At 63.7% G+C, this 102,003-nt stretch carries 83 protein-coding genes, 4 tRNA genes, 1 pseudogene and 1 riboswitch; of the genes and pseudogenes, 45 read left to right on the forward strand and 43 right to left on the reverse strand.

The features are described 5' to 3' along the window. Window positions 1-41 precede the first annotated feature (41 nt). On the reverse strand, window positions 42-674 hold the full coding sequence (locus tag PQ627_RS17915; protein WP_274262762.1) for a TetR/AcrR family transcriptional regulator: 633 nt from the start codon (window positions 672-674) through the stop codon (window positions 42-44). Between the two features lie 143 nt (window positions 675-817). Between PQ627_RS17915 and PQ627_RS17920 the strand changes: the two genes are divergently transcribed. Genes PQ627_RS17920 through PQ627_RS17930 form a run of 3 tightly spaced genes read left to right on the forward strand, consistent with a single transcriptional unit; the run spans window position 818 to window position 3,784 of the window. Further along, window positions 818-2,053: an MFS transporter gene (locus tag PQ627_RS17920; RefSeq protein WP_274262763.1), complete on the forward strand. Its 1,236-nt coding sequence runs from the start codon at window positions 818-820 to the stop codon at window positions 2,051-2,053. Beyond that, window positions 2,046-2,831 carry a cyclase family protein gene (locus PQ627_RS17925; RefSeq protein ID WP_274262764.1) on the forward strand — a complete coding sequence of 262 codons (786 nt, stop codon included), beginning with the start codon at window positions 2,046-2,048 and terminating at the stop codon, window positions 2,829-2,831. Before PQ627_RS17920 ends, PQ627_RS17925 begins: the two co-directional genes overlap by 8 nt. Then, window positions 2,828-3,784 (forward strand): fumarylacetoacetate hydrolase family protein, encoded by a 957-nt coding sequence (locus PQ627_RS17930; protein WP_274262765.1) that lies wholly within the window; start codon window positions 2,828-2,830, stop codon window positions 3,782-3,784. The genes PQ627_RS17925 and PQ627_RS17930 overlap by 4 nt, the downstream gene beginning before the upstream one ends. A 131-nt stretch (window positions 3,785-3,915) precedes the next feature. Here the strand turns inward: PQ627_RS17930 and PQ627_RS17935 are convergent. Beyond that, window positions 3,916-3,989 (reverse strand) — tRNA-Arg (locus PQ627_RS17935). Between the two features lie 284 nt (window positions 3,990-4,273). On the opposite strand from PQ627_RS17935, the gene PQ627_RS17940 reads away from it, so the two are divergent. After that, a complete protein-coding gene (locus PQ627_RS17940) occupies window positions 4,274-6,100 on the forward strand; it encodes a phosphoenolpyruvate carboxykinase (GTP) (protein WP_144661579.1) in 1,827 nt (608 codons plus the stop codon). Between the two features lie 90 nt (window positions 6,101-6,190). On the opposite strand, the gene PQ627_RS17945 is transcribed toward PQ627_RS17940, so the two are convergent. Genes PQ627_RS17945 through PQ627_RS17960 form a run of 4 tightly spaced genes read right to left on the reverse strand, consistent with a single transcriptional unit; the run spans window position 6,191 to window position 9,468 of the window. Next, the gene (locus PQ627_RS17945) at window positions 6,191-6,658 is read right to left on the reverse strand and encodes an RrF2 family transcriptional regulator (protein WP_274262766.1); all 468 of its coding nucleotides are present in this window, start codon (window positions 6,656-6,658) and stop codon (window positions 6,191-6,193) included. A gap of 17 nt (window positions 6,659-6,675) precedes the next feature. Then, entirely contained in the window at window positions 6,676-7,116 is a 441-nt protein-coding gene (locus PQ627_RS17950; protein ID WP_400370915.1) for a hypothetical protein, read from the reverse strand. A gap of 8 nt (window positions 7,117-7,124) precedes the next feature. Beyond that, entirely contained in the window at window positions 7,125-8,039 is a 915-nt protein-coding gene (locus PQ627_RS17955) for a hypothetical protein (RefSeq protein WP_274262768.1), read from the reverse strand. A gap of 10 nt (window positions 8,040-8,049) precedes the next feature. Then, the gene (locus tag PQ627_RS17960; RefSeq protein WP_144661583.1) at window positions 8,050-9,468 is read right to left on the reverse strand and encodes a phosphomannomutase/phosphoglucomutase; all 1,419 of its coding nucleotides are present in this window, start codon (window positions 9,466-9,468) and stop codon (window positions 8,050-8,052) included. Between the two features lie 154 nt (window positions 9,469-9,622). Here PQ627_RS17960 and PQ627_RS17965 point away from each other — a divergent pair, with 154 nt between their 5' ends. Both PQ627_RS17965 and PQ627_RS17970 read left to right on the forward strand, forming a co-directional pair. Further along, window positions 9,623-11,788 (forward strand): RecQ family ATP-dependent DNA helicase, encoded by a 2,166-nt coding sequence (locus PQ627_RS17965; protein ID WP_274262769.1) that lies wholly within the window; start codon window positions 9,623-9,625, stop codon window positions 11,786-11,788. 137 nt (window positions 11,789-11,925) lie between these two features. Next, entirely contained in the window at window positions 11,926-13,362 is a 1,437-nt protein-coding gene (locus PQ627_RS17970) for an MFS transporter (protein ID WP_274262770.1), read from the forward strand. A 102-nt stretch (window positions 13,363-13,464) separates the two neighbouring features. Here the strand turns inward: PQ627_RS17970 and PQ627_RS17975 are convergent. Together PQ627_RS17975 and PQ627_RS17980 are read right to left on the reverse strand one after the other, a co-directional pair. Next, window positions 13,465-13,553 (reverse strand) — tRNA-Ser (locus PQ627_RS17975). A 90-nt stretch (window positions 13,554-13,643) separates the two neighbouring features. Further along, on the reverse strand, window positions 13,644-15,848 hold the full coding sequence (locus tag PQ627_RS17980) for a prolyl oligopeptidase family serine peptidase (protein ID WP_274262771.1): 2,205 nt from the start codon (window positions 15,846-15,848) through the stop codon (window positions 13,644-13,646). 59 nt (window positions 15,849-15,907) lie between these two features. Between PQ627_RS17980 and PQ627_RS17985 the strand changes: the two genes are divergently transcribed. Next, window positions 15,908-17,845, forward strand: coding sequence for an FAD/NAD(P)-binding protein (locus PQ627_RS17985; protein ID WP_274262772.1), 1,938 nt, complete (start codon window positions 15,908-15,910; stop codon window positions 17,843-17,845). A gap of 73 nt (window positions 17,846-17,918) precedes the next feature. Next, a riboswitch (glycine riboswitch) is annotated at window positions 17,919-18,017 on the forward strand. A 145-nt stretch (window positions 18,018-18,162) separates the two neighbouring features. Beyond that, window positions 18,163-19,623, forward strand: coding sequence for a D-serine/D-alanine/glycine transporter (gene cycA, locus PQ627_RS17990; protein WP_274262773.1), 1,461 nt, complete (start codon window positions 18,163-18,165; stop codon window positions 19,621-19,623). A 65-nt stretch (window positions 19,624-19,688) separates the two neighbouring features. On the opposite strand, the gene PQ627_RS17995 is transcribed toward cycA, so the two are convergent. From PQ627_RS17995 to PQ627_RS18010, 4 genes are all read right to left on the reverse strand, one after another. Then, complete coding sequence (locus PQ627_RS17995) at window positions 19,689-24,221, reverse strand: ExeM/NucH family extracellular endonuclease (RefSeq protein ID WP_274262774.1); 4,533 nt, start codon at window positions 24,219-24,221, stop codon at window positions 19,689-19,691. A gap of 182 nt (window positions 24,222-24,403) precedes the next feature. Continuing rightward, window positions 24,404-24,895 (reverse strand): septum formation family protein, encoded by a 492-nt coding sequence (locus PQ627_RS18000; RefSeq protein WP_186313602.1) that lies wholly within the window; start codon window positions 24,893-24,895, stop codon window positions 24,404-24,406. A gap of 174 nt (window positions 24,896-25,069) precedes the next feature. Beyond that, a complete protein-coding gene (locus PQ627_RS18005) occupies window positions 25,070-25,855 on the reverse strand; it encodes a VOC family protein (RefSeq protein ID WP_274262775.1) in 786 nt (261 codons plus the stop codon). A 136-nt stretch (window positions 25,856-25,991) separates the two neighbouring features. After that, window positions 25,992-26,082, reverse strand: a tRNA-Ser gene (locus PQ627_RS18010). 102 nt (window positions 26,083-26,184) lie between these two features. Between PQ627_RS18010 and PQ627_RS18015 the strand changes: the two genes are divergently transcribed. From PQ627_RS18015 to PQ627_RS18045, 7 genes are all read left to right on the forward strand, one after another. Further along, entirely contained in the window at window positions 26,185-27,168 is a 984-nt protein-coding gene (locus PQ627_RS18015; RefSeq protein ID WP_144661592.1) for an NAD(P)H-quinone oxidoreductase, read from the forward strand. Between the two features lie 27 nt (window positions 27,169-27,195). Further along, window positions 27,196-27,753, forward strand: coding sequence for a PadR family transcriptional regulator (locus tag PQ627_RS18020; RefSeq protein WP_274262776.1), 558 nt, complete (start codon window positions 27,196-27,198; stop codon window positions 27,751-27,753). A 142-nt stretch (window positions 27,754-27,895) separates the two neighbouring features. Beyond that, entirely contained in the window at window positions 27,896-30,166 is a 2,271-nt protein-coding gene (locus PQ627_RS18025) for a carbon starvation CstA family protein (protein ID WP_274262777.1), read from the forward strand. Next, a complete protein-coding gene (locus tag PQ627_RS18030; RefSeq protein WP_144661595.1) occupies window positions 30,166-30,357 on the forward strand; it encodes a YbdD/YjiX family protein in 192 nt (63 codons plus the stop codon). The genes PQ627_RS18025 and PQ627_RS18030 overlap by 1 nt, the downstream gene beginning before the upstream one ends. A 79-nt stretch (window positions 30,358-30,436) precedes the next feature. After that, window positions 30,437-31,090, forward strand: coding sequence for a bacterial proteasome activator family protein (locus tag PQ627_RS18035; RefSeq protein ID WP_262277332.1), 654 nt, complete (start codon window positions 30,437-30,439; stop codon window positions 31,088-31,090). 8 nt (window positions 31,091-31,098) lie between these two features. Next, complete coding sequence (locus PQ627_RS18040; protein ID WP_144661597.1) at window positions 31,099-31,539, forward strand: hypothetical protein; 441 nt, start codon at window positions 31,099-31,101, stop codon at window positions 31,537-31,539. 122 nt (window positions 31,540-31,661) lie between these two features. After that, window positions 31,662-32,501 carry an aldo/keto reductase gene (locus PQ627_RS18045; RefSeq protein ID WP_144661598.1) on the forward strand — a complete coding sequence of 280 codons (840 nt, stop codon included), beginning with the start codon at window positions 31,662-31,664 and terminating at the stop codon, window positions 32,499-32,501. 92 nt (window positions 32,502-32,593) lie between these two features. Here the strand turns inward: PQ627_RS18045 and PQ627_RS18050 are convergent, their stop codons facing one another. The 7 genes from PQ627_RS18050 to PQ627_RS18080 are packed head-to-tail and all read right to left on the reverse strand — an operon-like array spanning window position 32,594 to window position 39,802. Continuing rightward, complete coding sequence (locus tag PQ627_RS18050) at window positions 32,594-32,917, reverse strand: putative quinol monooxygenase (protein ID WP_274262778.1); 324 nt, start codon at window positions 32,915-32,917, stop codon at window positions 32,594-32,596. Next, entirely contained in the window at window positions 32,917-34,089 is a 1,173-nt protein-coding gene (locus PQ627_RS18055; RefSeq protein ID WP_144661600.1) for a Gfo/Idh/MocA family protein, read from the reverse strand. Before PQ627_RS18055 ends, PQ627_RS18050 begins: the two co-directional genes overlap by 1 nt. 31 nt (window positions 34,090-34,120) lie before the next feature. Then, complete coding sequence (locus PQ627_RS18060; protein ID WP_144661601.1) at window positions 34,121-34,936, reverse strand: sugar phosphate isomerase/epimerase family protein; 816 nt, start codon at window positions 34,934-34,936, stop codon at window positions 34,121-34,123. Then, window positions 34,933-36,084, reverse strand: a complete 1,152-nt coding sequence (locus PQ627_RS18065; protein WP_274262779.1) for a Gfo/Idh/MocA family protein — start codon at window positions 36,082-36,084, stop codon at window positions 34,933-34,935. The genes PQ627_RS18060 and PQ627_RS18065 overlap by 4 nt, the downstream gene beginning before the upstream one ends. Window positions 36,085-36,090: 6 nt before the next feature. Continuing rightward, complete coding sequence (locus PQ627_RS18070; protein ID WP_144661603.1) at window positions 36,091-37,077, reverse strand: ABC transporter permease; 987 nt, start codon at window positions 37,075-37,077, stop codon at window positions 36,091-36,093. A 3-nt stretch (window positions 37,078-37,080) separates the two neighbouring features. After that, window positions 37,081-38,589, reverse strand: a complete 1,509-nt coding sequence (locus tag PQ627_RS18075; protein WP_274262780.1) for a sugar ABC transporter ATP-binding protein — start codon at window positions 38,587-38,589, stop codon at window positions 37,081-37,083. Between the two features lie 55 nt (window positions 38,590-38,644). Next, a complete protein-coding gene (locus tag PQ627_RS18080; RefSeq protein ID WP_274262781.1) occupies window positions 38,645-39,802 on the reverse strand; it encodes a substrate-binding domain-containing protein in 1,158 nt (385 codons plus the stop codon). A gap of 324 nt (window positions 39,803-40,126) precedes the next feature. Here PQ627_RS18080 and PQ627_RS18085 point away from each other — a divergent pair, with 324 nt between their 5' ends. Together PQ627_RS18085 and PQ627_RS18090 are read left to right on the forward strand one after the other, a co-directional pair. Continuing rightward, window positions 40,127-41,170 carry a LacI family DNA-binding transcriptional regulator gene (locus tag PQ627_RS18085; protein ID WP_260842445.1) on the forward strand — a complete coding sequence of 348 codons (1,044 nt, stop codon included), beginning with the start codon at window positions 40,127-40,129 and terminating at the stop codon, window positions 41,168-41,170. Between the two features lie 20 nt (window positions 41,171-41,190). Continuing rightward, on the forward strand, window positions 41,191-41,832 hold the full coding sequence (locus tag PQ627_RS18090; RefSeq protein ID WP_144661606.1) for a DUF1345 domain-containing protein: 642 nt from the start codon (window positions 41,191-41,193) through the stop codon (window positions 41,830-41,832). A 78-nt stretch (window positions 41,833-41,910) separates the two neighbouring features. On the opposite strand, the gene PQ627_RS18095 is transcribed toward PQ627_RS18090, so the two are convergent. From PQ627_RS18095 to PQ627_RS18105, 3 genes and pseudogenes are all read right to left on the reverse strand, one after another. After that, window positions 41,911-42,492: a hypothetical protein gene (locus PQ627_RS18095; RefSeq protein ID WP_274262782.1), complete on the reverse strand. Its 582-nt coding sequence runs from the start codon at window positions 42,490-42,492 to the stop codon at window positions 41,911-41,913. A gap of 12 nt (window positions 42,493-42,504) precedes the next feature. Beyond that, window positions 42,505-43,652 (reverse strand): annotated as a pseudogene (locus tag PQ627_RS18100) (zinc-dependent alcohol dehydrogenase). Between the two features lie 48 nt (window positions 43,653-43,700). Next, a complete protein-coding gene (locus PQ627_RS18105) occupies window positions 43,701-44,849 on the reverse strand; it encodes a glutathione-independent formaldehyde dehydrogenase (protein ID WP_144661609.1) in 1,149 nt (382 codons plus the stop codon). Between the two features lie 398 nt (window positions 44,850-45,247). On the opposite strand from PQ627_RS18105, the gene PQ627_RS18110 reads away from it, so the two are divergent. Further along, window positions 45,248-46,909, forward strand: a complete 1,662-nt coding sequence (locus PQ627_RS18110; protein WP_274262783.1) for an alkaline phosphatase D family protein — start codon at window positions 45,248-45,250, stop codon at window positions 46,907-46,909. Between the two features lie 20 nt (window positions 46,910-46,929). On the opposite strand, the gene PQ627_RS18115 is transcribed toward PQ627_RS18110, so the two are convergent. From PQ627_RS18115 to PQ627_RS18155, 9 genes are all read right to left on the reverse strand, one after another. Next, a complete protein-coding gene (locus tag PQ627_RS18115; RefSeq protein WP_262277348.1) occupies window positions 46,930-48,324 on the reverse strand; it encodes a phosphomannomutase/phosphoglucomutase in 1,395 nt (464 codons plus the stop codon). Window positions 48,325-48,327: 3 nt separating this feature from the next. Continuing rightward, window positions 48,328-48,507 (reverse strand): hypothetical protein, encoded by a 180-nt coding sequence (locus tag PQ627_RS18120; protein WP_262277349.1) that lies wholly within the window; start codon window positions 48,505-48,507, stop codon window positions 48,328-48,330. 29 nt (window positions 48,508-48,536) lie between these two features. After that, on the reverse strand, window positions 48,537-49,280 hold the full coding sequence (locus PQ627_RS18125; protein WP_262277350.1) for a sulfite exporter TauE/SafE family protein: 744 nt from the start codon (window positions 49,278-49,280) through the stop codon (window positions 48,537-48,539). Continuing rightward, complete coding sequence (locus PQ627_RS18130) at window positions 49,281-50,720, reverse strand: NAD-dependent succinate-semialdehyde dehydrogenase (RefSeq protein WP_262277351.1); 1,440 nt, start codon at window positions 50,718-50,720, stop codon at window positions 49,281-49,283. It lies immediately after the preceding gene. 29 nt (window positions 50,721-50,749) lie between these two features. Further along, a complete protein-coding gene (locus tag PQ627_RS18135) occupies window positions 50,750-51,565 on the reverse strand; it encodes a carbohydrate ABC transporter permease (protein WP_262277352.1) in 816 nt (271 codons plus the stop codon). Window positions 51,566-51,569: 4 nt separating this feature from the next. Next, window positions 51,570-52,526: a carbohydrate ABC transporter permease gene (locus PQ627_RS18140; RefSeq protein WP_274262784.1), complete on the reverse strand. Its 957-nt coding sequence runs from the start codon at window positions 52,524-52,526 to the stop codon at window positions 51,570-51,572. Continuing rightward, window positions 52,523-53,812: an ABC transporter substrate-binding protein gene (locus PQ627_RS18145; protein ID WP_262277354.1), complete on the reverse strand. Its 1,290-nt coding sequence runs from the start codon at window positions 53,810-53,812 to the stop codon at window positions 52,523-52,525. Before PQ627_RS18145 ends, PQ627_RS18140 begins: the two co-directional genes overlap by 4 nt. Before the next feature lie 84 nt (window positions 53,813-53,896). After that, window positions 53,897-54,781: an aldolase gene (locus PQ627_RS18150; protein WP_262277355.1), complete on the reverse strand. Its 885-nt coding sequence runs from the start codon at window positions 54,779-54,781 to the stop codon at window positions 53,897-53,899. Window positions 54,782-54,797: 16 nt separating this feature from the next. Beyond that, window positions 54,798-55,697 carry a carbohydrate kinase family protein gene (locus tag PQ627_RS18155; protein ID WP_262277356.1) on the reverse strand — a complete coding sequence of 300 codons (900 nt, stop codon included), beginning with the start codon at window positions 55,695-55,697 and terminating at the stop codon, window positions 54,798-54,800. Window positions 55,698-55,830: 133 nt separating this feature from the next. Between PQ627_RS18155 and PQ627_RS18160 the strand changes: the two genes are divergently transcribed. The 4 genes from PQ627_RS18160 (at window position 55,831) to PQ627_RS18175 (ending at window position 60,540) form a co-directional block, all read left to right on the forward strand. Next, window positions 55,831-56,973, forward strand: coding sequence for a Gfo/Idh/MocA family protein (locus PQ627_RS18160; RefSeq protein WP_274262785.1), 1,143 nt, complete (start codon window positions 55,831-55,833; stop codon window positions 56,971-56,973). Between the two features lie 74 nt (window positions 56,974-57,047). Further along, complete coding sequence (locus PQ627_RS18165; protein WP_262277358.1) at window positions 57,048-57,830, forward strand: DeoR/GlpR family DNA-binding transcription regulator; 783 nt, start codon at window positions 57,048-57,050, stop codon at window positions 57,828-57,830. A gap of 253 nt (window positions 57,831-58,083) precedes the next feature. After that, complete coding sequence (locus PQ627_RS18170; protein ID WP_274262786.1) at window positions 58,084-59,325, forward strand: AGE family epimerase/isomerase; 1,242 nt, start codon at window positions 58,084-58,086, stop codon at window positions 59,323-59,325. Between the two features lie 261 nt (window positions 59,326-59,586). Beyond that, window positions 59,587-60,540: an Lrp/AsnC family transcriptional regulator gene (locus PQ627_RS18175; RefSeq protein WP_274262787.1), complete on the forward strand. Its 954-nt coding sequence runs from the start codon at window positions 59,587-59,589 to the stop codon at window positions 60,538-60,540. Here PQ627_RS18175 and PQ627_RS18180 read toward each other — a convergent pair. Continuing rightward, window positions 60,521-61,969, reverse strand: coding sequence for an amidase family protein (locus PQ627_RS18180; protein WP_274262788.1), 1,449 nt, complete (start codon window positions 61,967-61,969; stop codon window positions 60,521-60,523). The genes PQ627_RS18175 and PQ627_RS18180 overlap by 20 nt on opposite strands. A 275-nt stretch (window positions 61,970-62,244) precedes the next feature. On the opposite strand from PQ627_RS18180, the gene PQ627_RS18185 reads away from it, so the two are divergent. The 5 genes from PQ627_RS18185 to PQ627_RS18205 are packed head-to-tail and all read left to right on the forward strand — an operon-like array spanning window position 62,245 to window position 67,795. Then, window positions 62,245-63,021 carry a DUF5058 family protein gene (locus tag PQ627_RS18185; protein ID WP_274262789.1) on the forward strand — a complete coding sequence of 259 codons (777 nt, stop codon included), beginning with the start codon at window positions 62,245-62,247 and terminating at the stop codon, window positions 63,019-63,021. A gap of 33 nt (window positions 63,022-63,054) precedes the next feature. Beyond that, window positions 63,055-63,783, forward strand: a complete 729-nt coding sequence (locus tag PQ627_RS18190) for a hypothetical protein (RefSeq protein WP_144661614.1) — start codon at window positions 63,055-63,057, stop codon at window positions 63,781-63,783. Window positions 63,784-63,831: 48 nt separating this feature from the next. After that, window positions 63,832-65,058, forward strand: coding sequence for an amidohydrolase (locus PQ627_RS18195; protein ID WP_274262790.1), 1,227 nt, complete (start codon window positions 63,832-63,834; stop codon window positions 65,056-65,058). Window positions 65,059-65,075: 17 nt separating this feature from the next. Then, window positions 65,076-66,302: a CaiB/BaiF CoA transferase family protein gene (locus PQ627_RS18200; protein ID WP_274262791.1), complete on the forward strand. Its 1,227-nt coding sequence runs from the start codon at window positions 65,076-65,078 to the stop codon at window positions 66,300-66,302. Beyond that, complete coding sequence (locus PQ627_RS18205) at window positions 66,299-67,795, forward strand: carboxyl transferase domain-containing protein (RefSeq protein WP_274262792.1); 1,497 nt, start codon at window positions 66,299-66,301, stop codon at window positions 67,793-67,795. The genes PQ627_RS18200 and PQ627_RS18205 overlap by 4 nt, the downstream gene beginning before the upstream one ends. 86 nt (window positions 67,796-67,881) lie before the next feature. Here the strand turns inward: PQ627_RS18205 and PQ627_RS18210 are convergent, their stop codons facing one another. The 3 genes from PQ627_RS18210 to PQ627_RS18220 form a co-directional block, all read right to left on the reverse strand. Further along, a complete protein-coding gene (locus tag PQ627_RS18210) occupies window positions 67,882-68,922 on the reverse strand; it encodes a hemolysin family protein (protein ID WP_274262793.1) in 1,041 nt (346 codons plus the stop codon). Beyond that, complete coding sequence (locus tag PQ627_RS18215; protein ID WP_274262794.1) at window positions 68,915-70,273, reverse strand: hemolysin family protein; 1,359 nt, start codon at window positions 70,271-70,273, stop codon at window positions 68,915-68,917. Before PQ627_RS18215 ends, PQ627_RS18210 begins: the two co-directional genes overlap by 8 nt. Before the next feature lie 255 nt (window positions 70,274-70,528). Then, a tRNA-Thr gene (locus PQ627_RS18220) sits at window positions 70,529-70,601 on the reverse strand. A 212-nt stretch (window positions 70,602-70,813) separates the two neighbouring features. Here PQ627_RS18220 and PQ627_RS18225 point away from each other — a divergent pair. Continuing rightward, window positions 70,814-71,545, forward strand: a complete 732-nt coding sequence (locus PQ627_RS18225; RefSeq protein WP_274262795.1) for an HAD family hydrolase — start codon at window positions 70,814-70,816, stop codon at window positions 71,543-71,545. Here the strand turns inward: PQ627_RS18225 and PQ627_RS18230 are convergent. From PQ627_RS18230 to tmk, 3 genes are read right to left on the reverse strand one after another with little or no spacing between them, the layout of a single operon-like run. After that, window positions 71,542-73,179: an alpha/beta hydrolase gene (locus tag PQ627_RS18230; protein WP_274262796.1), complete on the reverse strand. Its 1,638-nt coding sequence runs from the start codon at window positions 73,177-73,179 to the stop codon at window positions 71,542-71,544. The two genes, PQ627_RS18225 and PQ627_RS18230, sit on opposite strands and share 4 nt — an antisense overlap. A gap of 8 nt (window positions 73,180-73,187) precedes the next feature. Then, window positions 73,188-74,339, reverse strand: a complete 1,152-nt coding sequence (locus tag PQ627_RS18235) for a DNA polymerase III subunit delta' (protein WP_274262797.1) — start codon at window positions 74,337-74,339, stop codon at window positions 73,188-73,190. Then, on the reverse strand, window positions 74,336-74,995 hold the full coding sequence (tmk, locus tag PQ627_RS18240; RefSeq protein WP_274262798.1) for a dTMP kinase: 660 nt from the start codon (window positions 74,993-74,995) through the stop codon (window positions 74,336-74,338). The genes PQ627_RS18235 and tmk overlap by 4 nt, the downstream gene beginning before the upstream one ends. A gap of 83 nt (window positions 74,996-75,078) precedes the next feature. Here tmk and PQ627_RS18245 point away from each other — a divergent pair, with 83 nt between their 5' ends. Together PQ627_RS18245 and PQ627_RS18250 are read left to right on the forward strand one after the other, a co-directional pair. Beyond that, window positions 75,079-76,263: a trans-sulfuration enzyme family protein gene (locus PQ627_RS18245; protein ID WP_274262799.1), complete on the forward strand. Its 1,185-nt coding sequence runs from the start codon at window positions 75,079-75,081 to the stop codon at window positions 76,261-76,263. Window positions 76,264-76,273: 10 nt separating this feature from the next. After that, a complete protein-coding gene (locus tag PQ627_RS18250; RefSeq protein ID WP_144661626.1) occupies window positions 76,274-76,615 on the forward strand; it encodes a DUF2516 family protein in 342 nt (113 codons plus the stop codon). Between the two features lie 22 nt (window positions 76,616-76,637). Here PQ627_RS18250 and PQ627_RS18255 read toward each other — a convergent pair whose 3' ends face one another. Beyond that, window positions 76,638-77,471 carry a class I SAM-dependent methyltransferase gene (locus PQ627_RS18255; protein ID WP_274262800.1) on the reverse strand — a complete coding sequence of 278 codons (834 nt, stop codon included), beginning with the start codon at window positions 77,469-77,471 and terminating at the stop codon, window positions 76,638-76,640. 148 nt (window positions 77,472-77,619) lie between these two features. On the opposite strand from PQ627_RS18255, the gene PQ627_RS18260 reads away from it, so the two are divergent. Next, a complete protein-coding gene (locus tag PQ627_RS18260; RefSeq protein WP_144661627.1) occupies window positions 77,620-78,366 on the forward strand; it encodes a phosphoglyceromutase in 747 nt (248 codons plus the stop codon). 73 nt (window positions 78,367-78,439) lie between these two features. Here PQ627_RS18260 and phoU read toward each other — a convergent pair whose 3' ends face one another. Next, a complete protein-coding gene (gene phoU / locus PQ627_RS18265; RefSeq protein ID WP_274262801.1) occupies window positions 78,440-79,093 on the reverse strand; it encodes a phosphate signaling complex protein PhoU in 654 nt (217 codons plus the stop codon). 197 nt (window positions 79,094-79,290) lie between these two features. Between phoU and PQ627_RS18270 the strand changes: the two genes are divergently transcribed. Together PQ627_RS18270 and PQ627_RS18275 are read left to right on the forward strand one after the other, a co-directional pair. Then, entirely contained in the window at window positions 79,291-80,574 is a 1,284-nt protein-coding gene (locus PQ627_RS18270; RefSeq protein WP_274262812.1) for a sensor histidine kinase, read from the forward strand. Then, window positions 80,571-81,251 (forward strand): response regulator transcription factor, encoded by a 681-nt coding sequence (locus tag PQ627_RS18275; protein WP_020608526.1) that lies wholly within the window; start codon window positions 80,571-80,573, stop codon window positions 81,249-81,251. Before PQ627_RS18270 ends, PQ627_RS18275 begins: the two co-directional genes overlap by 4 nt. A 96-nt stretch (window positions 81,252-81,347) precedes the next feature. On the opposite strand, the gene PQ627_RS18280 is transcribed toward PQ627_RS18275, so the two are convergent. Beyond that, window positions 81,348-81,920 (reverse strand): hypothetical protein, encoded by a 573-nt coding sequence (locus PQ627_RS18280; RefSeq protein ID WP_262278504.1) that lies wholly within the window; start codon window positions 81,918-81,920, stop codon window positions 81,348-81,350. A gap of 291 nt (window positions 81,921-82,211) precedes the next feature. Between PQ627_RS18280 and PQ627_RS18285 the strand changes: the two genes are divergently transcribed. From PQ627_RS18285 to rlmB, 6 genes are all read left to right on the forward strand, one after another. Next, window positions 82,212-82,694, forward strand: a complete 483-nt coding sequence (locus PQ627_RS18285) for a CarD family transcriptional regulator (protein WP_009357288.1) — start codon at window positions 82,212-82,214, stop codon at window positions 82,692-82,694. Window positions 82,695-82,814: 120 nt separating this feature from the next. After that, window positions 82,815-83,597 carry a 2-C-methyl-D-erythritol 4-phosphate cytidylyltransferase gene (gene ispD, locus PQ627_RS18290; protein ID WP_262277463.1) on the forward strand — a complete coding sequence of 261 codons (783 nt, stop codon included), beginning with the start codon at window positions 82,815-82,817 and terminating at the stop codon, window positions 83,595-83,597. Next, the gene (gene ispF, locus PQ627_RS18295) at window positions 83,597-84,139 is read left to right on the forward strand and encodes a 2-C-methyl-D-erythritol 2,4-cyclodiphosphate synthase (protein WP_274262802.1); all 543 of its coding nucleotides are present in this window, start codon (window positions 83,597-83,599) and stop codon (window positions 84,137-84,139) included. The genes ispD and ispF overlap by 1 nt, the downstream gene beginning before the upstream one ends. Next, a complete protein-coding gene (locus PQ627_RS18300) occupies window positions 84,132-84,488 on the forward strand; it encodes a hypothetical protein (protein ID WP_274262803.1) in 357 nt (118 codons plus the stop codon). Before ispF ends, PQ627_RS18300 begins: the two co-directional genes overlap by 8 nt. A gap of 35 nt (window positions 84,489-84,523) precedes the next feature. Further along, window positions 84,524-85,984, forward strand: a complete 1,461-nt coding sequence (gene cysS, locus PQ627_RS18305; RefSeq protein WP_274262804.1) for a cysteine--tRNA ligase — start codon at window positions 84,524-84,526, stop codon at window positions 85,982-85,984. 80 nt (window positions 85,985-86,064) lie between these two features. Continuing rightward, window positions 86,065-87,048 carry a 23S rRNA (guanosine(2251)-2'-O)-methyltransferase RlmB gene (rlmB, locus tag PQ627_RS18310; protein WP_274262805.1) on the forward strand — a complete coding sequence of 328 codons (984 nt, stop codon included), beginning with the start codon at window positions 86,065-86,067 and terminating at the stop codon, window positions 87,046-87,048. Window positions 87,049-87,320: 272 nt separating this feature from the next. On the opposite strand, the gene PQ627_RS18315 is transcribed toward rlmB, so the two are convergent. Beyond that, window positions 87,321-88,130, reverse strand: coding sequence for a carbon-nitrogen hydrolase family protein (locus PQ627_RS18315; protein WP_144661632.1), 810 nt, complete (start codon window positions 88,128-88,130; stop codon window positions 87,321-87,323). 118 nt (window positions 88,131-88,248) lie between these two features. Between PQ627_RS18315 and glgX the strand changes: the two genes are divergently transcribed. Genes glgX through PQ627_RS18330 form a run of 3 tightly spaced genes read left to right on the forward strand, consistent with a single transcriptional unit; the run spans window position 88,249 to window position 91,268 of the window. Continuing rightward, window positions 88,249-90,363, forward strand: a complete 2,115-nt coding sequence (gene glgX, locus PQ627_RS18320; RefSeq protein ID WP_274262806.1) for a glycogen debranching protein GlgX — start codon at window positions 88,249-88,251, stop codon at window positions 90,361-90,363. A 25-nt stretch (window positions 90,364-90,388) separates the two neighbouring features. Next, window positions 90,389-90,886: a ribonuclease domain-containing protein gene (locus PQ627_RS18325; RefSeq protein WP_274262807.1), complete on the forward strand. Its 498-nt coding sequence runs from the start codon at window positions 90,389-90,391 to the stop codon at window positions 90,884-90,886. 22 nt (window positions 90,887-90,908) lie between these two features. Continuing rightward, window positions 90,909-91,268, forward strand: coding sequence for a barstar family protein (locus PQ627_RS18330; protein ID WP_274262808.1), 360 nt, complete (start codon window positions 90,909-90,911; stop codon window positions 91,266-91,268). Window positions 91,269-91,335: 67 nt separating this feature from the next. Here PQ627_RS18330 and glgP read toward each other — a convergent pair whose 3' ends face one another. After that, window positions 91,336-93,960 (reverse strand): alpha-glucan family phosphorylase, encoded by a 2,625-nt coding sequence (gene glgP, locus PQ627_RS18335; RefSeq protein WP_274262809.1) that lies wholly within the window; start codon window positions 93,958-93,960, stop codon window positions 91,336-91,338. 125 nt (window positions 93,961-94,085) lie between these two features. Here glgP and PQ627_RS18340 point away from each other — a divergent pair, with 125 nt between their 5' ends. From PQ627_RS18340 to PQ627_RS18350, 3 genes are read left to right on the forward strand one after another with little or no spacing between them, the layout of a single operon-like run. Next, on the forward strand, window positions 94,086-96,170 hold the full coding sequence (locus PQ627_RS18340) for an alpha-1,4-glucan--maltose-1-phosphate maltosyltransferase (RefSeq protein WP_274262810.1): 2,085 nt from the start codon (window positions 94,086-94,088) through the stop codon (window positions 96,168-96,170). Further along, complete coding sequence (gene treS, locus PQ627_RS18345) at window positions 96,170-97,966, forward strand: maltose alpha-D-glucosyltransferase (protein ID WP_144661638.1); 1,797 nt, start codon at window positions 96,170-96,172, stop codon at window positions 97,964-97,966. The genes PQ627_RS18340 and treS overlap by 1 nt, the downstream gene beginning before the upstream one ends. A 1-nt stretch (window position 97,967) precedes the next feature. Beyond that, window positions 97,968-101,630 (forward strand): 1,4-alpha-glucan branching enzyme, encoded by a 3,663-nt coding sequence (locus PQ627_RS18350; protein ID WP_274262811.1) that lies wholly within the window; start codon window positions 97,968-97,970, stop codon window positions 101,628-101,630. The last annotated feature ends 373 nt before the right edge of the window (window positions 101,631-102,003 follow it).

Below are 102,003 nucleotides of genomic sequence, written 5' to 3' on the forward strand. Positions count from 1 at the left end.
ATAACGTTCCACTGGCACTTCAGTGGAGCATTATCTGTCCCCTACTTGGGTGCGGCGCCGCGCCAGCCCGCCACGAGTACCGAGCGCAGGTAGTCGTACCGGAAATCATTGATGTTTCCCAGGTCCGACAGGGCTGCGATCCTCTGGGGAAGCGCCGTGCCGGTGAGCGCGCCCACGCCAAACATGTAGGCCCATTCATGGAATCCCTGCGGCTTGTTGGGCAGGGCCTTGCGCATCACCTGGATGAAGTCCCTTGCCATGGGGTCGAAGTATTCAGCCAGGATGCCGCGTTCATGGGCGCCGGGATCGGAGGCCTCGCGGAGAACGAGCCGGGCGAACAGCTTCCCGTCTTCGGTCTCCTGGGCCTTCAGTGTTGGCATGAGGAAAGCGTCCACAATGCGTTCGACGGCGTCACTCGCCGAGGTCTCGACGGCCAGGACCTGCCGGCGGCGTTCTTCGTTGAGGTGCTGGTACCGGGCGAAGACCGCCCTGTAGAGCTCGAGCTTGGTGGCGAAGTGGTAGATGACCAGTGGTGCGGTGGTCCCGGTTTCCTCGGCTACCGCCCGCATGGTGGTGGCGTCAAAGCCCCGGTCCGCGAACATCCTTACCGCGACATCAAGGATCTGCTCCCGACGGCGCGTTCCCGCCGTATTCCCCTGCACTTCTGTGGACATGGGTTCCAGCCTATAGCTCCTTGAGTGGTCACCGTTGACACAAACTGAATGGGTGTATAAATTCTATCCCACATGAAACTGAACGGGTGTCAAAGTTCTGTTTCGTTCCGGGCAACGTCGCCCGCTTCAGAAGGGATCTCCACATGAAACGTGGAACCAAGTGGTTCATTCTCATTGGGTCATTCGTCATCTACCTCTTCGATGCCCTCGAAATTGCCGTGCTGTCCTTCGCGCTCCCGGCCATCAGCAAGGACTTGGCGCTCACTCCGCTGGCAGGCGGATTGCTGGCCACCGCGACGCTGCTCGGCATGGGCTGCTCCAGCGTGATCACAGGATGGCTGGCCGATAACCGCGGGCGACGGATCGCGCTCATCGTGTCCATGGTGGTGTTCGTCGCGCTGACCTCCGCTTTGTTTGTCGTGCCGAACTACGGCATCTTCGTAGCCCTCCGCTTTCTGGCGGGCATTGGACTTGGGGGAGTCTGGTCAGTCCTGTCCACCTACATCGTCGAAACCTGGCCGGCGCAGCAGCGCGGACGGGCGGTGGCTTTCGTGCTTGCCGCGTACCCGCTGGGTGGCGCCGGCGCAGCCCTCATCGCCGGCGTCTTCATGCCTGACTGGCGGATGCTCTTCCTGGTCACGGGCTTGTCCGCGCTCGTGCCGCTGCTCATGGTGGTGTTCTTCTTCCCGGAATCCAAGGCATGGCTGGAAGAGCGCGCGGGGCAGCAAGCACCCTCCGTCACCGTCAGGGAACTGTTCACCGGCAGCTACCGCCGTCGCACGATCGTCGCCACGCTGGTCGCAGTCTGCGCCTTCGTTGGTTTTTACGGGGCTTCAACATGGATGCCCAGCTACCTGGCTACCGAGCGCGGCCTTGATCCCCGCCAGGTCAGCCTCTTCATGACCATCCTCAACCTCGGCATGTTCGCCGGGTACATCGTGTTTGGCTGGATCGCGGACAGGATCGGCCGTCGGAACGCCATCATGCTCTCCCTGGCCGGCACCGGTTTGTTGATGCCGTTGTATGGGCTTGTCACCAACCAGGCAGTCCTGTTGTGGATGGGGCCGTTGTACGCCTTCTTCATGACGTTCGCCGGCCTTTTCGGCTCCTACCTCGGGGAACTGTACCCCACCAGGATCCGCACAACCGGCGCGGGTTTCTGCTTCAACATCGGCCGGGGCGTTGCGGCCTTCGCGCCCCTGGCCATGGGCGGAATCGCCGCCTCCTGGGGATTCTCATCCGGGCTCATCCTCTCCGGCGCAGTTTTCCTGGCAGGCGGCGCCCTCATGCTCTTCCTGCCCCACACCCACCGCGGCTCTTCCGCTGCCAACGCGGCAATCGAGCCCCACTTTCAGAAGGAATCCGTCAACAATGCCTGACCTCATAGACCTGTCCGTCAGCCTCCGCGGCGGCATAGCCTCGGATCCGCCCGGGATGACGCCGGAGATCGAATATCTTACCCATAGGGAAACTGCCAAAGACCTGGTGTCCTATTTTCCCGGACTGACTGAAGGGGATCTGCCTGCGGCGGAGGGCTGGGCCATTGAGCGCATCAATGCCACCACCCATACCGGTACACATCTGGATGCTCCGTATCACTATGCCTCCACCATGGACGGTGGAGCGCGCGCCATCACCATTGACGAAGTTCCGCTGGAATGGTGCTTTGGGCGCGGAGTGAAACTGGACTTCCGCCACTTCGAGGATGGTTACGTTGCCACGGCCGATGACGTCGAGGCCGAACTGTCGCGGGTGGGGCACCAGCTCGAGCCGGGAGACATTGTGGTGGTCAACACCGCGGCCGGCACCCGGTACGGCTTCGACGACTACCTCAGCAAAGGCTGCGGGATGGGACGCGAAGCCACCCTCTACCTCACCAGCCGCGGCGTCCGGGTCACCGGCACCGACGCCTGGAGTTGGGACGCCCCTTTCGTCCACACGGCCAAGCGCTACGTTGAAACCGGTGACAGCTCGCTGATCTGGGAAGGCCACAAGGCCGGAAGGGAGATCGGTTACTGCCACATCGAGAAACTGCACAACCTTGAGGCCCTTCCGGCCACGGGGTTCCGGATTTCCTGCTTCCCGGTGAAAATCCACGGAGCGTCCGCAGGGTGGACCCGCGCGGTTGCGATTCTGGATACGGAGGCGGGCAAATGAAGTTCTTCCGGTTAATGCTCGACGGCGTTCCCCGCCTTGGGCTGGCCAATCCGGACTTGGTCTCTGGCCGGCTTTATCCGGAAGGGGTGGATGCGTTTGACGTGATTTCCCACCCCGGGATTACAGCCGATGGTGACTGTGTGGACATTGCCGGAGCCGAGCTGCTGCCGCCCATTGACGTGTCCACCATCCGTGACTTCATCACTTTTGAGCAGCACACGGAGGGCGCCTTGCGCTCAGTAGCCCCGGAGAAGGGTGTTCCAGACGCCTGGTACGAGGCGCCGTCGTTCTATTTCACCAATCCGCATGCGGCGATAGGCCATAACGCGACTGTTCCCATGCCGCCGGGCTCCCGGCAGTTCGATTTCGAGTTGGAAGTTGCGGCAGTCATAGGCACGGATGGGTTCAACCTCTCCGTGGAGGAGGCGGGAAATCACATCGCCGGCTACATGATCCTCAACGACTGGTCAGCCCGGGATGTTCAGCGCGGTGAAATGACCGTCGGCCTGGGACCAGCCAAAGGCAAGGACACGGCGACATCCCTGGGGCCGTTGTTCGTGACCAAGGACGAGCTGGAGGACGTAACCTCGGACGGGTTCCTGGATTTGTCCATGAGCGTCTCTGTAAATGGCAAGGTCCTTGCCACAGATTCTCTGGCCAACATGGCCTGGAATTTTGCTGAGCTGGTGTCCTATGCGAGTCGGGGAACCTGGGTTCGACGTGGCGACATCCTGGGGTCCGGAACCAGCGGCGGAGGCTGTCTTGCTGAATTCTGGGGTTGGTACGGGGCCGAGGCTCCGCCGGCTTTGGAACGGGACGACGTTGTGAGCCTGACGGTGGAACGGCTTGGAACTCTGACCAACGTTGTGGGCGGCGCGTCTCCGGTGCACGGGATTCCCAAAGCCCGGAGGCGTTCCTATGTCCCGCCGATGCCGTTCGCCCCGCGCATCTAAACCCCCCTCCCACCCAACTGGGGGACAGCACCTGTCCTACTGAGCGCTCATAGGACCCTGTTCTGTCCCCTGGTTGGGTTTCGGGGGAAACAAAAGACCCGCACCGGCGAACCGGTGCGGGTCTTGATCTGTGCGCCCAAAGGGATTCGAACCCCTGACCTTCTGTTCCGTAGACAGACGCTCTATCCAGCTGAGCTATGGGCGCATTTCGTGTGATTCTCGGCGGTCTGTTTCTCTGACCCCCTCGAACCTCAATAAACTTTACAGAAGTTCATGTGAAGTTCCAAATCGAGAAGCTGTAATCTGCGCAACTAGACCGGTCTACGTGACCTTAGTCACTTAAATTCGGCCTTGGTAAATCGCGAACCTTGATTTCTAGGGGTTTTTACTTTTCGAGTAGGTGGATGTCCGATGTCTGACAGCGGAATGGTCTGGTCCGCGGCCCCTATCGTTTAGGACACACCACTGAACCCGAGGAAGGGAACCGCAATGGGCGATCTGGCGCGACTGCCGCTGCTTGAGAAGGCACCTACTACGCATGCACGCCTGCTGGCCTGGGTTGAGGAAGTTGCCGAGCTGACTCAGCCGGACCGCATCCACTGGGTTGATGGCAGCGAAGCAGAAAACACGAAGCTCACGGACGAACTCGTCGAAGCCGGAACGCTGAAGCGACTCAACCCGGAAACCTTCCCCAATTCCTTCGCGGCATTCTCCGACCCCGCTGATGTCGCCCGCGTGGAAGAGCAGACCTTCATCTGCTCCGAGAACGAACGCGATGCAGGCTTCACCAACAACTGGATGGCTCCGGCCGAGATGAAGCAGAAGCTGCGCGGACTCTTCGCCGGTTCCATGCGTGGCCGCACCATGTACGTCATCCCGTTCGTCATGGGCCACCTTGATGCAGAAGACCCCAAGTTCGGCGTTGAGATCACCGACTCCGCCTACGTCGTAGCCTCCATGCGCATCATGGCCCGCATCGGCACGGACGTCCTGGACCGCATCACCCAGACCGATGCCTTCTTCGTTCCCGCCCTCCACTCGCTGGGCGCGCCGCTGGAACCCGGCCAGGCCGACGTCGCATGGCCTTGCAACCCGGACAAGTGGATCGTCCACTTCCCGGAAGAGCGCTCCATCTGGTCCTTCGGATCCGGCTACGGCGGCAACGCCCTGCTGGGCAAGAAGTGCTACGCGCTGCGCATCGCCTCCGTCATGGCACGCGATGAGGGCTGGCTCGCCGAGCACATGCTCATCCTGAAGCTGACCTCCCCGGAGCAGAAGACCTACTACGTCTCCGCTGCGTTCCCGTCCGCCTGCGGAAAGACCAACCTGGCCCTGCTTGACCCCACCATCAAGGGCTGGAAGGTCGAGACTCTCGGCGACGACATCACCTGGATGCGCTTCGGCAAGGAAGGCGAGCTTCGTGCCGTCAACCCCGAGGCCGGCCTGTTCGGCGTCGCACCGGGCACGGGCTGGGGCACCAACCCCAACGCCATGCGCGCCATTGCCAAGGGCAACAGCATCTTCACCAACGTGGCACTGACCGACGACGGTGGCGTCTGGTGGGAAGGCATGACGGAGGAAACTCCTGCGCACCTGACCGACTGGCGCGGCGAGTCCTGGACACCGGACTCCGACACGCCTGCAGCCCACCCGAACTCCCGCTTCTGCACGCCGATCGACCAGATCGACATGCTGGCCGAGGAATACTTCAGCCCTGAGGGTGTGGAGCTGTCCGCGATCCTGTTCGGCGGCCGCCGCAAGACCACCATTCCGCTGGTCACCGAAGCCCGCAGCTGGTCCAACGGCATCTTCATGGGTTCCACGCTGTCCTCGGAAACCACGGCTGCCGCTGCCGGCGCTGTCGGTGTTGTCCGCCGCGACCCCATGGCCATGCTGCCGTTCATCGGCTACGACGCAGGCGACTACCTGAACCACTGGGTCAACCTGTCCGCCAAGGCCAACCCGGAGCGTCTGCCGAAGATCTTCCTGGTCAACTGGTTCCGCCGCACCCCCGAGGGTGGCTTCGCGTGGCCCGGATTCGGCGACAACGCCCGCGTGCTCAAGTGGGCCATCGAGCGCCTTGAAGGCAAGGCAGACGCCGTGGAGACCCCGATCGGTTTCGTCCCGACCGGTGAATCCATCGACCTCGAAGGCTTGGACATGACTCCGGCCGAGGTTGAGTCCGCTGTTCGCGTCGACGCCGAGGAGTGGTCAACCGAGCTGGCCTCCATCGAGGAATGGTTCGCCAACTTCGGCGAATCGCTCCCGGCGGCCCTGCAGTCCGAACTGGACGGTCTGAAGACCCGTCTGGGCTAGACCCCTTAGGAACAACGGCGTTCTTAAGTGCACGACGGCGGCCCGTCACCTTTCGCTTGGAAGGTGACGGGCCGCCGTCGTCATGAAGCGCTAGGGTGCTACGCTCATCCGGATCTCGGGCCGAAGCCCGATTGATTCGAACACCGGGTCCATTTGGCGGGCGTGGGGGAGTGATGAGATCACGATGCCGTCCAACTCACGGTAGAAGGCCTCCCTGGCGCGGGTCATGGCATGACGGAGTGCGCATTCGGTGATCAGGGGGCAGACCTTGGCGGGCGACTGGCACTCGGCCGGGTCCTGGCGGCTGTCCAGGTGACGCAGGACCTGTCCGACCGTGGCCTCCCGCCCTGCGTCGTTCAGGCGGGATCCGCCGAGCCGACCCCGTTCGACGTTTATAAGTCCCAACGCGCGCAGGCGGACCATTGCCTTGCTGACGTGGTTGTAGGGAGTTCCCACGGCATCTGCCACCGTCTGCGTGGTCAGCAACGCACCGTCAGGAGCCGCGGCCAACACCATGAGGGCTCGAAGGCTCACATCTGCGAAGGCGTTGATTTTCATGGGATCAGTCCGTCGGTCTAGTCCACCCAGATGGATGGCTCGTGGGTATCCGGTTCCATGGGCGCGAAGTCGAATCCGTCTGTGCCGGGCACATAGGGGATGATGGCGGCCAGGACAGCCCCTTCACGGTGTTCGGCCGCGCCGTGAATGCCGTCGGAGCCGTGTTCCGGCAAGCTGACATCGCTGACTATGGCTACCGCCCGGTATTCGTCGCGGCCTTGGCGAAGCAGCTCGTGGAGGTCGGACAGCATTTGTCCGGCGTCCACTTGTCCATCCTCGTCAGGTTCACCCGGCGTGACCATGACAATCCGTAGTTCGCCATCGTTGGCCAGGGTGATGCCGAAGGGGAAGAAGCCGCCGTTCTGCTGTAGATGCTCCTGCGCGGTTCCAAGACCTGTGCCCAGTGTCTCCCGCAGTTCGCGGTCCTCAGCAGACTCTTCAGGGATGGCGCTGGACATTTGATCACTCATACCGACCACACGCGTGCTTCAGTGGGAAGTACTGCCGAATCTCCAAAGACGACGGCGTTGGATTGCCCGTCGATTTCGTAGGGCTTCAAGATGTTCATTGACAGCCCTTCGGCGTGTTCGATGTGCAGCCTGACTGCGTCCACGGCCTCACTGTCTCCAACCTGGACAGTAACGTCGGTCAGTATGCAGGTCCCCCGCAGGGTGTCTTTCTTGTTGCGGAACCCCTCGGTCATCATCTGCACGGACTCAACGGAGTCTACTTCCCCGTCCTCGTTGGCCTCCTGGTAGGCCATGTGATGCCCTACTTCTCCGGAGAGGTCGGTGGTAATCCCGTAGGGCGCAAGGACGCCGTGCTTGCCCAACTGGTCCTGGGCAAAAGGAACAGCGGCTCCGACGAGCTTGAAGACGTCCTGGATTGCCTGCTCGGAGAGGCCTTCGTGCCACCATTCCTCCGCCGGGGCCGGTGCTTCCCCGGACCAAACATGGGCTTCCTGAACTTCGGTCCGGGGTTCCCCGAACGTGGGGTGCTTCAGGAACTTCTTCCGGGTGAAGTCCACGCGGATGAGCTGGCTGATCCCACTCCGGTGTTCAGCCCAGAGATGGAGTGTGTCCTCGGTTTTGCCGGACTGCGGATCGAGCACAGCCACCATGGCGAGGAGGTTTTCGGCATGGCCGGAGAAGAGATCGATGGTCAGCTTCACCGCCAGCACAGGGTCCGGGGGCAGGGTCCCCTGAATTTCCCCGGGGACCTCGCCACGGTGGATGGCACCATCACCGTCGAGCATGAAGACGAATGGAGTGAAGCTCTTGTTAAGGACCAACTGGGCGTCAGCCAATTTAAGGGCCTCGGCCACGACAGCCGCCAGTTCGGATTCGGGGGAGGTCCGTGCCTCGGGCGGAAGCTGCGTCATGGGTGTAAGCCTAACCCCGTACGAGAGCCAGAACGCGGTCGCGGATCTTTTCCATGGTGGGCTGGTCCTTGGCCTCGGCGTTCAGCCGCAGGAAGGGCTCGGTGTTGGAAGGCCGCAGGTTGAACCACCAGCTGCCATCCTTGGCCGTGAACGTGCTGCCATCCATGTGGTCGATCTCAATGTCTTCAGTTTCGAAGTCCACGCGCACGCGCTCCACGGCGGCCGCCTTGTCCTCGATTTCTGAGTTGATCTCGCCGGAAGAGACGTACGGTTCATACTGGCGGCCGAGCTCCGAAAGCGGGCCGTCCTGCTCGCCGAGGGCGGCAAGGACATGCATGGCTGCCAGCATTCCCGTGTCAGCGTTCCAGAAGTCGCGGAAGTAGAAGTGCGCTGAGTGTTCGCCGCCGAAAACCGCTCCTTCCTCTGCCATGACTGCCTTGATGAAGGAGTGGCCCACGCGCGTGCGGACGGCTCGGCCGCCGTCGTTGGCCACAAGTTCCGGGACTGCCTTTGAGGTCAGGAGGTTGTGGATGATCACCGGGGTTTCTTCGCCGGACTGACGTGCGCGGGCGATCTCGCGTCGGGCAACCATGCCCGTAATGGCCGACGGGGAGACGGGCTGTCCCTTTTCGTCAACGACGAAGCAGCGGTCGGCGTCGCCGTCGAAAGCGAGACCGATATCCGCGCCATGCTTGACGACGGCAGCCTGGAGGTCGCGGAGGTTTTCCGGTTCCAGCGGGTTTGCCGGGTGGTTCGGGAAGGAGCCGTCCAGCTCAAAGTAGAGCGGGATGATTTCGAAGGGGAGCGCCGGGAGCAGCTTGTCGCCCAGGACGGCCGGAGTAGTCAGGCCGGCCATGCCGTTGCCGGCGTCAACCACGATCTTCAGGGGCCGGGAACCGGAGAGGTCCACCAGTTTGCGCAGGTACTCGGAGTAGTCCTTCAAAACATCATGGACCCCGATTTCGCCGCGGGTTGCCGCGGACGGAATGGAGCCGTCGTTCAGGTACTGCTCTGCAAGTGCCTGGATTTCCTTGAGGCCGCTTTCGGACGAGATCGGCTGGGCGCCCGCTTTTGCCATCTTGATGCCGTTGTATTCGGCTGGATTGTGGCTCGCGGTGAACGTGGCACCGGCGGCGTTCAGGGCGCCACAAGCGTAGTAGAGCTCGTCGGTGGAGATCAGGTCAAGGAGCTGAACGTTGGCACCACGGGTTGCCGCACCGTTGGCGAATGCCTGGCTGAACTCAGGGGACGAAGGGCGCATGTCGCCGCCCACGAGGACGGTTTCCCCCTCAAGGCCCAGGACGTCGATGAAGGCAGCGCCGACGGCCTCGACGATTTCAGCGGTGATGGATTCACCTACGATGCCCCGGACGTCGTACGCCTTAAAGGATGCCGAGAGGTCGAATGTCTTGTTCTGCTCGCTAGTCACGGGCTCAATCCTACTGTGGCTGCCCATCGGTGCATGAACCCGCGGATGCGCTATGTGGATAGTTTTTAGTGGATAGTTTTTATCGGCACAGCTGTTATCCACATGGCGGAGTCTGCCCGTGTTTGCTGTCAGTGGTGACTGGAATACTGGGGTCATGGCCCACAACTCCCCAAACACTGCCGCTCTCGTGCAATCAACAACCCAACAGGAAGCCCTGGCGTGCCTTCGTGAACTCGTCGGCCATCCGGAAGCCCAGTTCCATGAAGGCCAGTTTGAGGCGATCGAAGCGCTGGTGGATGCAGGCCGCAGGGCGCTCGTTGTCCAGCGCACGGGCTGGGGAAAGTCTGCGGTCTACTTTGTTTCCTCACTGCTCCTGCGCCGCAGGGGAGCCGGGCCCACGCTGATCGTTTCGCCGCTGCTGGCCCTCATGCGCGACCAAGTCGCCGCGGCGGCACGTGCGGGCGTTCGGGCCGTGGCCATCAACTCCGCCAACGCCCTTGAGTGGGACACAGTCTTGGCCCAGTTGGCCGCCGACGACGTCGATGTCCTCCTCGTGTCGCCGGAGCGGCTGACAAACCCGTCGTTCAGGGAGAACCAGCTGCCCGAGCTTATCCGGAGGACCGGACTTCTGGTGATCGATGAGGCTCACTGTATTTCCGACTGGGGGCACGACTTCCGCCCCGATTACCGCCGTATCTCGGACCTCATCGCGCAGTTGCCGGAGACTGTACCCGTCCTGGCAACGACGGCAACGGCCAACTCCCGGGTGGTCCACGATATCGAAGAACAACTCGGCGCCGGTGTGCGGACTATCCGTGGAGGCCTCGGCCGGGAATCCCTGCGCCTGGGTGTACTCAACCTTGCCGACTCCAGGGACCGGCTTGGCTGGCTGCTGACCCACTTGGCGGACATGCCCGGGAGCGGCATCATCTACACACTCACGGTCTCTGCAGCGGAAGACACCGCCCGGCTCCTTGCCGAGGCCGGACACAACGTTCTGTCCTATACCGGCAGGACGGACCCGGCGGATCGGGAGCGGGCAGAGCAACTGCTCAAGGACAACCAGGTGAAAGCCCTTGTGGCCACCTCCGCCCTGGGCATGGGATTCGACAAGCCGGACCTCGGTTTCGTGATCCACCTCGGTGCCCCGTCGTCACCTGTCGCCTATTACCAACAGGTCGGCCGTGCAGGCCGCGGTGCAGCCAATGCAGACGTCCTTCTCCTGCCGGGCTCAGAGGACCGCGAGATCTGGCAATACTTTGCCACTGCATCCATGCCATCGGAGGAAAAGGCCGCGGCGGTGCTGGCTGTGCTCGGCGATGCCGGCTCGGCCATGTCCACCGTCGCGCTGGAAGCACGCGTAGACCTTCGGCGCACGCCTTTGGAGCTTCTCCTGAAAGTTCTGGCCGTAGACGGAGCCGTCGAGCGCGTAGGCGGAGGCTGGAGGTCAACCGGAAGGCCGTGGCACTACGACGCCGAACGCTACGCCCGCATCGCCGAAGCCCGGGTGGACGAGCAGGATTCCATGGTGGTCTACCAGGACACGGCTGGATGCCGGATGGAGTACATCACATCGGTCCTCGATGATGAGACTGCTGCCCCTTGCGGGCGCTGCGACAACTGTGCGGGCCGCTGGTTCCCCGTTGACGTGGCGGAATCGGCTGCGGATGCGGCCGGGCAGACGCTCCGCCGGGCAGGGATCGCCGTGGAACCGCGGCTTCAATGGCCCAGTGGTATGGACCGGTTGGGCGTCGCCGTCAAGGGAAAGATCAAGCCGGACGAGAGCATGGCCGAGGGTCGCGTTCTTGCCAGGCTGACGGACCTGGGTTGGGGTGGTGCTTTGCGTGAACTGTTTGCAGCAGGCGCACCGGACCGGGTGGTCGATCCGGCAATGCTGCAGGCCTGCGTCCAGGTTCTGCGGGAGTGGTCCGGGGCCGAGGGCGGAACCCCATGGAGCGGAGCAGGCCGGCCCGCCGCTGTCGTCAGCATTCCCTCGCGCAGCAAGCCACAATTGGTTGAGTCGCTGGCTCAGGGAATCGCCGGGATCGGCAGGATGCCGTACTTGGGCCAGCTTCAGGTGGCTCACGGAGGACCCACCGGCTCGCGGGGAGGCAACAGCGCCTACAGGCTCGCCGGGGTGTGGGAACGGCTGGTTGTGGGACCGGAACTTGCCCAAGCATTGTCGGGGATCGGGAGCCAGCCTGTGCTGTTGGTGGATGACCTCGTCGATAGCCGCTGGACCATGACCGTGTCCGCGCGGGCGCTGCGGCAGGCAGGTGTTGCAGCGGTACTCCCTCTCGCACTGGCCCAAGCGGGGTAGACAGGGTAGGAAAGCGTAAGGTAGGAAACCGTCATTTTGTGATCGCTCCCACATCAGGTCTATAGGATCGAGGAAACACCCTGCTGCCCAGTCGCTGAACCCAGCCGGTGAGCGCAGCCCGAACCTGGACCGGAGCCATGACCACAAGACCCAGTGCCGACGTCACCGAGGCCAGCCCAACCAGCTGGCGGCCGCGCTTGGCCCTGCTGGTGGCAGCAACATTCTTCATGGAGTTCCTTGACGGGACCATCCTGACCACGGCTATCCCGAGCATCGCCTCCGACTTCCGTGTTGCTCCGGCGGACATCAACATCACCATGACGGCGTACCTGGTCACGGTCGCCATGGGAATCCCGCTGAGCAGTTGGTTGGCTGAGCGTTTCGGTGCCCGCAGGATCTTCTGCCTGGCCATTTCGGTGTTCACCATCGCATCCCTGCTCTGCGCTGTGAGTACTGACCTGACCATGCTCACCCTGAGCCGGGTGGCGCAGGGGATGGGTGGAGCAATGATGGTCCCCGTGGGAACCTTGGTGGTCCTTCGCGGTACGCCCAAGTCCGAGCTCCTCCGTGCCACTGCCTATCTGGTGTGGCCGGGCCTGCTCGCCCCCGTGTTGGCTCCGATGGTGGGCGGTGCCCTCACTACGTTCCTCTCGTGGCACTGGATCTTCATCATCAACGTTCCCTTGGGACTGGCGGCATTTATCGCGGCCCTCAGGCTGGTTCCGCGCACGCAGTTTGACGGCAAGCGACGCCTTGATTGGTTTGGCCTCCTGCTGACCACGTTGGGCGTGGGGGCGTTGGTGGTCGGTCTTGAGACCCTGGGCGGCCACGCTTCCAACCTTCTCGCCGTCCTGGTGGTCGTAGCCGGGGTGCTTTCACTGGCCGGGGCAGTTTTCTGGATGAGGAAGGCCAAAGTGCCGCTGTTCAACCTCAGCGTTTTTGGCACCAAGACCTTCCGGGCCACCTCCACGGGCGGGTTCATTTACCGGCTGACCATCAGCTCCGTGCCATTCCTGCTGCCCCTGATGTTCCAGGACGGCTTCGGATGGGATCCCCTCAAAGCCGGCGTCATGGTCGCGGCAGTGTTCGTGGGCAACATCGGCATCAAACCCGCCACCACGCCGCTCATCAGGCGCTTCGGTTTCAAAGCTGTCCTGGTTTTCGCTTCTTTCGCCTCGGCGGTGACGTTCGCCCTGTGTGCTTTCCTCAGCCCACAAACGCCCGAACCCTTGATTTTTGCTTTGCTGCTGTTCAGCGGCGCCTTCCGCTCCATCGGATTCTCCGCATACGCCTCAGTGCAGTACGCCGACATCGTTCCCGGCCAGCTGCCTTCAGCCAACGCGATCTCGGCCACGCTGGTTCAGCTGGCGGCTGCCGCCGGAATCGCCGTCGGGGCCTTGTTCCTGCGCCTGTTCGACGCGACTCGTATGTTCGGTCCTGACCACGCAGGGGCCTACAAGGGGGCGTTCATCGCCATGGCTGTCCTGATGCTGATCAGCACCGTGGACAGCCTGACGTTGCACCGTCACGCGGGTGCGGAAGTCAGCGGAGTGGCGGCCGGGACCCGAAGCTAAAGCACACCCGAGCCGGGGCGATGAAGACCCGAGCCCCTGAACGCAGAAGGTCCAAGCCGCTTAAACGCAAAAGGTCCCGGTTCGAAAACCGGGACCTTTTCGCGGAGACGGGGGGATTTGAACCCCCGGTCGAGTTTAACCCCGACCCTTCATTAGCAGTGAAGTCCATTCGGCCGCTCTGGCACGTCTCCATCCGCTATTGCTAGCCCACCAAGGATACGCAGAAGGTGTCGTTCAGTGCAAAACAGCCGTGCAATCCAGTGTCAGCGTCCTGGAAGAGGTTACTTGCTTCCGGCCAGTGCGAGCCACAGGAAGTGGTTGCTCCGGGCTTGGAGCGCTGCAGCTTGCCTGTTGTCGGACGCTCCGGCGTGCCCGCCCTCCAATGCCTCGTGGAACCACACGTTCGGGATGCCCATGGCTTGCATCCGTGCCGCCATCTTCCGGGCTTGGACAGGACCTACCCGGTCGTCGGAGGTCGCCGTCCAGATGAACGTTTCGGGGTACTCGATGCCATCGCGCAGCAGGTGGTACGGCGAGAACGTCCGGATGAATTCCCATTGCTCAGGGACATCCGGGTCACCGTATTCGGCGATCCAGGAGTAGCCCGCCGAAAGCTTGGTGTAGCGCCGCATGTCCAGGAGGGGTACGCCGCAGGAGACCGCGCCGAAGAGTTCCGGGTATTGGGTCAGCATGTTGCCCACCAGGAGGCCGCCGTTGGAACCGCCCACGCACCCAAGCCGGCGCCGGCTGGTGACGCCGCGGGAGATCAGGTCCTTGGCTACGGCGGCGAAGTCCTCGTAGGCGCGGTGCCGGTTCTCTTGGAGCGCAGCACGGTGCCAAGAAGGGCCGTACTCTCCGCCCCCGCGGATGTTGGCCACTACGTAGACACCACCGCGGGAGTGGGCGGCAGCCCCGACGTCGGACGTGGTGCGGCGCTCCAGCCAGGCCCGACCGATGGTTCCGCTGTACGCCGGAGTCCGGGAAACCTCGAAGCCGCCGTAGCCGGAGAGCTGGGTGGGGTTCTCGCCGTCGAGCACCAGGTCCTTGGCAGCGACCTGGAAGTAGGGGACCTTGGTGCCATCCAAGGAGGTGGCGAAGTGCTGCTGGACTTCGTACTCGGCTTCGTTGAAGAACGACGGCGACCGCTTCACCACCGCGTGCTCACTCGCCACGGAGCCGGCATCCGGCCCGGACGGTGAAGCACCAAGCGTGCCCCGGGTGAGGGTGGTGGGCGTCGTGAAACCGGTGGCCACCAACCAGAAGTCATTCCCGGCGCCGGATTCAGCGTCGTCTTCATCGTCCACGGCGTAGGCGTTGACATCGTGCAGGGGAGGGCAGGCATCCAGGACGGTGGAAGCCCACGTCCCGTCGCTGTCCACAGACGATGGGTTCAGCACGCGGATCTCTGACGAAACGTCCCGGAGCAGGTTCAGCAGCAGGTAGTCCTTGGTCCAGCTCCAGGACTGCAACGAGGTGTGTGCGTCAGGGGTGAAAAGAACCAAAAGGTCGCGCGAACCGGCAAGGTAGCTCTCGAAATCCGCTGCCAGCAAGGATCCGGCCGGGTACGTTACATCGTCCACAACCCAGTCACCCTGGGGCCGGAAGAGAAGCCAATCGCGGTGGACGCTGATGTTGACATCGGTGGGAACGTCGATGGCCACCCATGAGTCATCGCGGAGCAACCACGTGCTGCGGTTGTAGAAGTCGATGTAGTCGACTGCGAAGGTCCGCTCGTAGCCGGGTGTGGAGTCGTGTGCCACCATCGCCAGCATGTGGTCTTCGGGAATTTCGAACAGGCGTTCAGCGTCCGCAAGCGACTGGCCCCTGCGAAGCCTGACGCCGGTGCGTGCATAAGAGGACGACGTCGCGGGCAGGCCTTCCGCGGTGCTGGACACCAGGAGCGTGTCAGCATCCAGCCAGCTGACGTTCCCCTTCGCCGTGGGGATGTCGAAGCCGCCTGCCGCGGGGTCCACGAAGGTGCGGGATTCGACGTCGAACTCCCGGTGGCGGTCGGCGTCGCCGCCATCGGGGGAGAGCGAAACCATAGCCAAGCGGTACTCGGAGCCGTCGGCAGGGCGATGGAAACCGGCCCCGTGGAAGACCCATTCGACGCCCTCCGAGGCAGCCAGCGCATCGACGTCGAGCAGCACATCCCATTCAGGTTGGTCGCTGAGATAGCTCTCCCACGTGGTGCGGCGCCACAGTCCCTTGGGGTGCTCCTTGTCCTTCCAGAAGTTGTAGTAGAAATCGCCGCGTTTGTTGACCATGGCGATCCGGTCTGTGGAGTCCATGACTTCCAAAATGCCGGACTGGAGCTCCGCATAACCGGCGTCTTCCAGCAGTTCTTCGGTGCGGGCGTTCTGCTCCCTGACCCACGCGAGCTGTTCTTCACCGTGGATGTCCTCCAGCCAGGCGTTCTCATCCGTGGGTTCGGGCGCGGCGCCATTCTCTGACAATGGCGAGGGATCAGCTGCTGTGGTGGTCATCGCCCCATCCAAGCAACACAGTTCGACGGTAGGCAAGTCACGCAGAGTTAGGCTTGAGCGTGGCTAAATCGCAAACCAACCGTGTTGCCCTGCTGGGGGCCGGCCCTCGGGGCACCAGTGTCCTTGAGCGGTTGCTCGCGAACTGGGCTGCCGGCGACACCGGGGGAGCCACCCTCCACATCCATGTCGTGGATCCCTTTCCTGCAGGTTCGGGGCACGTGTGGCAGCCCGGCCAGTCCCGCCTGTACTTGATGAATACGCAGGCGTTCTACCCGACACTGATCCCCGAGGATCCCGAGCTCGCAACCCCGCTGACGGGTGGCTCCTTCGACCAGTGGCGGGAGGCCCGACGTCGTGATGGTGCGGGCCTGGACGACGCCGAAAAAGCCGAGCTGGCCACCCTGGAATCCCACGACTTCCCCAGCCGCGCCCTGTACGGGCGCTATCTGCGCCAAACCCTGGAGGGGCTGCTGGACCGGCTGCCCGACGGCGTCGAGGTCACCTTCCATGAAACGCTCGCCGTTGCTGCGCGTCCGGTTGACGGGAAGTTCGACGTCGAACTCGCCGACGGCACGACGCTCACCGTCGGTTCGGTGGTGCTGGCGTTGGGGCACATCGAATCGCGGCTCAACCCGGAGCAGAGGTCATTCAAGCGTGCGGCCGACGAGTTGGGCTTGGCGTATTTCCCGCCGGCACCGCCCGCGGATGTGGATTGGCAGGCGGTGCCTGACAGCCAACCCGTTCTTGTCCGGGGCATGGGCTTGAACTTCTTTGACGTGATGGGCCAACTGACGGAGGGTCGCGGAGGCAAGTTTGTCGAGGCAGGGGTGCCCGGAGCCGGTGTCCTGGAGTACCGGCCATCGGGCCGTGAACCCAGGATTTTCGCTGCCTCCCGCCGCGGTACGCCGTACCGGGCCAAGGCAGGGCTGGACGGCTACTACCCACGCAGCATCACCATGCGGTACTTGACAGAAGACGCGGTTGACCGGTTCCGGGCAGCAGGCATCCAGCCCGGTTTCGACCACGATCTCTGGCCGTTGCTGCACAGGGATGCGTTGTGGGCCTATTACTCAACGCTGGCCAGGTCCCAGCCCGCCGCGATCAAGGATCCGGCACAGTTTTTGGCCGACCTGCAGGACGCGCTGCAACCGCATGCCCACACCACGACGCACTGGGAACACGATCTGGAGGTCCTGGTTGAAAAGCACGTGGTTGCTTCGCGCCGTTTGAATCTTCGTGGGCTCGCGGCGCCGTTGGCGGGACGGACGTTCGCATCACGGCGTGACCTGGATGCCGCGATCACCGCCTACCTGGACGACGACGCCCGGCGCTCGGCTTTGGGTGAAGCCGACCCCGTGAAGATGGCCATTGGGGCACTGCACACCGGCCGGGCGATCCTCAAGACCGTTGTGGCGGACGGCGGCATCACGGACGAGTCCTGGTTGGCCGGTCTGCGCGGCTGGTTCGAATCGTTTGTCGAAGGACTGGCCAGCGGGCCGCCCGCGCTCCGCTCGGAGCAGCTCGCCGCCTTGGCGCGTGCCGGCGTCGTAAGTTTTGTCGGACCGGACCCCAAGTTCAGTGTCGATCGCAGCGCAAAGGTGTTCCGGGCGGCTTCGCCGTGGGTTCACGACGGGCCGGTGGAGGCGGAGACCCTCATTGAGGCGATGTCGCCGGCGAACAGGGTTGGCATCAATATCTCCCCGCTGCTGGAGCAGCTCATGGCTGATGGCTTGGTGCGGACCAAGATCATGATGAGCGTTGAGGGCACCCCCATGCAGACCACCGGCCTTGACGTTGAACCGCACCCCTACCGCCCCATCGCGGCCAACGGATCTGTTACGGAAAACATGTACGTGCTCGGGCTGCAGTTGTCTGCGTCGCAGTGGGGCAATGCCATCGCCGCGGAGGCCCGTCCCCGCACCGGCCCCGCCTATGCCAGCGGGCAACGAACCCTGCGTGACGCCGATGAGATCGCCCGCAGCATTCTGGGACTCTAGAGCCCCGGGTTGCGCCGCCAGCCAGCCTTCGCTACTGTGTGAGCTGCATCACCCGTAAGGGTGTGCGCGCTTTTGATCTGCGGCGGGAGAGCCCTGCCGGTACATTTCGTCAGGCGCCGTAGGAGCAAACCCTCCCCAGGAATCTCTCAGGCCCATGTACCGCCGCGGCGAGGCAACTCTGGAAAGCAGTCCGGCCACCGGACTCACCGAAGGTGCAAGCAGGCCCATGCCTGCGGAAACTCTCAGGTCTACCTACAGAGCGGGGAGGAACCCGAATCAATGCGGCACCACAGTGCCGCCTGAACGACGGAGTTCCTTTGACGATTCATCCCACCACCGGCAACGATTCACCGCATCTCGAACGCCAACTCAGCAATCGCCACATCCAGCTCATCGCCATCGGCGGTGCCATTGGAACCGGCCTCTTCATGGGCTCGGGCAAGACCATTTCCGCAGCTGGCCCCTCCGTAATTTTCGTGTACATGATCATCGGCTTCATGCTGTTCTTCGTCATGCGCGCCATGGGCGAACTGCTCCTGAGCAACCTGAATTACAAGTCCTTCAGCGATTTCGCCGCCGACCTCCTCGGTCCCTGGGCCGGCTTCTTCACCGGGTGGACCTACTGGTTCTGCTGGGTCATCACGGGCATCGCCGATGTCATTGCGATTGCCGGGTACTCGGAGGAGTTGTGGCCAGGGCTGCCCTTGTGGATTCCGGGTCTTATCACCATCGGCATCCTGCTGCTCCTGAACCTGGCAACCGTGAAGGCCTTCGGCGAGACCGAATTCTGGTTCGCGCTCATTAAGATCGTGGCCATCGCCGCCCTCATTATCGTTGGCCTGTTCATGATCCTCAGCGGCTTCCAGTCAGACGCCGGACCGGCCAGCTTCAGCAACCTGTGGAACCACGGCGGTTTCTTCCCGAACGAGTTCATGGGCTTCGTTGCCGGCTTCCAGATCGCCGTCTTCGCGTTCGTGGGCATCGAGCTGGTGGGCACCACCGCGGCCGAGGCCAAGGACCCGGAGAAGAACCTGCCCAAGGCAATCAACTCCATCCCCATCCGTGTGCTCCTTTTCTACGTAGGTGCGCTCATCATCCTCATGTCCGTCACCCCGTGGACCCAGTTCGCCGCGGGCCACAGCCCCTTCATTGCCATGTTCTCCCTGGCAGGCCTCGGCGCCGCCGCCACGATCGTGAACCTGGTGGTCCTGAGCTCGGCGATGTCCTCGGCCAACTCCGGCATCTACTCCACCTCCCGCATGGTGTACGGCCTGGCCCAGGAAGGCGACGCGCCCGCTGTCTTCAGCGCCCTGTCCGGACGCAAAGTACCCCGCAACGCCCTGTTCCTTTCCTGCGTCCTGTTGCTGTCCGGCGTCGTGCTCATGTACGCCGGGCAGGACGTCGGCAAGGCATTCGACATGGTCACCACCGTTTCGGCTGTCTGTTTCGTGTTCGTGTGGTCGATCATCCTGGCCAGCTACCTGGCCTTCAGGAAGCGCCGTCCCCAGCTGCACGATTCCTCGGCTTTCAAGATGCCGGGTGGGGTGGTGATGGTGTGGGTGGTGTTCGCCTTCTTCGCATTCATTCTCTGGGCGCTGACCACCCAGCCGGACACGCTCATGGCGCTGCTGGTCACTCCGGTGTGGTTCCTCGCCCTTGGCGTGGCCTGGGCGGTCCTTCGCAAACGGCCCACCCACCTGGCCCGTTACGAGCACTTCAAGGCTGAGCTGCAGAAGGACGCTGAGCGGGTGAACGAACCCGAATCCGTCCGCAGCTGACACACAAGCAAAGAGCCAGGCTCCTCGATGGTGGGGAGCCTGGCTCTTTGGTTTTCAGGGGAGGTTTAGCCCCTCAGGCACTTCTGGTACTCCAGCCATGCGTAGGCATAACGGAGCCAGCCCACGATGTCGTACCACTTGGACGGCTTGGTTGGCTCGGTGCACTGCGGTGGCTGGGGCCCGCTTGCAGCCACCTTGACCAGCGCCTTGACCGTCGTTCCACTTTCGACGGCGGTCAGCACCACGGTGCCGGTTCCTGCGGCGGCCGCTGCGGGAACCTTGAGGTTCACCGTGGCGGAGCCGGCTGCAACGGGCACGTCGCCGAGTACCAGGGAGGCGCCCTTGGCGTCGGTAAAGACTGCCTTCAGCGTCTTGTTGGCCGGGCTGCCGATCGATGTCAGGTCCAGTTTGGACACTGCCAGGGTGATCGGATCGCCAGCTTTGACCTCGGCGGCTGTGGTGTTGGCGACAGCGACGGAGCGGCGGGCAAAGTCAGGCGACACCGGGTTGTGTCCCTGCAGGTACTTGATCCAGGCATCCCTGTCCACCAGGCCGGTGTCCTTCGTGTTGCTGCCTTCCTTGAAGACCCGGAAGTTGTCACCGCCGGTTGCAAGGAAGCTGAAGGTGCCGATCCTGTACTGCTTGGCTGGGTCAATGACCGCACCATCGACCCAGATCCCGGTGACGCGGTCGCCTGCGGGGCGGGCGGCGTCGTAGGTGTAGTTGACGTTCTTGGACAGGCCCAGCTGCTGGTACGGGCGGCTGGGCACCGTTCCGTCCGGGTTGGTCTGCCACTGCTGCTCCAAGAGAGTCTTGAACTGCGTACCTGTCAGCGACGTGGTCCACAGATTGTTCACGAACGGCAGTACGGCGTTGGCTTCTGCGTAGGTGATGGTGCCGTCCGGCGCGTAATAGAGCTCGTTGCGCAGGCCGCCAGGATTCACGACGCCGATCTCCGCCGCGCCCAGTTCCGGCGCCTTGAGCGTATCCACCAGGGAGTCCGCCACCAGGTTGCCCAGCGTCGATTCGCTCGCGCGATCATCACGCTTGGGGGCTCCGCCTGCCGGGTCCGGAGTGAAGGCGGTGGTGATATCGGCTGTTACCGCACCGACCGGCTGGTTTCCGATTTCTGCGGCATTGGCCAGGGCCTTATCCACGATCGTTTTGACTGTGGCAACGCGCGGGTAGGCGGCTACCAGGCTTGCGGCAGTGTCTGTGGTGCGGTCCACGACCGCTGCCTTGTAGGCCGTCACGGACTTGGAGGCAGTATCCACCGTGAGCGTCACACTGCCTACGTTCTCGCCGTAGTTGCCGGTCTGCACGATGGGTCGGGTTTTGCCTGTGGGCTGGCCGTTGGAGTCCAGGATGGGTGCATCCCAGGCGTATTCCTTGTGGGTGTGGCCGGTGAAGATCGCAGCGACGTCCGGGGTGGTTTCGTTGACCAACTTGGCGAACGGGCCACCTGCCGCCACTTCCTGTTCCAGCGTTGCGCCCTCGGGTGTTCCGGATGCCGCGCCGTCGTGGTTCTCCACGATGATCAGGTCAGCTGCGTTGTCGGCCTTGATCTTGGCGGCAACGCGGTTGATGGCTTCCACGGGGTCCCCGAATTCCAGGTCGGCGATGCCAGCCGGGGTTACCAGGGTTGGCACCTCCTGGGTGACTGTGCCGATGACGGCGACCCGCATGCCGTTCATGTCCAGGACTTTGTACTCCGGCAGGACCGGGGTGGTGGTGCCCTTCTGGTAAACGTTGGCGCCCAGGTAGGCGAACTTCGCGTTGGCACCTCCTGCAATGACGCGGTCGCGCAGGTCCTGCCAGCCGCCGTCGAACTCGTGATTGCCTACTGCCGACGCCTGCAGTTCCAGGGCATTCAGGACGTCGATGGTGGGCTGGTCCTTCGCTACCGAAGACGCGAAGAGGGAAGCGCCGATGTTGTCGCCGGCCGAGATGAACGCCGTGGCGCCCGGGGCGGCCGCCGCACGGAGCTTCTCCACAGTGCCCGCGAAGAGCACCGTGTTGTTGTCGATGCGGCCGTGGAAATCGTTGATGCCCAGGAACTGCAGGTCGACTGTGGCCGGTGCGTCCGGGGCGAGGTTCAGGCCGACCACCACGGGATCGTGGTCGCTGGCCCGGAATTCGTCCGCAGCGTAGTAGTTGGTCACGTTGTTGTTGAACCGGCTGTACTCCAGTGCCACGGACTCCACGGAGTTGATGTTCCAGATGTCGGTTCCGGTGACTTTTTGAGCCGCCGCGGGGGAGGCCAGGATGTGGTCCAGGGAACCGACCATTCCACCGAACAGGTAGGAGTGCTTGCCGGTGCCAACCTCAAGGTCGGTATAGCCGGCGCCGGTCAGGACGTTGATGGGATCTTCCTTGCCGTAGGCGTTGAAGTCGCCGATCAGGAACACCTTGTCGGTTCCCTTGGAGGCCTGCAGATCCTGCGAGAAGGCCAGCAGGGACTGGGCCTGCTTGGTCCGGGCAATATTGGAGGCGCCTTGGCCCTTGTCGGTATCGTCCGGGGTGGCTGCTGAGCCCTTGGACTTGAAGTGGTTCACGATCGCGATGAACTTCTTGTCATCGGCTCCACCAACTGGCTTGAACACCTGCGCCAGCGGCTTGCGTGCACTCGCGAATGCCACGGTGTCGTTGTGGATGATGGATTCGCCCACCGGTTCCGCCGTTGCCTTCTTGAAGATGAATGCCGTGCGGATCATGTCCTCGTCGGTCAACGGGGGAGCGTTCGCAGGAGTGCGGACGTAGTCCCAGACGCCCGGGGTCTTGACGTTGAGGGCGTCCACCAGCTTGGACAGTGCGTCATCACGGTTCTTGCCGAACTGTGCCGAGTTCTCGATCTCTTCGAGGGACACGACGTCGGCGCCGGACTTGGTGATGGCCGCTACGATCTTGGCCTGCTGGCGTTCGAAATTCTCCGCGTTGGCGGCACCGCGGGCGTTGCAGCCTTCCTTGACGGTGATCGGGTTGCCGTCCCGGTCGCTGTAGAAGACGCAACCGCTCAGCTGGTCGCCGGTGGTGGGGAAGTAGTTGAGCACGTTGAAGGAGGCCAGCTTGAGGCTTCCCCCAACGTCTGCCGGGCCCTCGGGCCGCGACGCGGTAAAGGTCGCAGGCTGGACGGAGTCGGCGTTGGCCGGGGTGAGTGCGGTCAGGGGTTGGAATTTCCAGGAGTTGTTGCCGTAGCCCAGGATCACGTCGGTCTTGAACGTGGCGGGTGAACCCACACGGACAGGATCGGAGGTTGTAAGGTACGGGAGCTGCTGGGCCTTGGTGGTGGCGTCCTTGAGGAAGTTCGTGGAGGCACCGTCGTCGAGCTTGATGGCCCGGAGCGCATTGTCAGCCACCACCGCCGCGTACTCCGGCGAACCGTAGCTGGCCACCGCCGTCGGCTGTACCAAAGGCGAGGTGCCTGCAGCGAGGCCGATTTCGCCATACTGGTTCAGCGAATAGTTGTCCGTGACGGTGAAGTTGCCCTGCGGCGCAATCAGCATGCCTTCCAGGCTCTCGCGGGCCGCTTCATTGGCCGGGAGCGCGAACGGCGTGGATTTGACCTCGGGTGCGGCCTCCGTGAGCTTCTTGAGGCCCGCGGCCTCGACCGTGAGCTGGGTCTGGTTGGCAAACTCACTGACCACGCCGGTCAGTTCAAGGTAGTCGCCCGGCTGGACCGTCTCCGTCGTCGTGGGTGAGTAAACGAACAAAGCGTCCGACGCCGTCCTGGCCGCCCCGCCGTTGTCGCCACCGGTTCCCGGGGTTTGGACGTAATAGCCGTTGAATCCGCCGGTGGCGTAGACGGCGGTCACCTTGCCGCGCGTCGTCACGGTGCTGCCAACGAAAGGACTGGCTGCGCCGGTGCCCTGGATCTCGGCGATGGACTTGGTGCCAGGCTCAGGCTGTGGATCCGGGGGCGTCCCGCCTCCGCCCGACGCCGTCGGCGTGATGGAAGCGTTGAGCCTGAAGTCAGCTGCGTTGGAGTCTGTGTCCACCCCGTTGGTGCGGTTGAGGCTGCGGACATCCGTGTTGCTGGACGGTCCTGTTGCGGCCGCCGTCTCAAAGGTGTTGGAACTGCCATAGCCCAGGAGGTCCGCAACGGCCGCGTTGCCGGTCACGGAGCCGGCAGGCAGGGATGAGACCGCGGTGGCCTGCTTGGCGAGGATGAGTGTTCCTGCCGTGCCGCTGGGGTTCAGCGTGCCGGTGGCCTGGACATCCGCAGCGGGAAGCGCAGGGGCCGTGGAGGTGCCGCTGTTCGTGGCGCCCTGGATCAGGTAGTAGCCCTTGGCCGGAATGCTGCCGGTCAGGGGAGTGATGCCGGTAGGGGCCGCGGCACTGGTGGCTGAACGGTACTGCAGTGACCAACCGGCCAGGCTGACTGCTGCGTCAGAGGAGTTGTAGAGCTCCACGAACTTGTTCTTGAACGCTGCCCCGCTGCTGCCGCCGCTGAGATAGGCCTCGTTGATCACCACCGGCGAGGTGCCGCTGGGTGCGGCTGGAACGTCCGCCGCGAAGGCGGGTGCCGCCGTCAGCGGGGCCGCAAGCAACCCGACTGACAGGACTGTTCCCGCCGCTGTTTTCCAATGGTTTTGGTGCATCCGCTCTAACTTTCATGATGGAGCCCTGTGGGGCCCTGTGGACGACGCCCACCGTCTTGTGAAGTGGGCGATATGCCCGGAAGTTACTCCGGGGTAAAGCTGCCTCGGGCATAGCTGAACACGAACGGATGAATGGGAAGTGGCCCCCGGGTGGCCGGTTGGAGTGCCGGCCACAACGGGTCCTACTTGGCGGCGCCCTTGAGGGTGCCGGTGGTTGCGGCCCCGGCAGCGGCGCCGATCAGGCAGACAATCTCACGATCGCCGGTCTTCCAGGAATCGCTGGTGGGGTGGAGGAAAGTCACGTCGAGGGCGGACTCTTCGAAGGGCACTCCGACGAACGAGGCAAACTGCGCGCCACAGAACTCTTCTGCTTTGGTTCCCACCTCGGTGGTCCCGGGGAACGTGGAAGTGTCGAGCTTGGTGACGGCGTAGGCCTCAAGGTCGTGGCTCTGATCGCACGGAATGATGGTGACGTCCACAACTTCCTCGGTATCAGGGTTGGCGATGCAGTCACCCAGTTTCACTTTGAAGGCGTCAGCTTTGGACGATTCCGTCGGTTTGCCGGATTCATCCCGCTTGGCATCCCCACTGCTGATGAGCGAGCATCCCGCCAGAGCCAGCGATGCCATGGTCAAAACGGCAGCAGCCCTGAAGGTCTTTGAAAGGTGGAGCATTCTGGTCCTCATTCCAGGAGGAACACAGGATTCCTGTGGAACGGCCTGTGGTCAGCGATGAGGGACCCAACAAGGTTTTCCCACGCCGGTCGATCCCCCAAGGCCGACGATGAGAGGCTCCGGCCGGCCGCCCCTGGGTAGGGGGCAGCCCGGCCGGACCCGAATTTTCATAGTCTAAGCCGACTGGCCCTGATCCTGGATCACCTTGAAAACGGCACCGGTCGGGTCGGACAACGTAGCCAACCTGCCGAAGGGGGTGTCCTCCGCAGGCTGCATCACGGTGGCACCCAAGGCCGTTGCCTGCTCCACGGTGGCGTCGGTGTCCGCAACGGCGAAGTACACGCTCCACATCGAGGGAACCTCGTCGGGCAGGAAACCGGAGGCGTCCATGATGCCTGCCTTCGCGTTCTCCCCGGATCCCAAGGTGCTGTACCTGAACTCCGGGGTGTCGCTCATGACATCCGTTTCCCAGCCGAACACCTTCTGGTAGAACGCCACGGCGGAGTCGTAGTTCTTGGACAGAAGCTCGTGCCATGCAGGCGAACCCGGTTCGGCGGCCACCTCAAAGCCCTTCATCTCCCCGAACTGCCACGCCCCGATCGAGGCGCCGGAAGAGTCCCCGTACATCGCCATGCTGCCCTGCTCGGGAACCTCCATCGGTTCCATGTACACCTGGCCCCCATTGGCTGCCGCGGCTTCGGTGGTCGCCTTGATGTCGTCGGTGCGCAGGTAGGTGGACCACAGATCCGGCATGGCACCCATGTCGGCCTGTTTCTGCATGATCCCGGCTACGAGCTTCCCGCCCTTGGACGCGGTGATGTAGCCGCCGTACTTCTCTTCGTCTCCAGTCTCATAAGTCCAGCCAAAAAGTGCGTTGTAGAAGGACTTCGCCCTCTCGGTATCGGAGGTCATCAGGTCGATCCAACACGGCGAACCGGCAGTGATATCGGGCGTAGGCATGTGTGCAGCTCCTGTTGTCATGCCGCGGCACATTCCGCGGCTGATGGTTTAGTGGTGGAGACAGGAAGAACACTATGCGGGGGCTCCGACAATTTTCAACGAAAATGCCCCGGGTTCAACAACCCGGGGCATTCATTGGCGGAAGGTAAGGGATTTGAACCCTTGGTACGGGGTTACCGCACACTGGTTTTCAAGACCAGCTCCTTAGGCCGCTCGGACAACCTTCCTCGCCTAGTAGTGTTTCATAGGGAGTTGGCTGTTCCAAAACATCACGTCCTCCAGCCCCTGCCCCGGGTGCCGGATGACAAGCAAGAAACCGGGAGTTCGTCATGAAAGCCGTCTACATCTCAGAGCCGGGCGGGCCCGAAGTCCTCGAGGTCCGCGAGGTCCCCTCCCCGGTGCCGGGCGATGGCGAGGTGCTGATCGACGTCGTCGCTGCAGGCCTGAACCGCGCGGACGTCCAGCAGCGCCGCGGCTTCTATCCGCCACCGCCGGGAGCTTCGGACATTCCGGGGCTTGAAGTATCGGGCCGCATCGCTGCCTTCGGCCCCGGTGTCACCAAGGCCTTCTCCGTGGGCGACAAGGTAGTAGCACTTCTCTCGGGCGGCGGGTACGCCCAGCAGGTGGCCGTACCAGCTGAACAGGTATTGCGCGTCCCCGAGGGCGTGGACCTGATCACCGCCGCGGCCCTCCCCGAAGTGGCCGCCACCGTCTACTCGAACCTGATCATGACGGCCCAGCTGCAGCCCGGCGAGACGGTGCTCATCCACGGCGCCACGGGCGGCATCGGCACCATGGCCATCCAGCTTGCCAAGGCTTATGGTGCAACGGTGGCGACGACGGCCGGGACCGACGAGAAAGTCGGCACGGCCAAGGCGTTCCTGGGCGCCGACATCGCCATCAACTACGCCGAGGAAAACTTCGTTGAAAGCCTCAGGGCACAAAACGGCGGCAAAGGCGCCGACGTCATCCTCGACGTCGTGGGTGCAAAGTACCTGCAACAGAACGTCGATGCGCTCGCGGAGTACGGCCGGCTGATCATCATCGGCCTGCAGGGCGGCACCACGGCGGAAATCAACCTCGGCCAGCTCCTCAGCAAGCGCGCTGCCGTCATTGGCACCGCCCTCCGGCCGCGGTCGGTTGCCGAGAAGGGCATCATCATGACGGCGGTGCGCGAGTCAGTGTGGCCCATGGTCACTGACGGCCGGATCACGCCGCTGGTTGCCAAGTCGTTCCCCCTGGACCAGGTCCGGGAGGCCCACGGGTACTTCGACTCGGGGGAGCACGTGGGCAAGGTCCTGCTGCTCCTCTGACATTACCGACGCGCAGCAAGGAGCCTCATGTCGATCCGGCACAGTCTGCTGGCCCTGCTCCAGGACCAGCCCAGGTACGGCTATGAGTTGCGCGTGGAATTCGAGGACCGGACAGGTGCAGCCTGGCCGTTGAACATCGGCCAGGTGTACACGACGCTCGATCGGCTGGAGCGCGACGGCCTAGTCAGCAAGGACGGCGACGACGGCGGTGGCCACGTCATTTACAGCATCACTGACGCAGGGGTCGAGGAAGTCGGGGCTTGGTTTGCCGGCGCTGTGGACCGGGGGAATCCGCCCCGGAACGAGATCGCCATCAAGCTGGCGCTCGCCGTGACTCTTCCCGGGGTGGACGCCTCTGAAGTGATCCAGTCCCAGCGCGAGGTGTCCGTCAAGGCGCTCCAGGAGCACACCCAGGCGCGCAAGGCAGTCTCAGCCAACCAGCGTGCTTCGGACACTGCCTTTCTGCTGGTGCTCGATTCCCTGGTCTTCCAAGCAGAGGCAGAGGTCCGGTGGCTGGACCTCTGCGAAGCGAGGATGGTGCAGAGCCTGGGGAAGGGCGGATCAAGCAGCGCCGGGGCGAACTGACCGCTCACCGCAGCGGGGATACCGCTCAACGCAACTGCCGTATCGGACCGTGGGTTCCCCCGGTAAGTGGGGTACATACTTGCTAGCTTGCCCGTGACGCACGTCCGAGCCAGGGCAGCACAGCAGTTCTCAAGGAGGAGATATGGGCAAGAATCCCGACCAGACCGGACTCATGGAGGGACTTGATCCCACGCTGCCTGCGCCCGCAGTTGACGATTCGGTCCGTGAAGCCGAGGAACGCAAGTGGACCCCCGCGAAGATCGGTCTCTGGGTGGCGATTTCGCTGCTGGGAGCAGTGGCATGGTTCATGCTCGCGTTGGTCCGCGGCGAAACGGTGAACGCCATCTGGTTCGTTTTCGCCGCCGTGTGTACCTATCTGATCGGGTACAGGTTCTACTCCAAGGTCATCGAGCGGTACCTGCTTAAGCCAAACGACCGCCGCGCCACCCCCGCGGAGTACAAGGCCGACGGCAAGGATTACGTCCGCACCGACCGCAACGTCCTGTTCGGCCACCACTTTGCGGCCATCGCAGGCGCGGGTCCGTTGGTGGGACCCGTCATCGCGGCCCAGATGGGCTACCTCCCTGGCACTATCTGGATCATCATCGGCGTCGTATTCGCCGGCGCCGTGCAGGACTATCTGGTGATGTTCTTCTCGATGCGCCGTGGTGGCCGCTCGCTGGGACAGATGGCCCGCGAGGAACTTGGCGTCATTGGCGGTACCGCCGCGCTGATCGCCACCTTGCTGATCATGATCATCATCGTGGCCATCCTTGCCTTGGTGGTTGTCAACGCCCTGGGCGAGAGCCCGTGGGGTGTCTTCTCCGTTGGCATGACCATCCCGATTGCCCTGTTCATGGGCGTCTACCTTCGCTACCTCAGGCCAGGCAAGGTCATGGAGGTGTCGATCATTGGTTTCGTGCTGCTGATGGCGGCCATTATCGGCGGTGGCGCGGTGGCAGGAACCGAGTGGGGCGCAGCATTCTTCCACCTGGACAAGGTGACCATCGCGTGGGGCATCATCATCTACGGTTTCATCGCCGCCATCCTCCCCGTATGGCTGCTCCTTGCACCGCGTGACTATTTGTCCACGTTCATGAAGATCGGCGTGATCGTGATGCTGGCTGTCGCCATCATCGTGGTGCGTCCGGAAATCACTGTCCCGGCGTTCAGTGAGTTTGCCGGCCGGGAAAACGGGCCGGTCTTCTCCGGCGCGCTGTTCCCCTTCCTCTTCGTGACCATCGCCTGTGGTGCCCTGTCCGGTTTCCATGCCCTGATCTCTTCGGGAACCACGCCGAAGCTGATTGAGAAGGAACGCCAGACGCGCTTCATCGGGTACGGCGGCATGCTGATGGAATCCTTCGTGGCGATCATGGCCTTGGTTGCTGCGATCTCGATCGACCGGGGCATCTACTTCGCCATGAACGCGCCGCTGGCCCTGACCGGCGGCACGGTTGAATCCGCTGCCCAGTGGGTGAACAGCCTGGGACTGGCCAATGTGAACATCACGCCGGATGTCCTTGCGCAGACTGCCAAGGACGTGGGTGAAGAGAGCATCATCTCCCGTTCCGGCGGCGCCCCGACGCTGGCCGTTGGCTTGGCGCACATCATGCAGCAATTCATCGGCGGCCCCGGCATGATGGCCTTCTGGTACCACTTCGCCATCATGTTCGAGGCCCTGTTCATCCTCACCGCAGTGGATGCCGGCACCCGTGTTGCCCGGTTCATGCTGCAGGATTCCATCGGCAACTTCGTTCCCAAGTTCAAGGAAGCCTCCTGGCGCCCGGGTGCTTGGTTTTGCACGGCCATCATGGTCGCTGCCTGGGGTGCGGTGCTGCTGATGGGTGTGACGGATCCGCTGGGTGGCATCAACACGCTGTTCCCGCTGTTCGGCATCGCCAACCAGCTTCTCGCCGCCATTGCTTTGGCGGTGTGCATGGCAATCGCGGCAAAGAGGGGAGTGTTCCGGTACTTGTGGATCGTTGCGGTCCCGTTGGCGTTCGCCGCCGTCGTCACCATTACGGCGAGCTTCCACAAGATCTTCTCGCCGGTTCCCGCCGTGGGCTATTTCGCCAACAATGCGGCGTTCTCCAAGGCGCTGGCGGATGGCAAGACGGAGTTTGGCACCGCCAAGACCGTGGCAGCCATGGAAGCCGTTGTCCGTAACACCATGATCCAGGGTGTCCTCTCTGTCATTTTCGTGACCCTGAGCATCATTGTGATCCTCACGGCCGTGATCGCCACCGTCAAAGCCATCCGCGCCGGCGGTGGACAGGATCATGAAGATCCCGCCGTGGCCTCCAAGGTCTTTGCGCCCGCCGGGCTGATCCCCACACCGGCGGAGAAGGAACTTCTCGCCGAATGGAACGCGCTGCCTGCGGAAAAGCGGACCCACAAGGCCGGGCATCACTGATGAACGCAGTCACCAAGGGCTTCCGGAGTTTCGCGGCATACCTGGGGTCGATCATGGGTGCCGACGCATATTCGAAGTACCTTGAGCACTTCACCACCTCGGGCCATTCCGGTCCCGCCATGACTGAACGCGAGTTCTGGCGGGACCGGATGGACCGGCAGGACAGCAACCCGCAAGGACGTTGCTGCTGAGATGTAGTTTCGCTACGAACGAAGTCCAAATTCCGGTTGAGTCCAGGGGTTCACTGGAACCACGTGAGAGTATGAACGGATGAGCGATCTGAACGACATTCAGCCCACGGATGAGGCTTCGGACGACACCCCCGTGGAAGGAACCACGCTGGACGGCGACGCAGCGGCGTCCGACGGCCCTCAAGCTTCCCAGACGGAGGCAGCGAAGGATGCCAAGCCCAAGGGCGGCAACCTTCAAGAGCTGGTGGACGAACCAGCCAAGGTGATGCGGATCGGCACCATGATCCGGCAGCTGCTTGAAGAAGTTAAGAGTGCTCCGCTTGATGACGCTGCAAGGAACCGCCTCGCGGAGATCCACGAGCGCTCCATCAAGGAACTCGAGGATGGGCTTGCACCGGAGCTGATCGAAGAGTTGGAACGCATCAGCCTGCCCTTCCCCGAAGACCAGGCTCCTTCGGATGCCGAGCTTCGGATCGCCCAGGCCCAGCTGGTCGGGTGGCTTGAAGGCCTGTTCCATGGCATCCAGGCAGCGATTGCAGCGCAACAGGCGGCGAAGGAACATGCGGCCGCGCAGATGCAGCTCCGCCAACTGCCTCCGGGAACGGTCATCGCTCCGGGCATTGTCATTGGCGAAAACGGGCAACCGCAGCGGGCTGCTGCGCCTGGCGCTCCCGGCGCCGCTGCCAATGGTCGCCCGGAAGATCCCGACCACGGTCCGGGCCAATACCTCTGAGTTTGCTGGTGGGTTTCTTTGGGGCCGTCCGGCAAGGGCGGAAAGATGATCTTGAGCTCGGCAAGGGCCTGTGGCGCCGTGCGCACGACCGCTTCCATCGCGGCCTCGACCGCTACCACCAGGTCTTGGAGGGCGTGGACGACGAACAGCTCTACAACGAGCTGGTCCAGATCGCCAACGAGTTGGCGGAGTTGTCGCCCCGGGTGCGGAGCATTTGCGTAGAGGCGCAGCGGCGCTCGCCCAGTGACGGCCTGGACGTGCCCGGAGCTCTCGCCGGGGTGCACCGGGCCTTGTCCAAAGCAGGCAACTCGCTCGCGACCACGGCTGAAGCTGCGGCGATGTTGCGTCTGGCTGTTGGTCCCGTGCCTGTCGGCGCCCTGTCAGTGCGGCGCAGGGCCGAGTCGGTCTTCGAGCAGGTGGCCGACGCAGAGCGTCAACTGAATCCCTAATATGCGAGGCGTTCGCAACTACCCGCGTGCGCGTGTATTCCCTGCATGCAAGAAGTTAAGCGGATAGCTGATCTTCGTCATAATCTGGTGAAACTCCGTGGCAGGGCTGGCAGGATACAACCATGACTTCGTCACCAGAACTTACTTTCAATGACGGCAACACCATCCCCCAGCTCGGCTACGGGGTATGGCAGGTTGAAGACGATGTAGCCGAAAAGGTGGTGCGCCAGGCTTTCGACGCCGGGTTCCGCCACATCGATACCGCCAAGATCTACGGCAACGAGGCCGGCGTCGGCCGTGCCATCGCCTCCTCCGGCCTCTCTGCCGAGGAAATCTTCATCACCACCAAGCTGTGGAATGCGGACCAGGGCTACGAATCCACGCTCGAGGCCTTTGAGAAGTCCCTCGACCGCCTCGGCCTGGAAACCTTGGACCTCTACCTGATCCACTGGCAGCAGCCCAAGCAGGAGAAGTACGTCGACACCTGGAAGGCCCTCATCGAGCTGAAGAAGCGCGGCCGGGTCAAGTCCATCGGAGTCTCCAACTTCACCAAGGAAGGCCTGCAGCACATCATCGATGAAACCGGCGTCGTTCCGGCCATCAACCAGGTGGAGCTGCACCCCTTCTTCAACCAGGCTGAATTGCGCGAGTTCAACGCCTCCAAGGGCATCCTCACGCAGGCCTGGTCCCCGCTGGGCCAGGGCGGCGAGCTCCTCGAGAGCGCAACGATCTCGGAAATCGCCGCCAAGCACGGTGCGACTCCGGCACAGGTTGTCATCGCCTGGCACCTGGCCATCGGCAACGTCGTCATCCCCAAGTCCGTCACGGAGTCCCGCATCCAGGAGAACTTCGCGGCCCTGGACGTCACACTGGATGACACCGACATCGAGGCCATCAACAACCTTGACCGGGGTGCCGAAGGCCGTATCGGCCCGGACCCGGCAGTCTCCGACTTCGCCTAAAGTCTGAACCAATGCCAAGTGCCCCGCTCCCATCATGGGAGCGGGGCACCAGCGTTTAACGCCCGACGGCGGGTGGCCGCCTGCGTACTGAATCAGTCCAACGGTTCCAGCATGGTCACCCGGAAGGGCACCTCCAGCAACGGCTTCACTGCCTCCACGAAGTCCTTGACATGCTGTTGCTGGTTGTGGGCGTCGAGGTCCTCCTGAAGGGCCCAGCCTTCAAACATGACGAAGGTGCCGGGCTGCTGCTCATCCGCGAAGACGGTGTACTCCAGGCATCCGGCGTCCTTCCGGCTCTCGGCTTGGAGCGAGCCGAGCACGCTCCGCAGTTGGCTTTCACAGCCTGCCTTGGCCCTGAACACCGGCATGAGCCACACTTCTGCCGGCTTTTTGATGGTGGGCATTTCGTCGGTCATCAAGCGGTTATTTGGGGAACATCAACCCAGGACTCTTTGGCCGCGGACTCGACGATCGCGTCGTCGATGAGGGCGACTTGGTAGCCGTCGGCGAAGTTGGGGTTGACGCTGCCGCCTTCCGCGATGGCTTTGAAGAAGTCATAGGCTTCGATGATCTTCGTCTCTCCGTACCCGATGCCCAGGGCAGGAATGGGCCACAGGCCGTCTCCATACGGGTGCGACGGGCCGGTGTAGACGGTCCGGAAGCCTCGTCGGTCGGCCGGGTCCGACGCGAAGCAGACCTGAAGCTCGTCGCGGCGTTCGTAATTGAAGACGATGCTGCCTTCGGTTCCGTGGATTTCGAAAGTGATGTAGTTGTTCCTGCCGTGCGCGTTGCGTGTTGCTTCGACGGATCCAACGGCACCGTTTGCGAAGCGGATCATGGTCATCACTTCGTCATCGACATCGACATCGCCCCGCGGGCCCTCTCCGCCGCGTACATTGCCGAGCGCATCCGCGCCACCGGTCTGGAGCGGGCGCTCCGGGATCCACGTCGAAAGGACTGCGTTGACGGCACTGAACTCACCCACGAGGTACCGCGCCATATCGATGACGTGCGTGGCGATGTCACCGAGGGCGCCGGAGCCTGCGATGGATTTCTGGAAACGCCATGACAACGGCGAGTTCGGGTCGGCGCTCCAATCCTGGAGATAGGTTCCCCGGAAGTTGAGGATTTGGCCGATTGCGCCTTCTTCGATGTACTTCTTGGCCAGTGCCACGGCGGGGGTGCGCCGGTAGTTGAAGGCCACCATGTGCACGAGGTCCTTGTCCTTGACGGCGTCGTACATGGCCTTGGACTCTTCGCCGGTGCGGGCGAGTGGCTTCTCGCAGATGATGTGCTTGCCCGCTTCGGCGGCGGCAATGGCGATTTCAGCGTGCAGGTGGTTGGGTGTTGCGATGTCGACTACGTGGATGTCGGGGTCGTCGATGATGGACCGCCAGTCCGACGTCGAATTTTCGAAGCCGAAGCGCCGGGCGGCTTCTGCGGCCAGTTCGGGATTGGCCTCCGCGATGACCTTGCGGACCGGCAGTGCCGGGGCAGGCCAGAAGAACATAGGCATGGCGGCATAGGCGAGGGAGTGGGCTTTGCCCATGAAACCGCCGCCGATGAGGCCGACATTGAGGTTTTGCATATAAATCGTGGTCCTTCCGTGAAGCTTTTTCTTAGAGGAGTGTCTCGAGGTATTTTTTGCTGATTTTGGCTGCTTCGCTGGGGTCGCCGTCGTAATTGTCGAGCTCGACCATCAGCCAGCTGTCGTAGCCGCTTTCGCGGATCGCAGCGATGATGTCGGGAAAATCGAGGTCACCTTCGCCCAGCGGCAGGAAGGTGAAGGGGTCTTCCCGGAAGTCCTTGAGGTGGACGTGCCGGATCCGGTCGGAGTACTTGCGGATAACTGCGGCCGGATCGGCTCCGCCTGCTGCCAGGTGGGCGGTGTCGGGGCAGAAACCGATCCTGGTCAGGGGCATGAGCTTGTCCAATTCGTCCGGGCTCTCCACGATCGTGCTCAAATGGGGGTGGTAGCTCGCGGACAGTCCGAAGCTCTCCGCGATGTCCGTCACCCGGTCAAGAGCATGGCCCAGGAGGTAGTAGTCCTGCTCGGTGGTGCCGGCCGCCCGCCGTGCACCGCCCCCAACCACCAGCCGTTCGGCTCCGAAACTTGCCGCCAATTCCGCCGCGCGGTGGATCCGGTGCATCTCGTCCGGAAGGATGTCGGCGTAGATGAAGTTGGCGCCTGTATACACGCTCGTCAGCTCGACTCCGTTGCTGCTGAGGATCCCTTTGAGTTCTTCGGGCTTGTCGGCGTATTCGGCCAGGTTTCCGTCGAACATCTCCACGCCCTGATATCCGACGGCCGCAATGTCACGTACCGCGTCGTGCATGGAGCCGTGGGTCAGGTAGAAAAGGTCCTTGACGCTCGTCACGCCTTGGGGGTGGCCGACCACGCCGCCCCAGGTGATGGAACAGTAACCAAGTTTCATTGCATTTGCCTTTCAGCTGGGTAAGACGTGTGGAATTCGGAGGGGCCGTCAGTAGTGGGAACGTCGACCCATGACTGCCGTGCCGCGGAGGCGACTACTGCTTCGGTCAGGACGGCTGCCCGGAGACCGTCGCGGAAGCCGGGCAGACCTTCGGGCGCGTGGCCTTGGACGGCTGCGTAGGTGTCCGAGATGAAGGCGTTGAAGCTGTCCTGATACCCCTGGGGGTGCCCCGCGGGAAGCGTGGCGTAACGCCGCCCGCCCTGAGTGGAAAGGGTTTGCGGGCCCACGGCAACGTGTGAGGTGGAATCGACGCGCCCGATGTGCAGGGTGTCCGGTGTTTCCTGGTTGAAGCTGAAGGATGCTTCCGTGCCATCGAAGGAGAACCACAGACGGTTCTTCCTCCCTGGACTGACCTGGCTCACAACCAACGAGCCGGTGGCCCCTTTGTCGGTCTCGAAGAGCAGTGTTGCCCCGTCCTCCGTTGACACCTGCGAGAGGTGGCCGTGGGTTTCACGTTTCTCGTGGGCCCGGCTGGTGTTGGCCATGATCCGGGTGATGCGGTGTCCCGTGGTGAACTCCATCAGGTCGCACCAGTGAACGCCGATGTCACCGAACGCCCTTGATGCTCCTCCGAGCGTGGAGTCGACCCTCCAGTTCGTTGCCGTCGCACCTGCCAGCCAGTCCTGCAGGTAGGACCCGTGGAGCAACCAGAGGCTGCCCGCGTCCCCGTTGAGGATGCGGTCCCTGGCCTCACGGACCGCCGGATAGAACCGGTAGACGAAGGGGACACCGGTCACGACATTGGCCTGTTCCGCGAGGGATGTCAGTTCCTTGGCATCCTCGACGCTGGTGGCCAGGGGCTTCTCGCACACCACTGCCTTGCCTGCCGCGATGGCCAGGCGTGCCAGATCCGCGTGCGTGGCGTTTGGAGTGCAGATATGGACAACGTCCACATCGTCCCGTGTGATCAGTGACTCCGGGGAATCGGCCGCGGCGAGTGCACCGAGTCGGGTGACGGCGGCTTCAGCACTGGCCCGGCTGCTGCCGGCAACGGCACTGATGGCGCTTCCTGCCGCGCGGACGGCGTGGGAGTGGACTGCACCCATGAACCCCGTGCCGATGATGCCTGCGCGTGGTGTGGACGTCATGCCCGGTCACTTCTTCCGGGCGAGTGCGACCGCCAGGATGATGATCGCGCCGCGGACCACCTGCTGCTGGCTGCTGTCGAGGCCTGCCAGGATAAGTCCGTTGTTGATCAGGCCGATCAGGAGGGCACCGAAGAGCGTTCCGATGATGGAACCGAAACCGCCGAAGAGGCTGGTCCCGCCCAGGATGACAGCAGCGATGGCCGAGAGTTCATCGCCTGCGCCCCACTGGAAGCGTCCCGACTGGAGACGTCCGGCGTAGAGCATTCCGGCGACACTGGCCACCATGCCGGAGATCAGCAGCACCTGGAACTTGATGCGCTTGGTGTTGATTCCGGTGAACTCCGAGGCGTTGCGGTTGCCTCCGGTGGCCAGGACCTGCCGGCCGAACCGGGTGCGGTTCAAGACGACGGCGCCGATGGCCACAAAGATGCCGCTCCAGACCACCAGGCCCGGAATGGGACCGAAGTTGCCGGAACCGAACAGTGTGTTGAAGGTGTCGTTCAGGATGGGCTGGGGTGCTGATGCCGTGATCCACTGCGCAACGCCCACGGCAATCCCGAGCATGCCCAGGGTCACCAGAAAGGACGGAATCCCAAGGAGGCTGACCAGCGCTCCGTTGACCGATCCGACCACCAGGCCCACGGCCAAACCGGCGAGGATGCCCGGGACCAGGCCCCACTGCGAAAGGGCCATCGCGGTGCAGACGCTGGAAAGACCGGCCACCGAGCCCACGCTCAGGTCGATCTCGGCACAGGCGATGACGTACGTCATGCCCACGGCGATGACCGTGATGGTGGCCGTCTGCCGGAAGATGTTCAGGAGGTTGTTCGGCGACAGGAATCCTTGGTCGCGCAGCAGGACCGCGAAGATCAGGAAGACGACGACGAAGCCGATGTAGATGACGTAGCGTCGCCAGTCCAGGTCCTTGAGAATGGTGCTGACGTTGCGGGGTGCCCCGGTGTCCCGTGGCGCGATGGTGTTTGTCTTGCTCACTGTTCAGACTCCCTGGACTGCAAGTTGTAGATATTCCTCGTCAGCAATGTCGCTGCGGGGGATGTCGCGGATGATGGAGCCGTCCTTGAGGACGAGGACGCGGTCGCTGACCGCGAGTAGTTCGGGGTATTCGGAAGAGATGACGATGATGGCTTTGCCATCACTGGCCAGCTCACGGATCATGTCGAGAATCTCGCTCTTGGTACCGATGTCGACGCCGGCAGTCGGCTCATCGAGGATGAGGATGTCGGGATCGGTTCCCAGCCATTTGGCGATGACCACCTTTTGTTGGTTGCCCCCCGAGAGCAGGCGCACGGGACGGTGGGGGTGCGCGACCTTTACTGCGAATCTCTTGATCAGCGATGCGGACAACTCGTTGCCCTTGGCGCCGTCCAGAAGGGGACCCCGTTGGATGTTCTTCAGCAACGGCAGCAGCAGGTTGTCCTGGACAGAGTGCTCCAGGACCAGCCCCTGCGCCCTGCGGTCCTCCGGGACCAGGGCGATGCCGGCGGTGATGGCCTGTTGCGGCGAGGCAAGGGCCACCTTCCTGCCGCGGATCAGGACCTGGCCGCTGTCCAGTTTGTCGATGCCGAAAAGTGCACGGGCGAGCTCCGTCCGTCCGCTGCCCATGAGTCCGGCCAAACCAAGAATCTCGCCTGGCCGCAGGGCAAAGGACACGTCCCGGACCCGGTGACCCGCGTTCAGCCCGCGGACCTCCAGCAGCGGCTCGTCGTCGTCGCGGATGTCGTTCCGCGCCCGATAGGAGAGCTGGCCCTCGACCTTCTTGCCGACGATTCCTTCGACAATCTGTTCGGGAGTAACGGCGGTCAGCGGCTCGGTGAGCAGGTGCTTTCCGTCGCGGAGGATGGTGATCCGGTCTGCGAGCCTGTACACCTCGTCCATGCGGTGGGAGATGTAAATGATGGAGATTCCGCGCTGTTTCAGCCGGTCGATGAGTTCGAAAAGGGATTCGGATTCATGCCGTGCCAAACTTGCCGTGGGCTCGTCCATGATCAGAACCTGGGCGTTCTGCGCCAAGGCTTTGGCGATCTCCGTCAGCTGCCAATAGGCGGTGCCCAACCGCGAGACTTGCGCGCCGGCGTCGACATCCACTTCCATCTCCGCGAAGACTTCCTTGGCCCGCCGCACCGCGGCGCGGTCATCGATGAGTCCGCCCCGGCCGAGGGGCTCGGTGCCCAGGAAGATATTCTGCGCAACAGTCAGGCTGGGTACCAGGCTGAATTCCTGGAAGACCATCCCGATCCCGGCGGACTTGGCGTCCTGGATCGAGTTGATGGCGGCCGGTTTGCCGCCGATCAGGATTTCTCCGGCGTCTGCCTGGTAAACGCCTTGCAGGATCTTCATGAGGGTGGATTTGCCGGCCCCGTTACCGCCGGCCAGCGCGTGGACCTCGCCTTTGCGGACATCGAAGCCGACGTCCTTCAGGACTGACACGCCGTTGAAGGCCTTGGATATCGAGCGCATCTCGACGACATTGTCTGCGGTGTTCATTTCCCGCCCTTTCGGCGCGGTGCGGGGGAGACATCCCCCGCACCGTCGGGTCTGGCTACTTCTTGTAGGAGTCCTGGATGTCCTTGGGTGCGTCCTCGTGGTAGACCTGCTTCCAGGCATCAAGAACGTTCGAGTGGTCAACCGGGAGGGCGCTCAACGCCACGTAGGGAGGCGCCTGCTTGCCGATAAGCGCTCCTGCGGCGAGCCGGGCCTCGGTGACGCCCTGGTCAAACGGAACCTGGGCGCCGAGGCCGACGACGAGTTCGTCCTTGGCCAGCGCGATGGCCACGTTCTTGCCGAGGTCCTCAGTGGCGATCTTCAGGTCCTGCCGGCCGGCCGCGCGGGCTGCCGCCATGACGCCCTCTGCCGGAACGTCCCACACTGCCCAGATGCCGGCGAGGTCGGGGTACTTGCTGATCATGGCGTTGGCAGCAGCCTGCGCGTCTCCAGCGAAGTCAGGGCCTGCGATGCCCTTTTCCTCCACGATCTGGATGTCCGGGTATTCCTTGGTGATCGTGTCCTTGAATCCTTCATGGCGCTGCTTGGTCACGAAGAAATCGGCCTGGTGGAAGACGAGGCCAATCTTGCCCTTGCCGCCCAGGGCTTTGGCCATCTGGTGGGCGGACACGACGCCGTTGCCATAGTTGTCAGCGGATACCACTGAAACGTAGTCCGTCCCCGGGGTCAGTCCCTGCGGGACATTGTCCATGAAGACGAGCTTGGCGCCGGCAGCAGCGGCCTTCTTGTAAGCCGAGGCCGTGGCCACGGGGTCCGTGGGGATGGAGACGACAACATCCGGGTTCTGCGTCATCACAGTCTCAATGTCGGAGACCTGCTTGTCCGGCTTGAAGTTGGCGTCCGTTGTGGCGATGACCTTGATGCCGAGCTTCTCGAATTCGCTCTTGAGGCCGTTGACCTGGGCAGTGGCCCAGTCATTGCCGCCGTAGTGCATCACGATCGCGGCCTTGGCGTTGAGTCCCTTGATCTTCTGGATTTCATCGGCGGTCAGCTCTGCCACTGAAGCGGGTGAGGGCGTTTCACCATTTGGCCCTTTGCTCAGGACCTGCCCTTTGATTTTGTCCAGGGCCTGGGTGGCCTTTTCTGACACACCGGCGTCAGGTGCGTTTGAGGTGCCCGCTGCTGAGCTGCTGCACGAGGCCACGGAAAGTGACAGGACAGCGGCCAAAGCCACGAGGGGAAGCCTGCGGATCATCATTGTTCTCCAGTGCTTATGAGGGGATGTGGTGAGGGCGGGTTCCAGCGTGGCTGGAACCGGCGAGGGGGGCGGGCCCTCCTCGGCCGAACCGTCGATGGTGGACGCCGAAGAGCCTGCGGGGGTGCCAGTTTCATCCGTGGTGAATCTGGGCCGTAATCGCTAACGGACATTCCGTGAACGTTTACGGAACTGATCGTAAACGTTTACGGTGGAGAGTGTCAAACATCACGTCCGCCCGGTTTTTGGCTAACCGGAGAGGGCGTACGCACGTAGTATTGGTACGCATCGGCCCGGTTGAACGGTGCGGGGACAGGAGAGAGCGTGTCAGGCAGGACTAACGGGCAAACAGGCGCCACGTTGCGGCGGAAGCCGACCATCAACGACGTCGCGGACATCGCGGGCGTCTCCTTTGGCACCGTCTCGCGGGTCCTGAACAACGCCCCGGACGTCAGTGCGGCCACGCGCGAACGCGTCCTGCAGGCCATCAAGGATATCGGCTACCGCAGGAACCGGGCAGCGACTGCGCTTGTCACCAACCGGTCAACGTCCATCGGGCTGCTCTCGGACGGCTCCCCGCGGTTCGGCCCGGTAGGGACTCTCATGGCCTTGGAAACCGTCGCACGGAAGAAGGGCTACGCCACCACTGTCATCAGTGTCGAGCAACCCTATGAGGAATCAGTGCAGGCGGCGCTGGACACCTTGGACGATACCGGCGTCGGAGGGATCATCGTTGTTGCCCCCTTGGTGGACATGGCATCGGCGGTCTGGAATTCCTCCTGCCGGGTACCTGTGGAGATGATCGCTGCCGGAGCATCGTCAACGTCCCGCGTTTTCACTTATTCAGAAGACCAGGAGCTCGGAGCCCGGCTCGCCACCCAGCACCTCATAGACCTCGGCCATACCGATATCGCCCATCTGGCAGGCTCCATGGACTGGTTCGACGGGCGGGTACGAAAGCGTGGGTGGGAGGCCGCGTTGCGTGGCGCCGGTCTCCCGGAGGGTCTATGCCTGGAGGGAGATTGGAGTCCCCGCTGGGCCTACGAAACCGGCCTTGACCTCGTCCGGGAAAACAGGGTCCCTCAAGCCATCTTTGCGGCGAGCGACCATACGGCCCTGGGGCTCATCCGTGCGTTAACCGAAAACGGGATCCGGGTTCCGGAGGACGTCAGTGTGGTCGGCTTCGACGACATTGAAGGTTCGGACTATTTCCTGCCTCCGCTGACCACCGTGCGCCAGGATTTCACGGCCCTGGCGCTGATGAGCATGGAGGTGCTCCTGGGTGCCATGGAAGGAAGGGAAGTGGACCGCACTCCAATCGCACCCACACTTGTTGTGCGCAACAGCTCCAGGCGCGTAGCCTCGTAGGACCCACCCGAGGAGCAATCATGAACGGTCGGATCCTTTCAGCCCGCCGTGCCGTTATCTGCGCAGGCTTTGGGGTGGTGGCCGGAGCCGCGGCGGGTCTGGCGGTGTCACCGACCCTTTCGCCCTTGGTTGCCTGGTGCATGGCAGGTCTCATCGCCCTGGTGTGGGCGTGGCGGCTCTGCTGGGGCCAGGACCCGCCCGGGACTGAACGCATTGCACGCGAAGAATCAGCCTCACGGTTGACCGACAACGCAATCATCACAGCGTGCCTGGCGAGCATCGCCGCCGTGGGAGTTGCGTTGATCCAGTCGGGAAACCGGGACGGTGATCCGGTGTCTGTCGCCCTGGTCATAGTCGGGGTTCTCGGCACGATAGTCGCCTGGGCCCTGGTCAACACGGTCTATGCCTTGAAATACGCCCGGATGTACTACATCGACCGTGACGGTGGCGGCTTTGACGACAAGGACGGCAGGCAACCGGCTTACAGCGACTTCGCGTACTTCGCCTTCACGGTTGGCATGACCTACGCTCCGCCTGAAGTCGAGACGGGAAGCACCGAGATCCGCCGTAAAGCCCTTCTTCACGCTCTCTTGTCCTATTTCTTTGGAACAGTCCTGATCGCCGTTTCCCTCAACGCGATCACCAATCTCAGCCAAGGGTGACGTGCAAGGGCCACCAGCAAGCGGGTTGCTGGTGGCCCTTGCAGCCTGGCGGCGGTCAACGCGGGGGAGTTGTCCGGCTCACCTGCGCTTCCGCAGTCTGCGGAGGACGACGACGGCGAGGCCGCCCGCCGCCAGCGCCCACGGGCCACCGACGATGATCGGATCCATCCACTGGTGGTTGAGGTCGACGCGCTTTTGTCCCACCCGGGAACGGACACCTCCACGGGAGAACTCGCTCAGTACGCCCGTCTCCGTAATGGGGTTGTCCGGCCGCAGCGTGGCGAACGAACGGAGGTGGTGCTCCCACGCGTCCACTCTGTCTGCTGCTACCAGCAGCAGCCAGTGGGCAGCCCGGCCCTCACTGTACTTGTAGGCGTATTTCCGGATGGCGCCCGAGACCCCCGCCGGAGGAGTGGAGGTTCCAAAGACGGGAGGCAGGAAGGCGTGTTCCACCGACCGTTCCCGGGGCCACTTCTCTGGCTGGCGCTCCGGGAAGTCCCACCGTGCGCTGGTTTCGATGCCGGGTTGTTCGCGGGGGTAGGAGGGGCGGTCGGCCGGGTCGAGATCGGCACCCCACCCCGGAATCCGGGCCCGCAAACTCTCTGCGGACTCTCTTTCGCCAGTCTTTTCTGAGACATACGGCGTGGCTGGCTTAGTCAAGGTGTGCTCCCTTCAGGACTGGCCGGCGATAACGAGCGGTTTGATGATGTTGTCCAGCTTGGCGGAGAACATGTGGTAGCCCTCGGCGATGTGTTCAAGCGGAATCCGGTGGGTGACGATGTCGCTTGGTTTCAAGTACCCGTTCCGGATGTGCTCGAAGAGCCGCGGCCATTGCCGCTTGACCGGGCACTGGTTCATGCGCAAAGTCAGGCCCTTGTTCATCGCATCGCCAAACTTCACGGCGCTGAAGATCGGACCGTAGGCGCCCACCACGGACACGGTCCCACCTTTGCGCACCGAGTCGATCGCCCAGTTCAGTGCGATGGGCGAGCCGCCCTGCAGTTTGAACTTGCTGCTGGTGACGTGCTGCAGGAAGTTTCCGTCAGCTTCGGCCCCGACGGCGTCAATAACGACGTCGGCACCCAGGAAGTCGGTTCCTTCTTGAGGTGGACCACAATGTCGCCGTACTCGGCAAAGTTGTACGTCTCGGCGTGGGCGAAGCTGCGTGCCTTCTCCAGCCTGTATTCCAAGTGGTCAATCACGATCACGCGACCGGCACCCATCAGCCAGGACGACTTTGCGGCAAACAGCCCCACAGGGCCGGCACCGAACACCACCACGGTGTCGCCTTCCACGATGTCCCCAAGCTGGGCGCCGAAGTAGCCGGTCGGCAGGGCGTCGGTGAGCAGCACCGCGTCCTCTTCCTCCAGCCAGTCAGGGATCTTTGAAGGCCCAACGTCCGCGAACGGAACCCGCACAAATTCCGCCTGACCGCCGTCGTAACCGCCGCAGGTGTGTGAGTAGCCGTAAATGCCGCCCACCGCCGTCGCGTTCGGATTTACGTTGTGGCAGTTCGAGTAGAGGCCGCGCGAGCAGAAATAGCAGGAGCCGCAGTACACGTTGAACGGCACCATCACGCGGTCGCCCACCGAGAGGTTCTGCACGGACGAGCCCACCTCGTGAACTGTGCCCACGAACTCGTGGCCAAAGGTCATGCCCACGCGGGTGTCCGGCATCATGCCGTGATAGAGGTGCAGGTCGGAGCCACAAATGGCACCGGCGCTGACCTTGACGATCGCATCGTTCGGATGCTCGATCTTAGGAATGTCCTTCTCTTCGACCCTGACTTTGTAGGGGCCGCGGTAAACCATTGCCTTCATCAGTACCCCGTCCTGTTTCTGGTTGGTTGTGACATGGGAAGATCCCTCTCAAGCTCCGGCCGGGTGGAGGACGACCTTCGTCCAGCCGTCTTCGCGGCTGTCGAAGTTCTTATAGCCCGTCGGCGCCTCATCGAGGCTCAGCTCGTGGCTGACGATGAAGGAAGGGCTTGCCTTTCCGCCGGCGACGAGGTCGCGGAGGGCGCGGTTGTACTTCTTGACCGGACACTGGCCGGAGCCCATCGTCTGGCCTTTGAACCAGTAGTTTCCGTAGTCGAAGGCGACCTGGCCCTGCTTCTCGAGTTCGTCGGGGGAACCCGGATCCTGCGGCAGGAAAACGCCCACCACGCCGATGCCACCGACGAAGCGGACGGAGTCCACCAGCCGGTTCAGGGTTTGGTTGGGGTGTTCGTTGCCTTCGGGATCGTGGGCCTGATAGCCAACGCATTCGCAGCCGCGGTCTGCGCCAAAGCCCATGGTTTGGTCCTTGACGAATTCCACGGGATCCACTTCGGCGTCATTGACGGCAATGGCTCCGATCTGTTCGGCCAGCTTCAGCCGGTCCTTGTGGCGGTCCACCACCATGACTTTGCCGGCGCCCTTGATGACGGCGGAGTAGGCGGCCATGAGTCCCACCGGGCCGCCGCCGTAGATGACCACGGAGTCGCCCGGGTAAACGCCGGCCATTTCGGTAGCGTGCCAACCCGTCGGGAAGATGTCCGCCAGCATGACGTAGTCGAGCTCCTTCTCGACGGCGTCCTCACCCAACCGCAGGCAGTTGAAGTCGCCATATGGAACCCTGAGGTACTCGGCTTGACCGCCCTGGTACGGGCCCATGTCAGCGAAGCCGTAGGCAGCGCCTGCAAGCTTTGGCTCGGGCTGCATCGTCAGGCAGTAGTTGGTGAAGCCCCGCTCGCAGTTCTTGCAGAAGCCGCAGGCGACGTTGAAGGGCAGGACCACGCGCTCGCCTACTTTGACTTTGCTCACCGCGGGGCCGACCTCCACCACCTCCCCGAGGTTCTCGTGTCCGAAGGAACGCCCCGGTTCGAAGCTCGTCCGGCCCTCGTACATGTGGAGGTCCGAGCCGCAAATATTCGCTGAGGTGATTCTTACCAGTACGTCGGCCGGGTGTTCGATCTTGGCATCGGGGATTTCCTCGACGCTGACGTCGTTGGGTCCTTTGTAAACTACTGCCTTCATCTTCCACTCTTTTGTTCTGCCCATGCCGCTTCACCACGTATTGCTGGCGCGGGTCGGGAACGCCGGGTGTCTGGAAATCTGTGATGTTGGCGCAAGGGATCGCCCGGATACGGGTGATGAACCAGCAAGGAACTTGGAAATGCAGGATTGGCCCTGTGATCCGCCTGAATGCTCGGAGGGCCTGAGGCTTTCAGCCAGCAGGTTGTCCGGGGACGCACTGCCGGTCCGTCAGCAAAAGCGATGCTGCACGAACAATGCTAAGCATGCTTATCATGTATGTCGAGGGGTAACCGGAAAAGGTTGCCGGAACTCCGGCCATGCTTCGCCAAGCAGCACCCCGCAAGAACCTTCACCCCACCCTCACCTTCCGTTCATGACGGCCGGAAAGGGTGGATGCCATGACCGACTTTTCACGCCGCACCCTCGTCAAGTCCTCCCTCGCCGGCCTTACGCTGACCGGCCTCGCCCTGGGGTCCGCCACCCCGGCGGGCGCAGCGCCCGCAGCCATCCCGCTGGTCCGCAGGCGACTCACCCTCCCCACGGGCATTGCCACCGGCGACGTCACCACGGATTCTGCCGTCCTGTGGTCGCGCGCCTCAGGACCCGGACGTCTCACCGCCACCCTCAACGCCATCGACGACGCCGGGGAGCTCCTGCGCGGGCGCTACGGGTTCAGCCGAACCATTCGTGGACCCTTGGCCACGGAAGCCAGCGACTTCACCGCGAAAATCCACGCCAAGGGACTGCCCCCGGGCACCAGGTTCAGGCTGGAGCTGAACTTCGAGGATGAGAACGGCACGGGTGAGGTTGGGCAAGGCACTTTCAGCACGGCTCCCGGCGGTAAACCCAACGACGGCGGCACGAAAGACGGCCGCGGAGGCGGCAGCCCGGCGTCGTCCTCCCAGTCCTTTGTCTGGACCGGCGATACCGCCGGCCAAGGCTGGGGCATCAACGAGGAGATCGGCGGCATGCGTGGTTACAAGGCCATGCATGACGTCCGCCCGGACTTCTTCATCCATTCCGGTGACACCATCTACGCGGACGGGCCCATCTCTGCCAGTGTCACGGAGAAAGACGGACAGGTGTGGCGCAACATCGTCACCGAGGAAGTGTCCAAGGTGGCCGAAACCCTGAAGGAATTCCGCGGCCGGCACCGCTACAACTCGCTCGATGCCAACATGCGCGCCATGTTCGCCGACGTGCCGGTGATTGCCCAATGGGACGACCACGAAACGCACAACAACTGGTACCCGGGCCAGGTCCTGGACGACGCCCGCTACACCGAACGCAACGTCAACGTCCTCGCCGCGCGTGGGCGGCAGGCGTGGCAGGAAAACATGCCGATCGCGGACTCCGCGGCGCTGTGGCGCCCCGGAACTTACGACGCCGGCCAGTACCAGCCTGCGCGCATCTACCGCAAGATTCCGCGCGGCCCGCAACTGGACATCTTCTGCCTGGACATGCGGACCTATAAGTCGCCGAACACCGACGGCAAGGAGCCCTACACCACAAACATCCTGGGCCAGGAACAGGTGGACTGGCTGATCAAGGAAGTCCGGCAGTCCAAGGCCACCTGGAAGGTCATCGCCGCGGACCTGCCCTTGGGCATCGTGGTGCCTGACGGTCCCGTGAACCAGGAGAGCCTGTCCAACCGGGACAACGGTGCGCCGCTGGGCCGGGAACTGGAGATCGCCGGGGTCCTGAGCGCCTTCAAGAAGTATGGCGTGAAAAACACGGTGTGGCTTACGGCCGATGTCCACTACTGCGCCGCCCACCACTATTCTCCGGAGCGGGCTTCCTTCAAGGACTTCCAGCCGTTCTGGGAGTTCGTTGCGGGTCCCATCAACGCGGGCTCCTTCGGCCCGAACGACATGGACGGGACTTTCGGGCCGGACGTCGTGTTTTCCAAGGCAGGCCGGTTCCCTGGTGAGTCCCCGCGCAACGGGGAGAACCAGTTCTTCGGGCATGTGGAACTTGGTTCCGACAACACCTTTAACGTGAGCCTGCGCAACGCCAACGGTGGGGTTGTTTTTTCGAAGACGCTGAGCCCGGAGCGCTGACACTTCAGACCTGCCCAGCCCTAGCGCCGGATCACCTCAAGCACACCGTCACGCACACGCCCCATGGTCTCCGAGTCCCTGGCCTCGACGTTCAGCCGCAGCAATTCCTCGGTGTTGGACGCACGGACGTTGAACCACCAGTCTCCTGATTCCGCGGTCACGGTCAGACCATCCAAATCATTCAGGAGGACTCCGTCCATGCCCTCGTATGAGCCCTGAATGTCCGCGATGGACCTGGCCGTGTCCGCCACGGCCGAGTTGATTTCACCGCTAGAGGAATACGGTTCGTACTTTTGCGCCAAGCTGGAGAGAGTTCCGGGCTGCTCGCCGAGAGCTGCGAGGACGTGCATTGCGGCGAGCATGCCGGTATCCGCATTGTAGAAGTTGCGGAAGTAGTAGTGGGCGGAATGCTCGCCACCGAAAACTGCATGCTCTTCGGCCATGCGGGCCTTGATGAACGAGTGGCCCACACGTGTACGTACGGGCCGGCCACCGGCGGCTTGGATGAACTCTGGAACTGATTGCGAGGAAATCAGGTTGTGGATCACGGTGGGCTCCACTTCTCCGGCGCCTTGGGCCCTGGCGATCTCACGCACGGCGATCATGGAGGTGATGGCGGATGGCGTCACGGGTTGGCCGGTTTCGTCGACCACGAAGCAGCGGTCAGCGTCGCCGTCGAACGCCAGCCCAAGGTCGGCGCCGTGCACGACGACGGCCGCCTGCAGGTCGCGGAGGTTCTCTGGTTCCAAAGGGTTGGCCGGATGGTTCGGGAAGGTGCCGTCCAGCTGGAAGTACAGGGGGATGATCGTCAGCGGCAGGGCCTCCAGAAGTTGGCTGCCAAGCACCGCCGGAACGGTCATCCCGGCCATTCCGTTTCCGGCGTCCACCACCACCTTGAGTGGGCGGACGCCGGAAAGATCCACGAGGGACCGCAGCTTGCGTGAGTAGTCGCCAAGTACGTCCAGTGCAACCACGGTCCCCCGTGAGCCGGCTGCCGGAATTCCCTCAGCGAGGTAGCGCTCGGCGAGGTCCCGGATGTCGAACAGCCCTGAATCGGCGGAAACGGGGACGGCTCCGGCCTTAGCCATTTTGATCCCGTTGTACTGTGCCGGGTTGTGGCTGGCCGTAAAAATGGCGCCCGCCGAGTTGAGGGATCCACAGGCAAAGTAGAGCTCGTCGGTTGAAATCAAGCCGAGGTCGGACACATTGGCGCCGCGCGTGGAGGCACCGCGCGAAAATGCAGAGACAAACCCCGGAGATGACGGACGCATGTCACCGCCGCAGAGCACGGTCTTCCCGGCAAGGCCCAGGACGTCGACGAAAGCGGCACCGATGGCTTCGGCAACCTGGTCGGTCAATGATGTGCCGACGATGCCGCGGACATCGTAGGCCTTGAATGACGAAGAAAGATCCATGATTCAGCGAGCGCCGAAGTCGGTATCCGTGTACGAGCCGACGCGCCGCTCAGGGGTTTCGCTGCACCCGCAGTTGGTGTCGATCTCAACTCGGACTCCGCTCGGATCAACCGTGAGCGACACGGGTTCCCCGTTGGAGGTGGAAACTCGCAGGGTGCTTTCTTTGGAGGAGACGTCAAACATGATGGTCCTTTTCGTAGGGGGTATGGGGTTCAGCTGACGGCGTCGAGGACGCCGCGGACAATGGTGGCTGCCGCACCGAGATAGGCCAGCACGATCAGCAGGATCTGCGCGGCCCGCGCAGAGACGCGCTTGGAGGCGAGGTCGCCCAGGACGAGGCCCACCAGGCAGGCGACGGCGACTGCCACCCACATAGTTGCCGGGAGGACGGGAAACGATTCCGGTGCGGTGACCGCCTTGGAGGCGAGCGACAAGGAGCCGATGGTGAAAAAGTAGGGCTGCATGGTGGCTGCGAACGATTTGTGCTGCCACCGGGTTGCGATGGAGTACATGCTGACGGCTGGCCCTCCCACCCCGGCCGCGGTGTTCATGAAACCGCTGAGGCCTCCGGCGGTGAAGAGGTACCGGCGACGTTTAGGCAGGACCGCGGATTTCATCAACAGCAGGATTGTCAGCCCGACGGCGAGGATGACGCCGATCGAGATCTCCAGTACCGGAGGCGGCATGAACCGTATGAGGATGGCCGCGGGGACAATCCCCAGGAGGGCTGATGCGGCCAGTGCCAGGTACCGTTTCCAGTCGATATCCCGGGCTACCCGGAAGATGATGGCCCCGGCCGTCACGGCTCCGCAGACGTTGACCAGCACTACGCCCTCCACTGGACCGAGCAGCAGGACCAGGAAGGGAGCCGCCACGAGGGCGAATCCCATCCCTGTCACCCGTTGCATCCCGGCGCCCATCACGACGGCGCCCAGCACCAGCCCGGTGGTCAGCATCTAGGCTTTCCAGGCAACGTACTGGACCTCCTCGAATTCCTCGAGGCCCAGGCTGGATCCTTCCCGGCCCAGGCCGGACTGCTTGGCCCCGCCCATGGGCGCGAAGGCCACCGACGGAAGGGGATCATTGACGCCGACGATGCCGGCTTCCAGCTGCTCGGGAATGTCCCAGCCGCGCTTGGGGCTGTTGGTCCAGACGTAGGCTGCGAGGCCCATTTCCGTGGCATTCGCCTTGCGGATCGCTTCCTCTTCCGAAGCGAAAGTTACGACGCCAGCCGCCGGACCAAAGACTTCCTCGCTCACCAGAAGCGCGTCGTCGGGAACGTCCACGAGGAGCGTGGGTGCCATGAAGGATCCTTCGCCAGGAACCTCGGTGCGCTTGGTGACCCGTTGGGCGCCGCGGTTGAGGGCGTCGCCCACCAGGGCCTGGACAGCCGCCACGCGCTCGGCATCGATCACGGGACCAAGGTCCGGTACCGGTGTGCCGCCGTCGGGAACGCCGTGCCCAATTGTCATCGCATCAAACCGTGCGGCCAGCTTCCGGGCGAATTCGTCCGCGACGCTGTCCTGGACCAGGAAGCGGTTGGCGGCCACGCAGGATTGGCCGGTGTTGCGGAGCCTGCCAAGCACTGCGCCGTCGACGGCGGCATCGAGGTCGGCGTCTTCAAAGACGATAAACGGCGCGTTGCCGCCCAGCTCGAGCAGCGGCCTGACGACCCGCTCGGAGGCGGAGGCCATGATCTGTCGTCCGACGCCGGTGGATCCTGTGAAGCTGACCGCCCGAACGGCGGGGTGCTTGAGCAGGGCCCCGGTCACCTCCCGGGATGGTCCATGGACAAGGTTGACGACGCCGGCGGGGAACCCTGCGTCGTACAGGATTTCGAACAGGCCCGTCGCGGCAAGGGGTGCCTTCTCGGAGACCCGGCCCACCACGGTACAGCCGGCGGCGAGCATGGCCGCGAGTTTCCGGGCTTGGATGGACACCGGGAAGTTCCAGGGTGTGAGGCTCAGGGCGACGCCGATCGGCTTGCGGGAGCTGAGGTGGTGGCGTCCCCGGAGCTCAGGTGGGCTGACTGTCCCGGTGGTTCGCCGGGCTTCCTCCGCGAACCACCGGAGGTACTCCACGGAGAAGTCCACTTCGCCCTGTGCTTCGGGAAGCCGTTTGCCGGCTTCCAGTGCCAAGGTTTGGGCCAGTTCGTCGCGGCGTTCGGCCAAGAGACCGGCGGCGTTGTGGAGCAGGTCGGCCCGGGTTCGGGCGGTGGTCCGGGACCAGTTGCCGAACGCTTCGGCGGCCGCATCGGCGGCTTGGGTAGCGTGGTCCGCGCTGCCCCAGGCAACCTCACCCACAGTGGAACCGTTTCCGGGATCCGTGACGTCTTTGGAGGTTCCGGCTGAGTGCCAGGTTCCGTTGATCAGGTGTTGTGCAGATTTCAGGTTCATGCGTAGTGCCTTTCCGCTGGGTGGCGTGGTTATCCCTTGCTGGCGCCGGCAGTGATGCCTGCCACGAAGTAGCGCTGCAGGAAGATGTAGGCCACCACCACCGGCAGGGAAGCCAGGATGACTCCTGCGAACAGCAGCGGGTAGTTGGTCTGGAATTCGCCCTGGAAGCTGAGCAACGCCAAGGGCAGCGTGCGGTTTCCGGGGGACTGGATGAACAGGAGGGGATACAGCAGTTCGTTCCAATGGATGACGAAAAGGAAGATTGCTGCGGCCGCGATTGATGGTGCGGACAGCGGCAGTGCGATCGAGGCGTAGGTCTTCCACGGTCCGGTTCCGTCGATGGAGGAGGCTTCGTAGAGTTCCTTGGGCAGCGTCCGCATGAAGCCGCCAAGGATGAACACGGCGATGGGCAGTGTCGAGACCACGTTGGCCACGATCAGTCCCGCGAGGTTGTCCAGCAGTCCCAGCCGTCCGAAAAGTACGTAGAGCGGAACCATGTTGGCTTGGGCGGGAATGGCCATGCCCAGCACCAGGAAGCCGAAGATGGCCCAGGACACGAAGCCCCTGAGCCGCGACACGGCGTAACCGGCCAGGCTGGCAATAAAGAGCGTGACTGGTACGGAGATGGCGGTGACGACGACGCTGTTCCAGAAGGAGGAACCCAGGTCCTGGCCACCGATCACCTCGGCGTAGTTGGCGGGGGAAAGGGACTGCGGCAGGCTGAACGGACCCTCGAACAGTTCCTGCGTGGATTTGAAGCTTCCGAAACCAACAACGGTCAGCGGAATGATGATGATGAGCGCGTAGATACCGAGGATGGCGCGGCGGCTGATTGAAGCGAGCATGCTGTTATTCCCCCTTCGGGGTCAGCCGGAGCAACCGGCGCTGCAGCCAGGTGACCAGGGCGATCATCGCCATGAAGATGATCGACTGTGCGGCGGCGTAGCCGAACTCCGAGTTGGCAAAAGTGCTGTAGATGCGGGTGGAGAGGATGTCCAGAGAGCTCTTGGGCGGGTTGCCCGCGATACCAAGGATCAGGTCGAAAGCCTTGAACGACTGCACAGTGGTGTAAGCCACCACAATGGACGTTGCCGGGGCCACGAAAGGCCACGTGATGGACTTGAACTGCTGCCATTTGTTGGCGCCGTCCATTTCCGCTGCTTCGTAGAGTTCGCGCGGTATGGACTGCAGCCCGGCGATGTACACCACCATCATTTGTCCGGCGTGGAACCAGACCTGGGTCACGGCCACCCAGTAGAGCGCCTGGTTGTTATCTCCGAGGTAGGACCCTTGGAGTCCTCCAAGTCCCACCGCACCCAGGGCCGAGTTGGCCAGGCCGAAGTTGGGATCGTAGATGAACTTCCAAATAAAGGCCACCGACACGGAGGACAGGATGGTGGGGAAGAAGAACAAGGCGCGGAGCAGGATGCTGCCGCGGGAGTTCTTGGTGAGGAGCAGGCCGAGCAGGAGCGAGAATGCGGTTTGGGCTATGACCACCAGCAACACGAACTTCAGGTTGTTGGTCAGCGCGTTGGTGAACAACGAGTCCTTGGTGAACGCCCGGATGAAATTGTCCACGCCCACGTAGTTGAACGCTGCCGAGAAGCCGTTCCAGTCGGTGACGGCATACTGGAAAGCCTGGAGGGTGGGCATCACCAGGAAGAAGGCGATGACCGCAACGGCGGGGAGCGGGAAAAGGTACAGCGCAGGATTTACGCGCGTAGGGGACCGGCGCTTCTTCGTGGCAGCTTCCGCGCTGCTTTCCGGTGCCTTTCGCTTCGCAGCCATTCCGGTGTGGGTGCTCATAGCCTTTCGTCCACAATCTTCTGGGCAGCTTCGGCCGCCTGTTCAGGGCTGGTACCGGAGATGACCGCCGTCGCGCTTGCCTCCACGGCATTGCGGACGTCCAGGTTCAGGAACTGGAAGCGGGCGGCCAGCGCCGTTTTCTTGTCCAGCCACGGGCTCAGCCGCTTGAGGTCCGCGTTGGTGTAGTCGACGTCCTTGACCGAGACGTGCTGGGCTGTCTGGTTGGCGTAGTACCCGGCGTTTTCCGGTTCGGACAGGAAATCGATCCAGGCTGCCGCCGCGGCCTGGTGCTTGCTGGCCGAGTTGACGCCGAGGATGAACGTGGCGTTGTAGACACCCTCATACTTGGCGTTGCCGTCGGTTGAAGTATTGGGGAAAACCAACTCGATCGGGAACTTCGCGCCCAGGTTCCGGACCGCCGCGAGGTGGTAGGAACCCGTGGCCAGCATGGCGGCCTTGCCTTGGGAGAACAGGTTCTGTGCCGGCTCCACCGCGGTGCCCGTGGCGTTGGACTGCAGGAACGGCGCCAGGTCCTTGTACTGGTTCAACATCCTGATGAACCAGTCGTCAGTGCACTTGAGCTTGCCCTGCTCGATTTGTGCACACATGTCGTCCACTGGGGCGTTGTTGGCGATCATGCAGTTGAATAGCTGGCCACCGTTTCCCACATCGCCGCCGGGCCACGAGATGGGCGTGACACCGGAAGACGCCAGCTTCTCGCACATGGCCAGGAAGGCGTCCCAGTCCTTCGGTGCCAGCTCCGCGCCGGCTTTGTCGAAGAGCTCGGTGTTGGCCATCGGCATGGGGAACACCACTTGGTAGGGCAGGCCAAGTTGACTGTCGCCGGACTGCCCGGCTGTGAGCAGGCCTTTCTGGTAGTTGCCAACGGCCTTGCTGTTCTTCAGCTCGGTGTAGATTCCGGCCTCACCGAAGTTCTTGAACTGTGCACCCCGGAAGGTCGCAAACGCGTCGCCGATGGCCGCGCCCCGGACCTTCTGCAAACCCTGGGCGTTGTAGTCGTTGGAGGTCGAGATGTCCTGGACAACCTCCACGCCGCTGTTCTTTGCAACGAAGCGCTTGATGAGCTCGTCAAACACTGCCTTGTCTTCGCCACGCCAGTGGGCGAAGGACACCTTGCCAGTGATGTCACCGGTGGCCGGAGCAACCGGCCCGGTGGCGCCACCAGGGGCTGTGGAACCGCCGGGTCCTGCGCATGCCGCTGCAGTGGCACCGAGACCCAGGGCGCCGAGAACGGCCATGGCCTGCCTGCGTGAAATTTGATTCACAATATTCTCCTCATTGAGTGTTGCTGTGCCTGGTTGGAATGGGGCGTTGTTTGGAATGGGGCGCTTTCACGGCCGCTGGAAGGATCAGGCGGTGGTGCGTTGTGCCGCCACCACCTCGTCCACTACGGCGCAGAGCCGCTGCAGCCGACGGACAGCATCCGTGGACAGGGACGCCTCTACGTCGGTGGAGCCGATGCAGGACGCCCAAACGGCCCGTCCGGACAGGAACCCGCTGGCCCCTTCCAGGCACGCCCACCGCACGGCGTCGGGGAAGACGTCCTCCGGGACTCCGGACGAAAGGACCACCCATGGGCCGTCGATGGCTTTGGTCAGTTCGGCGCACGCTGCCCGGACCTCTGCTTCGGGGGCCTGGCCCTTGAACGGGACCTCGGCCTTGTAAAGGTCGGCCCCCAGGCCGCCGAGTTCCTTGGCTGCGGCCAGGATGCCGGCATTCCAATCGAAGTCGCCACCGGCCAGGGGCTTACGGGAGACGGGTTCGATGATGCTGATGAGCCCGGCGGACTTGCAGCTCTCTACGAACTCGCGGACCATTGCCACGCGGCCTTCGGCGGGCTCGTCCGGACGGTAGAGCACCAGAAGCTTAAGGGCCTTCGCGCCCAGCGCTGCGTACTTGGCGGGATCCACGAGCTTGTCGATGGTCACTTCGCCCACCAGCTCGTCGTGGGCAGATTCAAAGTGGTCTGCGGAGGCGATGAGCCCGCAGCCGGGCGCGACGACGTTCGCTTCAATGGCCTGGTCCAGTGCGAACTGGCGGTCGATGAGAACGCCGGATGCATACGGAGTGAGGATCCGGGCGGCCGCGAGCTTGAAGTCACGGAGGTCCTCGTCGGTGACGGGCTGGGCGGTGTGCTCGGCGAACATGTTCCGCATGGCTTCGCGCTGATCGACTGCGAGCATCGCGAACGCACCTGAAGGCCGCTGGAGGGGAGAAAGGTCGGTGGTGGTCATGGGCTGCTTCTTTCAGCTAGGCAGTGGGATTGATGGTCAAAACGGGGGTGATGGCCTGCCGGGGAATCATGGAGCGTCCGTCCAGACCTGCGCACGAAGCCGTGGCTGTGCGGCCGGCGAAGGCTGCTGCCTCCGCCAGGGGGAGTCCGGCTGCGACGGCGGCCAGGATAGCGCCGTGGTAGACATCGCCGGCACCAAGCGTCGATACGATCTCTGCCGCTGTTGCCGGTACGTGGAAGGGAACGCCGTCCCGCTCCAGGCCCCAGGCTCCCGCGGAACCTGCCGTGGCCACCACGGCGGAGGCACCGGCGTCGACGGCTTTTTGCACAAGGGCCCCAGGGGACAGGTGGTCACCGTACTCGGCCCGCAAGCGCTCGATCGTGGGAACGTACAGCGCCACACCTTCGGGGCTGAAGGAGGGGATGGGGTTTCCCGCATCCACGCTGATCCGCAGGCCCTGCAGATCGGCAATGGAATTCCATCCCAAGTGGTCCACATGGACCCAGTCCGCACTGCGCACCAGCTCATGGAAACGGCTGCCTGCGGGAAAGCGGACGGGAGGCACGGGCCGGGTGACGATCGCCCGGCTTTCGGTCGACCTGCTGACCACGATCACGCTGGCGCCCGTCTTCACCGCGGGGTTGCGGATGACGGCCGAGGTGTCCACGCCTTCCGCTTCGAGGCCGCTGATGATCCGGTCGCCTTCCTCGTCTTCACCTACGACGCCGGCAAAGGCCGCCTTTGCTCCGGCACGGGCTGCCGCGACTGCCGCCGTGGCGGCCGGGCCACCGCCTGCAGTGGCAAAATCTGCGGCTACGGTGCGGCTGTCGGCACCGGGATACTCCTGCACCAGGGCGATGGAGTCCAAAGTGGCACACCCGACGAAGAGAAGGGTTCCGGATGACGGTTGGGGCACGATCCACCTCGTTGTAGTTGGGCTGGTTTGAAAAAATATACACACGCTATGTGTGAAAAACAACACATTCTGTATAGTGATGTTTGGGATGCAACGTCGATCCCCCACTCAACGCAGAGAAACGGAGCAGCTCATGGCATTGCCCTCTGAGGAAACAGCCCAGACCATTCGCTACGGCCTCATCGGCGCCGGCCACATGGCCCGCGAACATGTGCGAAACCTTGCTTTGATCCCAGGAAGCCGCATCACAGCGGTCTCCGATCCCACGCCCTCCTCCCTCGAGGAGACCTCTCGCGAAATTGGCTATGAGGTGAAGACGTTCTCCTCGCACCAGGACCTGCTGGCATCGGGGCTGGTGGACGCCCTCGTGATCGCGAGCCCGAACGATACACATTTGGGAATCCTGAAGGACATCTTCGCCAGCGGCACCAACCTGCCGGTCCTGGTGGAGAAGCCGGTGTGCACCAGTGCGGAGCAGGCCGACGAACTGGAAGTGCTGGCCGGTTCGTACCCCGCCCCCGTATGGGTTGCCATGGAGTACCGCTACATGCCGCCGGTGCAGGAAATCATCCAGGCCGCGCATGGTGGCGAGCTCGGAAACATCCACATGCTCTCGATCGTCGAACACCGCTTCCCGTTCCTGCACAAGGTGGACGCCTGGAACCGGTTCGCCGAGCGCACCGGCGGCACCCTGGTGGAAAAGTGCTGCCACTTCTTCGACCTGATGCGCCTGATCCTGCAGGACGAGCCCACCCGCGTCTACGCCAGTGGCGGGCACGACGTCAACCACCTGGACGAGTCCTACGACGGACGCACACCGGACATGGTGGACAACGCCTATGTGATCGTCGATTTCAAGGGCGGCCGCCGGGCCATGCTCGAACTGTCCATGTTCGCCGAGGGATCCAAGTTCCAGGAGCGCATCTCGATCGTGGGGGACGCAGCCAAGATCGAGACCCTCATCCCGGTGGCTGCGAACCACTGGATCGAAGGCGACGAAACCGAAGCAACCGTCGAGTTCAGTCCGCGCTCGCCGCTGGGTCCGGAAAAGCATGACGTTCCAGTGGACGAGGCAGTCCTTGCCGCAGGGGCGCACCACGGTTCCACCTACTACGAGCACTTGGGCTACCGAAAGGCCATACTGGGTGAGGGGCCTGTGGATGTGACAGTGGCGGATGGCCTTCAATCAGTCAGGATGGGCCTTGCAGCCGAGCAGTCCATTGTGGAAGGACGCGCCATTGAACTCCAGGCGCCGATGGTTGGCGCCCGGAGATAAGTAGGATTGTGTTGGAATTGCAACACAATGCGACACCTTAGGTCGTCCAGGGGCATGACAGGAAAGGGGAAGCCATGAGCATCGCACGGGAAGAGGCGCCGCTGACGCCGCGTCAGCGCACCATTCTGGACGAGCTCGGCCGGCGGGGGTTCCTTTCCACGGCGGACCTGGCCGGGACTTTCGACGTCTCGGACATGACAGTCCGCCGCGACACCCGGGCGCTGTCCAAGCTGGGACTGGTCAAGGTGGTCCATGGTGGGGTCAGTGCGGTTGAGGGACATGGACAAAACGCTGACTTCGCGGCACGTGCCCGTGAGGATGCCGATGCGAAGCAGCGGGTTGCCAAGGCCTGCGTGGATATGGTGGCCGAACGTGACGCCATCATCCTTGATGCAGGAACCACGACGTACCAGATCGCCCAGGAACTGCCGGCGTCCTTCATGGGCACGATCATCACCCATTCGGCGCCAGCCATTCAGCGGTGCCTGCAACTGACGTCCGCACGGACCATTTGCCTGGGCGGCGAACTCTTGCTGGACAGCCAGGCGTTCAACGGTCCCATGACAGTCAGTGCCGCCCAGGGCCTGCGCGCCAAGACCGCCTTCATTGGAGTCAGCGGGATCCACGATGAAGCGTTCTACATTGAACGTGATGTTGAACGGGCCACGAAGCTCGCCCTCATGGCATCGGCCGAGCAGGTGGTAGTGGTCGCTACGCACCAGAAAATGCTGCGGTATGCGCTGGCCAAACTGGCGGTGTTTGATGCGGTCGATGTTCTGGTGACGGACGCGCCGCCGCCGCGGGAGATTGAGGCCGCGTTGAAGGCTGCCGATGTGAAACTCATCGTGGCGGCCTGACCGCATTACGCGGTCCTGCCTGCCTGCCGGAGCGGCTCGTTCCTGACCCGCCCTGGCGATTGACCGGCGTCGGGCATCCTTACGTCCGGATTGACGACGGCGGAACCCGCCGCTGCACGGCGCGTCGTCAACCTTGGCGCAGCCTTGAAATCTAAATGTCTGAATTCAAACTCTCTTTGGTGGAATTTCACCAAAAGGAGTTAAGATCGCAACAGGCCCCTTTGGCGGCCCCATAATCATTGAGGAGAAGCACATGACGTGGCTGAACAGCGCCGCTCACGCACGTTGGCTCGAAGCAGAAACGGACCGGCTCATCAACTTCGCGGCCGGTTCAAAGGTCGCCACAGGATTCGGTTGGCTCGACAACTACGGCAAGGTGGACCCGGGCAAGCCGACCCACCTGTGGATCACTGCGCGAATGGTCCACAGTTTCGCGGTGGCAGCGTTGATGGGACGGCCCGGTGCGGCATCCATGGTGGACCACGGCATAGCCGCGCTTAACGGAGTTTTCCGTGACACTGAGCATGGCGGCTGGTACGCCGAGGTGGACCAGAACGGGCCCGTGAACGACGCAAAGTCCGGGTACCAGCATTCGTTCGTACTTCTTGCAGCGGCCAGCGCCGTCGCGGCCCGCCGGCCGGGCGCGCAGGAGTTGCTCGAGGAAGCCTTGCACATAGCCGACTCCAAATTCTGGGACCACGAAGCCAACATGTGCTTTGACTCCTGGAACCGCGACTTCACGGAAACCGAGGCCTACCGTGGCGGCAACGCCAGCATGCACTCCGTGGAGGCTTACCTCATTGTTGCTGACGTGACCGGCGACAACCGCTGGATCGAACGCGCACTCCACATCGCCGAAGTGCTTATTCATCACTTCGCGCGCAACAACAACTACCGCGTTTTTGAGCACTTCGACTCGGAATGGAATCCGATTCCGGAGTACAACACGGACGACCGCGCAAGCCAGTTCCGTGCTTACGGCGGAACGCCCGGACACTGGGTGGAATGGGCGCGCTTGCTCTTGCACCTCCGGGCCGGCCTCGAGGCCCGGGGCTTGGAGGCGCCGTCCTGGCTGACGGAGGACGCCCGGGGCCTGTTCGACGCCGCCATCCGCGATGCCTGGCAGCCGGATGGCCATCCCGGCTTCGTGTACTCCGTGGACTGGGAGGGGAAGCCCGTTGTCACGTCCCGCATCCGGTGGGTGCCGGTGGAAGCGATCGGCGGTGCAGCGGCGCTGTACATGGCCACTGGAGACCAGAGCTACGCAGACTGGTACGAACGGATCTGGGACCACGCACGCGACTGGTTCATCGACTACGAGCATGGCTCCTGGAAGCAGGAACTGGACGAGCAAGGCAACGTGGCTTCGACTGTGTGGTCGGGCAAGGCAGACGTCTACCACTTGTGGCACTGCCTCGTTGTTCCACGGCTCCCGCTGGCGCCCGGTCTGGCTCCGGCACTTGCGGCCGGGTTGCTCGACTCGCGCCTCCACTGAACTGCTGCGTCAACCCCGAGCACTTGACATCAATGCGGGGAAGGCGGACCGGGGGCGCATTTGACTTGCCCCTGCTACGGGACGGCCTGCGCGGCAGAGCCAGGGTGCCAGAATTTTTCTGGCGCCCTGGCCGTCGTTCGCTGTTGTCGAAGCCGCCGGCCAGTAGACAGCATCCCGTGGGTGACCCGCGCTCCCTTATATTCTGACTGTGGGCCCGTGTTGGAATCCCGGGGCTCCCATCGAAGCGAACGGAGGGCCTTGGTGTTGTTTGACGCGTTGGAGCGGCAGATCGTCGCCGCCCTGCAACTCGATCCGCGCTGCCCGTGGCGCAAGATGGCCGCGGTGCTGGGCGAAGCTGAGCGAACAGTTGCACGCCGAGGATCCCAGTTGCTGGATTCCGGTGCGGTGGCTGTTGTCGGGATTCGACCCAGGCCCGCTGTAGTGCTTGTGCAGATGCGATGCATGCCTGGAACGGTCCGTGCCGCCGCGCAGGCCTTGTCGCAGCGCAATGACACGACCTTCGTCTATACCACCACGGGAACCGGCGACTGCGTGGCCGAGATCCTCACCGAACCGTCCCGTATGGGCACCGTCCTGTCCGATGAGTTGCCGTCCACTATCGGTTTACGTGATTCCACCAGCTATCCCGTCCTTCGGTACTTCCGCACCATCCGAGGTTGGCGGCCTGAGATCCTCACCGCTGACCGGGTAGAGGCATTCCGTTCAGCGCTGACCCCCGATTCGGGCGTCCTGGTTCCGCAGCAGGAGCTCAACCGTCAGGACAACGAGCTCGTCGATGCGCTGTGTGCCGATGGCCGAATGAGTTTTGAAGCGCTGGGGCGCCGGGTTGGTGTTTCCGAGGCTACGGCGCGCCGGCGCAGCGAATGGCTGCTGACCAACAACCAGGTCCACCTGCGGGCGATCGTTGAGCCAGCCGCTTTCGGTCTCGGTGTCGAGGCCCTGCTGTGGATCCGGGCGTCGCCGCACCAGGTCGAGCCGGTGGGCAAGAGCCTCGCGGAGCTCCCCACCGTCCGCTATGCTGCGGCAATTGCCGGCGACTACCAGATCATGGCCGACGTCACTGTGGAGGACATGTCGTCCCTCTATCGCTTCATCACCAATTCGGAATGGGCCCGGAATGCCGCTGGCGTGGACGTTTCCATCCTGCTCGATGCCCGCAAGCGCGGTGGTCGGCTCATGCGCTCACCGTCGTAAGCCGTGCCGGTTCTGCTGTGACAACAGGGGCGACGGCGGCGTACCCCGTCTGCTGCTCGAAGACGCGCCCATAGCGGAGAAGCTGCATATCGGTGTAGTGGTTGCTGGCCAGCTGCAGTCCAATCGGCAGTCCTGCCTTGCTGAAGCCGGCGGGTACGCTGAGCACGGGCAGCCCGGTGGCGGACAGCAGGCAGGCCGAGCGCATCCAGTCCAGGTAGGTTTCGGAGGCAACGCCCGCGATGTCGTCGGGATAACGCAGCGTTGCGTCGAAGGGCAGGACCTGGGCGCAGGGGCTTGCGAAGAGATCGAAGCGGCCGAAGAACTCCTGCACGCTACGTTCCAGGCGGGTCCTGGCAGCCGTGGTTTCGATGAGGTCCCGGGCAGTCAGCGCGAACCCCTTATTGACGTTCCAATGCACTTCCGGCTTGATGACGTCACCGGAACGCTCCAGGATCGGGCCCAGTCCTGCGGCGAAGTCCATGGCCCGGGTGTTGCCGAAAACGAGGTCAGCCTCGCTGAAGTCCGGCGTTGCTTCCTCCACGATCGCACCCAGGTTCTCAAAAACAGTAAGTTGCCGTTCCAGGTGGTCCAGGATTTCGGGTTCCACCGGCACACCGATGCCAAAGTCGCGCGACCAACCGATCCGCACACCCCGCATGTCCGTTTCCAACGAATCGCGGAAAACCTGCGGATGCAGGGCCGCCGGATAGGGTACCCGCGGGTCGCTGCCCGCAGTAACGGACATGAACAAGGCGATGTCCTCGACGCTGCGGGCCATAGGCCCTGTCCTTCCCAACCACGCATAGGCGTTGACGTCGGACGGCATGGGGATCACCGCCGTCGACGGCCGGAAGCCCACCACGTTGCAGAACGAAGCCGGGATCCGGAGCGAGCCGCCCATGTCGCTGCCGTCGCCGATGCTTTGGACGCGGGAGGCGACGACGGCGGCCACCCCGCCGCTGCTGCCGCCGGCGCTCAGCGCGGGGGCGTACGGATTGGTGGTGGTCCCGAAGAGCTCGTTGAACGTGTGCGAGCCGGCGCCGAATTCGGGGACGTTGGACTTGCCGGTGCTGACCACTCCGGCCGACTTGAGCCGCGCAATGATGAGGTCGTCGGCGTCGGGCACGAAGTCACGCAACGCCAGGGAGCCCTGGGTGGTGCGCATGCCCGCTGTGTTGTTCGTGTCCTTATGGGTCATGGGCAGGCCATGCAGGGGAGGCAGTTCGGCCCCGGACGCCGTGCGCTGGTCGGCATTGAGCGCCAGAGCTCGTGCGCCGTCAGCATCCAACGTCACCACCGCGTTGATCACTGGATTCACGTCCGAAATCCGCTGGAGATGGTCATCCAGGGCTTCGCGCGCCGAGATTTCCTTGCTGCGGATCGCGGCGGTGAGTTCGACGGCGGACAGCTCGCCAATGGTGCTGGACATGGTGCTCCTTTGCTGGATATTTACTTGCTGAAAGTGTGCCGGGTCACATCGGACCCCCGGAAGGGTGCGCCGCCCAAGCGGTGCCGTTTGACTGTTTCGGCCAGATGTTTGGCGGATTCCGTCAGCTATTGTGTGTGATCCGGCTCATAGCGGAAGGTGTTGCTAACCCACTGGCCGATCCGGTCGATGGGCTGGTTTCGCCCCCAATGCAACGCGACCGCACAACGTGGTTCGGAAGTGCAGATGCAGCGGGGCTTTCACCCGGAGGTTTCCCCATGCACCAACCCCTGGCATTTCAACCGCTCACAAGCCAACCCCTCGCATCCGGCAGTTCAACTGACATCCTCGCCATCGCGAACAACCCCGTCCTGTGGATCTGCGTGGCAGGCGTGTTCGGCGTCATCATCATCCAGTCCGTCATCTTCATGAAGGCAGCCCGCCGCGCCGCACCGTCTGTGGAGATGAGCAGCCAGGACATCCGGACGTCGTTCCGATCCGGGGCGGTTTCGGCAATCGGTCCTTCTCTTGCTGTCTCCCTCGTAGCCATCGCCCTCCTTGGCCTGTTCGGCGCCCCGGCGGTCCTCTCCAGGATCGGCCTCATCGGCTCGGCAGCTTATGACGTCTCGGCCGCGGGCATCGCAGCCGGCTCCATGGGGGCCAAACTCGGCGACGCAAGCTACACCCAAAGCGTCTTCGCGGTGGCCTTCTTCGCCATGAGCATCGGCGGAGCCATGTGGATGCTGGCCACCCTGATTCTCACTCCAATCCTCCGCAAGGGTGACGCCAAGATCCGTTCGGTGAATCCGGCCGCCATGGCGATTGTCCCGGCAGCCGCATTGATCGGTGCGTTCTCCTGCCTTGGCCTGACCGAACTTCCCAAGTCCGGCATCCACGTCCTTTCCTTCGTGGTCTCTGCCGCCGTCATGGGGCTTTGCCTGCTGCTGGCCAAGCGGCTCGGCAAGAGCTGGTTGCGCGAATGGGGCCTGGGCTTCTCGATCGTCATCGGCCTCGGTGCCGCTTTCCTGGCCGCCGCCCCCGGACTGGCCGCCTGAGAGACCGTCAGGGACACGAAAGGAACAAACATCATGACCTCCACCCTCACCACCTCAGCCACCACGAATGCCATGGCGGACTTCAGCCGGACCACGTCCCGCTGGGGGCAGATCACCATGATCGCCGGACTCCTCATCTCAGTGGCCGGTCCCTTGTACCTGGTCTTCGCCGGTGGCTTGGACATCGCGCCAGCCCAGCTCTGGATCGCCTTTGCCGCAGTCGCTGCAACATTCGGCATCATCTGGATCGTGGAGCCGCTGACCTACTTCCCGATCCTCGGCCCCGCAGCCATGTACCAGGCCTTCATGATCGGCAATATTTCCAACAAGCTCCTGCCCGCGGCGTTGATTGCCCAAACCAACATCGGCGCAAAGCCGGGAAGCAAGCGGGCCGAGCTGGCCGCCGTCGTTGCCATCTGCGGAGCCGCAGTGGTGCACCTGGTTTCGCTCGCCATCTTCGTCGGCCTCCTGGGCAGCTGGCTGATCAGCGTCATTCCGCCGTCGGTGCTGACCGTTACCCGGCTGTATGTCCTGCCCACCGTCCTCGGCGCGGTGTTGGTCCAGGCCATCGTCTCCATGAAGCAGCCCCGCACCACCGTATTCGCGCTGGTGGTGTCCGCCGTCGTCGTCTTCGTGGTACTGCCCCTGGTGCCGTCGCTGGCCATGGTGTCCACCGCGATCGCCGTGCTGGGGACCATCCTGCTGGCGTGGTTCTTCCGCGGAAAGCAGGTTGCGGCCGCGAAGCCCATCCACATCGAGTAGCCGCCACCGCCGCCCACACCGTCAGCACGCAGCAGAAAGAAGAAGACCATGACCCAAACAGCCACTGTCCTCCAGCTCAATACCGAACAGACCACGGCGCTCCACGAGCTGTACCGCAGGCTCCACGCACACCCCGAACTTTCCATGCAGGAGCACGCCACGGCTGGCCTTATCGAGGAACAGCTCGACCGGCTCGGGGTAGACCACTTCCGCTGCGGCGGGACAGGGGTGGTCGGCATCCTGCGCAACGGTGAGGGGCCAGTGGTCGCGTTCCGCGCAGACACGGATGGGCTGCCCATCGAAGAGGCCACCGGCCTGGACTATGCCAGCACGGACACGGGAATGCTGGACGGTTCCGAGGTTCCGGTGATGCATGGCTGCGGCCACGATACCCACGTGGCCAGCCTGCTGGGGGCCACGGAGATCCTTGCCGGAAACCGGGACACGTGGAGCGGAACCTTGGTGTTGATTTTCCAGCCCGGTGAAGAAACGGCCGCCGGGGCGCTCGCCATGCTGGAGGACGGGCTCTGGGACAGGGCTCCTCGCCCGGAGGTGGTGTTCGGGCAGCACGTCATGCCGCGGCCTGTCGGCACAGTATCGATTTCCAGCGGTCCGGTGGCAGCCATGGCCGACTCCCTCCGCGTGACGGTCCACGGACAGCAGTCGCACGGCTCCCAGCCCCAGGATTCCATCGATCCCATCGTCATGGCAGCCCACATGGTCACCCGGCTGCAGACGGTCGTGTCCCGCGAGCTGGATCCCCGGAAGTCCGCCGTCGTCACGATCGGAACCTTCCACGCCGGACTGAAGGAAAACATCATCCCCGCTTCCGCGGAGTTCACCCTCAATATCCGCACCTTCGACGAAGAGGTCCGCGGCCAGGTCCTGGCCGCGGTCCGACGGATCATCGAGGCCGAAGCAGCTGCCTCCGGAGCACCGAGCCCGAAGATCGAGGAGCTGTACCGCTTCCCGCAGTGCTACAACGACCCCGACGCCGTACCTTCCGTTCTGGAGGCACTGCGCGGTGCGTTGGGGGCTGAGTCTGTCGAGGTTACCCCGCCGATGATGGGCAGCGAAGACTTCGGACACCTGGGTACGGCCATCGGCGTCCCGTCCGTGTTCTGGATGTTCGGCGGCACGCCTGCTGCTGTGTTCGACGGTCCGGGACCAGTCCCGGTCAACCATTCGCCCTTCTTCGCCCCCGAGCTGGAAGGTTCCCTGGCCGGGGGAGTCTCTGCCGCCGTCGCTGTCCTCCTGTCCCGCCTGGGCAACTGAGCTGCAAGGAGCCTCCCATGACTTCAGCATTGACCGAACCGGCACCCGCGCTTCAGGACACCGGAGGCCCGCTTTCCGGCAGGCTCGTGGTGGACCTCAGCCGCGCGCTCGCAGGCCCCCACGCTGCCATGATGATGGGTGATCTCGGCGCGAGGGTCATCAAGATCGAAAATCCTGGTACGGGGGATGACACCCGCGGGTGGGGTCCGCCTTTCGTCGGCCCCGAGGACGATCCTCAGGCCACCTACTTCCTCTCCTGCAACCGCAACAAAGAGTCCCTGGCCCTGGACCTCAAGAGCGACGACGGCCGGACAGTCCTGCGCCAACTCCTCGAACGTGCCGATGTGGTGGTGGAGAACTTCCGGCCGGGCGTTCTTGAACGGCTTGGCTTCAGTACCGACGCCATGCATGCCATCAACCCGCGTCTGGTGATCCTGTCCATCACCGGTTTCGGCCATGACGGCCCGGAGTCCCATCGCAGCGGCTACGACCAGATTCTCCAGGGCGAAGCCGGGCTCATGTCGCTCACCGGCTCCGGCCCGGACGACCCGCAGCGCGTCGGGGTTCCCATCGCCGACCTCCTGTCTGGAATGTACGGGGCTTACGGGGTGGTCGCAGCCCTATTGGAACGTGAGCGGACCGGCCAAGGGCAAGTAGTCCGGACGTCCCTCCTGGCTTCGCTCGTGGGGGTCCATGCTTTCCAGGGAACCAAGGTGACGGTCGCGGGGGAGTCGCCCGAAGCCCAGGGCAACCACCACCCGTCCATCGCGCCGTACGGGCTCTTCCGTTGCCGGGGCGGGAGCGTCCAGATCAGCGTCGGCAGCGAGAAGCTGTGGGCGGCCTTCGCCTCCGCCTTTGGCCTCGACCCCGCAGCCGACGGCCTTGCCACCAACGCTGACCGGGTGCGGAACCGCGCATACGTGATCGACGTCGTCGAAAAAGCATTTGCCGGCTACGACCCCGAACCGCTGCTGGTGAAACTTGCCGCCGCGGGAATCCCCGCCGGGAAGGTGCGCTCCTTGAAAGAGGTCTTTGAGTGGCCCCAACTGGCTTCCCAAGGCCTGCTCGTCGACGTTGACCACCCGGTCCTTGGACCTGTCACCCTGCCCGGACCGCCGCTGCGGTTCTTCGACAACGTTTCGGGGGCGGAAGCCACCCGGCGGGCCCATTCTGCACCTCCAGTGCTTAACCAGCACGACGAGGAGATCCGCAGCTGGCTCGAAACAGGGGAGGCTGCCGGATGACTACCACCGCTACCCGGCGGCGCCTCGGCGCGCGCGAACTGCTGGAGATAACGCTCGACGCCGGGACTTTCGTTTCGTGGGATGCTCCCGTTCGCGGGGCGGCCGGCTTCCCCTCCGTCCCTGAAGGGTACGCCGCCGAGCTGGCTGCCGCCGCCGACAAGTCCGGCAGCGACGAGTCGATCCTCACCGGGGAGGGCCGGATACGGAACCATAGGGTCGCCGTCGTGGTTTCCGACTTCGCATTCCTGGCCGGCTCGATCGGACGGGATGCGGCACATCGTCTGGTAGCCGCCGTCGAACGCGCCACCAAACAGGGCTTGCCACTCATCGCCATGCCCGCCTCAGGCGGAACGCGCATGCAGGAAGGTACCAGCGCGTTCCTGGCCATGGTGGAAATTGTTGCTGCGGTCCAGGCTCACCGTGCGGCGGGTCTTCCCTACCTTGTATACCTGCGGCACCCGACCACGGGTGGAGTCATGGCCTCTTGGGGTTCGCTGGGACACGTGACCGTTGCCGAACCGGGAGCCCTGCTCGGGTTCCTGGGACCCCGGGTCTATTCCGCCCTCCACGGCGATGAGTTTCCGGCCGGAGTCCAGACTGCCGAGAACCTCTTCGACCATGGGCTGGTTGATGCTGTGGTGCCTCCCGAGGGGTTGGGCGACTACTTCGGCCGGGTGCTGGACCTGTTGCTTTCCCCGGGAAATGGTCCGGCGGTGGCCCCTCCGGTCCTGGCTCCGTCCGTTGTGCCGCAAGCCTGGGATTCCGTGGTGCGCTCCCGCGACCCACGCCGGCCATCCACGGAGGAGCTGTTGCGGCGGGCGTCCGGGAACACCGTGCTGCTGCGCGGTGCCGGGGACGGAGCCAAGGAACACGGCATGCTGGTGGCCCTTGCCCGCTTTGGTCAGGTCTCCTGTGTGGTGGTGGGGCACGCTTCCGGCCAGTCCATGGGACCGGCATCCCTGCGTGACGCCCGGCGCGGGATGCGGCTGGCGCAGGAACTCGGGCTGCCGCTGGTCACCGTTATCGACACCCCGGGAGCTGCACTCTCCAAGGACGCCGAAGAAGGTGGGCTGGCAGCCGAAATTGCCCGCTCGCTCTACGACCTCCTGGCCTTGGCGACACCCACACTCTCGGTATTGCTGGGGCAAGGAACCGGCGGGGGAGCACTGGCACTCCTTCCCGCAGACCGCACCATCGCCGCCCAGCACGCCTGGCTGGCCCCGCTCCCACCGGAAGGCGCATCGGCGATCGTCCACCGGACCACATCCCAGGCTCCCATGCTCGCCGAAAGCCAAGGCATCACGGCCGCTGTGCTCGCGGACCGGGGAATAGTGGACGTGGTGGTGGAGGAACGGCCCGACGCCGCGAAGGAACCCGGTGACTTCTGCCGCCGGCTCGGTGCGGTGATCGCCGTCGAACTCCAAGGCCTGCTTTTGACGGGTGCTGCCGGACTGCAGGCCCGCCGGGCGAGGTACCGCGCCCTGGTTTCCTGACTACTCCCGTTGCGAGGCCCGCTCTGCGCGCTTTGGCGTGATCTTGGGGCGCAGAGCAGGCCCCACAAGTTGGCTTCACTGCGTTATCAGGCGCTCGTCACGTCCTGGACTTCACCTACCAGCTCTTCGATGATGTCCTCCAGGAACAACATGCCGGTGGTGACGCCCTCGGCGTTGAAGACGCGGGCAACGTGCGAACCGCTGCGGCGCATGGAAGCCAAAGCGTCCTCCAGTTCACTTCCCACGTACACCGAGGCGAGGCGGCGGATCCGCTTCTCCGGTACGGGCCGGTTGAATTTCTCCGGTGTCGTCAGGTCCATGACGTCCTTCAAGTGAAGGTACCCCGATGGCTCCCCGTTCGCGTCGGTGAGGATGTACCGGGAGTAGCCGTGCTCCGCGACCGTCCGCTGGATGTCCGCCGGTGCAGACGTGGCAGGCAGGAGCACCATCTCGGCGATCGGCACTTCGACGTCGCCCACGGTCTTGGCCGTGAACTCGAAAGCGGCGGTCAACGTTCCACTGGTGTCATTCAGCGTGCCCACGCGCGTGGACTGCTCAACGATGTTGGCCACTTCGTCCAGTGTGTAGGCGCTGGTGGCCTCGTCCTTGGGTTCCACCCGGAAGAGGCGGAGCACAGAGTTGGCGATCCCGTTCAGGGTCCAGATCACCGGCTTGAAGATCTTGGCCACGAGGACCAGCGGGGGAGCGAGGATCAGGGCTGCCCGGGTCGGGACAGAGAAGGAGATGTTCTTCGGGACCATCTCGCCCACGACCACGTGCAGGAACGTCACCAGCAGCAAAGCCACCACGAACGCGATGATGCCAATGGCTTCTGCCGGGAGTGACGTCAGGCCAAGCGGAATCTCCAGCAGGTGATGAATGGCAGGTTCGGAGACGTTAAGGATCACCAAGGAACACACGGTGATGCCCAGCTGACTCGTGGCCAGCATGAGGGTGGCGTGCTCCATGGCCCACAGTGTCGTCTTGGCGGCCTTGCTGCCAGCCTCGGCCTTGGGCTCGATCTGCGAACGACGGGCCGAGATCACAGCGAACTCGGCGCCAACGAAGAAGGCGTTGACTACCAGCAGGATGACCAGCCAGATAATGCCTGGAAGGTACTCACTCATGGCCGAGCTCCTCGGAAATCTTGTCAACGATCTGGTCGTGGGTGCTGGTTGTTTCCGCGTCGGGATCCGGCGTGAAGCGGATGCGTCCCAATTGGGCTCCTGCTACGCGTTCCACGCGAAGGACACCCCCGGAGATGGCAACTTCGTCGCCCAGCTCCGGTACCCGGTCCAACTGGTCGGACATGAAACCGGCGACGGTGTCGTACTCTTCGCCTTCCGGAACAACAATGCCCGTGCGGTCCAGCAGTTCATCGGGACGCAACGAAGCATCAAAAGTGATGGAGCGGCCAACACGGACCACGCCGGCGCGGGCACGGTCGTGTTCGTCCTCGAGTTCGCCCACGATTTCTTCCACCAGGTCTTCGAGGGTGACGATCCCCGCCGTTCCGCCGTGTTCGTCCGAAACGATTGCGACCTGCAGGCCCTGCTTGCGCAGAAGAACCAGCAAAGAGTCGACGTCCTTGGATTCCGGAACATACAGCGGTTGGGTCATCAATTCCCTGGCGGTCACTGCTTCACGTTGTTCCAAGGGCACGGCGAAGGCCTGCTTCACGTGCAGGACACCCAGCACCTCGTCCCGGTCCCGGCCGATCACCGGGAACCGCGAGAATCCGGTAGCTGATGCGAGGGCAACGATTTCGGCCGCCGTGTCATCAGCATCCACGGCAACCATCCGGACACGTGGAGTCATGACGTCACCAGCGGTGTGCTCGGAGAAGCGCAGGGTCCTGTTCAACAGTTCGGCGTGGTCCTGGTCGAGCAGGCCTTCAGTCGCGGAACGGCGTACCAGCGATGACAGTTCTTCTGCCGAACGGGCGCCGGAGAGTTCCTCCTTCGGTTCGATGCCGAAGGAACGGATGATCTTGTTGGCAGTGTTGTTGAACAGCAAGATCGCCGGTTTGAACACCGCGGTGAACAGAGCCTGGAAGGGGACTACCACCTTGGCAGTTGCCAACGGCAGGGCCAGCGCGAAGTTCTTGGGAACGAGCTCGCCGATCACCATGGAGAACACGGTTGCCACGAAGATACCCACCACGGCTCCGACTCCGGGAACCAAAGCTGCGGGCAGTCCCAAAGACTGCAAGGGTGCACTGAGCATGCTGCTGATGGCAGGCTCAAAGGTGTATCCGGTGAGCAGCGTGGTCAAAGTGATACCAAGTTGCGCGCCGGAGAGGTGCGTGGAGGTGATTTTGAGGGCCTTGATGGTTGGCCCCAGCCGCTTTTCGCCGCGGGCTTGGCGGGCCTCGAGTTCAGCGCGGTCCAAGTTGACCAGTGCGAATTCAGAAGCAACAAAGAATCCGGTGCCGACAGTGAGGACAAGGCCTATGCCGAGCATGATCCACTCATACATGCGGGCGCCCCTCTCCCGTGGAAACCGGCAATCCGGTCAATGAGCAGAGGGGCCTGGGCATATGTGAAGGAGGGTCATCCATAGTGTGGCCCAGTCTACCGGGTGACCGACCGCCGTCGGACGCTTGTGCGCCGCAGGCGGAAACCGGAACTCGCCGGAGGAGCGGATCGTTGTGGGGCCCACTGGCATGATGCATGGGTGTCTGAGCAAAAACAAGAACCCCCGGAAATCCGCAGATTTCCGGGGGTTCAACCGAGCTTCCTATCAGAATCGAACTGATGACCTTTTCATTACGAGTGAAACGCTCTACCGACTGAGCTAAGGAAGCACCGCGTCCATCGCCGGTTTCCCGGCCGATCACGCAAGACATAACTGTAATAGAGGCACCGCGCCCCGGTCAAAACGAGCGCAGGGACCGCCGTTGCGGGGATGTTCACCCGGGCGTTGGACCGGGTTCAGGCATCCGTTTCCCGGCCACCGGAAGCTGAGGAATCACTTGTGGCGTCGCGGCGCCACACCACCAGCCGAAGGAGCCGCTCAATGACCGGGGATGCACTGACCAGGGACGCCAACGCCACACCCAACCGGTTGCGGCTGGCAGTCGTGGACATGGTGGGGACCACCATCACCGACGACGGCCGCACCGAACAGGCCCTTTCCCGCGCTCTGGCTGAACACGGCATTGAGCCGGGGAGCAGCCGCTTTGAAAGCATGCTGGGCTACGCCCGAGACACCATGGGGTTCTCCAAAATGACCGTTTTCAGCCACCTCTTCGAGGACCCAGCGGTGGCCAGCAGTGCAAACAAAGTATTTGAGCGGGCGTATGACGAACTCATCGAAGACGGCGGAGTACGCGCCATCGCCGGCGCGGAGGACGCCATCCTGTGGATGCGGGAGTCCGGCATCCGGATCTGCCTGGCCACCGGGTTCGGGCGCCACACCCAGAACATGGTGCTCGAGTCCCTGGGATGGATGGGCCTGGCCGACCTCAGCCTGTGCCCGGCGGACGCCGGAAGGGGACGACCCTACCCGGACATGATCCTCACCGCCGTGCTCGCCCTTGACTTGGATGACGTGCGGGACGTCGCGGTGGTCGGCGACACCAGCTCGGACATGCTCTCGGGCGTCCGCTCCGGGGCATCACTTATCGCCGGTGTGCTGACTGGCTCGCACTCAGAGGCGACCCTGCGCGCGGCCGGTGCCACCGTCGTCGTCGATTCCATCAAGCAGCTCCCGCTCCTGGTGGAGAAGCGGGAAGCCAGGCACCTCTAGCAGGTGAGGCCGTCCTGCGGCAGCTTTCCGTCAACAAAGTAGTCGTCGACGGCGGTGCTGACGCAGGAGTTCGAGCGGCCGTAGGCGGTGTGCCCCTCGCCTTCCCAGGTAACCAGGGATGCGTTCCCAAGCTGTTTGCGCAGCGACTGGGACCATTCCAAGGGAGTGGCGGGGTCTCCGGTGGTGCCGACCACCACGATGGGGGCTTCGCCGGAGTACTTGACCGGTGCAGGTGTGCGCGTGTTGGGGTACGGCCAGTCCTTGCAGTTCACGCCACCGTAGGCAAAGAATGAGCCGAAGGTGGGGGACTCCTGGAGAAGCCGGGCCTCCTCGGCGCGCATGCCGGCAGTGTCCATGACCATCGGGTAGTCCAGGCAGTTGATCGCCTGGAAGGCGAAGGCCGAGTTGGAGCTGTACGTGCCGTTGGACTCACGGTCCGCTCCGAGGTCGGCGAGCCGCATCATCTGGGACACGTCTCCGGAGAAGGCGCTGTCCAGTGCCTGGGTCAGCGCCGGCCAGCTTTGGTCGTTGTAGAGCGGCAGGATCAGGCCATTGACGAAGTCGTTGCCGGTCACCAGCCGGCCGTCCTTGGCTGTTTGCGGATTCTGGTCCACTGCGTTGATGAGGTCCCTGATTTCCTGGACGCCGTTGTCCACGGAGCCGCTCATGGGGCACTGGTTCTGTTTCTGGCAGCTCGCCACGTAGGTGTGGATGGCCTTTTCGAAGGCGCGGGCCTGCCCCGCAGTCAGTTCCTCGTTGCTGATGGACGGGTCCACGGCTCCATCAAGAACCAGCCGGCCCACGTTGTCGGGGAAGAGCGAAGCGTAGGTCGAGCCCAGGAGCGTTCCATAGGAGAACCCGAGGTAGTTGAGCTTGGAATCATTGACCACGGCGCGCAGGATGTCCAGGTCCTTCGCGGCGCTGACGGTGTCGATGTGTCCCAGGACAGGACCGGTCTGTTGGGCGCACTGCTCAGCGAAGGACTTGTTGAAGGCAATGGCGGCTGCCAGACCCTCATCGGTATCCTTGCGGAACACTTTTGCGCGCGCGGCATCGCGTTCGGCGTCGGTCATGCACTTGACCGGCGCCGAGTCCTTCACACCGCGCGGATCGAAGCCTACGACGTCGTAGTTGGCCCGGAGCTTTTCGGTGAAGTGCGTGGTGCCGGCATCCTTGATGAAGTCCACACCCGAGCCGCCGGGGCCACCGGGGTTGACAAGGATGGAGCCCTTCTTCTTCCCAGTGCTGGGCAGCTTGATGGCCGCCAGGGAGATTTCCTCGGAACCTGGCTGGGCGTAATCCATGGGGACACGCACCTTGCCGCATTGGAGACCGTCCCCGCAGGAGCTCCATTCCACGGACTGCGAGTAGAACTTCTCCAAGCCCTTGGGCGCCGACGCCGCGATGGATGGTTCCACAGTGCTGGTGGAGGGCTTCGCCGAGGGGCCCGGCAGGAAGGGGACTGTACAGGCGCTGAGGACCACCATGGCTGCCAAGGCCACGCACATCGCCGCGAACGCGCGGGTACGGGCTCCCCGACGTGCCTTGCCACGGTACGCAGCACCACCGGCAGAAGGCTGGGCAGACCGGTCCCTTGAAGGGTTACCGGCGGGCCGGCGTCGTGCGGACGTCATGCGTTCTCCTATTGCTGGATGAGGCTGGTTGCCATGGACTCGACCGCCAACAGCGGCGCCACGTTGGTGGTGGTAATGCGGACCCGGGCTTTGTTGATGGCGTCCATCCGGGCCAAGGTGGTTTCCGGGTTTGAACGACCCGCGTATTCTTCCAGTTCGCCCCTGAGCTCAACGTTGACCAGTTCAACGGCGTTCCCCAACTGGATGATCAACACGTCTCGGTAGAAGGACAAAAGGTCGGTCAGGGTACGGTCCAGCGAGTCGGTGATGGAGCGTTTGGCACGCCGTTTCTGGTCGTCCTCGAGCTGCTTGACCTGGCTGCGCATCGACGGCGGCAACGTTCCGGACTCGGGTGCGCCCAGACTGGCGAGCAGCGCGATCTTCTCGGCGGCATCGCGTTCGTCGTTGGAGCTGTTGGCTTCCTCTGTGGCGATCTTGACCAGCTTTTCGGCCATCATCACCGCAGCGGTCACCCCCCGCAAACCCAGGGGGATGCGGACGGTTTCCAGGCGGCGCTCCCGGGCGTCGGCGTCGCGGGCCAGGCGGCGGGCGATGCCGATGTGGCTTTGGGCCGCACGGGCGGCCCGTTCTGCGAGCTGGCGGTCGACGCCGTCGCGCCTGACCAAAAGATCGGCGACGTCGGCGGCCGGCGGAAGCCGCAGGCTCACCGGGCGGCAGCGGGAACGGATGGTGACCAGGACATCGGCAGGGGAGGGCGCGCAGAGCATCCAGATGGTGCGCGGCGTTGGTTCTTCGATGGCCTTCAACAGGACGTTGGTGGTGCGCTCGGCCATGCGGTCCGCATCTTCCACCACAATGATGCGCCATCGTCCCGTGGCCGGCCGGTCGCCGGCTTTGGAAACGAGTTCGCGGGCTTCATCAATGGTGATGGTGACTTTTTCCGTCCGCACGAACGTCACGTCCGAGTGCGTCTCACCAAGAATGGTGTGGCAGGCCGCGCAGACGCCGCAGCCTCGCTGGGTGACGTCGTCCTGCTCGCAGTTAAGTGCGGCCGCAAAGGCTTTGGCCGCGTTGGAGCGTCCGGAGCCCGGGGGGCCGGTGAAGAGCCACGCATGGGTGAGGCCCGACTCGCCCTGCGCCGCCTGCTTCAGCTGCGCGACGACGGGTGCCTGCCCCTGGAGGTCGTCCCAGACGCTCACGGGCGCGGGCCGGGAACTCGGTCGCCCAACAGGGACTCCACCCGCTCCAGGATCCGGGCGGCCAGTGCCTCGATGTCATCGCCGGCAGGCAGGACCAGATAGCTCGACGGCGCGGCCCCGGCCAGGTCCAGGAAAGCGTGGCGGATGGCTGAGTGGAATTCGTCCGGCTCGGATTCAAGCCGGTCCTCGGTGGCGTCCCCCGCAGTGCGGCGTTGGCGGCCGTCGGCGGGATCGACGTCGAGCAGTACGGTCAGGTGCGGATGGAGGCCTTCGGTGGCCCATTCGTTAAGGGACAACACGCCATCTGCTCCCAAGCCGCGGCCAGCGCCCTGATAGGCGACGGAGGAATCGATATAGCGGTCCGTGATGACCACCGTTCCATTGGCCAGGGCAGGACGGATGACCTGGTGGGCGTGCGCCGCCCGGGCAGCGGCGAACATGAGGGCCTCAGTGCGGGCATCGATGGTCCCATGCCCGTGGTCCAGCACAAGGGAGCGCAATTTCTCGCCAATCGGGGTGCCGCCCGGCTCACGGGTGCGCAGTACGGAAAGTCCCCGGGATTCGAGGGCGTCCGACAACCGGGCAGCCTGTGTGGACTTGCCCGCTCCGTCCCCGCCTTCGAACGCGATGAAAAGACCTGTGCTCTGAATACTCACGCGTCTAGCCTACCGAGCTTCCCTGACAGCAAAGGGCCGTAATGCCTTTCATCCACAGCATTGCCCGCGGCTACCCTGAAACCATGAGCCTTTCCGATCAGCACGCCGCCGAATTGTCGCCTGAAACCGTTGTGGTTGCTGCCGGTCGTCCGGATCGGTCCCACGATGAACCCGTGAATCCGCCCATCGTCCTGTCCTCCACATACTTCGGTACTGGCAGCCTGGGCGACGGCGACCGTGGCTATGGCCGCTACGCGAACCCCACCTGGGACCCCTTCGAGGACGCGCTGGCAAAACTGGAAGGCGCCACGCTCCCGGGCCTGCTGTACGCATCAGGCCTGGCCGCGGTCAGTTCTGCGCTCTCACTGGTACCGGCTGGGGGCGTCGTGGTGATGCCCACCCACAGCTACGCGGGCTCCTTGGTGATGGCCACGGAACTGGCGGAGAAGGGCTTCCTTGAACTCCGTACCGTGGACATCACGGACACCGAAGCGGTCAAGGCCCTGATCAGCCCGGAGCAAGGCAGGAAGGCAGACCTGCTCTGGCTCGAAAGCCCCACCAACCCCATGCTCGGCATCGCCGACATCCGTTCCCTGACCGATGCCGCCCATGCCGCGGGCGCGATCGTGGTCACCGACAATACTTTCTCCACGCCCCTGGTGCAGCAGCCCCTGAGCCTGGGCTCCGACGTCGTGCTTCACTCGGTGACCAAATACCTGGCCGGGCATTCGGACGTCGTCCTCGGCGCCCTGGTGACATCCAACCCGGAGCTGCGGGCCACGCTCCTTCACCACCGCATCATCCACGGCGGTATCGCCGGTCCGTTTGAAGCCTGGCTGGCTCTTCGCGGGCTGCGTACCCTGGCGTTGCGGATCGAGCGCTCGCAGGCCTCGGCGGCAACGCTCGCCGAACGGCTCAGCACCCACCCCCGCGTCGAAGCCATCAGGTATCCGGGCCTGCCCGCCGACCCGGGACACGAACGCGCGATGGCCCAGATGAAGGGCTTCGGCTCCATCCTTTGCATCCAGCTCGCCGGAGACCAGCACCGCTCCGGCGCCGACGCCGCGGACGAACTGGTCCGCGCGTTGCAGCTGTGGCTCCCGGCGACGTCCTTGGGTGGGGTTGAGTCACTGATCGAACGACGCCGGCGGCACACCGCCGAGCCGCTCAGCGTCCCGGACAATTTGGTTCGCTTGAGCGTTGGAATCGAGAACGTGGAAGATCTCTGGTCCGACCTTGAGCAAGCGCTCAAGGCGTTGGACAGTTAGGCTGGAGGGCGTGGACGGAAAAATCTTGATCGCGTACGTCAGCACAGGCGTTTACCTCATCCTGGGGCTGGTGGCCCTGGCCTTGGAACTGTGGGCGTTCGCTGATTGCCTGCGGCACCGGCCCACCTTGTTCGTGGCTGCTTCCAAGCGGACCAAGACCTTCTGGCTGGCGCTGACGGGTGTGTCCTTGGCCATCGGGGCGTTGACGTTGCTGACTGGCGGCAGCAGCCTTGGCCTCTTCGGGATCGCCGCCGTCACCGCGGCCTGCGTCTACCTCGCCGATGTCCGCCCGGCAGTCCGTGAGGCGGGCAGTGGCGGTAACCGCAACGTCGGCCCCTACGGTCCCTGGTAGAGCAGACCCCGGGTAGCCGGCGTCAGTTCGGCGCCACCGCATCCCACGCCACCGTCAGTTCACCCAGGCGCCACCGCGACGGTCCATCCTGAAGCGGCCATCCGGCGTCGCGCAGTGAACGGCACATCCCTGTCCAACGCTGCCGGTTTCCGAACGACGCCAAAGGCGCCGCGTCCAGCCAGGCTTTGTCCATGGCCTGCAGGAACGCGTGGATCGGCTCTCCCGGAATGTTGCGGTGGATGAGTGCCTTGGGCAGCCGCTCGGCAACCTCGGACGGCAGGTCGAAACTGCCGAACCGGACAGAGAAGCTCAGGCTCAAGGGCCGCTCCCGGTCCAGTGCCACCCACGTGACGCGGCGGCCGATCTCGTCGCACGTGCCGTCGATGAACAGCCCATTCGGTGCCAGCCGGGACTGCACCAGGGACCAGATCGCGGGTACGTCCGACTCCTCGTACTGCCGCAGCACATTGAACGCCCGGACCAGCACCGGATTGCCTGGCACCGGAACTTCGAAGCCGCCCACGTGGAAGCTCAGCCCGGGCCGTTCCAGTGCCTTTGCGGTCCGCACGCGCTCAGGCTCGATCTCGACCCCATACACCTGCACGTCCGTCCGGACGGCCTGCAGCCGTTCAAAAAGCTCGACGGCGGTGGTCGGCGAGGCGCCATAGCCCAGGTCCACTACAAGGGGTTCGACGGCGGTGCGCAGCCGCCATGCCTGCGGTCCGGCGAGCCAGCGGTCCAGTCGCCGCATCCGGTTGGGGTTGGTGGTGCCGCGGGTAATATTGCCAATTGGTTTGCCTGCCGCGTTGCCGCCCCTGCCGCGGGGAGAGCCCACCCGTTCCGCCTTTTGCACCACGGCCCCACTTTATCGTGCAACGCGGGGTCACTTATGGCCCCTTCCGCGGCGTTGGATGGGCCATAAGTGACCCCGCGTTGCTGTTGGTCCCGGCGGGAACCCCGTAACGCCGGGCAGCGCAGGGGGCCGCTCGGCTAGGATGAAAACCATGACTTACAAGCTGATTCTGCTGCGCCATGGCCACAGCGAATGGAACGCCAAGAACCTGTTCACCGGTTGGGTGGACGTTGACCTGAACGACCAAGGCCGCAAAGAAGCAGTGCGCGGCGGGGAGCTCCTGGTGGAGAACAACATCCTCCCGGACATCCTCTACACCTCCCTCCTGAAGCGCGCCATCAACACGGCCAACATGGCCCTGGACAAGGCTGACCGCGGCTGGATCCCGGTTAAGCGCGACTGGCGCCTCAACGAACGCCACTACGGTGCCTTGCAGGGCAAGGACAAAGCCCAGACCCTTGCCGAGTTCGGCGAAGAGCAGTTCATGGAATGGCGCCGCAGCTACGACACCCCGCCGCCGCCCCTGTCCGATGACAGCGAGTTCTCCCAGGCACATGACGTCCGTTACAAGGACCTCGGCGACGCCCTGCCGCGCACCGAGTGCCTCAAGGACGTGCTGGTCCGTCTCCTTCCGTACTGGGAATCGGACATCAAGGAAGACCTCAAGGCGGGCAAGACCGTTTTGGTCACGGCCCACGGCAACTCCCTGCGCGCGCTGGTCAAGCACCTGGACGGCATCAGCGACGACGCCATCGCCGGCCTGAACATCCCCACGGGCATCCCGCTGGTGTACGAACTCGATGAAGACTTCCAGCCCGTCACCCCCGGCGGAACCTACCTGGATCCCGACGCCGCGGCCGAGGCCATCCTCGCGGTAGCGAACCAGGGCAAGAAATAGGCAAACGACGGCGGCCGGTCACCTTTCGCAGGGAAGGTGACCGGCCGCCGTCGTGTGTTCTGCAGTTTGAGCGCTAGAAGCCCTCGGGCTGCCCTTCGCCGGTCACCAGGTAGGTGACCTTGCGGGCGACGGAGACGCCGTGGTCGGCGAAGCGCTCGAAGTAGCGGCTGGCCAGTGCGACATCCACGGTGGTGGCTGCTGACTCGCTCCAGTCCGGGGAGGCAATTGCCTTGAAGACGCTCAGGTGAAGGTCGTCCACGGCGATGTTGATCTTGAGGATGTCGCGGGCCACTTCGAGGTCGCGGGTTTCGAGAAGTTCAATGACCTTCGCGACGATCTCGATGTCATGCTGGGCCATGGCCTTGAAGGTCTGGGTCAGCGAAGCCGGAATCACTGTGGCGGGGTAGCGGAGGCGTGCCAGCTGGGCCACGTGCCGGGCGAGGTCACCCATGCGTTCGAGCGAAGCACTCATGCGGAGCGAGCCGACAATCATGCGAAGGTCGCTGGCTACGGGACCCTGGAGAGCCAGGATGTCGATGGCGCGCTCGTCCAGGCTGTTCTGGAGGAAGTCGATCCGGGCATCTGCCGCGATGACATCCTGTGCAAGATCCACGTCGGCGCCTTCGAAGGACGTTGTCGCCTTCGTTATTGCTTCGTGAACGAGCTTGGAGATCTCGATGAGGTCGTCACCTACCTGGGTGAGCTCCTCCTGAAAAACCTTGCGCACTAAGGCGTCCTTTCCTTGGAAATCCTGTCCCGGGGCGGGGAGGGACTTCAAAACCATTGGCAGTCCAACCAGTAACTGTGTCAGGGCCCCATGAACTGTTTGGCACCTTTAGATGAACGTTAGTTGAACCGTGGACGTTTGGCGCCTGATCAATGCTTGGGCCTGATTCCACAGCATAAGCTGGAGACGTGGATCCGTTGCTTATAGGTGTCATTGCAGGCCTGGTTGGCCTGTCGCTGGGCGTCTTTGGCATGCTCGCTTTCAGGATCAGCGAACGTCAGCGCAGCATCGTGGATCTGGATGTCACCGAGCCACTGCTCCCTGAAGGTGCAGCGGAAGTCCTTGCCGTCGTCGGCCGTGCGTTCGTCGTGGTGGACGCTATCGATGGCGTCGTCCGCGCCAGCCCTGCCGCGTACGCCTATGGCCTGGTCCGGGGACATACGGTGGTCCACAAACAGCTCCTGGACATGACCGCAAAGGTCCGCCGTGACGGCGTGATCCTTGAGGAGCAGTACGAACTCCCGCGCGGGCCACTGGGCAAAGGCACCATTGTGGTCCAGGTCCGGGCGGCCATGCTCGGCTGGGAATATATCGTTCTGTTGGCCGATGACCGCACCGAGATCACCCGCACCGAGGAGATCCGGAACGACTTCGTGGCCAACGTGTCCCACGAACTCAAGACCCCCGTCGGCGCGATCTCCCTCCTCGCCGAGGCACTGGAGGCATCGCCCGATGACGAAGAGGCCGTGCGCCGCTTCGCCAAGCGGATGCACAAGGAATCCGGCCGGCTGGCCGCGTTGGTCCAGGACATTATTGAACTCTCCCGCCTTCAGGGCGCCAACGTCGCGCAGCAAGGCAACAAGGTGGACATCAACACGGTGATCACCGAGGCCGTGGACCGTTCGCAGCTCCCGGCCGAGAGCAAGAACATCCAGATCGTGGTGGGCGGCCACTCCGATTCCCTGGTGTTCGGCGACCGCGACCTCCTGGTCACTGCCTTGCGGAACCTGATCGACAACGCCATCCGCTATTCGCCGGAGAACACCCGCGTGGGCGTCGGTGTCCGGACGCGCGAAGGCGTCGTAGCCATCTCGGTCACCGACCAAGGCGAAGGCTTGACGCCCGAGGACCAGGAGAGGGTGTTCGAACGCTTCTACCGCGTTGACGCTGCACGCTCCAGGCACACAGGCGGCACCGGCCTTGGACTCAGCATCGTCAAGCACGTGGTCTCCAACCATGGCGGCGAAGTGACCGTTTGGTCCCAGCCCGGCCAGGGCTCCACCTTCACCATCCGCTTGCCGGAGATGGAAGAGCAAGACGACGACGCCGGCCTTCCGCCTTCCGTAGCCACCGCGGCAGTCGCCGTTGGATCCGCAGGTGGCCCGGCCGCCGTCGAACGTGAAGCCGCTACCCAGCAACCCCAGCACGTGAATCAGCAAGGGGGCGCCAGCGGCGCCCGAGAACAAGGAGCCAGCGCTTGAGCCGGATTTTGATAGTTGAGGACGAAGAGTCCTTCAGCGACCCCCTGTCCTATCTATTGGGCAAAGAGGGATTCGACGTCGAGGTGGTGGACAACGGCAGCGACGCCTTGGTGGAGTTCGACCGGAACGGCGCAGACCTCGTCCTCCTGGACCTGCAGTTGCCGGGAACGCCCGGTACGGAGGTGTGCCGCCAGTTGCGCCAGCGTTCCAGTGTCCCGGTGATCATGCTGACCGCCAAGGATTCGGAGATCGACAAGGTGGTTGGGCTGGAGCTGGGGGCGGACGATTACGTCACCAAGCCCTACTCGTCCCGTGAGTTGGTGGCCCGCGTCCGGGCTGTCCTGCGCCGGCAGGGCGAGCCCGAGGAGCTCATCACCTCCACGGTTCAGGCGGGCCCGGTGCGCATGGACATCGAGCGCCACGTGGTGAGCGTCAACGGCGAGCAAGTTTCCTTGCCTTTGAAGGAATTTGAGCTGCTGGAGATGTTGCTGCGCAACTCGGGCCGTGTCCTGACGCGTGGGCAGCTCATCGACCGTGTGTGGGGTTCGGATTACGTGGGCGACACCAAGACCCTGGATGTACACGTGAAGCGGCTGCGCAGCAAGATCGAGCCGGATCCGTCCGCGCCGCGTTACCTGGTGACGGTGCGCGGCCTGGGCTACAAGTTCGAGCCCTAACCCCCGGAACCGGGCAACCCCCACAACCACAGGGCAAAAAGGAAGGGCCCCGCCGCGGCGGGACCCTTCCTTTTGTCTGTTCGCTGGCTCCGGGCCTTAGTGGCCGGCTGCGGAACTCGTGGAGGTCTCAGACGGGGTTGCCGAGCTGGTGGCGGTACCCGTTGCGCCAGGAGTTGCCGAGCCGCTGGGGGTTGCCGACGGGCTGGGCAGGTACTTGGCGTACTCCGGGAGAGTGCCGTTGACTACCGGGACGTTGATCGTTGCGGAGTCGGATCCGCTGCGGATGGTCACGGGGGTCAGGCCACCGGGGATCACGCCCGCGGTGCTGAGGATCGCGGCGTCAGCAGTGTCGTTGAGGTAGGTTTCCGACATTGCCTTGACCGGAATTTCGGTCTGGGCGCCGTTTGCTCCGCTGAGCGTCAGCGTGGCGTCGGAGTTGGACTGGTTGAACACGGCACCGATGACGCGGCCGGGTTCCTTTTCACCGGAAGCGACGATGAGGATGTTCCGCAGCTGCAGCTTTCCGAGGTCGGCCCTGACCCCGTCCGAAGCCGAGTACTGGTGCGAAGTCTGCTGGGCGTTCACGAAGCCGCAGCCGGTTACGGACAGAAGACCGACGCCGATTGCAGCGGCCGCAATTGCCAGCTTGCCGCGCTGGACAGTGTTCATCGCAGAAATGCGCACGACACCTACTCCTAGAGTCATTGGAAACTTTTTCAGCCATAGCCTATCGGCAAACGGCCCAAAACAAGGATTCGTGAGGGCTTTGTGGCGGAGTAGACGGAGAAGCGCCGCTCGTCGGGGTACCTGCCTGATGCATCTTTCAGTCAATACGTCAAGAGGTTGGATGAACCCGTTTGGGGCCTCTTTCCCAGTATTGGCGCGGGAGAGGAGGCTGTTCGATGCCAGTCGTATGCCTTAATCGTGATAGACTAGTCTGCGGGAAAGGGGAAAGTCCACATGGTTTTTGAGGTCGGCGAGACAGTAGTTTACCCTCACCACGGTGCAGCAAAAATTGAGGAAATCAAGATGCGCACCATCAAGGGCGAAGAGAAGATGTATCTCAAGCTCAAGGTGGCTCAGGGTGATCTGACCATTGAAGTTCCAGCAGAGAATGTTGACCTTGTTGGGGTCCGGGACGTAGTGGGCAAGGACGGTTTGGAGCACGTTTTCGATGTTCTCCGCGCCGAGTTCACTGAAGAGCCCACCAACTGGTCACGTCGTTACAAGGCAAACCTGGAGAAGCTTGCTTCAGGCGATGTCATCAAGGTGGCAGAGGTCGTCCGCGATCTTTGGCGTCGTGATCACGATCGCGGCCTTTCCGCAGGTGAGAAGCGCATGCTGGCCAAGGCTCGGCAGATTCTGATTTCAGAACTGGCCCTGGCTGAGAAGACAGACGAAGAGAAGGCTGCAAGCGTTCTTGACGAGGTCTTGGCTTCCTAAGAATTGATACCCGGTGGTGCGAAAGCGCCGCCGGGTTTCTTTTTGCCCTCAGAGGCTGCTGCACGGCGGAAATACCCGGAATGTGGGTAATTTACCCATATCGTGCATACCCTTGTGCCCATGACTCATCCTTCCAAGCGCGCCGTTACGGCCGTGATTGTGGTTGCCGCCGGTTCCGGTGAGCGCCTCGGCTACGGCATGCCCAAAGCCCAGGTTCCGTTGGGCGGCGAAACCATCCTGATGCACGCCCTGCGCGGAGTTGTCGCCTCGGACGTCGCCCGCCAGATCTGCGTTGCTGTGCCCAAGGGTGACACCGTGCTGCGCGCTTCGATCGCGGACTTCACTGTGGACTTGGTGGACGGTGGTCCTGAAGTGACAGTCGTCGACGGCGGATCCTCCCGCGCGGATTCCGTCCGCGCCGCTTTGGCTGCTTTGGAAGACGGTACCGAGTTCGTCCTCGTCCATGACGCTGCCCGGGCCTTGGCCCCTGAACGGGTCTTCCAGCGCGTTGCCGATGCCTTGTCGTCCGGTGCCAAGGCCGTGATCCCCGCGATGCCGGTGGTTGACACCATCAAGACCGTCGCCGAAACAGATCCTTCGGATGCTTCGATTGCACCGGAAGTTGTCACGGGCACAGCTCCCCGGGAACAGCTCCGGGCCGTCCAAACGCCGCAAGGTTTCGAGCTCGCCACCCTGCAACGGGCGCACCAGGCCGCCGAGCTCTTCGATGACAAGCAGGCTGCCGCAGTAACCGACGACGCCATGCTGGTGGAACTCCTCGGTGTCCCGGTCCATGCTGTCCGGGGGGCGAGCCAGTCCCTGAAGATCACCACGCCATTGGACCTCATCATCGCCGAGGGGCTCCTTGAAGGTCCGCTGGGAATGCGTTGGGTGGAGGGCTGATGGCGCTGGAGAACATGATCTTGCCGCGGACCGGCGTCGGGATCGACGTCCACGCTTTCGCTCCCGAAGACGACCCCCAGCCGCTGTGGTTGGGCGGCCTGCTGTGGGAAGGCGAACAGGGACTGTCAGGGCATTCCGACGGCGACTGCGTCGCGCACGCTGCCGCTGATGCCCTCTTCTCGGCGTGCAGTATCGGTGATCTTGGCACACACTTCGGCACGGACCGGCCCGAGTACGCGGGCGCTTCCGGCGTGACGCTCCTGTCGGAAGCGGCCCGGATCGTTCGAGCGGCAGGTTTCGAGATCGGAAACGTGGCGGTCCAGTTCGTGGCCAACCGTCCCAAGTTCGGGCCACGGCGGGAAGAGTCGCAGAAAGTCCTCAGCGAAGCGGCCGGGGCCCCGGTTAGTGTCACGGCAACCACCAGCGACGGACTGGGGTTCACAGGCCGCGGTGAAGGTATTTCGGCCGTCGCCACTGCCCTGGTCTATGCGGTTGGTGCTTCCTCCCACCCGGGTCCGGCGAAAGGTGCGCCCCATGCGTAAGCCACGTGCCGGCGTCGTGCGTTCGGCAGTGGTGCTGCCGGCCGCATTGGCCGCCGCCCTCCTGCTGGGAGGGTGCGCAGGGACGCCCAAAATGGATGTGAAGGCCAGCTGCGAATTCCTGAACAACGACGCCTTCAAGCCGGACGGCAACCAACAGCAGCAGTCGAAGCAGCTTGCTGAGCACTATCACGAGATCGCGGACAAGGTAGCGCCGGAAATCGGCGATCCCATCAAGGAGATGGCCGCGATCATGGACAAGGCCGCTGCGTCGTCACTGGGTGCGGCCACGCAGGAGCAGCAGGAAAAGCTCAAGGTTCAGTTCAACAAGATCGGCGAATACTGCAAGTAGGCAGGTCACGCCGCGTCATCGGCTAATCTGGAGCGGTGACCCTGCGCTTTTATGACACCGCCTCCGCCGAAGTCCGCGACTTCGTTCCCCTCGAAGACGGCAAGGCCAGCGTGTACTACTGCGGGGCGACTGTCCAGGGAATGCCCCACGTGGGCCACGTCCGGTCAGCGATCGCCTTCGACCAGCTGACCCGCTGGCTCGAATTCCGCGGGCTGCGCGTGACTGTCGTACGCAACGTCACGGACATCGACGACAAAATCCTGGCCAAGTCCGCGCAGTCGTTCGGGCCCGAGTGGGACACCGAACCGATGGCCCGCCAGGCGGAGGAGTGGTGGGCCCTGGCCTACCGCTACGAGCAGGAATTCGAGAAGGCGTACGAGTCCCTTGGCGTGCAGCGTCCCACGTATGAACCCCGCGCGACCGGGCACATACCCGAAATGCATGCGTTGATCCAACGCCTCATGGACCGCGGTCACGCCTACGCCGCTCCTGACGGTTCCGGCGATGTCTACTTCGACGTACGCTCGTGGAGCAAGTACGGCTCGCTGACGCGGCAGAACATCGATGACATGCAAGGCGCAACGGACGTCGAAGCCCAATTCATCAGCAGGAAGCGCGACCCCCGCGACTTCGCGCTGTGGAAGGGTTTCAAAGACGGCGAGCCCGTCACCGCCAAATGGGACTCTCCCTGGGGTGCGGGCCGACCCGGTTGGCACCTCGAGTGCTCAGCCATGGTCACCAAATACCTGGGAAAGCGCTTCGACATCCACGGTGGGGGACTGGACCTGCGCTTCCCGCACCACGAGAACGAGATGGCCCAGTCGCAGGCCGCCGGCGATGAGTTTGCCAATTTCTGGATGCACAACGGCATGGTCACGTACGAGGGCGAAAAGATGTCCAAGTCCATCGGCAACACCGTGAGCCCGGCGGAGATGCTGGAACTCGCCTCGCCCCGCGTGGTCCGCTACTACCTTGGCCAGGCCCACTACCGTTCCGTGCTGGATTACCGGCCCACCTCGCTGCAGGAGGCGGCGGCCGCCGTCGAACGTATTGACGGATTCATCTCGAAAGCGTCCGCCAAAGTACCCGGCCGCACGGACGTGGCACCGCAAGCCAACATGCCCGCAGCCTTCAGCGCCGCCATGGATGACGACCTCAACGTTCCCCAGGCGCTCGGTGTGCTGCACGAAACCGTCCGGGCAGGAAACACTGCGCTGGCCGCGGGTGACCTGGAAGCCGCCAAGGCAGCCCTGTACAGCGTGCTTTCCATGACCGAGGTGCTCGGTTTGGACGCTGTGAAGCAGCCCGAAGCCGAGCAAGGCCGTGAGCACGCTGCGCTGAAAGTCCTCGTCGAAGCGCAGCTGGAAGCCCGCGCCGCAGCCAGGGCCGGCAAGGACTGGGCTGCCTCCGATGCCATCCGCGACACGCTCGCCGCTGCCGGCGTCGTCGTCGAAGATGGTGCGGACGGCGCCACCTGGAGCCTCAAGCGCGACTGACAAAGCGGCACTGCGGCCGAATTGCATTGGGTCAGTAGACTTGATTCCAGACTTACTCACAAAATCAAGGATGGAACCCCATGGCCAACAACGGTAACCGGTCGGTCAAGAAGAAGAAGGGCCCCTCCGCTGGTACCGGAGGTCACGGCCGCAAGGCTCTCGAAGGCAAGGGTCCCACTCCCAAGGCGGAAGACCGCGTCTACCACAAGGCGTACAAGAACAAGCAGCTCGCGGAGCGTTCGGCCGCCAAGCGCGGAGCCGCACGTCCCAGCGGCGGCGCACGCTCGGGTCCGAAGGGCCGTGCCACCGAGGAACTGGTCACTGGCCGCAACTCCGTGGTGGAAGCCCTGCGCGCGGGTATCCCGGCCAAGGCGCTGCACGTTGCCATCCGCATCGAAATGGATGACCGCGTCAAGGAATCCCTCAAGCTCGCAGCCGAGCGCGGTATCCCCCTGCTGGAGACCGGCAAGCCCGAGCTGGACCGGATGACCGAGGACGCCGTCCACCAGGGACTCGTTTTGCAGATCCCGCCGTACGAGTACGAAGACGCGTACGAGCTCGCGGAGCAAACCGTGGAGAAGTGGAAGAAGGGGCACATCTCCAACGCCCCGATCTTCGTGGCACTGGACGGCATTACCGATCCCCGCAACCTCGGCGCCATCATCCGTTCCGTGTCCGCTTTCAGTGGTCACGGCGTGATCGTGCCCGAGCGTCGTTCGGTGGGGGTTACGGCGTCCGCCTGGAAGACCAGCGCCGGTGCCGCTGTCCGCGTACCGGTGGCCCGCGCGTCGAACCTCAACAACGCCCTCAAGCAGTTCAAGAACATGGGCATCTACGTCCTTGGCCTGGATGGCGACGGCGACGTCTCACTGCCCGACCTGACGGTTGCCACCGAGCCGGTCTGCATCGTGGTTGGTTCCGAGGGCAAGGGCCTGAGCCGTTTGGTTCGCGAAAACTGCGACCAGATCGTCTCCATCCCGATCGACTCGGCCATGGAATCGCTCAACGCCTCCATGGCCGTTGGAATCTCGCTGTACGAGGTCTCCCGGCAGCGCTCCGCGTAGTGAACGCTGCTTAAGGGCGGTGGTCGCTGACGCGGCCGCCGCCTTTTGCATACCATCGCTCTCTCACGTTCCGCGGGTTTGGGTGTATCGCTCGCTCACGTTCCGCGGGTTTGGTGGCGTCGCTCTCTCACGTCCCGCGCGATTCGGTCGCGAAGACACGATGGCGGTAGCCGCCTCACGCTCATTGTCCGGGGGATGTGCGCGAGCGTTGGCGGGAGGCCCGGGGGATGTGCGCGAGCGTCGGCGGGAAGCCTGGGGGATGTGAGAGAGGGTCAGAAGTTGCGGCGGTTGGCCAGGACCGGGAGCTTCTGACGGGCGTCGTCCACCACGGAGGCGTCGAGGTCTGCGAAGATCAGCCCCGGCTCGCCTTCAAGGGCTTCCAGGACCTGCCCGAAGGGAGACACGACGGCGGAGTACCCGACACCAGTGGGTGCCGTCCCTTTTGCTTCGACGCCCTGGGTGGCGGGGTCGCCCTGGCCGCACGCGAGGACGAACGTGGTGGTGTCCACAGCCCGCGCCCGGGCCAGGAGTTGCCACTGATCGGCCTTCCCCGGACCGGCTCCCCATGATGCCGACACAATGTTCACCACAGCCCCTCGTTCCGCGTTGGCAGTGAAGAGGGCCGGGAACCGGATGTCGTAGCAGGTGGCCAATCCGAAGGTGAGGCCACCGGCGTCGAACGTTACTGGTTCTGTACCGGCCTCAACTGTGTCCGACTCCGCAAAGCCAAAGGCGTCGAAAAGATGGACCTTGTCGTAGCTGGCTTCCACGCCCGGGCCGGTGGCCAGAAGGGTGTTGCGTACACGGGGTGCTCCGGTCTCCGTAGCAGCGCCAGGTGTGAACATGCCCGCGACGATGACCAGTTGCAGTTCCTCCGCGATGGCGCGAACCTTGGCCGCCCACGGCCCATCCAGGGGCTCAGCGATGTCCAGCAACGAGTTTCCGAACGCGCGCATCATGGCTTCGGGAAAGACCACCAGCTCGGCGCCACCGTCCTTGGCGCGCCTCGCATACTCCTCCAGGAGCCGCAGGTTTTCGGCCAGGTCGCGGCCGGAGATGACTTGGGCGAGTGCCACGCGCACGATAGAACCTCCAATTCTCTGCCTCCCAGTATGCCAAGTTATGAAATCAGGAGGCAGTTCGTCGTCATATGGGCCGCCAAGGCCGCACATACCGGGCGTGGAACTAAACTTGCCTTCAATGGTTATGCCTATCTTTGACACAGAAGCCGCCGTCGATGCCTCACGGCCACGACCCCTCGGACTGAGCGCACCCCAGCCCGCTCTTCCTCATGCGGAGAGAGCGCAAAACCATGAAGTGAACGTGGCCGTTTTCGCGCCGGACCTGGAACGGGTGGAGATCGTGTTCCAGGCGCCGGGCGAATCATGGCGTGCCCAGATCCTTCCCAACACGGAAAACGATGTGCATTTCGGGCTGGTCGGCGGATTGCCTCCGGGAACGCGCTACGGCTTCCGGGCCGCGCCGTCCGAGGGTGGGCTTCCGATGCCGGTTCCGGCGCTGGACCTCGACGACGACGACCGGCAGCCGCTGCTGCTGGACCCCTACGGGCGGGCCGTGGACCAACGTGGCGAGCTCCTGACAAGCGTCCACGTGGACACTGGCTTCGATTGGGGCAACGACCAGCCGCCGCGTACCCCGATGCGGACGTCCGTCATTTACGAGGCCCACGTCCGGGGCCAGACAATGCTCCACCCGGAGATTCCCGAGCACCTGCGCGGCACCTACGCCGGCATGGCGCATCCGGTGATGATCCAACACCTCACCGAGCTCGGCATCACTGCGGTGCAGCTGCTTCCCATCCACTTCCACCTGGATGAATCGCACCTCCAGGACCTCGGCATGACCAACTACTGGGGCTACAACACCGCCGCCTTCTTCGCTCCGCACGCCGACTACGCCACGGAAGCTGCACGCAATGCAGGTCCACATGCCGTGCAGGACGAACTCAAGGGCATGGTGAAGCTGCTGCATGCGGCCGGGATCGAAGTCATCCTGGACGTGGTTTACAACCACACCGCTGAAGCCGGCCCCGACGGACCGGTCCTGAGCTTCCGGGGTCTGGGGGAGAAACGCTACTACCGCCATGATGCCCATGGACGCTACCTGGACACTACGGGGTGCGGCAACACGCTGGATTTCAGTGAACCCGTGGTGGTGGACCTTGCGCTCGATTCCCTGCGCTACTGGGTCAACGAGTTCCATGTGGATGGTTTCCGCTTCGACCTCGCGGTGACTTTGTGCCGCGACGCTGGAAACACCTTCGATCCCGGCCACCCCTTCCTGCAGGCCATTGCGGAGGACCCGGTTTTGTCGGAGGTCAAGCTGATTTCCGAGCCGTGGGACGTGGGCTACGGCGGCTGGCAGACGGGCCGCTTCCCGCAGGGTTGGTCTGATTGGAACGACCACTTCCGGGACGGTGTCCGCAGTTTCTGGCTTTCGGACCGTGCCGCCATGGAATCCGGTGGCCATGGGGGTTCGGTGGCGTCGTTGGCCGAGCTGATGGCGGGGTCCGCAAACCTCTTCGGTTCCTCGGGCCGCACGCGCTTGGCGTCGGTGAACTTCATTACGGCCCACGATGGCTTCACCCTCAAGGACCTGGTCAGCTACGACCGCAAGCACAATGAGGCCAACGGCGAGCAAAACCGCGATGGCCACGGAGACAACCGCAGCTACAACCACGGGGTGGAAGGTCGTAGTGAGAACGAGGCCATCGTTGCGGCGCGGGCCTTGTCGATCCGGAACCTGATGGCCACGTTGCTGATCTCCATCGGCGTTCCCATGATCACTGCCGGTGACGAACTGGGCCGCACCCAGCAGGGCAACAACAACGCCTACTGCCAGGACAACCCCACGGCCTGGTTGGACTGGAGCCGGACCCAGGAAGCCAACGCCATGTTCCGGACTACCCGGGAGCTGGTCAGGCTGCGCCGCTGGTTCCTCCGCCACCAGCCGGAGAGCTTCCCCGGCCAAGCCAACAGCTCCAGCCTTCAGTGGTTCGATGACAAGGGTCAGCGGATGACGCCGGCACGCTGGAACGATCCCGGTGTTCGTGCCGTCCAGCTGCTGATGGGCCATGAGGACAGCGAGATCCGCGGGCTGATTGTGGTTAACGGCAACAACCACGACGTGAAGATGGTGCTTCCGGAGATCCTGAGTGAGTCGGGCATCGGCAAGCGCATGTTCGAACTCCGCTTCACCACCTCAGTGCTGCACGACCGCCGGAAGGGCGCGTTGGTGGCCAGCGGCGAGCGGGATATCCTGCAAGCCAACACCATCAACATCTACCGCACTTAGGTACCAAGCACAGGGAGTTCTCCGCATGAACCGCAGCCGCAGCAAACTGGTGGCTTTCGCGGGACTGGTGATCGCCGTCGTCGTGCTGGTTGTTGCCATGGTGGGCGGAGGCGCGCTGACGGCGCCGTCACCGGCGCCAAGCGTCCAAACCACAACGCCGACACCTGGCCCTTTGCCCACGTCAACGGCCGCCGTGCCTGGGAAGACCGCGGCCCCGTCGGCTGTGGAGAACCCCTCCGGCCTGCCCTCCATCAACGCCTCGCAGCTGCCGAAGGAAGCCCGCCAAACTCTGGCATTGATCGCCAAAGGGGGCCCGTATCCTTACGACCGTGACGGCGTGAACTTCGGCAATTTCGAGGGCCTGCTGCCCAAGAAGCCTGGGGGTTTCTACAAGGAGTACACCGTGCCCACCCCGGGGGAATCGGATCGCGGAGCGCGGCGGATCATCGTGGGTAAGGACGCCGCGAAGTACTACACGCCGGACCATTACGAGTCGTTCGCGTTCATCGTCGAGGACAAGTAGCCGAGGACACATAGAGGAGCCCATGAAGATCTACTCAGCAGACACCTGGACCGTGGAGGAACTTCAGGAGCAGGTTTCCGACGCAGGCCGCAGGACAGTCCTTGTGCCACCGGCAACCACCAAGCAGGCAGTCCTGGAGGTCTTTGGCCAGGTCCTGGACTTCCCCGAGTACTACGGCGTGAACTTGGATGCCCTGAACGATTCCCTCCACGACTACGCAGATGCCCTGTCAGAGGACGACGGCAGCCCCGTCACCATGATCTGGCAGGTCCCCGCCGCCTACCGCACGGACCGTTCCTTCGGCGTTGTGTGCGAAATCCTGCAGGACGCAGAGCGCTACGCAGGCCGTGACCTGGCGATCATCGCAGTTTTCGAGCACTAAAACGTCGGTGGCCCGCTTTTCCGTTGTTGGGCAACAACGGAAAAGCGGGCCACCGACGTGATTGGGACTAGGCGTTCGCGATCAACCCAAGTTCAGCCTTGGACGCCAACGCCGAGTGCTTCGGGAAGACCCGGACGGTGTAGCCGAAGGAGCCTGAGCGGTTGATGACCAGCGAGCCGTTGAACAGGTGCCGCCCGTTTCCGAGGTCCTCCACCGGGTCCAGCTCCGCCACGACGATGTCTTCGAGTTCGTCGGATTCCTCCGCACGGCCGAATGCCACTTCCACGGAGACGTCGTCGGGCGTCAGGTTGTTCAGCGCGACGTAGGCGTTGACCTGCAGGCTGTCGCCCACTTGGGGTTCCTCGGAGACGCCGACCGAGTCAACGTGTTCCACTACAACCTGGGGCCACGCCTCGCGAACCTTTGACGTCCAGGCTGCGAGTTCCTTGGCCTCCTTGAAAGACTCGGCAACGGCCCTGCGACCTGACACCGCGGCCGGGCAGTAGAGGTTGTTGACGTAGTCGTGGAGCATCCGTTCGGCCGAAACGGCGGGGCCGAGGTGGGCGAGCGTGTGCTTGATCATGGAGACCCAGTGGGTCGGCACGGTCTCGTGGCTGGACTCGGAGGGGCCTGCGGCTCCGGCGCCCTGGGCAACCGTGGTGCCGTAGAAGCGCGGTGCCACCTGGGTTTCAAGCAGCTCATAGAGCGCCGCGGCCTCGATGTCGTCCCGTTCGTCAGCGGATGCGCCGTTGTTGGCCGTCGGGATGGCCCAGCCGTTCTCGCCGTCGTACATCTCATCCCACCAGCCGTCCAGCACGGAGAGGTTGAGCGAGCCGTTGATCGCGGCCTTCATGCCGGACGTGCCGCAGGCTTCCAGGGGACGCAGCGGGTTGTTGAGCCATACGTCGCAGCCCGGGAACAGCGTCCGTGCCATGGCGATGTCGTAGTTCGGCAGGAACACGATCCTGTGCCGGACGTCGGGGTCGTCGGTGAAACGGACCAGGTCCTGGATCATCTTCTTGCCTGCGTCATCTGCCGGGTGCGACTTACCGGCGATGACCAGCTGGATGGGGTGCTTGGGATCGAGCAGCAAGGCCTTCAGCCGTGCGGGGTCGCGCAGCATGAGGGTAAGCCGCTTGTACGTTGGCACGCGGCGGGCAAAGCCGATGGTGAGCACATCCGGGTCCAGGACGGAGTCGGTCCAACCCAGCTCGGCATCGGCAGCTCCGCGTTTCTTCCAGGAAGCCCGGAGCCGGCGTCGGACGTCTTCGATGAGCTGTGTGCGGAGTTCACGGCGGAGGCCCCAGACGTCCTCGTCGCTGACGTTGTAGGCCAGGTCCCAGCGACCCAACGCTTCGGCTTCAGCCCCGAACTGGTGACGTGCCAGGGAGGAAATCCGCGGATCCACCCAGGTGGGGACGTGGACACCGTTGGTGACGGAGGTGATCGGAATTTCGGAATGGTCGAACCCTGGCCACAGGCCGGAGAACATTTCGCGGGACACCACACCGTGCAGCTTGGCCACGCCGTTGGCACGCTGCGCCAGGCGCAGGCCCATCACGGCCATGTTGAAGACCGAGGGGTTGCCGCCGTCGTAGTTTTCGCGGCCGAGCTCCAGGATCCGTTCCGTGGGCACGGCCGGCGCCAGTCCGGCGTCGAAGAAGTGCTTGATCTGCAGCGCCTCGAAACGGTCGATGCCGGCAGGTACGGGCGTGTGCGTGGTGAACACGGTGGACGCACGGCCGGCAGCAAGGGCTTCTTCCCAGCTGAGGGGGTGCTCGGGGTCGGACATGGCTTCCTGGATGCGTTCAATCCCCAGGAATCCGGCGTGTCCCTCGTTGGTGTGGAAGACCTCGGGCGCAGGGGTCCCTGTCAGTTCCTGGTAGACGCGCAGGGCCTTGACGCCACCCATGCCCAGGAGCAGTTCCTGCTGCAGGCGGTGGTCGCCGCCGCCGCCGTAGAGCCGGTCGGTGATGCCGCGCGCGGCTTCGTCGTTCGAGGGGACGTTGGAGTCCAGCAGCAGCAGCGGAACGCGTCCGACGTCGGCACGCCACACGTGCGCGTGCAGCTCGCGGCCGTTGGGCAGCGGCAGGGAAATGTGGACCGGCTTGCCCTGGCCGCCGTCCTTGGCCGGGTGGCGGAGCAGGGTCAGCGGGAGGCCGTCGGGATCCAGGACGGGGTAGGTTTCCTGCTGCCAGGCGTCGCGGGACAGTGACTGCTTGAAGTAGCCGGCCTGGTAGAGGAGCCCGACGCCGATCAGCGGCACGCCGAGGTCCGAAGCTGCCTTGAGGTGGTCGCCGGCGAGGATGCCCAGGCCGCCCGAGTACTGCGGGAGAACTTCCGTGATGCCGAACTCGGGGGAGAAGTAGGCAATGCACGCCGGAGCGTCCTGGCCGAGGCCCTGGTACCAGCGCGGTTCGCTGAGGTAGCGGTCAAGGTCCGCAGCCGCAGCCTGCACGCGTTCCACTACTTCGCCGTTGTTGGCCAGGTCCTGCAGCTGTTCGCGGCTGATCGATCCGAGAAGGGCTATGGGGTCGTGCTGGGCTGCCTCCCACAGGCCGGGGTTGATGCTCGCAAAGAGTTCCCGGGTTGGCCGGTGCCAGGACCAGCGCAAGTTGGTCGCCAATCGGGCCAGTGGCCGGATGGGCTCGGGGAGGACGGTACGGACTGTAAACCTTCGAATTGCCTTCACGAGCGCCACACTAACCGACTCACATGGCAGTCGGAACAGGATCGGGTTTCTTTTAGGTAAATGTCATCTTGCGTCGAGTAGAAACCTCGTTTGCTTAGCATTCTGTGATTTTTCTCGCTAACGTCATGGTTGTGACGAAAACTGCGCGAACCACCACCGTTCTGAAATCCAAGACGACAACGGACATCACCGACGGACTTCGCTTCGGCCGGTTTCCCATCACGGCCGTGCAGCCGGTGGTGGAAGGTGGCCGTTTCCCGGCGAAGGCCTTGCCTGGAGAGGACCTCGTGGTTGGCGCCACGGTCTTCCGTGAAGGGCACGACCAGCTGGGCGTATCCGCCGTCCTGCTTGACCCCAGGGGCAAGGAGCGCCAGCGCGTGCGGCTCGCCCCGGCCCAGGGCGAGCAGTGGAAGGGCCTTGACCGCTGGGAAGGCCTGATCACCCCCAGCGGAACAGGTGCGTGGTCGTTCGTTATCGAGGCCTGGCACGACCGCTACGGTACGTGGCACCACAATGCCGAGGTTAAGGTCGCCGCCGGCATTGACGTTGAGTTGATGCTCGCCGAAGGTGCGGCCCTTCTGTCGGGAGCAGCCGACGACGCCGGACGCACCGGTGCTGAAAAGCGCACCCTGCGTGCCGCTTCCGTCGCGCTCGCCGACACCACCAAGTCTGCCGAGGAGCGCCTTGGCGCCGGTTTCAGCCCCGAGGTGCTTGCCGCCGTCGAGCGTCTGCCGATTCGTGAACTGGTGACGGTCTCTGAGCAGTTCCCGCTGCAGGTGGAACGGGACTTGGCCGGCCGCGGCTCCTGGTACGAATTCTTTCCGCGCTCCGAAGGCGCCGTGCTGGACCACTCGACGGGTGTGTGGACCTCCGGCAACTTCCGCACGGCGGCCAGGCGGCTCGACGCCGTGGCGGAGATGGGCTTCGACGTCATCTACCTGCCGCCCATCCACCCGATCGGCTTCCAGCACCGCAAGGGCCGCAACAACACGTTGACGCCAGGGCCCCAGGATCCGGGCTCGCCGTGGGCCATTGGTTCCAAGGATGGCGGCCACGATGCCATCCACCCTGAGCTGGGAACGTTCGAGGACTTCGACGCCTTCGTCGCCCGCGCCAATGAGCTTGGCCTGGAGGTGGCTCTGGACCTGGCCTTGCAGGCAGCTCCGGACCACCCCTGGGTCACGTCCAACCCCGAATGGTTCACCACCCGCGTGGACGGTTCGATCGCCTACGCCGAAAACCCTCCGAAGAAGTACCAGGACATCTACCCCCTGAACTTCGACAACGATCCCGTAGGCCTGTCCAAGGAAATCCTGCGCATCGTGCAGTTGTGGATCAGCCACGGGGTCAAGGTCTTCCGCGTGGACAACCCCCACACCAAGCCCGTGTGGTTCTGGGAATGGTTGATCGGGAAGATCAACAAGAAGAACCCCGAGGTGGTGTTCCTGGCGGAGGCCTTCACACGCCCGCCCATGATGCACGCCCTGGGCCGGGCCGGATTCCAGCAGTCCTACACGTACTTCACCTGGCGGAACACCAAGGCCGAGCTGGAAGAGTACTTCTACGAGGTCAGCCATGTGAGCCCGGCGTATTTCCGCCCGAACTTCTTCGTCAACACCCCGGACATCCTCACCGAGTACCTGCAGTACGGCGGCCCGGCGGCCTTCAAGATCCGTGCAGTCCTCGCCGCGACAGCCAGCCCGCTATGGGGTGTCTATGCAGGCTATGAGCTGTACGAGCACGTGGCACGGCCCGGCGCCGAGGAGTACATCGACAACGAGAAGTACGAGTACAAGGCCCGGGACTGGGAAGGCGCGGCCGAATCCGGACGTACGCTGGCCCCCTACATCACCCGGCTCAACACCATCCGCAAGGACCACCTGGCGTTGGGCGACCTGCAGAACCTGACCATCCACCGCAGCACGGATGACGCCACGATCGTCTACTCGAAGCACAAGACCTTGCCCGATGGCACCAAGGACACCTTGATCATCGTGGTCAACGTGGATCCGCACAGTACCCGCGAAAGCACTGTGTCGCTGGACCTCGCGGCCCTTGCGCTGGACCCGGCCGACCTCAACGAAAACGGACAGTTCCGCGTCGATGACCTCATCAGCGGACAGAGCTGGTGGTGGGGGGAACACAACTACGTCCGCCTGGATGCCCACGTTGAGCCGGCACACGTCCTGAGCATCAGGAGGCTGCCTTAGTGAGTTTTTCCCCGCAGAACCCCACCCAGTACTTCACTCCGAAGAACACCTTCGAGTTGAATGCCCCCGGTCTCCAGCATGATCCGCTCTGGTACCGCAAGGCAGTCTTCTATGAAGTCTTGGTGCGGGCTTTTGCGGACGCCAACGGGGATGGTTCCGGCGATTTCCAAGGATTGATCGACAAACTGGATTACCTCCAGTGGCTGGGCGTCGATTGTCTCTGGCTGCCGCCGTTCTTCCATTCCCCGTTGCGCGACGGCGGCTACGACATTGCCGACTACACGTCCGTCCTGGATGAATTCGGTACCATCAGCGACTTCAAGCGGCTGGTGGCCGAAGCCCACGCCCGTGGCGTACGGGTCATCATCGACCTTCCTTTGAATCACACTTCGGACCAGCACCCCTGGTTCCAGGAATCCCGGAAGGATCCCACGGGACCCTACGGGGATTTCTACGTGTGGAGTGACACGGACGAAAAATACCAGGACGCCCGCATCATCTTCGTCGACACCGAAGAGTCCAACTGGACGTTCGATCCCATCCGGCGGCAATTCTTCTGGCACCGGTTCTTCAGCCACCAGCCGGACCTGAACTTCGAGAATCCCAAAGTCATCGAGGCGCTGTACGACGTCATCCGCTTTTGGCTGGACCAAGGCATCGACGGTTTCCGCGCTGACGCCATTCCCTACCTTTTCGAGGAGGAAGGGACCAACTGCGAGAACCTTCCGGCGACCCACACGTTCCTCCAGGACCTCCGCCGCATGGTGGACGAGAACTATCCGGGCAGGGTCATCATCGCGGAGGCCAACCAGCCGCCGCACGAAGTGGTGGAATACTTCGGCACCGACGAAGCCCCGGAGTGCCATATGGCCTTTCACTTCCCGATCATGCCCAGGCTGTACTACGCCCTGCGGGACCAAAAGGCTGCGCCCATCATTGAGACGTTGCGTGATACCCCCGAGATTCCGCGGGGCGCGCAGTGGGGAACGTTCCTGCGGAACCACGACGAACTGACACTCGAGATGGTTCCCGCGGAGGAACGCGCGGCGATGCTTGGCTGGTATGCCCCGGACCCGCGCATGAGGGCGAACATAGGAATCCGCCGCCGTCTGGCTCCGCTCCTGGACAACTCCCGGGCAGAGATCGAACTCATCAACGCTTTGTTGTTGTCCCTGCCCGGCAGTCCCTTCCTCTACTACGGGGACGAGATCGGCATGGGCGACAACATCTGGCTCGATGACCGCGACGCCGTCCGCACGCCCATGCAGTGGAACCCCGACCGCAATGCGGGCTTCTCCTCTGCCGACCCGGGCAAGCTGTACCTGCCGGTGATCCAGTCGCTGGTTTACAACTACAGCATGGCCAATGTCGAGGCCGAAGCCGCTCATTCCGGTTCGCTCCTGCGGTGGACCCGGCAGATCCTCAGTGTCCGCAAGAACCATCCCGTGTTTGGCCTGGGCGGGTTCCGCCACATCGAAGCTGATCATGAGGTGGTGCTGGCCTACGTCCGGGAGCTGCCGGCGGGAAACCCGGAAGGCGCGGACGCGGAAACCATTCTGTGCGTCTTCAACCTTTCCCAGCACCCGGTGGCGGCAACGCTGGATATTCCCGAGTTCGCGGGCCGCGGCCTGCGCGATATTTTCGGCGGCCAGCCTTTTCCGGCCGTTGGTGACAACGGTCATCTGACCGTGATGCTGGGCAGCCATAGCTTTTACTGGCTGCGGGTCCGCTCGGCATTTTCCAATCCCTCGTCGCCTTTTACCCAGGCGATTCCAGTGGTGACCTCCAAAGGATGAGATGAACAAGGACAACTTGAACCCCTCCGTTGAAGGACTTCTCCGGGCATGGCTTCCCGGCAAACGCTGGTTCCCGGTCAAGAGCCCCGACTTTGCGCTGGAGCAAGTGGGCAGCTTCCGGCTTCCAGGCGGCGGCGACGCCGAACTGGAGGTCTTGCTGCTGGCCGTCACCCACAGGACGGCCGACGGCGGCCCGCGGACCGACGTCGTGCAGGTACCGCTGAGCTTCCACAGCCAGCCGCTGGTTGACGCGCCGACGGCCCTCCTGGGTGAGATCACGGATCCTGGCCTTCGCCTGGTGTACGACGCCGTCTACGATCCCGGATTTATTTCGGCCTGGCTGCAACTGATGCGCAGCGAAGGAGCCGTGGCTTCGGTCCAGGGCCACCTCACCCATGGACGCGTTCCGCTCCCGGGAACTCCGGTATCGGTGCGGGTACTGTCCGGTGAGCAGTCCAACACGTCCGTCATAATCGACGACGGCGAGTCGGCCGCGATCGTGAAAATCTTCCGCGTCCTCTCAGCTGGCAAGAACCCGGAAGTGGAGCTGGGCGCCGCCCTGACAGCCGCGGACACCCGCGAGGTTCCCGCGACGTTGGGGTGGATCACGGGCTCGTGGCACGGGCCGGCGTCGAAAACCAATGCTGGGGAGTCCGTTGCGGAGTCATCCGGCGAGCTGACGGTTGCGCACGAATTCCTGAGCGGTGGCCTGGACGCTTGGCGCCTGGCTGTTGACGCGGCAGCGGCCGGCAAGGATTTCACGGACGAAGCCCGTGGGCTGGGAAAGGCCACGGCCACGGTCCACGCCAGGCTGGCGGAGACCTTTGGCACCCACGATGGCCAGGAGCAGGGCTCCGACATCATCGCAACCCTTGCCCGGCGTGTCCGGCAATCGTGGGCTGAGGCGTCAACCGCCGTCGGGCCTTATGACGTAAGTCTTGAAGAGCTGCTGTCCGCGCTCGATCCACAGTCCGTTGGCCAATTGCAGCGCATCCATGGCGACCTCCACCTGGGCCAGATCCTGCAGGTTCCCGGCGCATCGGGGGAGCCGGGCCGCTGGGCCATCCTGGACTTCGAGGGTGAGCCGCTCCGGACCATCGATGAGCGCAACAACCCCGACCTTCCCTTGCGGGACGTCACCGGCATGTTGCGCTCGTTCGACTACGCAGCCGGGGCAGCCATTCGGGAGAACCCCGAGGCGAAGGTGCCGGAAAACTGGGTGGATGACTGCGCCGCAGCCTTCATCGAGGGGTACAGCGACGTCACCCCTGGAACCATTGACCGCCAGTCGCCGCTCTTTGTGGCATTGTGGCTGGACAAGGCCTTATACGAGGTGGTGTACGAGCTGCGTAACCGGCCCGACTGGTTGTCGATACCGGTCAACGCATCGCGACAAATCCTCGACAACACAAGCCGCGGCAAGCATGCGGCAGCAACAGCGGAAGGTAATGACATGACTGGCTCAGCACGTACCGAACGGCCCCGAGTTCCCCTGCACGTGGACTCCGAGACCTTGGAACGCGTGGCGGCCGGCGCTTACCACGCGCCGCACTCGGTCCTCGGCGCCCATCTCGATGACCACGGCCATGTAACCATCAGGACGGTGAAGCACCTGGCCAAGACCGTCACGGTAGTCACCGAAGCCGGCCGCACCCCCATGGAGCACGAATCACACGGTGTGTGGGCAGCGGTCCTCGAACCGCTTCAGGCCGGGCATGTGCCGGACTACCGTTTGGAAGTGGTGTACGACGCCGAACCCGTCACCATCGATGACCCGTACCATTACCTGCCTACCGTGGGCGAGGTGGACCTGCACCTGATCGGGGAGGGCCGCCATGAACGGCTCTGGGATGTCCTGGGGGCGCACGTCCAGCATTACCGCTCTTCGCTGAGCGCCGTGGACGGTGTTTCCTTCGCCGTCTGGGCTCCGAACGCCCAGGCTGTTCGCGTGAAGGGCGACTTCAACGGCTGGGATGGTCGTTCGCACGGCATGCGGTCCCTTGGCTCCTCCGGGGTGTGGGAAATCTTCATCCCGGGCGTTGTAGCAGGGGCGTGCTACAAATACGAAATCCTCACCAAGTCCGGCCACTGGATCGAGAAAGCTGACCCGCTGGCATTCGGAACCGAGGTGCCTCCGCTGACGGCATCGCGCGTAGTAGACCCCAGCTACCGCTTCAAGGACGCGGAGTGGATGGCTGCCCGCGCCAAGAAGGATCCGCACAACTCGCCCATGAGCGTCTATGAAGTCCACTTGGGCTCCTGGCGCCTGGGCCTTGGCTACAAGGAACTCGCCAAGGAACTCGTGGAGTACGTGAAGTGGCTCGGCTTCACCCACGTTGAGTTCATGCCCGTTGCCGAACACCCCTTCGGCGGGTCCTGGGGTTACCAGGTGACGTCCTACTTTGCTCCGACGTCACGCTTCGGCCACCCGGATGAGTTCCGGTTCCTGGTGGACTCGCTCCACCAGGCAGGCATCGGCGTCCTGCTCGACTGGGTTCCTGCACACTTCCCCAAAGACTCGTGGGCACTGGCACAGTTCGACGGCCAGCCGCTCTACGAGCATTCAGACCCCGCACTGGGAGAACACCCTGACTGGGGAACCCTGATCTTCGACTTTGGACGCAGCGAGGTCCGGAACTTCCTGGTGGCCAATGCGCTGTACTGGCTCGAGGAGTTCCACGTCGACGGCCTGCGTGTGGACGCTGTGGCCTCCATGATCTACCTCGACTACTCCCGCGAAGAAGGCCAGTGGCGCCCGAACAAATTCGGCGGGCGGGAAAACCTGGAAGCGATCTCCTTCATGCAGGAAGTGAACGCCACGGTCTACAAAACCCACCCGGGCGCAATCGTCATCGCCGAGGAGTCCACGGCATTCCCCGGTGTTACGGCACCTACCAATCACGGCGGACTGGGCTTCGGCTTGAAATGGAACATGGGCTGGATGCATGACTCCCTCAAGTACATTTCCGAGGACCCCATCAACCGCAAGTGGCACCACGGCACCGTCACCTTCTCCCTGGTGTACGCGTTCACTGAGAACTTCCTCCTGCCCATCAGCCACGACGAGGTTGTCCACGGCAAGGGTTCCATGCTGCGCAAGATGCCGGGCGACCGTTGGCAGCAGCTGGCCAACCTGCGTGCCTTCTTCGCCTACCAGTGGTCGCACCCGGGCAAGCAGCTCATCTTCATGGGCAGCGAGTTCGGCCAGGAAGCCGAGTGGTCCGAGCAGCACGGACTCGACTGGTTCCTGGCGGACATCCCCTCGCACCGCGGCCTGCAGCTCCTGCTCAAGGACCTCAACGAGGTGTATTCAGCCACGCCTGCCCTCTACGAGAAGGACAACGAGGCCAGTGGTTTCCAGTGGATCAACGGCGGAGACGCCGACCACAACGTCCTCACCTTCATCCGCCGGGGCAACAACGGCAAGCCCCTGGTGTGTGCGGTGAACTTCTCCGGCGGTCCGCACCACGACTACATCCTGGGTGTTCCGTCAGCAGGGGAGTGGACGGAAGTGCTGAACACGGATGCCGAATCCTATGGAGGTTCCGGGGTAATCAACTCCGGCACCTTGAAGGCCACGACGCCGGGAACCGACGGACAACCGGCCGCACTGTCCGTCACCCTCCCGCCGCTTGGAGCCGCATGGTTCGCCCCGGCTGAGTAGCCGGCGCCCGCTCACGTTCCCCGGGTTTGGTTCGATCGCTCGCTCATGTTCCCGGGGTTTGGTGCGGTCGCTCGCTCACATAATGACCGCTTTTACGCGACGCTCCTTCACTGCGGTGGAGGAGCGTTGCTGGTTAAGCGCCAGCAAAGCGACCGACGGCGGACCCCGGCTGCGGCGTTTGGGTTCGGAACCGAGAGGCACGCCGTAGGTGGGGGCCAGGATCCATCCCGCCGAACCGGGGCTTTGCCAACCCGGCAGAGTGTGTGTATAGTTAATACCCGCGCTGCTCCCCAGTGGAGGGCGGTGATGCTGACAAGAACCCGCAAGGAAAATCAAGTCCAGCTCACCGATTTGACCCGGAGGCAGGCAGCGT

It is taken from the genome of Paenarthrobacter sp. AB444 (assembly GCF_028736865.1).
GTDB classification, from domain to species: domain Bacteria; phylum Actinomycetota; class Actinomycetes; order Actinomycetales; family Micrococcaceae; genus Arthrobacter; species Arthrobacter nicotinovorans_B.

What these genes read in the sequence shown, in the direction of transcription:
- PQ627_RS18140 (WP_274262784.1), bottom strand. Translation starts at nt 52,526, where the DNA reads ATGAGCACCCACACCGGAATGGCTGCGAAGCGAAAGGCACCGGAAAGC.
- PQ627_RS17945 (WP_274262766.1), bottom strand. Translation starts at nt 6,658, where the DNA reads ATGAAAATCAACGCCTTCGCAGATGTGAGCCTTCGAGCCCTCATGGTG.
- PQ627_RS18215 (WP_274262794.1), bottom strand. Translation starts at nt 70,273, where the DNA reads ATGTATGAGTGGATCATGCTCGGCATAGGCCTTGTCCTCACTGTCGGC.
- PQ627_RS18330 (WP_274262808.1), top strand. Translation starts at nt 90,909, where the DNA reads ATGAAGATCTACTCAGCAGACACCTGGACCGTGGAGGAACTTCAGGAG.
- PQ627_RS18225 (WP_274262795.1), top strand. Translation starts at nt 70,814, where the DNA reads ATGACCGGGGATGCACTGACCAGGGACGCCAACGCCACACCCAACCGG.
- PQ627_RS18160 (WP_274262785.1), top strand. Translation starts at nt 55,831, where the DNA reads ATGGCATTGCCCTCTGAGGAAACAGCCCAGACCATTCGCTACGGCCTC.
- PQ627_RS18200 (WP_274262791.1), top strand. Translation starts at nt 65,076, where the DNA reads ATGACTTCAGCATTGACCGAACCGGCACCCGCGCTTCAGGACACCGGA.
- PQ627_RS18170 (WP_274262786.1), top strand. Translation starts at nt 58,084, where the DNA reads ATGACGTGGCTGAACAGCGCCGCTCACGCACGTTGGCTCGAAGCAGAA.
- PQ627_RS18150 (WP_262277355.1), bottom strand. Translation starts at nt 54,781, where the DNA reads ATGACCACCACCGACCTTTCTCCCCTCCAGCGGCCTTCAGGTGCGTTC.
- PQ627_RS18205 (WP_274262792.1), top strand. Translation starts at nt 66,299, where the DNA reads ATGACTACCACCGCTACCCGGCGGCGCCTCGGCGCGCGCGAACTGCTG.
- PQ627_RS18195 (WP_274262790.1), top strand. Translation starts at nt 63,832, where the DNA reads ATGACCCAAACAGCCACTGTCCTCCAGCTCAATACCGAACAGACCACG.
- PQ627_RS18230 (WP_274262796.1), bottom strand. Translation starts at nt 73,179, where the DNA reads ATGACGTCCGCACGACGCCGGCCCGCCGGTAACCCTTCAAGGGACCGG.
- PQ627_RS17995 (WP_274262774.1), bottom strand. Translation starts at nt 24,221, where the DNA reads ATGCACCAAAACCATTGGAAAACAGCGGCGGGAACAGTCCTGTCAGTC.
- PQ627_RS18165 (WP_262277358.1), top strand. Translation starts at nt 57,048, where the DNA reads ATGAGCATCGCACGGGAAGAGGCGCCGCTGACGCCGCGTCAGCGCACC.
- PQ627_RS18035 (WP_262277332.1), top strand. Translation starts at nt 30,437, where the DNA reads ATGAGCGATCTGAACGACATTCAGCCCACGGATGAGGCTTCGGACGAC.
- ispD (WP_262277463.1), top strand. Translation starts at nt 82,815, where the DNA reads ATGACTCATCCTTCCAAGCGCGCCGTTACGGCCGTGATTGTGGTTGCC.
- PQ627_RS18065 (WP_274262779.1), bottom strand. Translation starts at nt 36,084, where the DNA reads ATGACGTCCACACCACGCGCAGGCATCATCGGCACGGGGTTCATGGGT.
- PQ627_RS18135 (WP_262277352.1), bottom strand. Translation starts at nt 51,565, where the DNA reads ATGCTCGCTTCAATCAGCCGCCGCGCCATCCTCGGTATCTACGCGCTC.
- PQ627_RS18300 (WP_274262803.1), top strand. Translation starts at nt 84,132, where the DNA reads ATGCGTAAGCCACGTGCCGGCGTCGTGCGTTCGGCAGTGGTGCTGCCG.
- PQ627_RS18005 (WP_274262775.1), bottom strand. Translation starts at nt 25,855, where the DNA reads ATGCCTACGCCCGATATCACTGCCGGTTCGCCGTGTTGGATCGACCTG.
- glgX (WP_274262806.1), top strand. Translation starts at nt 88,249, where the DNA reads ATGGTTATGCCTATCTTTGACACAGAAGCCGCCGTCGATGCCTCACGG.
- PQ627_RS17965 (WP_274262769.1), top strand. Translation starts at nt 9,623, where the DNA reads ATGGCCCACAACTCCCCAAACACTGCCGCTCTCGTGCAATCAACAACC.
- PQ627_RS18125 (WP_262277350.1), bottom strand. Translation starts at nt 49,280, where the DNA reads ATGCTGACCACCGGGCTGGTGCTGGGCGCCGTCGTGATGGGCGCCGGG.
- PQ627_RS18110 (WP_274262783.1), top strand. Translation starts at nt 45,248, where the DNA reads ATGACCGACTTTTCACGCCGCACCCTCGTCAAGTCCTCCCTCGCCGGC.
- rlmB (WP_274262805.1), top strand. Translation starts at nt 86,065, where the DNA reads ATGGCCAACAACGGTAACCGGTCGGTCAAGAAGAAGAAGGGCCCCTCC.
- PQ627_RS17980 (WP_274262771.1), bottom strand. Translation starts at nt 15,848, where the DNA reads ATGACCACCACAGCAGCTGATCCCTCGCCATTGTCAGAGAATGGCGCC.
- PQ627_RS18020 (WP_274262776.1), top strand. Translation starts at nt 27,196, where the DNA reads ATGTCGATCCGGCACAGTCTGCTGGCCCTGCTCCAGGACCAGCCCAGG.
- PQ627_RS18280 (WP_262278504.1), bottom strand. Translation starts at nt 81,920, where the DNA reads ATGAACACTGTCCAGCGCGGCAAGCTGGCAATTGCGGCCGCTGCAATC.
- PQ627_RS18075 (WP_274262780.1), bottom strand. Translation starts at nt 38,589, where the DNA reads ATGAACACCGCAGACAATGTCGTCGAGATGCGCTCGATATCCAAGGCC.
- ispF (WP_274262802.1), top strand. Translation starts at nt 83,597, where the DNA reads ATGGCGCTGGAGAACATGATCTTGCCGCGGACCGGCGTCGGGATCGAC.
- PQ627_RS18045 (WP_144661598.1), top strand. Translation starts at nt 31,662, where the DNA reads ATGACTTCGTCACCAGAACTTACTTTCAATGACGGCAACACCATCCCC.
- PQ627_RS18340 (WP_274262810.1), top strand. Translation starts at nt 94,086, where the DNA reads ATGGTTGTGACGAAAACTGCGCGAACCACCACCGTTCTGAAATCCAAG.
- PQ627_RS18080 (WP_274262781.1), bottom strand. Translation starts at nt 39,802, where the DNA reads ATGATCCGCAGGCTTCCCCTCGTGGCTTTGGCCGCTGTCCTGTCACTT.
- PQ627_RS17920 (WP_274262763.1), top strand. Translation starts at nt 818, where the DNA reads ATGAAACGTGGAACCAAGTGGTTCATTCTCATTGGGTCATTCGTCATC.
- PQ627_RS17940 (WP_144661579.1), top strand. Translation starts at nt 4,274, where the DNA reads ATGGGCGATCTGGCGCGACTGCCGCTGCTTGAGAAGGCACCTACTACG.
- PQ627_RS17925 (WP_274262764.1), top strand. Translation starts at nt 2,046, where the DNA reads ATGCCTGACCTCATAGACCTGTCCGTCAGCCTCCGCGGCGGCATAGCC.
- PQ627_RS17915 (WP_274262762.1), bottom strand. Translation starts at nt 674, where the DNA reads ATGTCCACAGAAGTGCAGGGGAATACGGCGGGAACGCGCCGTCGGGAG.
- PQ627_RS17970 (WP_274262770.1), top strand. Translation starts at nt 11,926, where the DNA reads ATGACCACAAGACCCAGTGCCGACGTCACCGAGGCCAGCCCAACCAGC.
- PQ627_RS18060 (WP_144661601.1), bottom strand. Translation starts at nt 34,936, where the DNA reads ATGAAACTTGGTTACTGTTCCATCACCTGGGGCGGCGTGGTCGGCCAC.
- PQ627_RS18180 (WP_274262788.1), bottom strand. Translation starts at nt 61,969, where the DNA reads ATGTCCAGCACCATTGGCGAGCTGTCCGCCGTCGAACTCACCGCCGCG.
- PQ627_RS18015 (WP_144661592.1), top strand. Translation starts at nt 26,185, where the DNA reads ATGAAAGCCGTCTACATCTCAGAGCCGGGCGGGCCCGAAGTCCTCGAG.
- PQ627_RS18350 (WP_274262811.1), top strand. Translation starts at nt 97,968, where the DNA reads ATGAACAAGGACAACTTGAACCCCTCCGTTGAAGGACTTCTCCGGGCA.
- PQ627_RS18000 (WP_186313602.1), bottom strand. Translation starts at nt 24,895, where the DNA reads ATGCTCCACCTTTCAAAGACCTTCAGGGCTGCTGCCGTTTTGACCATG.
- PQ627_RS18030 (WP_144661595.1), top strand. Translation starts at nt 30,166, where the DNA reads ATGAACGCAGTCACCAAGGGCTTCCGGAGTTTCGCGGCATACCTGGGG.
- PQ627_RS18325 (WP_274262807.1), top strand. Translation starts at nt 90,389, where the DNA reads ATGAACCGCAGCCGCAGCAAACTGGTGGCTTTCGCGGGACTGGTGATC.
- PQ627_RS18120 (WP_262277349.1), bottom strand. Translation starts at nt 48,507, where the DNA reads ATGTTTGACGTCTCCTCCAAAGAAAGCACCCTGCGAGTTTCCACCTCC.
- PQ627_RS18105 (WP_144661609.1), bottom strand. Translation starts at nt 44,849, where the DNA reads ATGAAGGCAGTAGTTTACAAAGGACCCAACGACGTCAGCGTCGAGGAA.
- PQ627_RS17930 (WP_274262765.1), top strand. Translation starts at nt 2,828, where the DNA reads ATGAAGTTCTTCCGGTTAATGCTCGACGGCGTTCCCCGCCTTGGGCTG.
- PQ627_RS18050 (WP_274262778.1), bottom strand. Translation starts at nt 32,917, where the DNA reads ATGACCGACGAAATGCCCACCATCAAAAAGCCGGCAGAAGTGTGGCTC.
- PQ627_RS18055 (WP_144661600.1), bottom strand. Translation starts at nt 34,089, where the DNA reads ATGCAAAACCTCAATGTCGGCCTCATCGGCGGCGGTTTCATGGGCAAA.
- PQ627_RS18025 (WP_274262777.1), top strand. Translation starts at nt 27,896, where the DNA reads ATGGGCAAGAATCCCGACCAGACCGGACTCATGGAGGGACTTGATCCC.
- PQ627_RS18185 (WP_274262789.1), top strand. Translation starts at nt 62,245, where the DNA reads ATGCACCAACCCCTGGCATTTCAACCGCTCACAAGCCAACCCCTCGCA.
- PQ627_RS18260 (WP_144661627.1), top strand. Translation starts at nt 77,620, where the DNA reads ATGACTTACAAGCTGATTCTGCTGCGCCATGGCCACAGCGAATGGAAC.
- PQ627_RS18115 (WP_262277348.1), bottom strand. Translation starts at nt 48,324, where the DNA reads ATGGATCTTTCTTCGTCATTCAAGGCCTACGATGTCCGCGGCATCGTC.
- PQ627_RS17955 (WP_274262768.1), bottom strand. Translation starts at nt 8,039, where the DNA reads ATGACGCAGCTTCCGCCCGAGGCACGGACCTCCCCCGAATCCGAACTG.
- PQ627_RS18090 (WP_144661606.1), top strand. Translation starts at nt 41,191, where the DNA reads ATGAACGGTCGGATCCTTTCAGCCCGCCGTGCCGTTATCTGCGCAGGC.
- PQ627_RS18285 (WP_009357288.1), top strand. Translation starts at nt 82,212, where the DNA reads ATGGTTTTTGAGGTCGGCGAGACAGTAGTTTACCCTCACCACGGTGCA.
- PQ627_RS18130 (WP_262277351.1), bottom strand. Translation starts at nt 50,720, where the DNA reads ATGAACCTGAAATCTGCACAACACCTGATCAACGGAACCTGGCACTCA.
- PQ627_RS18190 (WP_144661614.1), top strand. Translation starts at nt 63,055, where the DNA reads ATGACCTCCACCCTCACCACCTCAGCCACCACGAATGCCATGGCGGAC.
- PQ627_RS18245 (WP_274262799.1), top strand. Translation starts at nt 75,079, where the DNA reads ATGAGCCTTTCCGATCAGCACGCCGCCGAATTGTCGCCTGAAACCGTT.
- PQ627_RS17950 (WP_400370915.1), bottom strand. Translation starts at nt 7,116, where the DNA reads ATGTCCAGCGCCATCCCTGAAGAGTCTGCTGAGGACCGCGAACTGCGG.
- PQ627_RS18210 (WP_274262793.1), bottom strand. Translation starts at nt 68,922, where the DNA reads ATGAGTGAGTACCTTCCAGGCATTATCTGGCTGGTCATCCTGCTGGTA.